The 110,705-nt window shown below is 63.2% G+C and carries 115 protein-coding genes, 2 tRNA genes and 3 pseudogenes (2 of these 120 cut by a window edge); 51 read left to right on the top strand and 69 right to left on the bottom strand.

The window, feature by feature from the left end:
* From gor to rpiA, 3 genes are all read right to left on the bottom strand, one after another.
* A protein-coding gene (gene gor, locus LB541_RS13735; RefSeq protein WP_224618648.1) for a glutathione-disulfide reductase crosses the window boundary here: on the bottom strand, positions 1-743 show its 5' portion. Its footprint begins 649 nt before the window's first position; the window shows 743 of its 1,392 coding nt (coding positions 1-743); the start codon lies at positions 741-743; its stop codon lies off the left edge, out of view.
* A 118-nt stretch (positions 744-861) separates the two neighbouring features.
* Positions 862-1,458, bottom strand: a complete 597-nt coding sequence (locus tag LB541_RS13730) for a DUF2059 domain-containing protein (protein ID WP_140515392.1) — start codon at positions 1,456-1,458, stop codon at positions 862-864.
* 22 nt (positions 1,459-1,480) lie between these two features.
* Entirely contained in the window at positions 1,481-2,176 is a 696-nt protein-coding gene (rpiA, locus tag LB541_RS13725; protein ID WP_140625135.1) for a ribose-5-phosphate isomerase RpiA, read from the bottom strand.
* 387 nt (positions 2,177-2,563) lie between these two features.
* Here rpiA and LB541_RS13720 point away from each other — a divergent pair, with 387 nt between their 5' ends.
* From LB541_RS13720 to LB541_RS13700, 5 genes are all read left to right on the top strand, one after another.
* A complete protein-coding gene (locus LB541_RS13720) occupies positions 2,564-3,247 on the top strand; it encodes a phosphoglycolate phosphatase (protein WP_140498617.1) in 684 nt (227 codons plus the stop codon).
* A 375-nt stretch (positions 3,248-3,622) separates the two neighbouring features.
* Positions 3,623-3,697, top strand: a tRNA-Val gene (locus LB541_RS13715).
* A gap of 196 nt (positions 3,698-3,893) precedes the next feature.
* On the top strand, positions 3,894-4,067 hold the full coding sequence (locus LB541_RS13710; RefSeq protein WP_181165341.1) for a hypothetical protein: 174 nt from the start codon (positions 3,894-3,896) through the stop codon (positions 4,065-4,067).
* A gap of 305 nt (positions 4,068-4,372) precedes the next feature.
* Entirely contained in the window at positions 4,373-4,630 is a 258-nt protein-coding gene (locus LB541_RS13705; RefSeq protein ID WP_140498618.1) for a PepSY domain-containing protein, read from the top strand.
* A gap of 168 nt (positions 4,631-4,798) precedes the next feature.
* Complete coding sequence (locus LB541_RS13700; RefSeq protein ID WP_140561215.1) at positions 4,799-5,275, top strand: hypothetical protein; 477 nt, start codon at positions 4,799-4,801, stop codon at positions 5,273-5,275.
* Between the two features lie 4 nt (positions 5,276-5,279).
* Here the strand turns inward: LB541_RS13700 and LB541_RS13695 are convergent, their stop codons facing one another.
* Together LB541_RS13695 and LB541_RS13690 are read right to left on the bottom strand one after the other, a co-directional pair.
* Positions 5,280-7,175, bottom strand: a complete 1,896-nt coding sequence (locus tag LB541_RS13695; RefSeq protein WP_224618646.1) for a murein L,D-transpeptidase — start codon at positions 7,173-7,175, stop codon at positions 5,280-5,282.
* A gap of 210 nt (positions 7,176-7,385) precedes the next feature.
* On the bottom strand, positions 7,386-8,132 hold the full coding sequence (locus LB541_RS13690) for an SDR family oxidoreductase (RefSeq protein ID WP_224618643.1): 747 nt from the start codon (positions 8,130-8,132) through the stop codon (positions 7,386-7,388).
* Between the two features lie 98 nt (positions 8,133-8,230).
* Between LB541_RS13690 and LB541_RS13685 the strand changes: the two genes are divergently transcribed.
* Both LB541_RS13685 and LB541_RS13680 read left to right on the top strand, forming a co-directional pair.
* Entirely contained in the window at positions 8,231-8,845 is a 615-nt protein-coding gene (locus tag LB541_RS13685; protein ID WP_140825208.1) for a TetR/AcrR family transcriptional regulator, read from the top strand.
* A 72-nt stretch (positions 8,846-8,917) separates the two neighbouring features.
* Entirely contained in the window at positions 8,918-9,319 is a 402-nt protein-coding gene (locus LB541_RS13680) for a rhodanese-like domain-containing protein (protein ID WP_140548470.1), read from the top strand.
* 7 nt (positions 9,320-9,326) lie between these two features.
* Here LB541_RS13680 and LB541_RS13675 read toward each other — a convergent pair whose 3' ends face one another.
* Positions 9,327-10,238, bottom strand: coding sequence for an alpha/beta hydrolase (locus tag LB541_RS13675; RefSeq protein ID WP_224618641.1), 912 nt, complete (start codon positions 10,236-10,238; stop codon positions 9,327-9,329).
* A 47-nt stretch (positions 10,239-10,285) separates the two neighbouring features.
* Between LB541_RS13675 and LB541_RS13670 the strand changes: the two genes are divergently transcribed.
* Entirely contained in the window at positions 10,286-10,738 is a 453-nt protein-coding gene (locus LB541_RS13670) for a MarR family winged helix-turn-helix transcriptional regulator (protein WP_140548466.1), read from the top strand.
* 21 nt (positions 10,739-10,759) lie between these two features.
* Here LB541_RS13670 and LB541_RS13665 read toward each other — a convergent pair whose 3' ends face one another.
* Positions 10,760-11,371 (bottom strand): pyridoxamine 5'-phosphate oxidase family protein, encoded by a 612-nt coding sequence (locus LB541_RS13665; protein WP_224618639.1) that lies wholly within the window; start codon positions 11,369-11,371, stop codon positions 10,760-10,762.
* A gap of 63 nt (positions 11,372-11,434) precedes the next feature.
* Entirely contained in the window at positions 11,435-11,788 is a 354-nt protein-coding gene (locus LB541_RS13660; protein ID WP_140818710.1) for a gamma-butyrobetaine hydroxylase-like domain-containing protein, read from the bottom strand.
* A gap of 197 nt (positions 11,789-11,985) precedes the next feature.
* Here LB541_RS13660 and moaA point away from each other — a divergent pair, with 197 nt between their 5' ends.
* The 13 genes and pseudogenes from moaA (at position 11,986) to LB541_RS13595 (ending at position 21,160) form a co-directional block, all read left to right on the top strand.
* Positions 11,986-12,981: a GTP 3',8-cyclase MoaA gene (gene moaA, locus LB541_RS13655; RefSeq protein WP_140498626.1), complete on the top strand. Its 996-nt coding sequence runs from the start codon at positions 11,986-11,988 to the stop codon at positions 12,979-12,981.
* A gap of 54 nt (positions 12,982-13,035) precedes the next feature.
* On the top strand, positions 13,036-13,509 hold the full coding sequence (locus LB541_RS13650) for a hypothetical protein (RefSeq protein WP_140525209.1): 474 nt from the start codon (positions 13,036-13,038) through the stop codon (positions 13,507-13,509).
* A gap of 118 nt (positions 13,510-13,627) precedes the next feature.
* A complete protein-coding gene (locus LB541_RS13645; RefSeq protein WP_140498628.1) occupies positions 13,628-13,987 on the top strand; it encodes a hypothetical protein in 360 nt (119 codons plus the stop codon).
* Positions 13,988-14,106: 119 nt separating this feature from the next.
* Entirely contained in the window at positions 14,107-15,027 is a 921-nt protein-coding gene (locus LB541_RS13640) for a DMT family transporter (protein WP_140557186.1), read from the top strand.
* A gap of 50 nt (positions 15,028-15,077) precedes the next feature.
* Positions 15,078-15,170, top strand: a pseudogene (locus LB541_RS28615) (molybdenum cofactor guanylyltransferase MobA); the annotation flags it as partial.
* Positions 15,171-15,246: 76 nt separating this feature from the next.
* A complete protein-coding gene (gene mobB / locus LB541_RS13630; protein ID WP_140498630.1) occupies positions 15,247-15,756 on the top strand; it encodes a molybdopterin-guanine dinucleotide biosynthesis protein B in 510 nt (169 codons plus the stop codon).
* Positions 15,757-15,915: 159 nt separating this feature from the next.
* Complete coding sequence (locus tag LB541_RS13625) at positions 15,916-16,701, top strand: ABC transporter substrate-binding protein (RefSeq protein WP_140498631.1); 786 nt, start codon at positions 15,916-15,918, stop codon at positions 16,699-16,701.
* A gap of 74 nt (positions 16,702-16,775) precedes the next feature.
* Positions 16,776-17,492 carry an ABC transporter permease gene (locus LB541_RS13620; protein ID WP_140525212.1) on the top strand — a complete coding sequence of 239 codons (717 nt, stop codon included), beginning with the start codon at positions 16,776-16,778 and terminating at the stop codon, positions 17,490-17,492.
* Positions 17,489-18,313, top strand: coding sequence for an ABC transporter permease (locus tag LB541_RS13615; RefSeq protein WP_140584428.1), 825 nt, complete (start codon positions 17,489-17,491; stop codon positions 18,311-18,313). The genes LB541_RS13620 and LB541_RS13615 overlap by 4 nt, the downstream gene beginning before the upstream one ends.
* Before the next feature lie 110 nt (positions 18,314-18,423).
* Positions 18,424-19,293, top strand: coding sequence for an NAD(P)-dependent oxidoreductase (locus LB541_RS13610; RefSeq protein WP_140729147.1), 870 nt, complete (start codon positions 18,424-18,426; stop codon positions 19,291-19,293).
* A 7-nt stretch (positions 19,294-19,300) separates the two neighbouring features.
* Positions 19,301-20,005, top strand: a complete 705-nt coding sequence (locus LB541_RS13605; protein WP_140729148.1) for a DNA alkylation repair protein — start codon at positions 19,301-19,303, stop codon at positions 20,003-20,005.
* A 58-nt stretch (positions 20,006-20,063) separates the two neighbouring features.
* Entirely contained in the window at positions 20,064-20,543 is a 480-nt protein-coding gene (locus tag LB541_RS13600; RefSeq protein ID WP_224618634.1) for a GNAT family N-acetyltransferase, read from the top strand.
* Between the two features lie 47 nt (positions 20,544-20,590).
* Positions 20,591-21,160, top strand: coding sequence for a DUF3299 domain-containing protein (locus tag LB541_RS13595; protein WP_140498637.1), 570 nt, complete (start codon positions 20,591-20,593; stop codon positions 21,158-21,160).
* Between the two features lie 46 nt (positions 21,161-21,206).
* On the opposite strand, the gene LB541_RS13590 is transcribed toward LB541_RS13595, so the two are convergent.
* From LB541_RS13590 to LB541_RS13575, 4 genes are all read right to left on the bottom strand, one after another.
* The gene (locus LB541_RS13590; protein ID WP_006205209.1) at positions 21,207-21,698 is read right to left on the bottom strand and encodes an Lrp/AsnC family transcriptional regulator; all 492 of its coding nucleotides are present in this window, start codon (positions 21,696-21,698) and stop codon (positions 21,207-21,209) included.
* Positions 21,699-21,806: 108 nt separating this feature from the next.
* The gene (locus LB541_RS13585; RefSeq protein WP_140561231.1) at positions 21,807-22,487 is read right to left on the bottom strand and encodes a uracil-DNA glycosylase family protein; all 681 of its coding nucleotides are present in this window, start codon (positions 22,485-22,487) and stop codon (positions 21,807-21,809) included.
* The gene (locus LB541_RS13580; RefSeq protein WP_224618632.1) at positions 22,427-23,038 is read right to left on the bottom strand and encodes a glutathione S-transferase; all 612 of its coding nucleotides are present in this window, start codon (positions 23,036-23,038) and stop codon (positions 22,427-22,429) included. The genes LB541_RS13585 and LB541_RS13580 overlap by 61 nt, the downstream gene beginning before the upstream one ends.
* A 49-nt stretch (positions 23,039-23,087) precedes the next feature.
* On the bottom strand, positions 23,088-23,711 hold the full coding sequence (locus tag LB541_RS13575; protein WP_140498640.1) for a thermonuclease family protein: 624 nt from the start codon (positions 23,709-23,711) through the stop codon (positions 23,088-23,090).
* A gap of 73 nt (positions 23,712-23,784) precedes the next feature.
* On the opposite strand from LB541_RS13575, the gene LB541_RS13570 reads away from it, so the two are divergent.
* Positions 23,785-25,305: a sensor histidine kinase gene (locus LB541_RS13570; RefSeq protein WP_140498641.1), complete on the top strand. Its 1,521-nt coding sequence runs from the start codon at positions 23,785-23,787 to the stop codon at positions 25,303-25,305.
* A gap of 37 nt (positions 25,306-25,342) precedes the next feature.
* Here the strand turns inward: LB541_RS13570 and LB541_RS13565 are convergent, their stop codons facing one another.
* Positions 25,343-26,341 carry a nicotinate-nucleotide--dimethylbenzimidazole phosphoribosyltransferase gene (locus LB541_RS13565; protein ID WP_140498984.1) on the bottom strand — a complete coding sequence of 333 codons (999 nt, stop codon included), beginning with the start codon at positions 26,339-26,341 and terminating at the stop codon, positions 25,343-25,345.
* A gap of 160 nt (positions 26,342-26,501) precedes the next feature.
* Between LB541_RS13565 and LB541_RS13560 the strand changes: the two genes are divergently transcribed.
* Both LB541_RS13560 and LB541_RS13555 read left to right on the top strand, forming a co-directional pair.
* Positions 26,502-26,735, top strand: a complete 234-nt coding sequence (locus LB541_RS13560) for a DUF1289 domain-containing protein (RefSeq protein ID WP_140498642.1) — start codon at positions 26,502-26,504, stop codon at positions 26,733-26,735.
* A 13-nt stretch (positions 26,736-26,748) separates the two neighbouring features.
* Entirely contained in the window at positions 26,749-27,453 is a 705-nt protein-coding gene (locus LB541_RS13555; RefSeq protein ID WP_140498643.1) for a TIGR02281 family clan AA aspartic protease, read from the top strand.
* Positions 27,454-27,470: 17 nt separating this feature from the next.
* Here LB541_RS13555 and dusA read toward each other — a convergent pair whose 3' ends face one another.
* Positions 27,471-28,469, bottom strand: a complete 999-nt coding sequence (dusA, locus tag LB541_RS13550) for a tRNA dihydrouridine(20/20a) synthase DusA (protein WP_140498644.1) — start codon at positions 28,467-28,469, stop codon at positions 27,471-27,473.
* Positions 28,470-28,925: 456 nt separating this feature from the next.
* A complete protein-coding gene (locus tag LB541_RS13545; RefSeq protein WP_140498645.1) occupies positions 28,926-29,228 on the bottom strand; it encodes a DUF982 domain-containing protein in 303 nt (100 codons plus the stop codon).
* 329 nt (positions 29,229-29,557) lie between these two features.
* On the opposite strand from LB541_RS13545, the gene LB541_RS13540 reads away from it, so the two are divergent.
* Positions 29,558-31,015, top strand: coding sequence for an NCS1 family nucleobase:cation symporter-1 (locus tag LB541_RS13540; RefSeq protein ID WP_140560958.1), 1,458 nt, complete (start codon positions 29,558-29,560; stop codon positions 31,013-31,015).
* 46 nt (positions 31,016-31,061) lie between these two features.
* On the opposite strand, the gene LB541_RS13535 is transcribed toward LB541_RS13540, so the two are convergent.
* From LB541_RS13535 to tpiA, 5 genes are all read right to left on the bottom strand, one after another.
* The gene (locus tag LB541_RS13535) at positions 31,062-31,613 is read right to left on the bottom strand and encodes a DUF1697 domain-containing protein (protein WP_140557176.1); all 552 of its coding nucleotides are present in this window, start codon (positions 31,611-31,613) and stop codon (positions 31,062-31,064) included.
* 26 nt (positions 31,614-31,639) lie between these two features.
* Positions 31,640-33,277 carry a CTP synthase gene (locus LB541_RS13530; protein ID WP_140525222.1) on the bottom strand — a complete coding sequence of 546 codons (1,638 nt, stop codon included), beginning with the start codon at positions 33,275-33,277 and terminating at the stop codon, positions 31,640-31,642.
* 212 nt (positions 33,278-33,489) lie between these two features.
* Complete coding sequence (locus LB541_RS13525) at positions 33,490-34,614, bottom strand: L,D-transpeptidase (RefSeq protein ID WP_140560957.1); 1,125 nt, start codon at positions 34,612-34,614, stop codon at positions 33,490-33,492.
* Between the two features lie 330 nt (positions 34,615-34,944).
* Positions 34,945-35,421, bottom strand: coding sequence for a preprotein translocase subunit SecG (gene secG / locus LB541_RS13520; RefSeq protein WP_140525224.1), 477 nt, complete (start codon positions 35,419-35,421; stop codon positions 34,945-34,947).
* A gap of 171 nt (positions 35,422-35,592) precedes the next feature.
* A complete protein-coding gene (gene tpiA, locus LB541_RS13515; protein ID WP_140560956.1) occupies positions 35,593-36,360 on the bottom strand; it encodes a triose-phosphate isomerase in 768 nt (255 codons plus the stop codon).
* 143 nt (positions 36,361-36,503) lie between these two features.
* On the opposite strand from tpiA, the gene LB541_RS13510 reads away from it, so the two are divergent.
* From LB541_RS13510 to glp, 5 genes are read left to right on the top strand one after another with little or no spacing between them, the layout of a single operon-like run.
* Complete coding sequence (locus tag LB541_RS13510; protein WP_140560955.1) at positions 36,504-38,396, top strand: SurA N-terminal domain-containing protein; 1,893 nt, start codon at positions 36,504-36,506, stop codon at positions 38,394-38,396.
* Positions 38,393-39,403, top strand: a complete 1,011-nt coding sequence (gene trpD, locus LB541_RS13505) for an anthranilate phosphoribosyltransferase (RefSeq protein ID WP_140498656.1) — start codon at positions 38,393-38,395, stop codon at positions 39,401-39,403. The genes LB541_RS13510 and trpD overlap by 4 nt, the downstream gene beginning before the upstream one ends.
* A gap of 4 nt (positions 39,404-39,407) precedes the next feature.
* Positions 39,408-40,220, top strand: coding sequence for an indole-3-glycerol phosphate synthase TrpC (gene trpC, locus LB541_RS13500; RefSeq protein ID WP_140515366.1), 813 nt, complete (start codon positions 39,408-39,410; stop codon positions 40,218-40,220).
* 2 nt (positions 40,221-40,222) lie between these two features.
* Entirely contained in the window at positions 40,223-40,723 is a 501-nt protein-coding gene (gene moaC, locus LB541_RS13495; protein ID WP_140557169.1) for a cyclic pyranopterin monophosphate synthase MoaC, read from the top strand.
* On the top strand, positions 40,723-41,928 hold the full coding sequence (gene glp, locus LB541_RS13490) for a gephyrin-like molybdotransferase Glp (RefSeq protein ID WP_140560954.1): 1,206 nt from the start codon (positions 40,723-40,725) through the stop codon (positions 41,926-41,928). The genes moaC and glp overlap by 1 nt, the downstream gene beginning before the upstream one ends.
* A 36-nt stretch (positions 41,929-41,964) precedes the next feature.
* Here the strand turns inward: glp and LB541_RS13485 are convergent, their stop codons facing one another.
* Positions 41,965-42,804 (bottom strand): alpha/beta hydrolase, encoded by an 840-nt coding sequence (locus LB541_RS13485; protein ID WP_140560953.1) that lies wholly within the window; start codon positions 42,802-42,804, stop codon positions 41,965-41,967.
* Positions 42,805-42,971: 167 nt separating this feature from the next.
* Between LB541_RS13485 and LB541_RS13480 the strand changes: the two genes are divergently transcribed.
* Entirely contained in the window at positions 42,972-44,597 is a 1,626-nt protein-coding gene (locus LB541_RS13480) for an AMP-binding protein (RefSeq protein ID WP_140515363.1), read from the top strand.
* Entirely contained in the window at positions 44,594-45,430 is an 837-nt protein-coding gene (gene kynA / locus LB541_RS13475) for a tryptophan 2,3-dioxygenase (protein ID WP_140498668.1), read from the top strand. The genes LB541_RS13480 and kynA overlap by 4 nt, the downstream gene beginning before the upstream one ends.
* A 63-nt stretch (positions 45,431-45,493) precedes the next feature.
* Here the strand turns inward: kynA and kynU are convergent, their stop codons facing one another.
* Both kynU and LB541_RS13465 read right to left on the bottom strand, forming a co-directional pair.
* Positions 45,494-46,741 (bottom strand): kynureninase, encoded by a 1,248-nt coding sequence (gene kynU / locus LB541_RS13470; protein ID WP_140525230.1) that lies wholly within the window; start codon positions 46,739-46,741, stop codon positions 45,494-45,496.
* Positions 46,738-47,415: a TetR/AcrR family transcriptional regulator gene (locus tag LB541_RS13465; protein WP_181181886.1), complete on the bottom strand. Its 678-nt coding sequence runs from the start codon at positions 47,413-47,415 to the stop codon at positions 46,738-46,740. Before LB541_RS13465 ends, kynU begins: the two co-directional genes overlap by 4 nt.
* A 467-nt stretch (positions 47,416-47,882) precedes the next feature.
* Here LB541_RS13465 and lexA point away from each other — a divergent pair, with 467 nt between their 5' ends.
* Positions 47,883-48,626 carry a transcriptional repressor LexA gene (gene lexA, locus LB541_RS13460; protein WP_140515360.1) on the top strand — a complete coding sequence of 248 codons (744 nt, stop codon included), beginning with the start codon at positions 47,883-47,885 and terminating at the stop codon, positions 48,624-48,626.
* On the opposite strand, the gene LB541_RS13455 is transcribed toward lexA, so the two are convergent.
* Positions 48,620-51,070, bottom strand: a complete 2,451-nt coding sequence (locus LB541_RS13455) for a ComEC/Rec2 family competence protein (RefSeq protein WP_224618628.1) — start codon at positions 51,068-51,070, stop codon at positions 48,620-48,622. The two genes, lexA and LB541_RS13455, sit on opposite strands and share 7 nt — an antisense overlap.
* Positions 51,071-51,173: 103 nt before the next feature.
* On the opposite strand from LB541_RS13455, the gene gltX reads away from it, so the two are divergent.
* A complete protein-coding gene (gene gltX / locus LB541_RS13450) occupies positions 51,174-52,598 on the top strand; it encodes a glutamate--tRNA ligase (RefSeq protein WP_140584440.1) in 1,425 nt (474 codons plus the stop codon).
* Positions 52,599-52,780: 182 nt separating this feature from the next.
* Positions 52,781-54,109 carry a citrate synthase gene (gltA, locus tag LB541_RS13445; RefSeq protein ID WP_140498678.1) on the top strand — a complete coding sequence of 443 codons (1,329 nt, stop codon included), beginning with the start codon at positions 52,781-52,783 and terminating at the stop codon, positions 54,107-54,109.
* A gap of 63 nt (positions 54,110-54,172) precedes the next feature.
* Here the strand turns inward: gltA and lpxB are convergent, their stop codons facing one another.
* From lpxB to LB541_RS13380, 13 genes are all read right to left on the bottom strand, one after another.
* On the bottom strand, positions 54,173-55,351 hold the full coding sequence (gene lpxB / locus LB541_RS13440; protein ID WP_140729160.1) for a lipid-A-disaccharide synthase: 1,179 nt from the start codon (positions 55,349-55,351) through the stop codon (positions 54,173-54,175).
* Positions 55,344-56,243: an LpxI family protein gene (locus tag LB541_RS13435; protein ID WP_411969784.1), complete on the bottom strand. Its 900-nt coding sequence runs from the start codon at positions 56,241-56,243 to the stop codon at positions 55,344-55,346. The genes lpxB and LB541_RS13435 overlap by 8 nt, the downstream gene beginning before the upstream one ends.
* Positions 56,230-57,063: an acyl-ACP--UDP-N-acetylglucosamine O-acyltransferase gene (gene lpxA, locus LB541_RS13430; RefSeq protein WP_140498684.1), complete on the bottom strand. Its 834-nt coding sequence runs from the start codon at positions 57,061-57,063 to the stop codon at positions 56,230-56,232. The genes LB541_RS13435 and lpxA overlap by 14 nt, the downstream gene beginning before the upstream one ends.
* A gap of 13 nt (positions 57,064-57,076) precedes the next feature.
* Complete coding sequence (fabZ, locus tag LB541_RS13425; protein ID WP_140498686.1) at positions 57,077-57,541, bottom strand: 3-hydroxyacyl-ACP dehydratase FabZ; 465 nt, start codon at positions 57,539-57,541, stop codon at positions 57,077-57,079.
* Positions 57,534-58,592 carry a UDP-3-O-(3-hydroxymyristoyl)glucosamine N-acyltransferase gene (gene lpxD / locus LB541_RS13420; RefSeq protein WP_140498688.1) on the bottom strand — a complete coding sequence of 353 codons (1,059 nt, stop codon included), beginning with the start codon at positions 58,590-58,592 and terminating at the stop codon, positions 57,534-57,536. The genes fabZ and lpxD overlap by 8 nt, the downstream gene beginning before the upstream one ends.
* Before the next feature lie 76 nt (positions 58,593-58,668).
* On the bottom strand, positions 58,669-61,041 hold the full coding sequence (gene bamA, locus LB541_RS13415; RefSeq protein ID WP_140560947.1) for an outer membrane protein assembly factor BamA: 2,373 nt from the start codon (positions 61,039-61,041) through the stop codon (positions 58,669-58,671).
* A gap of 217 nt (positions 61,042-61,258) precedes the next feature.
* The gene (gene rseP, locus LB541_RS13410) at positions 61,259-62,401 is read right to left on the bottom strand and encodes an RIP metalloprotease RseP (protein WP_140498692.1); all 1,143 of its coding nucleotides are present in this window, start codon (positions 62,399-62,401) and stop codon (positions 61,259-61,261) included.
* 100 nt (positions 62,402-62,501) lie between these two features.
* Positions 62,502-63,317 carry a phosphatidate cytidylyltransferase gene (locus tag LB541_RS13405; RefSeq protein WP_140498694.1) on the bottom strand — a complete coding sequence of 272 codons (816 nt, stop codon included), beginning with the start codon at positions 63,315-63,317 and terminating at the stop codon, positions 62,502-62,504.
* The gene (locus tag LB541_RS13400; RefSeq protein ID WP_140498696.1) at positions 63,314-64,048 is read right to left on the bottom strand and encodes an isoprenyl transferase; all 735 of its coding nucleotides are present in this window, start codon (positions 64,046-64,048) and stop codon (positions 63,314-63,316) included. The genes LB541_RS13405 and LB541_RS13400 overlap by 4 nt, the downstream gene beginning before the upstream one ends.
* A gap of 33 nt (positions 64,049-64,081) precedes the next feature.
* Positions 64,082-64,636: a ribosome recycling factor gene (gene frr, locus LB541_RS13395; RefSeq protein ID WP_140498698.1), complete on the bottom strand. Its 555-nt coding sequence runs from the start codon at positions 64,634-64,636 to the stop codon at positions 64,082-64,084.
* A 110-nt stretch (positions 64,637-64,746) separates the two neighbouring features.
* Positions 64,747-65,469 (bottom strand): UMP kinase, encoded by a 723-nt coding sequence (pyrH, locus tag LB541_RS13390; protein WP_140498986.1) that lies wholly within the window; start codon positions 65,467-65,469, stop codon positions 64,747-64,749.
* Between the two features lie 147 nt (positions 65,470-65,616).
* Positions 65,617-66,726: an aldo/keto reductase gene (locus LB541_RS13385; RefSeq protein WP_224618627.1), complete on the bottom strand. Its 1,110-nt coding sequence runs from the start codon at positions 66,724-66,726 to the stop codon at positions 65,617-65,619.
* A gap of 29 nt (positions 66,727-66,755) precedes the next feature.
* On the bottom strand, positions 66,756-67,283 hold the full coding sequence (locus tag LB541_RS13380) for a nuclear transport factor 2 family protein (protein WP_140515354.1): 528 nt from the start codon (positions 67,281-67,283) through the stop codon (positions 66,756-66,758).
* A gap of 111 nt (positions 67,284-67,394) precedes the next feature.
* Between LB541_RS13380 and LB541_RS13375 the strand changes: the two genes are divergently transcribed.
* Entirely contained in the window at positions 67,395-68,321 is a 927-nt protein-coding gene (locus LB541_RS13375) for a LysR family transcriptional regulator (RefSeq protein ID WP_140669943.1), read from the top strand.
* A gap of 27 nt (positions 68,322-68,348) precedes the next feature.
* On the opposite strand, the gene tsf is transcribed toward LB541_RS13375, so the two are convergent.
* From tsf to LB541_RS13355, 4 genes are all read right to left on the bottom strand, one after another.
* Entirely contained in the window at positions 68,349-69,269 is a 921-nt protein-coding gene (tsf, locus tag LB541_RS13370) for a translation elongation factor Ts (protein WP_140669945.1), read from the bottom strand.
* Positions 69,270-69,376: 107 nt separating this feature from the next.
* Positions 69,377-70,159, bottom strand: a complete 783-nt coding sequence (rpsB, locus tag LB541_RS13365) for a 30S ribosomal protein S2 (RefSeq protein ID WP_140498708.1) — start codon at positions 70,157-70,159, stop codon at positions 69,377-69,379.
* A gap of 202 nt (positions 70,160-70,361) precedes the next feature.
* Positions 70,362-70,640 (bottom strand): DUF4031 domain-containing protein, encoded by a 279-nt coding sequence (locus tag LB541_RS13360; RefSeq protein ID WP_140498710.1) that lies wholly within the window; start codon positions 70,638-70,640, stop codon positions 70,362-70,364.
* 166 nt (positions 70,641-70,806) lie between these two features.
* Positions 70,807-71,634, bottom strand: coding sequence for a cell envelope integrity EipB family protein (locus LB541_RS13355; RefSeq protein ID WP_140515353.1), 828 nt, complete (start codon positions 71,632-71,634; stop codon positions 70,807-70,809).
* A gap of 138 nt (positions 71,635-71,772) precedes the next feature.
* On the opposite strand from LB541_RS13355, the gene LB541_RS13350 reads away from it, so the two are divergent.
* From LB541_RS13350 to LB541_RS13335, 4 genes are all read left to right on the top strand, one after another.
* Complete coding sequence (locus LB541_RS13350; protein WP_140515352.1) at positions 71,773-72,237, top strand: RidA family protein; 465 nt, start codon at positions 71,773-71,775, stop codon at positions 72,235-72,237.
* Between the two features lie 11 nt (positions 72,238-72,248).
* A complete protein-coding gene (locus LB541_RS13345) occupies positions 72,249-72,977 on the top strand; it encodes a glycerophosphodiester phosphodiesterase (protein WP_140515351.1) in 729 nt (242 codons plus the stop codon).
* 55 nt (positions 72,978-73,032) lie between these two features.
* Positions 73,033-74,247, top strand: a complete 1,215-nt coding sequence (locus LB541_RS13340; protein ID WP_140515350.1) for a GNAT family N-acetyltransferase — start codon at positions 73,033-73,035, stop codon at positions 74,245-74,247.
* 158 nt (positions 74,248-74,405) lie between these two features.
* Entirely contained in the window at positions 74,406-74,840 is a 435-nt protein-coding gene (locus LB541_RS13335) for an HIT family protein (protein ID WP_140515349.1), read from the top strand.
* A gap of 185 nt (positions 74,841-75,025) precedes the next feature.
* Here LB541_RS13335 and LB541_RS13330 read toward each other — a convergent pair whose 3' ends face one another.
* Entirely contained in the window at positions 75,026-75,667 is a 642-nt protein-coding gene (locus tag LB541_RS13330; protein ID WP_140515348.1) for a chloramphenicol phosphotransferase CPT family protein, read from the bottom strand.
* A gap of 115 nt (positions 75,668-75,782) precedes the next feature.
* Between LB541_RS13330 and LB541_RS13325 the strand changes: the two are divergent.
* Positions 75,783-76,422 (top strand): annotated as a pseudogene (locus tag LB541_RS13325) (response regulator transcription factor); the annotation flags it as partial.
* 5 nt (positions 76,423-76,427) lie between these two features.
* Positions 76,428-76,856: pseudogene (locus LB541_RS13320) on the top strand (DUF3313 domain-containing protein); the annotation flags it as partial.
* A gap of 59 nt (positions 76,857-76,915) precedes the next feature.
* Here the strand turns inward: LB541_RS13320 and clpA are convergent.
* The 3 genes from clpA to LB541_RS13305 all read right to left on the bottom strand — a co-directional run bounded on the left by clpA (position 76,916) and on the right by LB541_RS13305 (position 80,320).
* Complete coding sequence (gene clpA / locus LB541_RS13315) at positions 76,916-79,384, bottom strand: ATP-dependent Clp protease ATP-binding subunit ClpA (RefSeq protein ID WP_224618626.1); 2,469 nt, start codon at positions 79,382-79,384, stop codon at positions 76,916-76,918.
* A 6-nt stretch (positions 79,385-79,390) separates the two neighbouring features.
* On the bottom strand, positions 79,391-79,720 hold the full coding sequence (clpS, locus tag LB541_RS13310) for an ATP-dependent Clp protease adapter ClpS (protein WP_027051901.1): 330 nt from the start codon (positions 79,718-79,720) through the stop codon (positions 79,391-79,393).
* Between the two features lie 270 nt (positions 79,721-79,990).
* Positions 79,991-80,320 carry a phasin family protein gene (locus tag LB541_RS13305; RefSeq protein ID WP_140498728.1) on the bottom strand — a complete coding sequence of 110 codons (330 nt, stop codon included), beginning with the start codon at positions 80,318-80,320 and terminating at the stop codon, positions 79,991-79,993.
* 283 nt (positions 80,321-80,603) lie between these two features.
* Here LB541_RS13305 and LB541_RS13300 point away from each other — a divergent pair, with 283 nt between their 5' ends.
* On the top strand, positions 80,604-82,037 hold the full coding sequence (locus LB541_RS13300; RefSeq protein ID WP_140525248.1) for a D-alanyl-D-alanine carboxypeptidase: 1,434 nt from the start codon (positions 80,604-80,606) through the stop codon (positions 82,035-82,037).
* Between the two features lie 47 nt (positions 82,038-82,084).
* Here LB541_RS13300 and LB541_RS13295 read toward each other — a convergent pair whose 3' ends face one another.
* From LB541_RS13295 to LB541_RS13285, 3 genes are all read right to left on the bottom strand, one after another.
* Entirely contained in the window at positions 82,085-82,783 is a 699-nt protein-coding gene (locus LB541_RS13295) for a DnaJ domain-containing protein (protein ID WP_140498732.1), read from the bottom strand.
* A gap of 375 nt (positions 82,784-83,158) precedes the next feature.
* Entirely contained in the window at positions 83,159-83,596 is a 438-nt protein-coding gene (locus LB541_RS13290; RefSeq protein ID WP_140498734.1) for a DUF1489 family protein, read from the bottom strand.
* Positions 83,597-83,665: 69 nt separating this feature from the next.
* The gene (locus LB541_RS13285; RefSeq protein ID WP_224618625.1) at positions 83,666-85,069 is read right to left on the bottom strand and encodes an L-serine ammonia-lyase; all 1,404 of its coding nucleotides are present in this window, start codon (positions 85,067-85,069) and stop codon (positions 83,666-83,668) included.
* A gap of 175 nt (positions 85,070-85,244) precedes the next feature.
* Between LB541_RS13285 and LB541_RS13280 the strand changes: the two genes are divergently transcribed.
* Positions 85,245-85,988 (top strand): DUF599 domain-containing protein, encoded by a 744-nt coding sequence (locus tag LB541_RS13280; RefSeq protein ID WP_140557715.1) that lies wholly within the window; start codon positions 85,245-85,247, stop codon positions 85,986-85,988.
* Here LB541_RS13280 and LB541_RS13275 read toward each other — a convergent pair.
* The 6 genes from LB541_RS13275 to LB541_RS13250 form a co-directional block, all read right to left on the bottom strand.
* Positions 85,937-86,734 (bottom strand): YdcF family protein, encoded by a 798-nt coding sequence (locus LB541_RS13275; protein WP_140557717.1) that lies wholly within the window; start codon positions 86,732-86,734, stop codon positions 85,937-85,939. The genes LB541_RS13280 and LB541_RS13275 overlap by 52 nt on opposite strands.
* Before the next feature lie 27 nt (positions 86,735-86,761).
* Positions 86,762-88,327: an amidase gene (locus LB541_RS13270; RefSeq protein ID WP_140525252.1), complete on the bottom strand. Its 1,566-nt coding sequence runs from the start codon at positions 88,325-88,327 to the stop codon at positions 86,762-86,764.
* Complete coding sequence (locus tag LB541_RS13265; protein WP_140633217.1) at positions 88,327-88,785, bottom strand: GNAT family N-acetyltransferase; 459 nt, start codon at positions 88,783-88,785, stop codon at positions 88,327-88,329. The genes LB541_RS13270 and LB541_RS13265 overlap by 1 nt, the downstream gene beginning before the upstream one ends.
* 7 nt (positions 88,786-88,792) lie before the next feature.
* Complete coding sequence (gene gatC, locus LB541_RS13260; protein ID WP_140498745.1) at positions 88,793-89,080, bottom strand: Asp-tRNA(Asn)/Glu-tRNA(Gln) amidotransferase subunit GatC; 288 nt, start codon at positions 89,078-89,080, stop codon at positions 88,793-88,795.
* An 88-nt stretch (positions 89,081-89,168) separates the two neighbouring features.
* Entirely contained in the window at positions 89,169-89,585 is a 417-nt protein-coding gene (locus tag LB541_RS13255; RefSeq protein ID WP_140557722.1) for a hypothetical protein, read from the bottom strand.
* A gap of 20 nt (positions 89,586-89,605) precedes the next feature.
* Entirely contained in the window at positions 89,606-90,301 is a 696-nt protein-coding gene (locus tag LB541_RS13250; RefSeq protein WP_140498750.1) for a metal-dependent hydrolase, read from the bottom strand.
* Positions 90,302-90,423: 122 nt separating this feature from the next.
* Here LB541_RS13250 and ruvX point away from each other — a divergent pair, with 122 nt between their 5' ends.
* Positions 90,424-90,930: a Holliday junction resolvase RuvX gene (ruvX, locus tag LB541_RS13245; RefSeq protein WP_140560937.1), complete on the top strand. Its 507-nt coding sequence runs from the start codon at positions 90,424-90,426 to the stop codon at positions 90,928-90,930.
* Here ruvX and LB541_RS13240 read toward each other — a convergent pair.
* The 3 genes from LB541_RS13240 to LB541_RS13230 form a co-directional block, all read right to left on the bottom strand.
* The gene (locus LB541_RS13240) at positions 90,848-91,189 is read right to left on the bottom strand and encodes a DUF6105 family protein (RefSeq protein WP_140656324.1); all 342 of its coding nucleotides are present in this window, start codon (positions 91,187-91,189) and stop codon (positions 90,848-90,850) included. The two genes, ruvX and LB541_RS13240, sit on opposite strands and share 83 nt — an antisense overlap.
* Complete coding sequence (locus LB541_RS13235) at positions 91,189-91,737, bottom strand: hypothetical protein (protein ID WP_140584621.1); 549 nt, start codon at positions 91,735-91,737, stop codon at positions 91,189-91,191. The genes LB541_RS13240 and LB541_RS13235 overlap by 1 nt, the downstream gene beginning before the upstream one ends.
* Positions 91,738-91,855: 118 nt before the next feature.
* On the bottom strand, positions 91,856-93,484 hold the full coding sequence (locus LB541_RS13230; protein ID WP_224618619.1) for a DNA alkylation response protein: 1,629 nt from the start codon (positions 93,482-93,484) through the stop codon (positions 91,856-91,858).
* 149 nt (positions 93,485-93,633) lie between these two features.
* Here LB541_RS13230 and LB541_RS13225 point away from each other — a divergent pair, with 149 nt between their 5' ends.
* From LB541_RS13225 to dprA, 4 genes are read left to right on the top strand one after another with little or no spacing between them, the layout of a single operon-like run.
* Complete coding sequence (locus LB541_RS13225) at positions 93,634-94,599, top strand: aspartate carbamoyltransferase catalytic subunit (RefSeq protein WP_140525335.1); 966 nt, start codon at positions 93,634-93,636, stop codon at positions 94,597-94,599.
* On the top strand, positions 94,596-95,882 hold the full coding sequence (locus LB541_RS13220; RefSeq protein ID WP_140557730.1) for a dihydroorotase: 1,287 nt from the start codon (positions 94,596-94,598) through the stop codon (positions 95,880-95,882). Before LB541_RS13225 ends, LB541_RS13220 begins: the two co-directional genes overlap by 4 nt.
* 58 nt (positions 95,883-95,940) lie before the next feature.
* Complete coding sequence (gene plsY, locus LB541_RS13215; RefSeq protein WP_140515331.1) at positions 95,941-96,528, top strand: glycerol-3-phosphate 1-O-acyltransferase PlsY; 588 nt, start codon at positions 95,941-95,943, stop codon at positions 96,526-96,528.
* Positions 96,525-97,661, top strand: coding sequence for a DNA-processing protein DprA (dprA, locus tag LB541_RS13210; protein WP_140625092.1), 1,137 nt, complete (start codon positions 96,525-96,527; stop codon positions 97,659-97,661). The genes plsY and dprA overlap by 4 nt, the downstream gene beginning before the upstream one ends.
* A 9-nt stretch (positions 97,662-97,670) precedes the next feature.
* Here the strand turns inward: dprA and LB541_RS13205 are convergent, their stop codons facing one another.
* From LB541_RS13205 to LB541_RS13185, 5 genes are all read right to left on the bottom strand, one after another.
* Complete coding sequence (locus LB541_RS13205; RefSeq protein WP_140656329.1) at positions 97,671-97,883, bottom strand: hypothetical protein; 213 nt, start codon at positions 97,881-97,883, stop codon at positions 97,671-97,673.
* 50 nt (positions 97,884-97,933) lie between these two features.
* Positions 97,934-98,734: a trehalose-phosphatase gene (gene otsB / locus LB541_RS13200; protein ID WP_140656331.1), complete on the bottom strand. Its 801-nt coding sequence runs from the start codon at positions 98,732-98,734 to the stop codon at positions 97,934-97,936.
* Positions 98,734-100,503, bottom strand: coding sequence for a trehalose-6-phosphate synthase (locus LB541_RS13195; RefSeq protein ID WP_224618617.1), 1,770 nt, complete (start codon positions 100,501-100,503; stop codon positions 98,734-98,736). Before LB541_RS13195 ends, otsB begins: the two co-directional genes overlap by 1 nt.
* An 82-nt stretch (positions 100,504-100,585) precedes the next feature.
* Positions 100,586-102,748, bottom strand: coding sequence for an amylo-alpha-1,6-glucosidase (locus tag LB541_RS13190; RefSeq protein WP_140525405.1), 2,163 nt, complete (start codon positions 102,746-102,748; stop codon positions 100,586-100,588).
* Between the two features lie 45 nt (positions 102,749-102,793).
* The gene (locus tag LB541_RS13185; protein WP_140564501.1) at positions 102,794-103,852 is read right to left on the bottom strand and encodes a glycosyltransferase family 4 protein; all 1,059 of its coding nucleotides are present in this window, start codon (positions 103,850-103,852) and stop codon (positions 102,794-102,796) included.
* A gap of 167 nt (positions 103,853-104,019) precedes the next feature.
* Here LB541_RS13185 and LB541_RS13180 point away from each other — a divergent pair, with 167 nt between their 5' ends.
* Positions 104,020-104,505, top strand: coding sequence for a hypothetical protein (locus LB541_RS13180; RefSeq protein ID WP_140525342.1), 486 nt, complete (start codon positions 104,020-104,022; stop codon positions 104,503-104,505).
* 1 nt (position 104,506) lies between these two features.
* On the opposite strand, the gene LB541_RS13175 is transcribed toward LB541_RS13180, so the two are convergent.
* Positions 104,507-104,582 (bottom strand) — tRNA-Lys (locus LB541_RS13175).
* Between the two features lie 300 nt (positions 104,583-104,882).
* Between LB541_RS13175 and LB541_RS13170 the strand changes: the two genes are divergently transcribed.
* A complete protein-coding gene (locus LB541_RS13170; protein WP_140669967.1) occupies positions 104,883-105,353 on the top strand; it encodes a BA14K family protein in 471 nt (156 codons plus the stop codon).
* Between the two features lie 99 nt (positions 105,354-105,452).
* On the opposite strand, the gene LB541_RS13165 is transcribed toward LB541_RS13170, so the two are convergent.
* From LB541_RS13165 to LB541_RS13140, 6 genes are all read right to left on the bottom strand, one after another.
* Positions 105,453-105,920: a DUF6882 domain-containing protein gene (locus tag LB541_RS13165; RefSeq protein WP_140525344.1), complete on the bottom strand. Its 468-nt coding sequence runs from the start codon at positions 105,918-105,920 to the stop codon at positions 105,453-105,455.
* A 27-nt stretch (positions 105,921-105,947) separates the two neighbouring features.
* The gene (gene glpK / locus LB541_RS13160) at positions 105,948-107,441 is read right to left on the bottom strand and encodes a glycerol kinase GlpK (protein WP_224618615.1); all 1,494 of its coding nucleotides are present in this window, start codon (positions 107,439-107,441) and stop codon (positions 105,948-105,950) included.
* Positions 107,442-107,534: 93 nt separating this feature from the next.
* Positions 107,535-109,259, bottom strand: coding sequence for an ABC transporter substrate-binding protein (locus tag LB541_RS13155; RefSeq protein ID WP_140498786.1), 1,725 nt, complete (start codon positions 109,257-109,259; stop codon positions 107,535-107,537).
* Positions 109,260-109,341: 82 nt separating this feature from the next.
* Positions 109,342-109,629 carry a DUF2160 domain-containing protein gene (locus tag LB541_RS13150; protein ID WP_140498788.1) on the bottom strand — a complete coding sequence of 96 codons (288 nt, stop codon included), beginning with the start codon at positions 109,627-109,629 and terminating at the stop codon, positions 109,342-109,344.
* 2 nt (positions 109,630-109,631) lie between these two features.
* Entirely contained in the window at positions 109,632-110,552 is a 921-nt protein-coding gene (locus LB541_RS13145; RefSeq protein WP_140498790.1) for a carbohydrate ABC transporter permease, read from the bottom strand.
* 1 nt (position 110,553) lies between these two features.
* Positions 110,554-110,705, bottom strand: partial view of a carbohydrate ABC transporter permease gene (locus tag LB541_RS13140; protein WP_140498792.1) — the 3' end only. 715 nt of this gene lie beyond the right edge of the window; the window shows 152 of its 867 coding nt (coding positions 716-867); its start codon lies beyond the right edge, outside the window; the stop codon is at positions 110,554-110,556.

Below are 110,705 nucleotides of genomic sequence, written 5' to 3'. Positions count from 1 at the left end.
AACGCGTCGAGCCGGCCGTCCGGCCGTTTGCGGATCCATTCCGAGACGGCATGGCAAAGGATCTTGATCCCCTTCTTCTCCATCGTTTCGTGCAGCATGCGCCGCAGGTCCATATCGAAGCGACTGAGGATCTCCTTGCCGCGATAGACCAGCGTGGTGTCGACGCCCAGGCCATGGAAGATGTTGGCGAATTCGACCGCGATATAGCCGCCGCCTTCGATCATGATCGACTTGGGCAACTGCTCGAGGTCGAAGGCCTCGTTGGAGAAGATGCAGTGTTCGTGGCCGGGCAGTGCCGGGTGCGGCGCCGGACGGCCGCCGGTGGCGATCAGGATCTGGTCGGCGGTGACGGTACGGTCCTCGTCCAGAAGATGCACCACATGCGGGTCGACGATCATGGCGCGCGTGTGAAAGGCCTCGCCGCCGGCGCCCTCGACGTTCCTCTTGTAGATCGCCTCCAGACGGCTGATCTCGCGGTCCTTGTTGGCGACCAGCGTGGGCCAGTCGAAACTGGCTTCCGGCACCGTCCAGCCATAGCCGGCGGCATCGGCGAAATGCTCGGGAAATTGCGAAGCATAGACATAGAGCTTCTTCGGTACGCAGCCTCTGATGACGCAGGTGCCGCCGAAGCGATATTCCTCGGCGATGCCGACGCGCTTGCCGAGCGCTGCGGCGACGCGCGCCGCCCTCACCCCGCCCGAACCGCCGCCGATAACGAAAAGATCGTAGTCGTAACCGGCCATTGCGCGGCTCCTTGAGCTTCGGAAAATGTGAGTGACAGGTAGGCCGCAAACCATCAAAAGAAAAGCCCGGACGAGCCGGGCTTCACAGATGGCCGCAGGGCCGTTTGGAATGGCAGGATCAGTTCTGCGTGTCGTCGGCAGGGGCCGATCCATCGGCAGGCGCGGCGCCATCGGCGGGCGCGGCCGCATTAGCAGGCGCTGCCGGCGCTTTCGCCTTGGCCGCCGCGGCCAGCGTTTCACCGACCTGCTGGGCGAGGTCACGAGCAAGCCCGTTCTGCCAGATATCGGCGGCCTTCACCAGGTCGCGCGTCACGGCCGGGCCGCTCTCGAGGAGCTTCTTGCCGGAGTCCGAATTGTAGAAGGTCGCGATGTCGTTGAGTTCCTGTTCGGAAAACACCTTCGCATAGGCAAGGGCCGCTTCCTTCTCCAGGTCGGCCCGGCGCGAGGCCAGCGCCAGCGCCTTCTCGCTGATCGTCTTGGCGATCAGCTCCTGCATGTCGGGGTTCTTCTGGATGAGCTGCGATTCGAGGGCGGCGGCGGCCTGCGGCAGGATGTTGTCGAACGGGTCGGTCGCATGGATCGCGGTGACCGCGGCGCGCGCCGCCTTCAGGTGCGCTTCCGTGACGTCCTGCGAGAACGCCGGCGAAGAGAAGGCGAAGACGGCCGATGCCGCCAGAAGGACGGACAAGCGGCGAACCCGGTTATGCAACATCATGGTCGATAGAACTCCCTGTTTTTCAGGCGGCATGGACGGTTTGGATGCCATCGCCCCCGGCGATGATGGCCGCTGACGCCAGCCCGATGAAAAGACCGTGCTCGACCACGCCGGGAATGGCGTGGAGAGCATTCGATAGCGCTCTTGTATCCGGAATGCGGCCAAAAGATGCATCGAGGATAAAGTGGCCGCCGTCTGTAACAAAAGCCTGGCCGCCCGTCATCCTCAATGTAACCGGACCGGAAAGGCCGAGCCTTGCAGCCGCCTTCCCGATCGCGATTTCGGTTGCGCGCAGGCCGAACGGGTTGACCTCGATGGGCAACGGAAAACGGCCGAGCGTCTCGACCATCTTGGAGCGATCGGCAATGACGATCATGCGAGCGGACGCCGCCGCGACGATCTTCTCGCGCAGCAATGCGCCGCCGCCGCCCTTGATGAGCGTTAGTGCGGGGTTGACTTCGTCGGCGCCGTCCACGGTGAGATCGAGTTCCGGCGTCTCCTCCAGTGTCGACAGCGGCACCCCAAGCTCGCGGCACAGCGAGGCGGTGCGCTCGGACGTCGGCACGCCGATGATGGTCAGGCCCGTGGCCACCTTGTCGGCAAGCAGCCGCACGAACTCGTCGGCGGTGGTGCCGGTGCCGATGCCGAGCCGCATGCCGTCGGTGACATGGGCAAGGGCCGCCCGCGCGGCTTCGACCTTCAACTGTCTTGCATCCATGCCGCTTTTACCGCCCCGGAACCTGGTGTTTGCGGCTCCTACCATTTTTGCCGGTCCGGTCAAAGCCCTTGCAGCGGTGTAGGTTGATGACGTTCGGCCTCCCGTCAATGGTGTGCCCGCGCGGCCAGCCAGCGATGAGCGGGTAACGTTAATAGGAATTTTTTCTTATATGCCATTGACTGGGTGAAGGCAGTTATGCTACATATTTGCCTATGGTGCAGATTTGCGCCGGGACCCGCCGCACTGGCGGGTTTTTTCATGGCTGGCGGTTCGTCGCGAATGCCCGGTCCGGGGAGCTTGCTTGCCTGAACGAGCCTGCCCGGCGCTTGCCTTGACGCGCCGCAGCCTTTATCGCCTGCCCATTGCATAAACTGCCCAGGATGGATCATGACCCGCCCGATCATCGTGTTTGATCTCGACGGTACGCTGATCGACACAGCGCCGGACCTGCTCGACAGCCTTAACCACAGCCTTGCCGCCAGCGCGCTCGCGGCCGTCGACGAAGCCGGCTTCAGGCGCTTCGTCGGCCATGGCGGCCGCGTGATGATCGAACGGGCACACGCCGCGCAGCAGCGGTCCCTCGATGTCGCGGAACACGACCGGCTGCTGAAACTGTTCCTCGATCATTACACCCTCAACATTCCCGGCAAGTCCCGCCCCTACCCCGGCGTCCTCGAGGCGATCGCCCGCTTCGAGAAGGCCGGCTACCTCCTGGCCGTCTGCACCAACAAATACGAGGCCAACTCGCTGGCGCTGATCGAGGCGCTCGGCCTGACCAAACACTTCGCGGCGATTGCCGGACAGGATACCTTCGCCTTCCGCAAACCCGATCCGCGCCACCTCACCGAAACCATCAAGCGCGCCGGCGGCGACCCGCACCGAGCTTTGATGGTCGGCGATTCGCAGACCGACATCGACACCGCGAAAGCCGCCGGCATCCCAGTGGTGGCCGTCGACTTCGGCTACACCGACCGCCACGTGCGCGAGTTCGAGCCCTCGGCGGTGATCTCGCATTTCGACGCGCTGACGCTGGACCTAGCTGAGCGGCTGATCGCCGCGGCGCAACATTGAACGGATAGCGGGCGGCCGGGACAGGTTCAATGACAGTTTCCTGTTTGCGGCGGATGCCTCTAATGATCGAAGTCGGCGCCGCCCCTCATCGCCCTGCCGGGCATTTCTCCCCGCACAGAGACGGGGAGAAGGGTCTGGCCGGAACGCTGGCGCCTCCATTGCAACGTTAAAAATTGGCGAAAACGGCGACACAGCCCCCTCTCCCCGTCTATACGGGGAGAGGATGCCGGCAGGCAGGTGAGGGGCGGCGCCGGCGCTTGAAAGAGTATGACGAAACCTGAAGCGATTGCCCCCTGTGAGAACGCCGGACACCGCCTTGACTTACCCGGCCGCCCTCCCTTATATCGCGGCTCGCTTGGCCTTCGGGCAACGAGCGGGCGATTAGCTCAGCGGGAGAGCACACCCTTCACACGGGTGGGGTCGCAGGTTCAATCCCTGCATCGCCCACCATCCAACTAAACTGATTTGTTGGATGACTAGGCCCCTCCACTTTGTCCAAAAAAGCTACTGGCGCGTAGGCCAAACAGCTTGGCGCCTCGCCCTTATTGATTTTGGGTTTCCGTCACCATCTGTCGGTTTGTTTGTATGCAAATCAGTTGGGCGACGCTATGGTAGCTTCCTCAACGTCAGATTCTCGGGGGAGAACATGGCAGAACACGCCGTTGAAATCGTCAGGGAAAAGTCGTGGTCGGTTCGCGTGACCGTCAATGGCGTCACCACCACCGTCCCATTCTCAGCCGAAAGCTATGCGCGCTCATACGCCGACGGTCAGGCGTTCCGGCTGGGTGTGCAGGTGGCAGAGCTTAAGCGGTCAGCCTGACGCGTGGGGGGTTGAGAAGCCCTCCGAAAAATTGCAGGTAGGCGACGAAAGCCGGATCATGTGGGGCGACGGCGAGCGGGCTCGGCCCGTGCGGCCGAGCAGGTATTCGAGAATCGCGATCGATTCGACCATGATCATTCGCCGTCTTGTAGCGCCGGGACAAAGCCGGCGGGGTTGATTGCAAGAAAATCGGGAATTGCTCGAGGGCAGTCACAAAGCCGATGCATAGCCTGGCCATCCATCCCGCCTGGGGAACAAACCTCCCCATCACTGAGTTTCCCCCTGTCGAAACTTGAGGGAAAACCATGACCAGATTTCTCGTGGCGACAAGCGTCGCCATTCTCCTCGGCGCCGGGCCGGCCTTCGCCGCGGACGACAAGCCTTTGCCGCCGCCCAATGCCAAGAAATTGTCCGACATCATCGCCAAGGTCGAGCAGCGCGATGGCTTCCGCTATGTCAAGGAGGTCGACTGGGATGATGGCGCCTATACCGTCACCTACTACACCGCCGACAAGGCGAAGGTCGAAATCACCTATGATCCGGTAACAGCCGAGCCCAGATAGCTTCGTCAGGAGAAAACCTGCGGGGGCGAGCAACCCGTATTGCGATCCCTCCCCGCAATGATCACCGGTCCCAATCTGAAAATGCCGAGCCTGCGGCGTGAGATGTGCCTGCCCTTGCGCCAATGCACCTTTGATGGCTGATTACAGCGGAGCTTCACGGGGGTATGCATGGCGACGGCCAGGCATGTGTTGAAACGTATCTTGATGGTGCTTGCCGGCTATCTCGTCGCCGTGCTGGTCGGTCTGATCGCCGTCGTCGCGATTTACGCCGTGCTGAGCTCCCTGCCCGATGCGCCCGGCTATTTCGACGTCATGGGCGTCTCGCCGATCGCGGTGCTGGTGGTGCCGCCGCTCGGCATGTTCATCTATTTCCTGACGATCGTGCTGACCGGGGTGCAGACATTGGTGTTCGCATTGATCGCCGAATGCTTCTCGTTGCGCGGCTTCTGGCTGCACATGCTCTTCGGCGGGGCGGCGGCGGTCGGCGGCTTTGCCCTGATCTGGCCGAGCGCGCTCGAGGACATGGCCTCGGAGCGCTGGGCCGACATCGGCATCATCGCCGCTGCAGGCCTGGTCGCCGGGCTTGTCTACTGGCTGATCGCAGGGCGCGACGCCGGTTTCCGGCGACCGCTCTCGGCCCGCTGAATTCTCAGCTCGACGGCGAGCGTGCTGCTTCGGTAGCGTCTAGGGCTTGCTTCAACCGCGTGTCCCGGTCGTAGACGTCGTTGAAGTATTCGACCTTGCCGGACATGTCGGGCCATGCGGTGAAATAGGCGACATAGACCGGAATCGTGCGCGTCACATTCTCGGTCGCGTGCCCGTGCTTCAGCTTCTCGGCGATGTAGTCGACCGACGTGCCCAGCACCGCAGCCGCCATGCCGCGCGGGTCCTGCAACCGCACGCAGCCGTGGCTGAGCGCACGCATATCGCGCTGGAAGAACGACTTCTGCGGCGTGTCGTGCATGTAGATGGCGTGCTTGTTGGGGAACAGGATCTTCAATTCGCCCAGCGCATTGGCCTCGCTCGGGAGTTGGCGCACGCTGTAGGGGATGTTCGCGCCATAGCCGCCCCAGTTGACCGCCGAGGACGGAATGCGCTTGCCGCGCGAATCGGTCACCTCATAGCCGGCGCGGTCGAGATAACCCGGATCGCCGCGCAATCTCGGCAGCATCTCGTTGACGATGATCGACTGCGGCACACCCCAATAGGGATGGAAGTCGACCTGCTTGATCTGGTCGTAGAAGAAGGCGGTCTGGTTGGTGGTCCTGCCGATGACCGCGCGGGTTTTCAGCTTTTCCTCGCCATTGTCGATGTAGCTCGCGGTGAAGGCCGGCTGGTTGATGAAGACACGCGGGCTGCCGAGGTCGGATGGCAGCCAGCGCAGTTCTTCCAGCGCCACCTGTACCTTGAGCAGCCGGTCGGCCTTGGACGTTCCGGCCAGCGACGCGACAGTGCGCGGTCCGATGACGCCGTCGCCCTTCATGCCTGCCTTTTGCTGCACCGCCTTGACGACCGGGACCAGCTCAGGGAGGTAGACGTCGCTGGTGGCGAGCCGCGACAGCACTTCGCCATAGGCGCCGCCCATCTCGTCGTCGAGATTGCGCGCGATCAGGCTCAGCAGCTTGGGAAGCTCGGGACTGGTTTCGCCCGGCTTCAGCAACAGGTTGGGATCGACGACGATCTCGTTTTCGGCGCTCGCTTGCAGCGACTCCAGCTCGACGCGCAGCGCCTGGTACTCCGGGTTCTGCGGATGCCGCGATTCGAGATAGGTGCGCACCTCCTGCGTGTGCGCCAGCGTCTTCAAAACGCCTTCCATGTCGAGCGGCTTGGCGGGAAAGTCATAGTAGCCGGTCATGCGGTTGGGTTCGACGCGGCCGCTTTGGGCATCATGGACATAGCGAAGCACGCGAGCCGACAGCGCCATTTCGAAGCGCACGAACTCCTTCAAACGTGCCGCGGCGTCACCAGTCGACGCAGCGGCGGTCGGCACGTCGACCGTGTAGTCGGACGGTGCCAGGCCGTAGCTCGCCGCCTCGCCAAGCACCCGCACCGCGTCCTGCGCGCGGCTGTTGGCGTTGGCTCCGGTCACCCAGATGAAATCCGGATTGGCCGAATAATAGGCGATCAGCGCCTTGGCGATATCCGGCTCCGCATAGAGCTCGTAGTCGCTCAGTCCGGCGATTGCCTCGCGAAAGGCGTTGCCGGTGGCTGAGGGCACGAAGGCGGCGTCCTGCGGCGTCGCCGGCTGCGGCGCTGCCGTAAGCGCCGAGAAGTCGACGCGCACGAGCTTGTCGGCTTTGTAGGTGTAGTAGGAAGGGCTGCTGATCTTCACGCTGCCGCCGCCACCACCGCCGGCGGATACGTTGGGGTTCGGCTTGCGCCTTGGTGGCGGAGGAGGAAACTCACCTCGCGGCTCGTGCCTTACGCCGCCGCCGAAAAGCATGTCGAAAAGCCCCTGCGCGCCTGCTTGCGGCGTTCCCAGGGCCAGCGTCGCCACGAGCGCTGCAAGCGGCAACGCGGTAGCTTTGTTTCCCGGCAATTTCATGGTCACCCGCTCCAGCCGCAACCGGCTCCGTTCCGCACGCTCGTGCGTCTTGCCCACCGCATGGCGGATGTAAGACGCGACTATACCGATTCATACCGATTTCGTTAAGCTTTCATAAATTTTGGGGCGGCTGTGGCAGAACGGTTTCACAACATCGTGACGGCCGGAGCGGACACAATCCGCTCCGGCCGTCGAAGCAGGCGGGCGACGTCAGGCGTTGGCGCCGCCATCGATGGTCAGCGCGGCGCCGGTCACGAAGCGCCCCTCGGGACCGGCGAGCCAGGCGACCATGCCGGCGACCTCATCGGCGTCGCCGAAACGCGGTGTGGCCATTTTTTCCCGCTGATGCTCGGCATGCGGACCGCTTGCCGGATTCATGTCGGTGTCCGTCGAGCCCGGATGGACGATATTGGCGGTAATGCCGCGCGCACCGAGGTCGCGTGCCAGGGCTTTGGTTAGTCCGACCAGCGCCGCCTTGCTCGCGGAATAGGCACTGAGGCTTGTGTCGGTCACACGCTCCGCCAGATTGCTGCCGATGGAGATAATCCTGCCGCCCTCGCCCATATGTGCCACCGCGGCCTTGGAGGCGACGAACGGCGCTCTCAGGTTGACCTCCATGGTTTCATCGAAGTCGGCGAGCGACAGGGTGTCGATGGGCGCGGCGCGCCAGATGCCCGCGCTGTTGACCAATATGTCGAGCCGTCCGAAGGCAGAAGCAACATCGTCGACCGCCCTCGCGACCGCCGCGGCGTCGCGGTTGTCGGCCTTGATGGCGATGGCGCGTCCGCCATTGGCCTCGATCTCGCCGACCACCGCACGGGCCTGCTCCTCGCCATTGACATAGGTCAGTGCCACGCTGGCGCCGTCTGCCGCCAGCTTGCGAGCGATCGCTGCGCCGATGCCGCGGCCGCCGCCGGTGACGAGCGCGGCCTTGCCGCTCAGACGGTTCGATGACATTGCATTCTCCTTTTTGTAACGATCGATACATAAATAGATGTCAGGCTTGTCCGGCCCCGTCAACTGAATTATGTATCGATCAGCACAGAAAGAGCATGATGCCGGAACGAGGCCGCCCCCGCACCTTCGACAGAACCGCCGCCCTGCGGCGCGCGATGGAGGTGTTCTGGGTCAAGGGCTATGAAGGCACGTCGATAAGCGACCTGACCGGGGCGATGGGCATCAATTCGCCAAGTCTCTACGCCGCCTTCGGCAGCAAGGAAGCGCTCTTCCTCGAGGCGACCGAGTTTTACACGCAGGCCGAAGGCACGGACATCTGGACCGCGCTGGACGAGGCGCCAACGGCACGTGAGGCGATCGAGGCTTTCCTGCGTCAGACCGCCAAGGCCTATTCGCAGACCGACCGCCCGCAAGGATGCCTGGTCACGCTCGGCGCGTTGCATCAGGACAGCTCGCGCGGCGCCATCTGCAACGACCTGCGCCGTCGGCGCGCCGAAAACCACGCAGCCTTGCAGAGGCGGTTGGAGCGTGGCGTGGCCGAGGGCGAATTGCCGAGGAGTTTCGACTGCGAAGCCGCCGCGACCTTTTTCGCGACGGTTCAACACGGCATGTCGATCCAGGCGCGCGACGGTGCTTCGCATGCGGCCCTGTTGGCAACCGTGGAGGGGGCAATGGCCGCCTGGAAGATGATAGCCGGTACCGACGCGGGATGACAAACGCCGGGCGTTGTGCTCGAAATCCGAACGGACGGAGCGCCAGTCTAAACGGGCCGGGAGGATCGGACGGTGAAAAAGGGTTATCGCGAACTGCTGGATGAGGCGAATGCCGAGATCGAAGTGCTTTCGCCCGAGGAAGCGGCAGCCCTGATCGAGGACGAAGGCACCATCTTTGTCGACCTGCGAGATCCTCGCGAGATTGAACGCGACGGCAGGATTCCCGGCGCCAAACATGTCACCCGTGGCATGCTGGAATTCTGGATCGATCCCGAGAGCCCTTACCACAAGCCGTTCTTCGCTTCGGGAAAGAGCTTCGTCTTCTTCTGCGCCGGCGGCTGGCGTTCGGCGCTCGCCACCAAGACCGCGCAGGACATGGGGCTGTCGCCGGTCAAGCATATCCTTGGCGGCTACACCGCCTGGAAGGCGGCCGGACTGCCGGTGGAACCCGGCGAGAAGAAGAAACAGCCCTGATTGCGGTTCAATGGAGCAGCGACGGCTCCCGGTGCGCGGCCACGAAGCTGACGGCGCGTTCCACCACGCCCTTGTCCGCCAGGATGCGGCGATGGCCGAGCCCTTCGGCCCAGTGGAGCAACACATGGTCACCGGCGCCGGCATAACGCCAGGCATGATCGGCCGAGACTTCGCGATCGTCGGGTGCGTGGATGACCAACGTCGGCACCGGCGCCTGGGCAAGCTGCCGATCGCCGGTGAATTCGTGCAGCGGCCGGCCGGAAAGATATTCGACACGGTCCGCCATGGCGGCCTGCGAGCGCGGACCGACATTGAGCATGCGGCTGAAGTCGGCGAAGATGGCCGGCAATGAACTGGGCGCGGCGATCAGCACCAGGCGCCCGGCCGCCAGCGGCGCAATGTTCCTGATCGATCCGGCGATTGCATTGGCGGCGACGGCGCCGCCGAAGGAATGACCGACCACCGCCGCGAACGGGCCGAACCATTCGCCCGCGATTCGCACCGCATCCACGGCATTGACCATGTTCAACCGCCGGCCATGCGATTGGCCGTGGCCGGGAAGGTCGAGCGAGACGACCCTGTAGCCGGCGGCGCGGTAGCCCTCGATCAGCATGCGCATATATTCGGTGCGCGAGCGCCACCCATGAACGACGAGAACCGTTCCGGCGGACGCCCTGCCCGGCTCCGGACGGAATTCATGCACCATGACGCAGCCGGATCCGGCTTTCAGCCGGTGATGCCGCGCTTCGGCCATGAAATCTGCCGCGCGGTCGACGGCACGGCGTTCGCCCTCGCTCAGCACCCTGGCGTTCGGCGTACGGCAGAACAGCTCGAATGCGGCGCGCCCGGTGAGGCGGGGGGCGACATGTTCGGCGGCCCCGAATACACCCCGGATGACCTTCAGTCCGAATGATGCCATAGTGGGAATCCATCCATACGTTCAAGCATGAACATAATAGTTCAAAGATGAACAATAAACAAGAGCTGCCCTGGGACAACCCGCGGTTTCGCAACTGGGTCGCGGTTGCGCGCGCCTGCCATGTGCTGGAGCGCACGCTTGCCGTGAAGCTCGCGCCGCTCGATCTGAAACCCGCGCAGCTCGATGTCTTGATGAATCTCTACCGCCATCCCGGCATGTCGCAGCACGATCTCGCCCGCAAGCTGCTCGTCGGCCGCTCCAACATCACCATGCTGTTGCCGCAGCTCGAGGCTCGCGGCCTGCTGCGCCGCGAAGGCGACGAGAAGGACAAGCGCATCCTGCGGCTGGCCCTCACCGAAGCTGGCGAGGCGCTGCTGATGCAGGCGCTGAAGGTGCACATGGCGCTGATCGAGAAAGCGATGAGCCAGTCGACGCCGGAGCAGTGCGACATGATCGGCGAGCAGATGCGCAAGATCTACGAGGTGTTGAAGGACGCCTGACCGCCATTGCGGTCCGGCGGATCACCACATCGTCTTTTTCGCCCGCTCCGGCCATTCCTTGTCATAGGCGACGCCGTCGATGTTCCTGCGGCTGGTGATCTCCAGGATTTTTCCTGGCGTCGGCAGGGACTTCGGATCGACATGCCTTGCCGGGTTCCATAGCTCCGACCGCACGATGGCGCGGGCGCATTGGAAATAGACCGTATCGACATCGATGACGCTCACCGAGCGTGCCGGCCTGCTGTCGACCGTGAACGACGCGCAAAGCGCGGCATCCGTGGTGATGCGCGCGCGGCCGTTGATGCGCAGCGTCGTTCCGGAGCCCGGCACCAGGAACAGCAGCCCGACGCGGGGATCGCGAATGATGTTTTTCAGCGAATCGGCGCGGTTGTTGCCGCGCCGGTCCGGCATCATCAGGGTTTTCGGATCGACGATGCGCACGAAGCCGGCGAGATCGCCGCGCGGCGAGCAATCCAGCCCTTCCGGCCCGCTGGTCGCCAGCGCGACGAAGGGCGAGGCCTCGATGAAGGCGGCGTATTCGGGAATGACGTGGTCGAGTTCCTTGACCACCGAGGCTTCGCCGGGCAGGCCATAGAACGCTTCAAGCTGTTCGACGGTGGTTATGATGGACATTGTCTTGTCTCCCGATCCGCCGCCCCTACTCCCGCTCCATGACATCTTGACGACGCCCGCCGGCTAACGGTCGCGGCTGAGACCCTTTTGTGCCAGCTCGGCAAGATAGGCATTCCAGCGCGCATCCTTCTCGTGGCCCAGCGTGTGCAGGTAATTCCAGGTGAAGATACCGGTGTTATGGAAATCATCGAAGGTGATGCGCACCGCGTAGTTGCCGACCGGTTCAATTTTGAGGATGGTGACATCGCGCTTGCCCGGAACGGTCACCCGCTGGTCCGGCGAATGGCCCTGCACCTCGGCCGACGGCGAGGCGACGCGCAGCAGCTCGGCCGGCAGCTCGAATGGCTGGTGGCCGGGAAAGGTCACGGAGAGCAGTTTGCGGTCTTTGGAGACCCGCAGTTCCTTCGGCGCCGTCATGGTGTTTTCCCGTTTCGAACCGCCCTTCCCTACGCCGCTTCGCCGGATTGGAAAAGCCCGTACCAGGCAGCCGACATCCGGTGTCGGTCGGGGAATGTTACCAAAGATCGAGAGCGGCTATCTTGAACGACAGGCCGGATCGTATCACATAGTGATATATAACGCCGTCGTTCACAGCCACGGGAAACGCTTCACGCATGGACATGATCGATCCTTTCGGCCGCACGATCAGCTACCTGCGGGTGTCGGTCACCGACCGCTGCGATTTCCGCTGCACCTATTGCATGGCCGAGGACATGGCTTTCCTGCCCAAGAAGGACCTGCTGTCGCTCGAGGAACTCGACCGGCTGTGCAGCGTCTTCATCGCAAAAGGCGTGCGCAAATTGCGTCTCACCGGCGGCGAGCCGCTGGTGCGCAAGAACATCATGCACCTGGTCCGTCAGCTGTCGCGTCATCTCGAAAGCGGCGCGCTGGAAGAACTGACGCTGACCACCAACGGCTCGCAGCTTTCGCGTTTTGCTGCCGAGCTCGCCGATTGCGGCGTCAAGCGCATCAATGTTTCGCTCGACACGCTTGATGCCGACAAGTTCCACGCAATCACCCGCTGGGGCCATCTCGGCAAGGTCATGGCCGGCATCGATGCGGCGCAGGCGGCGGGGCTGAAGATAAAGCTCAACGCCGTGGCGCTGAAGGATTTCAACGACGCCGAATTGCCTGAGATGATGCGCTGGGCGCATGGCCGCGGCATGGACCTGACCGTCATCGAAACCATGCCGATGGGCGAGATCGACGCCGACCGCACCGACCAGTACCTGCCGCTGTCGCTGCTGCGGGCCTCGCTGGAGCGCCAGTTCACGCTGACAGACGTCCCGTTCAAGACCGGCGGTCCGGCCCGCTATGTCCATGTCGCGGAAACCGGTGGCCGGCTCGGCTTCATCACGCCGATGACCCATAATTTTTGCGAGAGCTGCAACCGCGTCCGGCTGACCTGCACCGGCACGCTCTTTATGTGCCTCGGCCAGGAGGATGCCGCCGATCTCAGGGAACCGTTGCGCGCGTCCGAAGGCAACGAGCTGGTCAGCGCGGCGATCGACGAGGCGATCGGGCGCAAGCCGAAGGGGCATGATTTCATCATCGACCGCCGCACCAGCCGCCCCTCCGTGTCGCGGCATATGAGCGTCACCGGCGGCTGATTTTCCCACGGATCTGGTGCAGGATCGCTTCCGGCTGACTGCTGGAGGAATGGAATGAAGTGCGCGCGCTCGGTATTGGCATTCGTTGCGGCGATCGCGGCAATCCCGTCGGCTGCCGCTCCTTTCACCTACACCAACGAGCGATTCGGCACGGTCTGCACCTTTCCCGATGATGTTTTCACCGACCGCCAGCCCGAACCGGACAATGGCGACGGCCAGCAATGGCTCGCGCCCGACGGCGCCAGCCTGATCTGTTCCGGCATCCTGAATATCGACGACGACACGCCGAAGCGCTTCGTCGAGGCCGAGAAAGCCAGCATGGAGGCGGGTTACAAGGTTACCTACAGCAGGACGGGAAAGAACTGGGCCGTGCTTTCGGGACTGAAGGCCGGGAACATCTTTTATGAGCGCCGCCTGTTCGGCAAGAACGGCGTCATCCGCACCGTCTGGATCGAATATCCGCCGGCCGTGAAGTCGAAATACGACCCGCTGGTCGGCGCCATCGCCGCCAGTCTTGAGGAACCGTGACTATTGCGGCCATGCCGCAATAAATCCCCACCGGCGGATGCCGCCTGATTTACCCCAGCCGTTTTCGCGCCTAGCCTTCCATCCGGTAGCGGCTTTCGCTCCGTTGGGGGAAAACATTATGCGCAAATTCATCTTTTCTGTTGCCTTGCTCGGCCTCGCCGCCATGCCGGCGGCGGCGCAATCCATCGGCGGCACTTACGATGTCGCCGGCACCAATTTCGATGGTTCGGCCTATGGCGGCGAAGCAACCATCACGCTGACAAGCGGCACGACCTGCACGATCCATTGGGAAACCGGCGGCTCGTCCTCGGACGGCATCTGCATGCGCAACGACAACGCCTTCTCGGCCGGCTATGTCCTGGGCAAGGAGATCGGCCTTGTCGTCTACAAGATGGATGACGACGGCTCGCTGCACGGCCTGTGGACGATCGCCGGCAAAGACGGCAGCGGCACCGAGGTGCTGACGCCGAAGAAGTAAGGCCGGTCATCCGCGGTTGAAATTCTGGGCCGCGATCAAGGCCGTGGCCCAGCCCTTTGTCGTTGCTGTTTCGGTCCCGGCTGCTACAGGCTTTTTTCAAAGCAGAACCGGTAGAGATCTTGCCCCTTTCTCCCAATCTTCGCGGTGCGTTGTTCATGGTGGTGGCGATGGCCGGCTTCACCCTCAATGACGCGATCACCAAATATTCGTCGCAGTCGATGAACATGGCGCAGGTCATGCTGATCAGAGGCGCATTTGCCTCGCTCTTCGTCGGCCTGCTTGCCTGGCAGCGCGGCGCGCTGGTCCGGCCGCGCTCGATGCTGCAGCCGCTGGTGGCGCTGCGCGTCCTTGCCGAGGCCGGCGCGACGGTGACCTTCCTGGTCGCGCTTGCCCATTTGCCGATCGCCAGCGTCTCGGCCGTCCTGCAGGCACTGCCGCTGGCCGTGACAATGGGCGCGGCCCTTGTCTTCGGCGAGGCGGTCGGCTGGCGCCGCTGGCTGGCGATCGCCGTTGGATTTGCCGGCGTGCTGGTCGTGGTGCGCCCGGGCTTCGAGGGGTTCAGCATGTTTTCGCTCGTGGCGCTGGCCAGCGTCGCCTGCTGCGCAGTGCGCGACCTCGCCACCAAGCGGATTCCGCAGGCTATCCCCACGCTGCTGGTCTCCACCGCAACGGCATTGGCCATGACGGTGGTCGGCGCGCTGCTGCTGTCGCCGATGGGCGGCTGGACACCGATGACGGGAAAAGCCACTGCGCTGCTGGCGCTCGCAGCGGTGCTGGTGCTCATCGGCTACCAATTCATCATCATGGCGATGCGCTCGGGCGAGATTTCCTTCATAGCGCCGTTCCGCTATACGGCGCTGCTCTGGTCCATTGTGCTCGGCCTGCTGGTCTTCGGCGATGTCCCCGACATGACGATGATCATCGGCGCCAGCACAATCGTGGGCTCCGGCCTTTACGCGCTTTATCGTGAGCGGGTCGTCGGCCGGCGCAGGATCGTCGCGGAAAGCACTGGTCCTGCCATGGCCCCGGACGGCATATAAGAGGCTCGGGGAGAATCCCGTGATTTTCGCGACGGCGCACGGGCTCGATGATGGTGATGGATATTGCGGGATTGATGCTGGCCGGCGTTCAATCCAGACGCAGGGGCGGCGGCGACAAGACCTTGCTGCGGCTCGAAAGCGGCTGGCCACGGCGGCCGATCAACATCAACATGCCCGACGATCTTGCCAAGGCGGCGCGGTTGCTGCAGAGCATCTGAGATGAACAAGCGCCTCTTCGGCATCACCGGCTGGAAGAACTCCGGCAAGACGACCCTGACTGAGAAACTGGTCGCGGAACTCGTTGGGCGCGGCTGGACGGTTTCGACCGTAAAGCACGCCCATCATGATTTCGACATCGACAAGCCGGGCGCGGACAGCTTTCGCCACCGGCAGGCAGGAGCCATGGAAGTCGCCATCGTCTCCGCCAATCGCTGGGCGCTGATGCACGAATTGCGCGGCGAGGATGAGCCGGCGCTGGAAGCGATCCTGTCGCGGCTTGCGCCGTCCGACATCGTGCTGGTCGAAGGCTACAAGCGCGAAGCCCACCGCAAGATCGAAACCCGGCGCCTGGAGGCGAAGGACCGGACGCCGCTTTCGGCGGGTGACCCCGGGATCGTTGCCATTGCGGCCGACTTCGTCATCGAGGACAAAAGCCTGCCGGTGTTCGACCTCGACGACGTGAAATCGATAGCCGACTTCGTCGAGCGCGCGACCGGCCTCGTTGCTTGAGAAGTAACGTAACGGCAGAAGGACATTGCCGATTTTCGTGGTTTTGCAGTTGCTTTTTTCTTGGAAAGAGTGGGAGTATCGGGCCAGCGGGCGGTCAAAAGCACCGCCCCCACAGAGCCGTTTCGGAACGACGGCCGGGACCATAAAGAGAGGATCATTATGCGTATTGCACTGCGTATCGCGCTCGCCGCTTCGGCCGCGCTGCTGACGCTCGGCGTAGCCCAGGCCCAGGAAAAGACCCTGAGGATCGGCACCGAGGGCGCCTACCCGCCCTTCAACAACCTGACTTCCGATGGCAAGCTCGTCGGTTTCGACATCGACATCGCCCAGGCGCTCTGCGATGAGATGAAGGTCAAGTGCACCTTCGTTGCCCAGGATTGGGACGGCATCATCCCGGCGCTGCAGGCGGGCAAGTTCGACGCCATCGTGGCATCAATGTCGATCACGCCGGAGCGTGCCGAGAAGGTCGACTTCACTCACAAATACTACAACACGCCCTCGGCGCTCGCCGTGCCGAAGGATTCGACGCTGAAGGGCGTGACCAAGGAGGACCTCGCCGGCAAGAGTATCGGCGTGGCCACCACGACGACCCATTTCAACTATGCCTCGAAGACCTACACCGACAGCACGATCAAGGGTTATCCGAGCAGCCCCGAGGAACAGGCGGATCTGGCCAACGGCCGCCTCGACGCCATCGAGGATGATATCGTGGTGCTGCAGCAGTGGCTGGATTCGCCTGACGGTGCCTGCTGCAAGATCCTCGGCCAGCCCTCGCCGCAGCCGGTCGAGATTTTCGGACCTGGCGCGGGCATTGCGGTGCGCAAGGGCGAGACCGATCTGGTCAACAAGCTGAATTCCGCCATCGACGCCATCAGGGCCAACGGAAAATACAAGGAAATCAACGACAAGTACTTCAAGTTCGACGTCTACGGCGCCGAGTCCTGATAATCACCTCCAAGGGCGGCAGGGTCTCCCTGCCGCCTTACCCGATCTGGGAGCTCTGGAGATAACACCACTCGATGCCAGCCCAAAGCATATGGACACTTCTCAGTTGGGGACCCAATGGCTGGCTTGACGATATCGCCTATGGCGCGGTGGTCACCATCGCGCTGGCGCTCGCCACGCTTCCGATCGGCCTGACGATCGGCTTTTTCATTGCCTGGGCAAAGCAATCCGAAGAGCCTTCGCTGCGGCTGGCCGCGAACATTTACACCACCATGTTTCGCGGCCTTCCGGAGCTGGTGACGCTCTTCCTGTTCTTCTTCGGCATGCCCATCCTGCTGCAATACATCATCCGCTTCTTCAGGCCCGAGGCGACGATCGATGTCGACAGCTTCATCGCCGGCATGATCGTGCTCTCGCTGATCTTCTCTTCCTATGCCAGCGAGGTATTCCTTTCGGCCTTTCGCGCCATTCCGAAGGGCCAATATGAGGGCGGCTATGCGATCGGTCTGTCGAAGTGGCTGACCATGCGCAAGGTGATCCTGCCTCAATTGCTGCGCATCGCCTTCCCCGGTCTCGAGAATTGCTGGCTCAGCCTGCTCAAGGACACAGCCCTGGTCTCGGTCGTCAACCTCGCCGAGACCTTGCGCAATGCGGGCGTCGCGGCGCGCGTCACCAAACATTCGTTCCTGTTCTACAGCGTCGCGGCGCTGGTCTTTCTCATCCTGGCAATCCTGTCTTCGATCGCCACCGGCTTCATCTTGCGGTCGCTCGGACAGAGGGAAGCGCGATGAGCGTCACCGACACCATTGCCGTCGAACGGCCGCCGCCGCCGGCGCGCGGCTGGCCGCGTGCCCGTATCGTGGGATACGCACTCGTCGGCCTCTGGATCCTCTTCGGCTTCGGTATACTGGCCTATCTGGTCTCCGCGTGGAACGGCGAGTTCTTCGCACGATATGCGCCGGCCTATCTGCAGGGACTTGGAACCACCCTGTCGCTGGTGGCGGTGTCGATGGTGGCCGGCGCCATCCTGTCGCTGCCCGTCACCTATGGCCGCATGTCGAACAACCGGTTGCTGTCGTGGCCCGCCTATTGCTACGTCTATTTCTTCCGCGGCACGCCGCTGCTGGTTCAGGTCTATCTGGTCTATTACGGGGTCGGTTCTTTCCGCGTGCAGCTCGAATCGGTCGGGCTATGGTGGTTCTTCCGCGACGCCTTCAACTGCGGCGTGTTCGCCTTTGCGCTCAACACGGCCGCCTATCAGGCCGAAATCCTGCGCGGCGCCATAGAGAGCGTTCCAAGGGGCCAGTGGGAAGGCGCCGCTTCGCTCGGCCTGCACAAGCTGCAGACGCTGCGCAAGGTCATTCTGCCCCAGGCGATCATCGTGGCCTTGCGACCCTACGGCAATGAACTCGTTCTGATGATCAAGGCCTCCGCGATCGTTGCCATCATCACCGTCTACGACCTGATGGGCAATGCGAAACTCGCCTACGCCAAGTCCTTCGACTTCCAGGCCTATGTCTGGGTGGCGATCGTTTATCTGGTGATGGTCGAGATCCTGCGCCACGGCGTCGAATGGATCGAGCGCCGGATTACCATTCACCTGAAACGGTAAGCTTACCTGATCTGTGCCAGTCGATGGCTCGGCGCGCGCCTTGACGAATCCGCCGCATGGCCTAGACCTTCCGCAACTGCAATCTTTGCTCCCGTCGGAAGGAACAAGCCATGGCATCGGTGGCATTTCTCGGTCTTGGCGTCATGGGCTATCCCATGGCCGCGCATCTGAAGAACAAGGGCGGCCACGACGTCACCGTCTACAACCGCACCGGGGCAAAGGCCGAGCAATGGGTCGCCCAGCATGGCGGCGCTCTCGCCCTGACGCCGGCGCAGGCTGCCGAAGGCAAGGACTTTGTTTTCTCGTGCGTGGGCAATGATAACGATCTACGTTCGGTGACGACGGCAAAGGACGGTGCCTTTCAGGCCATGAAAAAGGGCGCCGTCTACATCGACAACACCACGGCATCGGCCGAGGTCGCGCGCGAATTGGCCGAGACCGCACAGGAGCGCGGCTTCTCGTTCCTCGACGCGCCGGTCTCCGGCGGCCAGGCCGGCGCCGAAAACGGCATTCTGACCGTCATGGTCGGCGGCGACCAGGCAGCCTTCGACAAAGCCAGGCCCGTCATCGACGCCTATGCCCGGATGGTCGGGCTTATGGGACCGGCAGGCGCCGGCCAGCTCACCAAGATGATCAACCAAATCTGCATCGCCGGGCTGGTGCAGGGACTGTCCGAAGGCATCCATTTCGGCAGGAAGGCCGGGCTCGACATCGAGAAGGTCATCGATGTGATCTCCAAGGGCGCAGCGGGCTCGTGGCAGATGGAGAACCGGCACAAGACGATGAATGCAGGCAAATACGACTTCGGCTTCGCGGTCGACTGGATGCGCAAGGATCTCGGCATCTGCCTTGATGAAGCCGACCGCAACGGGGCCAGACTGCCCGTGACGGCGCTCGTCGACCAGTTCTATAAGGACGTCCAGGCGATGGGCGGCAGGCGCTGGGACACATCCTCACTGCTGGCGAGGCTGGAAAAGTAGAACGCAGATGTCCCTGCCCGGCCCGAGCTGGAGCGCGGACGAGATCGTCGCTCACCTGCGCTCGATCGGCACGCAGGAAAACCGCGCCGGCATGGCTCGGTTCGGCATAAACACCGCGACGGCTCTTGGTGTAGCCAATTCGGATTTGCGGCCGCTGGCGCGCAAGCTGAAGCGCAATCACGAGCGGGCGCTTGCCCTGTGGGACAGCGGTGTTCGCGAGGCGCGGCTGATGGCGGCGTTCACCGGGGAGCCGAAAAAGATCACGGCCGAGCAGTGCCGCCGCTGGGCCGGCGATCTCGATTCCTGGGAGATCGTAGACAGCGTTTCGGATCTCTTTGCCGAAACGCCGTTCCGGCGTGAGTTGATCGAGGAGTTTGCTGCCGACGAACGCGAGTTCGTGCGCCGCGCCGGCTTTGCCATGGTGGCCTGGAGCGCGGTGCATCTGAAGCAGGAGCCGGACGCGACGTTTCTCGCCTATCTGCCGTTGATCGAGGCGCATGCCGGCGATCCGCGCAATTTCGTCAGGAAGGCGGTCAGCTGGGCGCTGCGGCAGATCGGCAAACGCTCGGCCGCGCTGCATGCCTCTGCCCTTGCGCTTGCGCAAAAGTTGGCCGGATCATCCGACAAGACGGCGCGCTGGATCGGCCGGGACGCCGTGAAGGAGTTAACGGATGCCACAACGCTGGAACGGCTCACCGCCAGAAAAAGCTGATCTTGCCGATATCCGGTTCACGGAGGTGACGCCGGCAACACGCGGCAACTTTGAGATATTGTTCGAGCAGCCGGGTGCGCCAAAATATTGCTGGTGCATGGCGTGGCGGCAGTCCGTCCGCGAGCACATCCCGAATGATGAGAAAAAGCGCCAGATGATGGCACTTATCGATGCCGGCAGGCCGGTCGGCATCCTCGCCCAGATCGACGGCAAGACCGTTGCCTGGTGTTCGGTCGCGCCGCGCGAAACCTACCGAAGGCTTTCAAAGCGGCAGGACGACAGGGAGACGGGGGTATGGTCAATCGTCTGCTTTTATGTGCCAAGGGCTTTGCGCGGCCGCGGTTTTGTTTCCGCATTGCTCGATGCGGCCATTGACCACGCGTTCGCCAAGGGGGCGCATATCATTGAGGCCTATCCGGTGGGCGAGGCATCGCCGAGCTACCGTTTCATGGGGTTTCGCGACATGTTTGCGGCGCGCGGCTTTCACGACGCCGGCATGACCGGTTCTCGCCGGCATGTAATGCGGCTCGAGCGTTGACGTCGCCGGTGGCGGTGTCTTTACTCGAACGCAAAGGAAAACGTCCGATGACCAAACGTCTGATAGCCATGGCAGCGTTCGCGGGCGCGATGTCGGCTTTTACAGCCGCCCTCGCTTCGGCCGAGACCACACACATATTCTGGAAGGATTTGCGCCCGGCGACCCAGGCGGTTGCCGAAGAAGCTGGCCTGCCGATGATCGCGGCAAAATTGCCCGATCGCGGCGAGACGTTATCCCTCGGCCTGCAGGACAAGACCATACAAATAGCCGGCTATGCGTTGCCGGTCGATCGCGAAGGCGATCTTGTCTATCAATTCCTACTGGTGCCGTGGACCGGCGCCTGCAGCCACATGCCGACACCACCACCCAACCAGATCGTCCTGGTCACCCCGGCTCAGCCCTACAAAATATCGCGGGCCTACCAGCCGGTTTCCGTAACCGGCGCGCTGAAACCAGGCATGGAGAAGAGCCAGCTTTTCATCCTGGACGGCGTCTCGGTCATCCAGTCGGGCTATACCGTGCGCAAGGCAGACGTGACCGGCGTCGACACCGTGCCGGACACAATAACCCTACCGGTCAACTCGCCTTGGACTTTCCTCAACAAAAAGAAGAACTAAGCAAGGCGAGCTTGCGTGACCTTGCATGCACCAAGGCCACGCGCGCTCAGGCCGCGTTCGCGCCCGATTCCTTGTCCAGCACCATGTAATCGAGCGGGATTTCGGTCGTGTACTTGATCTGCTCCATGGCGAAGGAGGACGAGACGTCGCGAATCTCGATCTTGGCGATCAGCCGCTTATAGAAGGCATCATAGGCTGCAATGTCGGGCACCACGACACGCAGGAGGTAGTCGACATCGCCGCTCATGCGGTAGAACTCGACCACCTCGGGGAATTCCTGGATGACTTCGGAAAAACGCCGCAGCCATTCATGGCTGTGCGAATTGGTGCGGATCGAGACGAAGACGGTGACCCGCACATTGACCTTTTCATGATCGAGAATGGCGACACGCCGCTTGATGACGCCCTCTTCCTCGAGCTTCTGGATGCGCCGCCAGCAAGGGGTCGTCGACAGTCCCACTTTCTTGGCGACATCTGCGACCGCGAGCGTCGCGTCCTCCTGCAGGAGGCGGAGAATTTTTCGGTCAAGGCGGTCCATTGAAAGCTCCTGAAGGAATGGATTGGCCATAATCGGCGTTATTGTAGCCTTTCACAAGAAAAAAATTCTGCTGATTGGCGGAAAAGCCGGTGGTTTCTTGCTGAATGTCTAACCGAGGCGATAGCGGATTTCCGACCTGAGGAAAGGCAGCAAATCCATTTCAAACCAGGGATTCCGCTTCAGCCAGCCGGTGTTGCGCCAGGACGGATGCGGCAGCGGCAGCACCTTCTGGCCAGCGGATTTCTCCCAGATGGAGCGCCAGTCCCTCACCGTTTCCGTCAGGGACGGGCGCCGCGCGGCACCCATGTGCCAGGACTGCGCGTAGATTCCGATCGTCAGCACCAGGTCGATCTGCGGCATGAGCCCCATCAACGGCGCGCGCCAGGCCGGCGCGCATTCCCGCCTTGGCGGCAAGTCGCTGCCCTTGGCGTCCTGGCCGGGGAAACAGAAGCCCATCGGCACGATGGCAAACTTCTCGGTGTCGTAGAACTCCTCACTGGTGACACCGAGCCAGTCTCTGAGCCGGTCGCCCGAAGCATCGGTGAACGGCATGCCCGACAGATGCACCTTGGTTCCCGGTGCCTGGCTGGCAATCAGGATGCGGGCATTCGACGAGGGTCGCAGCACCGGGCGCGGTTCGTGCGGCAGTGGCCGGCCGATCGGATTGTCGACGCAGATGCGGCAGGAGCGAACCGTCGCGGCGAAGCTTTCGAGTTCCGCAGTCATCCTCAGGCCGCGGCACTCGGCCGGCTCGAAACCATCCGATACCAGCGCAACACATTGCTGCACTCGTCCGGCACCTTGATGCGCGCCGGTTTCATGAAATCGATGGCGATCATCCCGGTGATATCGGCGATCGAATAGGCGTCGCCGGCGGCGAATTCGCGGGTTCCCAGCTCGCCGTCGAGAAGTCGCAGGAATTCGATTGCCTTCGGCTTGTTGGCCTCGCCCCACTCGGGAATCTGCGGGATCTCCCATTCCTTCATGGCCGGATGGGTGTGGCGGAAAGCTTGCGCGACGCAGGTCAGCAGGTTGAATTCCATCCGCCTTTGCCACATCTCGACCTGCGCCTTGCCGAGCGCCCCGCGACCGAACAGTGCGGGCTCGGGATTGAGTTCCTCGAAATAGCGGCAGATGGCGACGGACTCGGTGATGACGGTGCCGTCGTCAAGCTCCAGCACCGGCAGTCGCCGCAGTGGATTGCGCGAGCTGACCGCCTGTTGCCTGTGTTCCAGCGCGCCCATGTCGACGGACACCAGCGGAACCGCGATTCCCTTCTCGGTCAGAAAAACGCGAACCCGCCTTGGGTTGGGCGCCCGGCCGCCGTCGAAGAGCTTCATTCGATCCTCCAGTTCTTGCCGGTGACGGCAGGGTTCAGCTTCCGCCGGCTTACCAGAAGCGGAAAATCTCTCGCACGGCATCGGCGATGGAGGCGAGCGTGCCATGTTTTCTCTCGACGGACTCGCCATGGTGGCTGTCGCGCCAATCTTGCGGCTGGTCGAATGTACCTGCCCAGATGCCGGCCCTTGCCGCGCGCGCGATGGCTTCCTCGCTCTCGTAATCGCCGAAAGCGACCGCCCAGCCTGCCTCGACCTGTGCGCGGTTGAGATCGGTATCGCCCGCCTTGCAATCGCCGAGCAGCCGGCCGTAACGATCGCGCTGCCAGCCGCTGCAGATGACGGGCCTGCCGGCGATCAGGCGCACCAGAGATTGGCGCGCAAGCGTGCCACAGGAATAATCGGCGCCGTTCTTGCGGCAGGTCTGGGTGTATTCCGGCGCGTCGATGCCGCGCATGCGGATGCGTTCGGCCCCGAGCGTGATCGAGTCGCCATCATTGATGATGGCGACGCCCTGTGTCTTTCGCGTCTCCACGCGATCGAGGCGCGCCGCAAGCACGATCAGCAGCCCCAGAACGATGACCGTCAGCCCATAGTCCAGCAATTTGCGCCATGGGGTTCGCGGGCGCGGCGCAGCGTACCGCCGGCGCGGTCCTTGCGACCAGGAACGGCTCATATGGCAAACGGTTGGTTAATCATTCGAACGTAGCTTAACACCTTGAAATGCCGCCCGCATAATTGAAGTCTTCATGCCTTTGCAACGCTCGAACACAGCGGACAAATTCATTGTGGACCGCAGGAAACGCCATCGCAACAGCGATGTCGCGCGCGCGGTGCGCAAGACGCGCGACCGTCTTTCGCAACAGGCCGGCAATCCGGATTTCGATCGCGAACTGCTGAGACTCCATGCGCGCGCGATGACCAGCGGGGCCATTGCCATTCCGCTGCTCGTCCTGGCGATCGCCGCGCTTGGCCGGCTGGCCGGCATCGGCAATGAGATCATTCTCTGGGCGCTGTTCACCCTGACCTGCTACACGATGTTGGCTTTCATGGCGCGCCGCGTCGAACGCGTGGAAGCGTCCGATCTTAACCCGTTGCAAACCCAGAGAGAATTCCTGTTCGCACATTTCCTGTGCGGCCTCGGCTGGGGCTGGTTCGTCTGGCTCGGCTGCGGTGCCTGCGCGGTCGACCAGTTTCAGGTGGTCAAGGCCGTGGTGCTGCTGCTTGCCATGGCCGGAACCGCTATCATGGCCTCATCCCTGCGCGGGGCGTTGCTGGCGACTTTCGCTGTTCCGGTGACGCTTTACGCCTACGCCGAAATAAGGCTGTGGATGCCGGTCGGGGCGATCATGGCCGTACTGCTCGTTCTTTCGCTGCCTTTCTTTGCCTATATCGCGCGGAACCTCAACCGCTCCTCCCTGATGCTTTTGTCGTTCCGCTCCGAAAAGGACGCACTGATCGCCGAAGTCGAGACCGCGAAATCGATGTCGGACGAGGCGCGGCGGCGCGCGGAAGATGCCAATCTGGCCAAATCGCGCTTTCTTGCCTCGATGAGCCATGAATTGCGCACGCCGCTCAACGCAATTCTCGGTTTTTCCGAAGTGATGTCGAACGAAGTGCTGGGGCCGATGAGCAATCCCACTTATCGCGACTATGCCCATGACGTGCACGAATCCGGCCAGCATCTTCTCGACCTCATCAACGAGATCCTCGACCTGTCGCGCATCGAGGCCGGCCGGTACCAGCTCAATGAAGAGCCGGTGATGCTGCTCGGCATTGTCGAGGATTGCTGCCACATGATGGAGTTGAAGGCGCGCAACAAGGATATCCGCGTCATTCAGGATTTCGAACATGCCTTGCCGCGCCTGTTCGCCGACGAGCGCGCGGTGCGCCAGATCACCCTCAACCTCTTGTCCAACGCGATCAAGTTCACCGCTACCGGCGGCGAAATCCGCGTGCGCGTCGGCTGGACGGCCGGCGGCGGACAATACATCTCGGTCAGGGACAACGGCCCCGGCATACCGGAAGACGAGATCCCGGTAGTGCTTTCGGCCTTCGGCCAGGGTTCGATCGCCATCAAGAGCGCCGAACAGGGCACCGGACTTGGTCTGCCGATCGTGCAGGGCCTGCTCGCCATGCATGGCGGCGAATTCCAACTTCATTCCAAGCTGCGCGAAGGCACAGAGGCGATTGCCATCTTCCCGCTGAGCCGGGTAATGGAGGAACTCCCGGCCCTGCCGACCGCGGCGGTCGCGGCGCGTCGGCGTTGACGCGCCTCATGCGTGGAATGAGCGACGAATGCTCGGCCTAGCCGCGAACGGCCGCGGCCATGCCCGAACTGGTCAGTGCCGCTGCCTTGATTAGGCCGGCGGCAAGTGCCGCGCCTACTCCCTCGCCGTGGCCGACGCCGAGGTCAAGCAAGGGGCGAAGGCCAAGGCGCTCGGCGGCCTGCGCATGCGCGGGCTCCGGCGACAGGCCGGCGAGCAGGCAATGATCCAGTGTCGCAGGATTTGCGGCATGCAGCACCGCCGCCGCGGCCGTTGCCGCAACTCCGTCGAGCAGCACGGGGATTCTCTGCATCCGTGCCGCAAGGATGGCGCCGGCTATCGCCGCGAACTCACGGCCACCGAGCCGGCGCAGCACCTCCAACGGTTCATCGAGATGGCCGGCGTGGAAAGCCAGCGCCGCATCGACCACCTCCGCCTTGCGCGCCTGCATCGCCGCATCGGCGCCGGAGCCCGGGCCGACCCAATCGGTGCCCTTGCCGCCCAACACGGCCGCGAACAGGGCCGCGGCGACGGTGGAATTGCCGACGCCCAGATCGCCGAGGCAAAGCAGGTCGGCGCCGCCGGCGATCGCCTCCATGCCGAAGGCCATGGTCGCGGCGCAACCCCGCTCGTCGAGTGCGGCATCCTGCGTGATGTCGGCTGTCGGAATATGCAAGGCGAGATCGAAAACCTTCAGCCCGAGGTCGTTGGCGACGCAGACCTGGTTGATCGCTGCACCGCCGGCCGCACACAGTTCGACGGCGTTGGCGGTCGCCGCCACGACTCTCGGCGAGACGCCGTGCCTGACAACACCATGGTTGCCGGCAAAGACCGCGACCAGAGGCCGCGTCACTGCCGGCGGCGCACGGCCGCTCCATGCTGCCAGCCAGGCAGCGATATCCTCGATGCGACCAAGCGAGTTCCTTGGCTTGTCCGCCTTGGCGAACAGCGTTCGCACACGGGCCTCGGCTGTCGTGTCGGCCGCCGGCAGGTTGGCCAGCAGGTTACGGAAATCGTCGAAGGGCTGTGCTCTGGTCATGTCGTGGAAATCGTCCTTGCAGATGGCAGCGGCATAGCCGCCCTCGTGCGCCGGCACAACCTCCCGCGCCTGATGTAAAAGCGGCCGCGAGCGACGCATTCCCGAGGGCTTGCAAAGGCCATGCCGTTGCACCATGTGGAAGTCAGCCAAGGAAACATTCATGACGGCCATCGAATCCCCATGCATTCTGGTCTGTTCGATCGATATGAAGACCGGTTTCTGTTTCGGGTGCGGCCGCACCCGGGACGAGATCGGCGCCTGGATCGACATGACGGCGCAGGCGCGCCGTAACGTCATGGCCCAACTGCCTGCAAGGCTGGAGACGGTCGAGCGCCGGCCGCGCCGCGAAACCCGCCGCACCCGTATGGCACGGGAACGCGACGCGCTCTCGTGAACGGATTGCCGACATGAACCGCCTGTTCTGGATCCTGATGCTCGTCATCGGCGTCGGCGCGGTGCTGCTGATGTTCAACGATTCCGCCGGCAATACGCTCGGCGTCGAGAACGATGATTTCGGCCGGTTGATCTGGCTGGGCGCCTTCGGCGCGCTCATCGGCGCCGGCCTTCTAAGGTCGGGCCGCCCGCTCAGCGCCATGGCGCGCAATCTCGGCGCGTGGGCGGCGATCGCGCTCGCGCTGATCGCCGGCTATCAATATCGCTACGAATTGCAGGATTTCGCCAACCGGGTAACCGCTGGCCTTGTTCCCGGCAGCCCGCTGGCGCTGGGCATCGAGGACGGCCATGCCACCGTGACGCTCGACAAGGCCGACAATGGCCATTTCGAGGCGCGCATCCTGATCAACGGCGCGCCAGTGCGCACGGTGGTCGACACAGGAGCGACCAGCACCGTGTTGACGTCGCAGGACGCCCAGGCAGCCGGGATCAATCCCGCCGCTCTCGATTTCACCATACCGGTCTCGACCGCCAACGGCACGGCGCGCGCCGCGGCTGTGAAAACCAACGAACTGGCCATCGGCGGCATCGTGCGAAAGAATATGCCGGTGATGGTCGCGGCACCCGGTATGCTTGGCCAGAGCCTGCTCGGCATGAACTTCATCAGTTCGCTGTCCGGCTTCGACGTGCGCGGCGACCGGATGACCCTCCGGGATTGACGTTCGGCGAAAGCGGTTCAGGCGGCCTTGTCGACCGCCCCGCTGAGGTCGACCGCAGCGAACGCCGTCTTCAGCACCTGCGGCCCAGCGCCGGGGCGCGTTGCATCCGTGGAGAGGATCTGGCGGTAGCGGCGCGCACCGGGCAATCCATGGAATAGCCCGACCATGTGGCGGGTGACATGACCGAGCCGCCCGCCCTGTTCGACATGGCGTGCGGCGTAGCCGGCCATGACGTCGATCAGCGCGGCGAAATCGAAGGGAACGGTCCGCTCTCCATAAAACATGGAATCGACGCCGGTCAGAATGCCTGGAGTATGGTAGGCGGCGCGGCCGAGCATGGCGCCGTCGAGGTGCTGGAGATGCGTCTGCGCCTCTTCAAGCGATTGAATACCGCCATTGATGCCGATGAATTCGCTCGTTTTTCTCGTCTTCAGCCGATAGACGCGACCGTAGTCGAGCGGCGGGATGTCGCGGTTTTCCTTGGGGCTCAGCCCCTCCAGCCATGCCTTGCGCGCATGCACCCAAAGGGCGTCGGCGCCGGCCGCGAAAACGCCGTCTGCAAGCGCATCCAGCGCCGGCTCGGGATCCTGCTCGTCGACGCCGATGCGGCATTTGACGGTTACGGGAATGGTCACGGCCGCCTTCATCGCCGCGACACAGTCGGCGACGAGGTCAGGCACCTTCATCAGGCAGGCGCCGAACGTACCGGACTGGACGCGGTCCGACGGGCAGCCGACATTGAGGTTGATTTCCTCATAGCCGAAAGCCTGGCCGATGCGCGCCGCCTCGGCCAGCTTCCCCGGATCGGAGCCGCCGAGCTGCAGCGCGACCGGATGTTCCGCCTCATCAAAACCAAGCAGGCGCTCGCGCGCGCCCTGGATGACCGCGTCCGCCACCACCATCTCGGTGTAGAGCAACGCACGGCGAGTCAGCTGGCGATGGAAGAACCGGCAATGGCGGTCCGTCCAATCCATCATCGGGGCGATTGCCACCTTATGCTCTTGGTATCTCGACATTTTTTGCGTCAATTGGTTGGTTGATGCGGGCGGTATGGCCACCAATCCTCATATCGGCGACATATGCGAAGTAGGCAAGCCCCTCGCTCGAGCAGTAAGTCTGAAGGCGGTCCTTCTGCGCCTGCCAAATCCTATGGCCTGAAGTGCTGTCTTCTCGTTTTTTTCGAGTGCTGGGCGAAATCGCTCCAAGAAATCGGAAGCTTGCACCCCCTTGCTACACCGCAGGAGAGCGGCACGCCGTTTTGCGACCTGGTCGATAGTCTTTCAACTGCGGCGAACAAGACGGGGGACCGCCTTTCCAGGATTGGCTGCTTTCCGAAGTTGCCGACCACAAGCAGATGGTGGCCATCCTGGGCCGCGCCGCATTAGGCGTTCGCCGACGCCATGGCAAACGGACAAACAGTCGATCGGCGCCGGGGGTCGGCGCCGATTTTCGACTACAGCCGGTTCAGAACGTTACCGCCGCAGCGCGTACACGCGCCCAGCTGGCTCGCTGCCCACCGACAAGGCCATGTCGTCATCCAGAAGCCGCGTGATCCGGGCGAAGCCGGTGAACGCCTTCCTGGCTTCTTCAGCCGACATCTGCCCCGACAGGGCGGCCGCGCAGCAGTTCAGCGCGCATTGATAGACAGGGCCACGTCGCCCGGTCGGCCATTTACGCAAAAACATCATGGCCTCGGCAACACTGTCGATTTCCTCGATAGGGTGTCCCTGCCCGCGTGAAATCCGCACGGGCGAAAAAAAATGCAAATAGTCCATCATATCCTCCCGCTCGGTCGCGACGTGTTCGACCGAACCCCATCAAACGCGCCATCATCCACTTGGTTCCATAAAAAACGTACGCTTGGCAAAAAAAGGGCAGGTTTGCCCGCCGCGGCTCCGATGTCGTCGCGCCGGCGCTTGAAAGCGCCACGAACCCGACTCGCCGATCAGAGCGGCAAGTATCGTGCCGCGCGATAAGAGCGATCCCCATTGAATATCTTTAAGGCCAAAGCCGGCAAATCAGCCGATTGCCCCTTCCCTCGCGTCAGGCGTAACCTTGACGGTCAACGCGTGAGGGCGCGTGCTGCAAGAAGGGGACAATTGCAATGACGATACAAGGCGCATCGCCGGATCTATATAACGAAGATCTCGCACCGGCCAAGATACGAAACTGGGGACCATTCTCGATCTTCAACGTCTGGACGTCGGACGTGCACAGCCTCTGGGGTTATTATCTCGCCGCCAGCCTTTTCCTGTTCTGCGGCGGTTTCGTCAACTTCATCATCGCCATCGGCATCGGCTCGCTCGTCATCTACGCGCTGATGAACATGGTCGGCTATGCCGGCGTGAAGACCGGCGTGCCTTACCCAGTGCTCGCCCGCGCCTCGTTCGGCATATGGGGCGCCAACATACCGGCGCTGGTGCGCGCCATCGTCGCCTGCTTCTGGTACGGCGCACAGACGGCGGCCGCTTCCGGCGCCATTGTCGCGCTGCTGATCCGCTCGCAATGGTTCGCCGATTTCAACGCCAACACCCATTTCCTCGGCCACTCCGGGCTGGAAGTGATCTGCTTCGTGGTCATCTGGGCGCTGCAGCTGCTGATTATCCAGAACGGCATGGAGACGGTGCGCCGCTTCCAGGATTGGGCCGGGCCAGCCGTGTGGGTGATGATGCTGATCCTGGCCGTCTATCTCTGTGTCAAAGCCGGGACCTTCGCCTTCACCAGTGACATTCCGATGGAGGTGCTGCTCGAAAAGACCAAGGATGCGGGCGTGCCAGGTGCGCCGGGATCGTGGACGTCGCTGTTCGCCGTCGCCGCGATCTGGGTGACCTATTTTTCGGCCCTCTATCTCAACTTCTGCGATTTCGCCCGCTATGCACCGGACAAGGCATCGCTGCGCAAGGGCAATATCTGGGGCCTGCCGATCAATCTCATCCTGTTCTCGCTGGTCGCTGGCGTCACCACCATTGCCGCTTACGACGTCTATCACGAGGTGCTGCTGCACCCCGACCAGATATCGGCGAAATTCGGCAGCTGGTTCCTGGCCGCGCTCGCCGCCTTGACCTTCGCGGTGGCGACGCTCGGCATCAATGTCGTGGCCAACTTCGTCTCGCCGGCCTTCGACTTCTCTAACGTCTTCCCGCGCCAGATCGACTTCAAGAAGGGCGGCTACATCGCGGCACTGATCGCGCTCGTGCTCTATCCCTTCGCGCCTTGGGAAGGCAGCGCTGCGTCCTTCGTCAACATCATCGGTGCGACGATGGGGCCGATCTTCGGCGTCATGATGGTCGACTACTACCTGATCCGGAAGGGCGAGGTCGACGTCGAAGCGCTTTATCGCGAGGACGGCGAGTTCCGCTTCCAGGGCGGCTGGCATGTCAATGCCTTCATCGCTGCCGGCATTGGCGCCGTCTTCTCCTCGATCCTGCCGAACTTCACCAACTGGCTGCCATCCTGGTGGGGCGTCTATGGCTGGTTCTTCGGCGTCGGGATTGCCGGCATCATCTACTACGTGCTGCGCACCGCGGCCGTGGGTGCCGGCGCCAAGACGGCGAAGGCCTGAAATGGGGCAGTAGGCAGGAAAGGTAGGGAAAGCAGACGGCTTCCCCCTACTGCCTACTGCCTACTCCTACCATCTCGGCCAATCGGCGCACCGTGTTCCAGTTGCGCGACGTACCGACGCCCAGGCGTTTGTGATTGGCGGCCGCGAGCAGCCGTGAACTCGGTCGTGCCCGCGAAAAGACGACCCAGATGTCGCCGCCGCGTGACATCACCTTCTCATCGGCGGCGGCATAGGTCTCGAGCGCCGCCGCCGCATCATCGGGCACGGGCTTGCGCATTATCCGGACCGCCACCTGGTCACCGGTCTCGGCGGATTCAGCCGGAAACGGATTGCCAGCCGCGAGCCTCAGCCAATCTTCGGCAGCGCGCACGATGATATCGACATGGCGGCCGAAAGCTTTTTTGAAGGCGGCTTCCAGACGCTGCTCGAGACCGGCGACGTCCGTCGCCGGCGCCTCGAAGACAAGATTGCCCGTCGCCACGAGCGTACGGACATTCTTCAGCCCGAGGCCTTCCGCCATCGCCCTCAGGTCGGACATCACGACCCGGCGCCCTTCTCCCAGGACGATGCTGTAGAGAAGGGCGACATAGGTCTGCATCGGTTGCCGAACCCCGCCTGGCGCGCCTATACCAGGCGCGATTGTTCGACCGCCGCCTCGATGAAGCTGGCGAACAGCGGATGCGGGTCGAGCGGCCGGCTCTTCAGCTCGGGGTGGTATTGCACGCCGATGAACCAGGGATGGTCGGGGTATTCGACCGTTTCGGGCAGCACGCCGTCGGGCGACATGCCGGCAAACACCAGGCCGCAATCCTCCAGCCGCTGCTTATAGTCGATATTGACCTCGTAGCGGTGGCGGTGACGCTCGGAGATCTGCGTGTCACCATAGATGTCGGCGATCTTGGAACCCTTGGCGAGCTCGGCCTGATAGGCGCCGAGCCGCATCGTGCCGCCGAGATCGCCGGTTGCCCGGCGCTTCTCCAGCATGTTGCCCTTCAGCCACTCCGTCATCAGGCCGACGACCGGCTCCTGGGTCGGGCCGAACTCGGTCGAGGAGGCCTCATCGACTCCGGCCAGGGACCGCGCCGCCTCGATACAGGCCATCTGCATGCCGAAGCAGATGCCGAAATACGGCACCTTGCGCTCACGCGCGAACTTCGCCGCCAGGATCTTGCCTTCCGAGCCGCGCTCGCCGAAACCGCCGGGCACAAGGATGCCATGCACCTTTTCCAGCCAGGGCGTCGGATCCTCCTTCTCAAAGATTTCCGATTCGATCCAGTCGAGCTTGACCTTGACGTGGTTGGCCAGACCGCCATGCGACAGCGCCTCGATCAGCGATTTGTAGGCGTCCTTGAGGCCGGTATATTTGCCGACGATGGCGATGGTCACCTCGCCTTCCGGATTGTGGATGCGGTTGGACACGGCCTGCCACGGCTCCATGCGCGGCTTCGGCGCGGGGTCGATGCCGAACGCGGCCAGCACTTCCGAATCGAGCCCTTCCTTGTGGTAAGCCATCGGCACGTCGTAGATGTGCGGCACGTCGAGCGCCTGGATGACCGCGCTCTCCCTGACATTGCAGAACAGCGACAGTTTTCTACGCTCTTCCTTGGGAATGGCCCGGTCGGCGCGGACGAGCAGGATGTCGGGCGCGATGCCGATACCGCGCAGCTCCTTGACCGAATGCTGGGTCGGCTTGGTCTTCAATTCGCCCGCGGTCGGGATATAGGGCATCAGCGTCAGATGCACATAGACGGCGTTGTTGCGCGGCAGGTCGTTGCCGAGCTGGCGGATCGCCTCCAGGAAAGGCATCGCCTCGATGTCGCCCACGGTGCCGCCGATTTCGCACAGCACGAAATCATAGTCGTCATTGCCGTCGAGGACGAAATTCTTGATCTCGTCGGTGACGTGCGGGATGACCTGCACGGTGGCGCCGAGGTAGTCGCCGCGCCGCTCGCGCTCGATGATGTTCTTGTAGATGCGGCCGGTGGTGATGTTGTCCTGCTGGTTGGCGGAACGGCCAGTGAACCGCTCGTAATGGCCAAGATCGAGATCGGTCTCGGCGCCGTCATCGGTGACGAACACCTCGCCATGCTGATACGGCGACATCGTGCCCGGATCGACATTGAGGTAGGGATCGAGTTTTTTGATGCGTGCGCGATAGCCCCGCGCCTGCAAGAGAGCCCCTAGGGCCGCTGCGGCAATGCCTTTTCCAAGTGAGGAAACCACGCCGCCTGTGATGAATACATATCGCGCCATGGGAGTCATCGCTTAACGCGGCCGGATTGATTCCGCCAGAGAAAAAACCGCCGCTAAGGCTTTTTCCCAAGAAGGCGCTCGAACCGTGATCCGAAAATGGGATCCGGTTTTCGGATAGGCCCATGTCGAACGGGCTGGCCCGTTCCACTGGAACGCGACCAAGAGCGAGGCAAAACAAAAGGGCCGGCTGAACCGGCCCTTTTGGCAAGCTGCTGCAAACGTCAGATGATGACGACCTTGGTGCCGACCTTGACGCGGCTGTAGAGGTCCATGACGTGCTCGTTCATCATGCGGAAACAGCCATTGGAAGCGCTGGTTCCGATCGACTGCGGCGCGATGGTGCCGTGGATGCGCAAATGCGTGTCCTTCTTGCCGTCATAGAGGTAGATGGCGCGGGCGCCGAGCGGATTCTGGCCGCCGCCGGGCATGCCGTCCTTGTACTGGGCATAATGCTTGGGCTCGCGCTTCTGCATGTCCAGCGTCGGGATCCAGCGTGGCCACTCCTGCTTGTCGCCGACCGCCACGGTGCCCTTGAACTGCAATCCTTCGCGGCCGACCGCGATGGCGTAGCGGCGGGCGGTGGACGATGATTCCACCAGATAGAGCCGGCGGGCACTGGTATCGATGACGATCGTGCCGGCCTCGTAACCGGTGAATTCCACGTCCTGTGGCACGAACTCCGGCTTTACCTTGAACGGCTTCTTGGCGTTTTTCCTGGCGAGCGCCGAATCCAGCGCACGGGTCTCAGGCAGATAGTTGATCGAGGACGATGCCATCTGGCCGCCAAACAGTCCGGCGAACAGGCCGCCGCCGGTGCGCTGCTTCTGGCCAGGCAGCTCGCTGCGCAATTCGCCATTATTGCCGGTCAGCGCAACGTTCATCACCTCGGCCGATTCCGGTTCGGCCGAAGGAATCGGCTCGATCGGCGTCAACGGCTCGATGATCTTCGTGACATTCTTGGCCGGCTTGGCCGCGGCCACTTCGGTCGCCGGGGCAGTCTTGCCTCTCTTGGCCAGGAACGCCTGCCGTTCCGCCTCGGCCTTCGCTTTCGCCGCTTCGCGCATCGCCATCTTCCTGGCTTCCAGCGCCTTGGCCTTGGCGGCTTCCTTGTCGGCAACGATCTTGGCCTCGATCTTTTTGATCTGGGCGAGATCGTCCGGTGTCGGATTTTTCTTCTTCTTGAGAAGCCTCAACTGCGCCGCATCGCTCTTGGCTGCGACGTTGATGGCGTCGGTCTTGCCGACCGACTGATTGGCGGCCAAATTGGCTGGCACGCCGGCGAAAGCCGGGGAGCTCATGCCGAGTGCGGCGCAAAGTCCCAGGAAGATGAAGCTGCGAAGCTGCATGGCGAAGATCCGATCGTTCAATATTTGTTGCCCACGGCGTCGCCCGGCGTCCCCCAAGGACACCGAAAATGCCGCGCGCAATCTATAGTCGAATAAGCGCGGGCGCCTCAAGCGCGAGGCCGCTGCACTTCCCGTCGAATCTTCGTGATGCCGCCGCATTTGCCGCGACTGTGGTCAAACGACAACAGATCGGCTGAGTGTAAGAGATCAGAGCGGGCCGAGGGCCCGGCAGCGAGAGCCGGAACCGAGCGCAGTTCGGTTGTAACGACGCAGAATGCCGGCGTTCGCACGCCGGCGCTCCCTGTCAGATAGCCCTTGAACGAACCCGGATTACTGGTTCGGCACCTGCGGGGCCGCGGGCGCGGTGCTGGCGCCGTTGGTCGCCGGCGACGTCGAGCCGGCGGCGGGCGGCGCGGCCGGAGCGTTGGCCGGGGGCGTTGTCGCGGCTCCGTTGCCGGAAGGCGGCGTCGGCGCCGCGTTGCCTGAAGGCGGCGTCGGGGTGGTCGTGCCAGGCAATTGGTTGAGTACGCCCTTGCCGGCGCCGTCCGATGTTGCGGGAACGCGGTCGAGAATGTCGATCGGCTTCTCGCCGTAGCGGGCAATGATCGACAAGGTCAGCGACGTCACGAAGAAAGCGGCCGCCAGAATCGCCGTCGCCCGAGTCAGCGCATTGGCGGCGCCGCGCGCCGTCATGAAGCCGGATCCGCCACCAATGCCAAGGCCGCCGCCTTCGGAGCGCTGCAGCAGCACAACGCCGACAAGGGCCAGAACGACCATGAGATGGATGACGATCAGTACGGTTTGCATAGTTTATCCTGGCAATGCCCTGCCCGGCCGCGAACACGACCGGGGAATTGGAGGCGGCTCAATACAATGCTTTCACGGCATTTCCAAGCCCGTGGCCGGAATATGGGAAGCAAGGCGTCCTTTACAACGATTTCCCGTGCGCCGCGCCCGCTTCGGCGCCGCGCGAAGTCATCAGGAGATGCTGCGATAGGCTTCCGCGATGCCCAGGAAGTCGGCCGCTTTCAGGCTGGCCCCGCCAACCAGCGCGCCGTCGACATTCCTGACCCCAAGCAGTTCCACTGCATTGGACGGCTTGACCGAACCGCCATAGAGAATGCGCATCTTGCCCGCGGCGGTGCCGAGTTTCTCCGACAGTTTTTCGCGAATATGCGCATGCGCCTCGGCTACATCGGCGACGGTCGGCGTCAGGCCGGTGCCGATCGCCCACACCGGCTCATAGGCAACGATCGTGTTGGACGCGGTAGCGCTTGCCGGCACCGAACCGGCAACCTGGCGTGACAGCACGTCCAGCGTCGCGCCCGCTTCGCGCTCCTGCCGCGTCTCGCCGATGCAGACAATGGCCACAAGCCCGGCGCGCCAGGCTGCGGAGGCCTTGGCCTGAACTGTGGCATCATCCTCGCCGCGCTGTTCGCGGCATTCGGAATGGCCGACGATGACGTGGGTCGCGCCCGCATCCTTCAGCATCTCCGCGGAGATGCACCCGGTATAGGCGCCGCTCTCCTTGGCGTGGCAATCCTCACCGCCGGCATGAACCGGCGTACGCGACAGAATCTCGGCGGCATGGGCGAGCAAGGTCGCGGGAACGCAGACCAGCGCCTCGGTGTCTGCGTCGAGCCCGCTCATGAAACCGTTGCCGATCATCCTGAGTTCATTGAGCGAGGCGCTGGTACCGTTCATTTTCCAGTTGCCTGCGACGAGCGGGCGAATTCCTGGCGTCATCGTTTGCTTCTCCGGGTGACATTCGGCTGGCGTTCTCACTACCAAAATCAAGCCACAAAGCAATCGACAGTGGACCGGAAGGGCGCTATTGCGCTTGTTTCAGACTCGGCGCATCGGAAAATGCGCATAAATCGGAAGTAACGATGCTTGGTATATTGAGAAGCGCGGCGGGCACCTGGGTCGCGAAGTTACTGCTTTCGCTGCTGGTGGTCAGTTTTGCGGTCTGGGGCGTATCGGGACGGCTGATGGGTGGCCTTGCCGGCCACGACTCCGTCATCACGGCCGGCGGCACCAAGGTGTCGATCAACGAATACCGCCTCGCCTATGACCGCCAGCTCGCCGTCATGTCGCAGCAGTTCGGTCAGCGCCTCACCCACGAACAGGCAAAGGCGCTCGGCGTCGATAACCAGGTGTTGGCGCAGCTTGTTTCGGGCGCGGTCCTCGACGAACAGGCTCGCAAGCTCGGCCTTGGCCTGTCCAAGGACCGGCTGGCGGAACTCACCCGCGAGGATCCGGCGTTCACGGGCCCCGGCGGACAGTTCGACCGGAGAGCCTTCGAATACAGGCTGCGTGAGGTCGGCATGCGCCCGGAGGATTATTTGAAGAATCGTGCCCAGGTCGCGGTGCGCCAGCAGATCGTCGAGGCGGTTTCGGACGGCCTCAAGGCGCCTGACACCTTCTTCAAGGCGGTGGCCCTGTACCGTGGCGAGGATCGTACGGTCGACTATCTGACCTTGCCGAAGGCGCTGGTCGAACCCATCGAGGCGCCGAGCGACAGCGCGCTGCAGGCCTATTTCGAGGCCAACAAGAAGACCTATGCCGCGCCCGAATACCGCAAGTTTTCCTATGTCAGGCTCGAGCCGCAGGACATCATGGACACGAGCTCGGTGACCGACGCCCAGGTCAGCGACGACTACAACAAGAACAAGGCGCGCTACACCACTCCCGAGATGCGCACCATAGAGCAGCTTGTGTTCAAGACGCCGGACGAGGCCAAGGCCGCGCTCGATTCGTTGAAGTCCGGCGCAACCTTCGACAAGCTCGTCACTGCGGAAGGCAAGACCCCGGCCGACACGCTGCTCGGAACGCTCGCCAAGGACAAGATCGCCGACAAGGCGGTCGCCGACGCTGCTTTTGCGCTCAACGTCAATGAGGTCAGCCCTGTCGTGCAGGGTGCCTTTGGTCCCGTGCTGCTGCGCGTCACCGAGATCAAGCCCGAAGTCGTGAAGCCGCTGGCCGAAGTGTCGGACCAGATCCGCAAGGACCTGGCGCTGGGCGAGGCAAACCGCATCCTTCTGGACGTGCATGATAATTACGAGGACAGTCGCGCCGCCGGCAGTTCGCTGGCCGACGCCGCCGCCAAGCTGAAGCTGAAGGTCGTCACTGTCGACGCGATCGATCGCAGTGGCCTGCGGCCCGATGGCTCCATCGTCAAGGATCTGCCGGAATCGCCGGCCCTGATCAAGGCTGCCTTCGATGCCGAACCGAATACTGAAAACGAGGCGCTGACCACGGCCGATAACGGCTTCATTTTCTATGAAGTGGCTTCGATCACGCCGGCCCGCGACCGCACGCTGGACGAAGTTCGCCAGAAGGTCGTTGCCGACTGGACCGCGGCCGAGACGGCCAAGCGGCTGACCGCCAAGGCGCAGGAGCTGGAAAAGCGGCTCAAGGCCGGCGCAACGCTCGACGTCATTGCCGGCGAGCTCAAGCTGGAAAAGCAGACCAAGCGTGGCCTGAAGCGCGAAGCCGACGACGCCGATTTCGGCAAGGAAGGTGCAGCGGTGATGTTCGGCGTCGGCGAAGGCGGCACCGGCTTGATCCCCTCTCCCACCAGCGACGCGCAAATCCTGTTCAAGGTCGCCGAGGTGTTCGAACCCGCCGGGGCCGATGCCAGTTCGGTGCCCGAGGACGCGCGCAAGTCCTTCACCTCCGGCATGTCGGACGATCTGCTCGACCAGTTGGTGGCGCAGTTGCAGACGCAGTACGGCGTCCGCGTCGACCAGGCTGCCGTTGCCCAAGCCTCGACAAGATGAGCGCGCTGAAAACCCATATCGCCAAGGTCGCGACCGGCACCGCCCTGTCCTTCGACGAGGCGCGCGAGGCCTTCGACATCATCATGTCGGGCGATGCTACGCCCGGCCAGATCGGCGGCTTCCTGATGGCGTTGCGTGTGCGCGGCGAGACGGTGGACGAGATTTCCGGCGCCGTCGCCACCATGCGCGCCAAGATGCTTCGCGTCGACGCACCTGTCGGCGCCATCGACATCGTTGGCACCGGCGGCGACAATTCGCACTCCGTCAACATCTCGACGGCATCCGCTTTCGTCATCGCCGCCAGCGGGGTTCCGGTCGCCAAGCATGGCAATCGCGGGTTGTCTTCGCTGACCGGTGCGGCCGACGTCCTGACCGCGCTCGGCGTCAAGATCGATCTCACGCCGCAGGCCATCGGCCGCTGCATCCACGAGGCTGGCGTCGGATTCATGTTCGCGCCGGCACATCACCCGGCGATGAAGCATGTCGGCCCGACCCGCGTGGAGCTCGGCACCAGAACCATCTTCAACTTGCTCGGTCCGCTCTCCAACCCGGCCGACGTGCGCCGGCAGATGGTCGGCGTGTTCATGCCGGAATGGATCATACCGGTGGCCGAGACGCTGAAGGCGCTGGGCACCGAGCATGCCTGGGTCGTTCATGGTGATGGCTACGACGAGATCACCACCACGGGCGAAACGCATGTCGCCGAACTGATCGGCGGCGAGATCCGCACCTTCACCTTGACGCCCGAAGCGGTTGGCCTGGCCCGTCACACCAAGGAAGAACTGCGCGGCGGCGACGCTGCCTACAACGCCGAGGCTTTGCGCGCTATGCTGGGTGGCGCCGGGGGCGCTTTTCGCGACACCGTGCTGATGAACGCCGGTGGCGGCTTGGTGGTGGCAGGCAAGGCGACGACGCTCGCCGACGGCATGGCGACGGCGGTGCAAGCCATCGACAGCGGCCGGGCGCTGCAGGTGCTCGACCGGCTGGTCGAGATTTCGAACGGTTAGACAGATGTCGGACATCCTGCGCAAGATCGAGGCCTACAAGCGCGACGAGATCGCGACGGCCAAGGCGCGCGTGCCGCTGGCCGAGATCAAGGCGCGGGCGAAAGACACTGACGCGCCGCGCGGCTTTCTCACGGCGCTTGAGGCGAAGCGCAGATCCGGCGGCTTCGCTCTGATTGCCGAGATCAAGAAGGCAAGCCCGTCCAAGGGCTTGATCCGCGCCGACTTCGATCCGCCAGCGCTCGCGCGGGCCTATGCAAAGGGCGGCGCCGCCTGTCTTTCGGTGCTGACCGACGCACCGTCTTTCCAGGGCGCGCCGGAATTTCTCACCAAGGCAAGAGCCGCCGTCACCCTGCCCGCGCTGCGCAAGGATTTTCTGTTCGATCCTTATCAGGTCCATGAAGCTCGCGCCTGGGGGGCGGACGCCATCCTGATCATCATGGCCAGCGTAGATGATGATTTGGCGAGCGAGCTTGAAGCGACGGCATTCGAACTCGGCATGGATGCGCTGATCGAGGTCCACGACGAGGCCGAGACGGAGCGCGCACTGAAGCTGTCGTCGCAATTAATCGGCATCAACAACCGTAATCTGCGGACATTCGAGACCCGTCTCGAAACCTCGGAACGACTGCGGGCGATGATTCCGGGCGGTTACTTGCTGGTCAGCGAAAGCGGCATCTTCTCTCATGACGACTGCCTCAGATTGCAGAAGAGCGACATCGGCACCTTCCTGGTCGGCGAAAGTTTGATGCGCCAGCAGGATGTGACCGCGGCAACGCGCGCGCTGCTCACCGGCAAGGCAGCGGCCGAGGCCGTCTGACGATGACGGCCGCCCTCACCCATCTCGGCCCGCAGGGCCAGGCCAACATGGTCGATGTTGGCGGCAAGGACGAAACGACGCGCACCGCTGTCGCCGAGGGTTTCGTCTCGATGCGGCCCGAGACGCTGAAGATGATCCTGGCCGGCAATGCCAAGAAAGGCGATGTGCTGGGCACCGCGCGCATAGCCGGCATCATGGCAGCGAAGAAGACGCATGAGCTGATCCCGCTCTGCCATCCGCTGCTCTTGACCAAGGTCTCCGTCGACATTGAGCCCGATCCTGCCCTGCCCGGACTGAAGATCATTGCGCTGGCGCGCGTCACCGGCAAGACCGGCGTCGAGATGGAAGCGCTCACCGCGGCTTCGGTTGCCTGCCTGACCATTTACGACATGGCCAAGGCGGTCGACCGTGCCATGGTCATCACCGGCATCCGGTTGGTCGAAAAGACCGGCGGCAAGTCGGGCGACTACAAAGCCGCTGGCGAAGATGGGGCGGTCGCCTGATGGCGCTGCTTCCGGTCGCAGCAGCGCTCGAACGCCTGCTGGAGGGTGCTGCGCCGCTTGCGAGCGAAAGCGTTTCGCTCCTCGAGGCCGTGGATCGCGTTCTCGCGGAACCGGTGGTGGCGTTGCGCACCCAACCGCCCTTCAACGCCTCTGCCATGGACGGATACGCGGTCCGCGCTGTCGATGTCGCGTCCGTGCCGTCCCGGCTTTCGGTGATGGGCGTGGCGGCGGCCGGGCGCGGCTTTGACGGCGCCGTCGGCAAGGCGCAGGCCGTGCGCATCTTCACCGGTGCTCCGCTGCCGCAAGGCGCAGACACCATCGTCATCCAGGAAAACGTTCGTGACCTCGGCGGCGGCAGCATCGAGGTGGTCGAACCGACGGCCGAGGGGCGCAACATCCGCCGCTTCGGGCTCGATTTCTCCGAGGGCGACATCCTGCTGGAAAAAGGCCGCGTGCTCGATCCGGCAGCACTGTCGCTTGTCGCCTCGGCCAACCATCCCCGGGTGGGCGTCGTAAAGCGGCCGCTGGTTGCCATCATCGCCACCGGCGACGAGCTGCTGCCGCCCGGCAGCGAACTCGGCCCCGACCAGATCATTTCGTCAAACGCCTATGGCGTCGCCGCCGCCGCGCAATCGGTCGGCGCGCATGCGCTTGATCTCGGGATTGCCGCTGATCGCCAGGAAGCCATCGCGGCGCTGGTCAGGAAAGCGGTCGCAGCCGGCGCTGATGTCATCGTCACGCTCGGCGGCGCCTCGGTCGGCGACCACGATCTGATCCATGACGTGCTGACCGGCGAAGGCATGACGCTCGGTTTCTGGAAGATCGCCATGCGTCCCGGCAAGCCGCTGATGTTCGGCCGCCTCGGCGACATCAGGTGCATCGGCCTGCCCGGCAATCCGGTGGCGAGCCTCGTCTGCTCGCAACTGTTCCTGAAGCCGCTCCTGGCACGCCTCGGCAACCGCAATTTCCGGCAAGATATCCGTCAGGCACGGCTGGGCGCCGCCATGCAAGCCAATGATCTGCGCCAGGACTATGTGCGGGCGGTGGTCAGGCAAGAGGCCGGCATGCTGGTTGCAACCCCTTTCAGCATCCAGGATTCCTCGATGCTGAGGATGCTGGCCGACGCCAACGGACTGATCGTACGCGAACCATTTGTATCCGCCGCGGCTGCAGGAGACGCTTGCAGCGTTCTCATGCTGAGGTGAATATTCCCCGTATAACCAGCTGATTCTAGCGCCAAATCAGATCGTTGACTCCGCTAGCAAAACTCGTGTCAGCGGATGCGCCGGATCGGCCAGGCCTTCGACAATGTCGTAATGATGTCGATCCGGCTCGACCACCGCGCTCGTGATGGCACCAAGCCCTGTCCAGATATTGGCCAGCAAGGCGTTCTGGCGCAAGAACTCGGACCGCTCGCCGCCTCCGGCCCAGCACGTGATGCGCGCACCATCCATAGGCCGCAGCAGCGCCGGGCTTTCCGTCAGCGCCTCGGCTTCATCGATTTTCAGCGCCGCGTTCATGCCGGTGCGCATGAGCGGACGCAGGTCATGCAGGCCTGAAATCGAAACGACGTGACGTACGCGCCTTGCCACGCCGGCTGCCAGGGGCGTTGATGTCGTCGCCATGCGGCTGGCGAGATGGCCGCCGGCCGAATGCCCGGTCAGCATAAGCGGTCCCCCGACCATCGCCGCCGCCTTGCCGATCGCCGCGCCAATCTCATGGGAGATGCCGGCGATGCGTATGTCGGGGCAGAGCGTATAGGACGGCATCGCCACGGCAAAGCCGCCGTCAACCGAGCCCTTGGCGAGATGCGACCAGGTATCCTTGTCGGACTCCAGCCAGTAGCCGCCATGGATGAACACGACGAGCCCTTTGGGCTTGGCGGCGGGAAGGAAGAGATCGAGCCGGTTGCGCGGCCTGTCGCCATAGGCGATGTCGAGCTGAGCCCTGCCCTTTGCCGCAAGCGCATCGCGAAATGCCTGCGCCGGTTCGACCCATGCGGCCGGCCAGCGATCGCTGCCGGCGATGTTGGCGCCGTTGGCGTAGGCATTGTCCCAATCGGCAATGCGATGTTCGAGCATCGGCACCCTCCCCCGGACGGCATCGTTTCAGCCGATAGCAATGGCGATCGACAGCGGCAACGTCAATGCTCCGGGGGCAAAACATTTTAGGCTTGAAACAAATTTCGACTGGTGCGATCCTGTGCCTTGTTCAGCGATGGGCGTGAGGCAGACAGGGGCAGCCGAAAATGCTTGGGCCATCAGCGCATATCGACACGTTCACGCGCGATAACCTGCCGCCGCCGGATCAATGGCCGGACTTCCTGCTCGACGGCTTCGACTATCCCGAACGGCTCAATGCCGGCGTCGAACTGACCGACAGGCTGGTCGAGAAAGGGTTGGGCGACCACACCGCGCTGATCGGCAACGGCCGCCGCCGCACCTACAAGGAATTGTCCGACTGGACGAACAGGCTGGCGCATGCGCTGGTCGAGAATTACGGCGTCAAGCCAGGCAACCGGGTGCTGATCCGCTCGGCCAACAACCCCGCAATGGTGGCCTGCTGGCTGGCCGCCACCAAGGTCGGCGCCGTCGTGGTCAACACGATGCCGATGCTGCGCGCCGGCGAACTCGCCAAGATCGTCGACAAGGCCGAAATCACCACAGCGCTGTGCGACACCAGGCTGATGGACGAGATGACCGCCTGCGCCAAGGACAGCGCGTTCCTCAAGCAGGTCATCGGCTTCGACGGCACCGCCAACCACGACGCCGAACTCGATCGCGCCGCCCTCGACAAGCCCGTGACGTTTACCGCGGTGCAGACCGGGCGTGACGACGTCGCCCTGCTCGGCTTCACCTCAGGCACGACAGGCGTGCCGAAGGCGACGATGCATTTTCACCGCGACCTCCTGATCATCGCCGACGCCTACGCCCGCGAGATCCTGCAGGTGACGCCTGACGACATCTTCGTCGGCTCGCCGCCCCTGGCCTTCACCTTTGGCCTTGGCGGGCTCGCCATCTTCCCGCTGCGTTTCGGCGCCGCGGCGACGCTGCTGGAACAGGCAACGCCGCCCAACATGGTCCACATCATCGAAACCTACAAAGCGACGATCTCCTTCACCGCGCCCACCGCCTATCGCGCAATGCTCAAGGCCATGGACGAAGGGGCCGATTTATCGTCGCTGCGCGTCGCCGTTTCGGCCGGCGAAACCTTGCCGGCGCCGGTGTTCGAGGAATGGACTGAGAAAACCGGAAAGCCGATCCTTGACGGCATCGGCGCCACGGAAATGCTGCATATTTTCATCTCCAACCGCTTCGATGACATGAAGCCTGCCTCCACCGGCAAGGCCGTTGGCGGCTATCAGGCGCGCGTCGTCGACGACGAAATGCGCGAAGTGCCGCGCGGCACCGCGGGCAGGCTCGCGGTGCGGGGACCGACCGGCTGCCGCTACATGGCCGATGCCAGGCAGAGCGACTATGTCCGCGACGGGTGGAACCTCACCGGCGACACGTTCTGGCAGGACGAGGACGGTTTTTTCCACTTCGCAGCGCGCTCCGACGACATGATCGTCAGTGCCGGCTACAACATCGCCGGCCCAGAGGTCGAAGCGGCGCTGCTGGCGCATGCCGATGTCGCCGAATGCGCGGTGGTCGGCGCCGAGGATGCCGAGCGCGGCCAGATCGTCGAGGCTCATGTGGTGCTCGTGCAAGGCGTGGCGCCAGACGCAATGACCGTCAAGCGTCTGCAGGATCACGTCAAGGCCACGATCGCGCCCTACAAATATCCGCGCTCGGTAAAATTCATCGCCGCTTTGCCCAAGACGCAGACCGGCAAGATCCAGCGCTTCCGGCTGCGCGCGGAGAAGATCAATTGAGCAAGCCCTACGACCCGTCCGCCGAGGGCGCGGAAATGTCGTTCAAGGAGCGCATGTCCTACAGCGACTATCTGCATCTGGAAAAGGTGCTCGAGGCGCAGGAGCCGCTTTCGTCAGCCCATGACGAGATGCTGTTCATCATCCAGCACCAGACATCGGAACTCTGGATGAAGCTCGCGCTGCACGAAATCGGCGCCGCAATCCGCTCCATCCGCGCCGACCGTCTCGAACCGAGCTTCAAGATGCTTTCGCGCGTCGCCCGCATCTTCGAGCAGCTCAACAATGCCTGGGACGTGCTGCGCACGATGACGCCCAGCGAATACACCGAGTTCCGCGACGCGCTTGGCCAGTCCTCGGGCTTCCAGTCGTGGCAGTACCGTGCCATCGAGTTCATGGCCGGCAACCGCAATCTCGCAATGCTCGGACCGCACAAGCACCGGCCGGACCTCAGCGAGAAACTGGAGGCGATCCTGGCGCAACCGTCGCTCTACGACGAGGCGCTGCTGCTGCTCGCCCGTAACGGCTTCGACATCGGTGCCGACGCAAGGCGTACGGACTGGCGCGAAACGCGGACCGAGAACGAAGAGGTCCTTGTCGCCTGGCAGATCATCTACCGCGACCCGCAGCGCTACTGGATGTTCTACGAACTCGCCGAGAAGCTGGTCGATTTCGAGGATTATTTCCGCCGTTGGCGCTTCAACCACGTCACCACGGTCGAGCGCATCATCGGTATGAAGCGCGGCACCGGCGGCACATCGGGCGCGTCCTACCTGAAGAAGATGCTGGAGGTGGAGTTGTTCCCGGAGCTGTGGAAGGTCCGCACCCGGCTCTGACGTAGCTTTGCCGACTGCATATCGTTATCCCGAACCCGCTGCGCTTTTCTGAGCGACAGGCTCTTAAGTCACCGCCGCCTTGACGGCGAAACGCGCCTCCTGCCACGCGTCCGTGCGCAAAATGTCTTCCAGCACCTCGACAGCCTGCCAGACATCGACATAACCGACATAAAGCGGCGTAAAGCCGAAGCGAATCGTGGATGGCGCGCGAAAATCGCCGATCACGCCGCGCTCGATCAAGGCCCGCATCACCTGATAGCCATGCGGGTGGAGGAACGACACCTGGCTGCCGCGCTCATTGCCGTCGCGCGGGCCTTCGAGTTCGAGGCCGTAGGCGCCGCATTTTGCCTCGACGAGCTGGATGAACAGATCGGTCAATGCGATGCTCTTCCTGCGCACCTCTGCCATGTCGACGTCGTTCCAGACATCGAGGGCCCCTTTGAGCGCGCGCATCGACAGCACAGGCTGCGTGCCGCAGAGAAACCGGCGGATGCCTGTGCCGGCAGCAAAACCCTGTTCGAAGGCGAAAGGCCGCGCATGGCCCCACCAGCCGCTGAGCGGCTGGCGGACATCGCCATGGTGGCGCTCGGCCGCGTAGATGAAGGCCGGGGCACCTGGGCCTCCATTGAGATATTTGTAGGTGCAGCCGACGGCGAAATCGGCGTTCGAACGGTCGAGCTCGACCGGCAAGGCGCCGGCGGTATGGCAGAGATCCCAGACGATCAGCGCGCCGGCATCATGTGCCGTCCGCGTCAGCGCGGCCATGTCGCGCAACTGCCCGGATTTGTAGTTGACGTGGTTGACCAGGATGACCGCGACCCGCTCGTCGATCAGTTCTTCTATGGTCGGCGCATCGACACCCTCGAGCCGCAGCACCGTGCCCGGCCGCGTCGAGGCAACGCCTTCGGCCATATAGAGATCGGTCGGAAAGCTGTCCCCCTCGGCGACGATGACTGACCTGTCCGGCCGCATCCCGAGTGCCGCATGCAGCACCTTGTAGATGTTGATCGAGGTGGTATCGCAGACCACCGTCTGGCCGGCGGCGGCCCCGATCAGGCGCCCGAGTTGGTCGCCGAGTTCGACCGGCATGTCGAACCAGCCGGCGGTGTTCCAGGCGCGGATGAGATCCTGCGCCCACTCCTGCGTGGCGGCCTTCTGCAGCTCGCCGAACACGGCGGGCGAAGCGGCGCCCAGCGAATTGCCGTCGAGATAGATCACCCCCTGGGGCAAGGTGAAGCGGTCACGCATGGCACGCAGCGGATCCGCGGTGTCCATTGCCTCGATCGCTGCGAGATCGGGAATTTTGCTCATGGTCGCGATGTTCCTCGGTGAGAAGAGCGCCCTGGAAACGGGCCGGCTGTTTTGCCGCCCGGGCAAGGGCTGGCCGCATAGAGGCGCAAGAACAGGGTGAACGCCCGGTTCGATCTTTGCTCGATTTCCGCCCGAGGCAGTTCCTCGAGCACCCCAACGATCCGGCGAACCTGGAGATCGCCGATCAAAAGACTGATGTAGATGTCGGCGGCTTCGGCAGGATCGTCACAGGCGATCAGGCCGGCCCGACTTGCGGTTCGAAGCAGGTCGCCAACAAGCGGCATTATGGTATTGCGGCCGAATTGCGCGATCGATTGGCCAAGCGTGCCTGTATCGTTGACGTCGCCGGCCGCGGCGCGATTGAGCGCCACCGCCTTGTCGCCCGTCACGAGGGTCAGCAGGACTGGCCCGAGCAAGTTCAGGGTTTTGAGCGGATCGCGCGCCTGGTGAAGGGCGTCCTCCAGCAGCTTCCTTGCCTCTCCCGCATTGGCTTCGATCAAGGATCGAAACAGGGTCTGCTTGTTGCCGTACCAGTTGTAGAGGGTTTCGTTCGAGGCCGATGCCCGCTTGGCGATAGCAAGCAGGGAGGCGCTCTTGTAGCCGGTTTCCCGGAGCACCGCATAGGCGGCCTCCTCTATCCGTTCGCGTCGCGCGGCCTGCTTCGGCGTGGTCATTGGTGTTCCTCTTCGAAAACCGTACATTATTATACGGTTTCGTCAAGCGAACGGGAAGCAAGGAGCGAGCGAACGCAGCCCATCGCGACCAGTGGTGGTGCCTCGTCGTTTTCCGGCAGGAAGTTGGCATTTTGGTTTCGTTTCGTTCACGAGCCGCAGGGGTTTCTAATCCGCCCAAACGCACCCCGCACCTGCCGGTCACCCAGCTTGCAGGCTTGTGCCAAGAGTGGAGACCGGTCGGGCCACAGGCCATTAACCAAAATAGTTTCAAAGGGCCCGGGAGCGCATTGACGACGGACCGCGCTGGCAGGATGCTGGCTGCGGGAGGGCATTTCGTTTCCGTCGCCTTAACAAATTCATTAAACTTTAAATGGTTGCGGAACACAACTGGAACAGATAGTGTTTGTTCTGGGTTTGTTTTCTGATTCTGGTTCCAGACCCTTCGTGCAATGCCTTTGGGGGCCGCCATGCTCACGCGCAAGCAACATGAACTCTTGATGTTCATCCATGAACGGCTGAAGGAAAGCGGCATTCCGCCGTCCTTCGACGAGATGAAGGAAGCGCTGGACCTCGCCTCCAAGTCGGGAATTCATCGGCTGATCACGGCGTTGGAGGAGCGCGGCTTCATTCGCCGCCTGCCCAACCGGGCGCGCGCGCTGGAGGTGCTGCGCCTGCCGGACTCGATCGCGCCGGGTCTTAACGCGGCAAAGAAGTTCTCCCCGAGCGTCATCCAGGGCAGCCTCGGACAGGGCAGCAGCCCTAGCCGGCAGATCAAGCCGGCGACGTCTTCGCGTCTGCCCGCTGTCGGCAATGACGACGATGCGGTTTCAGCGGTGTCGATCCCGGTCATGGGTCGCATCGCAGCGGGTGTGCCGATCGACGCCATCCAGCATCAGACGCATTCCATTTCAGTGCCGCCTGACATGATCATGGGCGGCGAACACTATGCGCTGGAGGTCAAGGGCGATTCGATGATCGAGGCCGGCATTTTCGACGGCGACACGGTCATCATCCGCAATGCCGACACCGCAAGTCCCGGCGAGATCATCGTGGCCCTGGTGGACGAGGAGGAAGCAACGCTGAAGCGCTTCCGCCGAAAGGGTGCTTCGATTGCGCTCGAGGCTGCCAATCCGGCCTATGAAACACGTATTTTCGGACCGGACAGGGTCAAGGTGCAAGGCAAGCTGGTCGGCCTGATCAGGCGCTACTGAGCGGGGTCGGCGGTGGGCTTTTCGGGTTTACGGTAAGGCGGCAGTCCCCTTGCCTCGCGTGAGAATTTTCGCTGTTCGTGCCAAGGCCGATATGGCCTGTCGACGGCAAAGCTGACCCGTGCCGGTGCCGTCGCCGATTGCCGGTCGAAGAAGACGGCGGCACTTCCCTTACGAGCGAGCTGCCGCTTGGTGATAACGAGAACCAGCGGATTGTGGCAGGGGTCGTAGCCCGCGGGGTCGTTGATGACGATCAGATCCGCATAGGAGCAGGCCCTCCAGGCGTCCTTGCGATCCTCCACCTGCGCGATGATCGCCCCCGAGGTATGCCGGGCCATGCACAGGCCCGTGAAGCAATAGAAAGGCGCTCCCGCCGGAAGTTGCGCGGGATCGAAGATGTCGAACTGTCGGTCTCCGCTGTCGAACAGTTCCGGCGCAACGATGGTTTCGGACTTCAGCGCGCGTTTCCAATTATCGACGGTGAATTCGTTCGGGCGCGCCCGGTTGATCGCGAGCTCGCCGCCGCCGATCGGCAACGCCACCAGGCGGGCATCCTCCGAAATCAGCACGTCCGGCGTGCGCGTGTCCGAGACGGTCAACAGGCCGGCGAGCGCGAAGGGAAGTGCCGCCAGCCGCAGCCATGTCGTGGCCATCGTCGCGATGACCAGGGCGATCGCCACCAGAAGGACGGATTGCTGCGAAATCAACCCGACCGCGTCGACCGGCGAGCGTTGCGAGATCCATCCTGATATGGCGATCATCGCGGCCAGTCCCTTGCCCATCAGATAAAGGGATGGTCCATCGAACCCGAACGGCATCAGCAGCGCGCTGGCAACCGCAAGGAACATCACGACAGAAACGATCGGCATGACGGCAAGATTGGCGAACAGGCTGAGCGGCGACACGCGCTGGAAATGCCAGATGGCGAAAAGCGCCGTGGCGCTTCCCGCGATAATCGAGGTCATCGCCAGCCCACCTGTCGCCAGCAGCAATTTTCGCGTCAGCAGGCCAGGCAAGGTCCGTTGCGGCGGCGGGGTCCGCGCTTTGTCGGCTTTGCGATCCGACCAGCCGGCATAGGCGCCGACCAGGGCCGCGGTGGCGGCGAACGACATCTGGAAGCTCGGCCCTACCACCTCGTGCGGCGACACCACGATGACGGCGATCGCCGAAATAGCCAGATTGCGCATGGTGAGTGCCGCCCGATCGAACAGAACGGCGATCAGCATCACCGCCAGCATGATGAAGCTGCGTTCGGCGGCGACAACGACGCCCGAAATGACGAGGTAGGCGGCGATCGAGAAAAGTGCCGCCGCGGCCGCGTATTTCTTGACCGGCCGGCGGGAGGAAAAATTCGGGAACAGCGCGAAGCCGCCACGCAGCAGACCCATGACCGTGCCGGCGACCAGCGCCATGTGCAGCCCGGAAATTGAGATGATGTGGTAGATGCCGGTGCGTCGCATCGCTTCATTGATCTCGTCGGGAATCCCGGCGCGCACACCCACGATCAGCGCCGCGGCGATCTCGCCCTCGGCACCGCCGATGCTGCCCCTGATATGGTCGGCAATGCTTTCGCGAGCACTCTCGATGGCGGCTGAAAGGGCGGCCCACAGCGGCCTGTCATCGGCTGAGACGATTTTGGGGTTGCCGAGAAAGAAGCCGCTGGCGCCTATGCCGGCGAAGTAGCTGTCGAAGGAAAAGTCGTAGCTGTCCGGCCGCACCGGTCCGGTCGGCGGCAACAGCCTGGCATAGCCGGTCACGAGCGAACCGGCCGTCACTTCAGCCGGCACCTTGCGTGCCGAAAGGCGAACGCGCTCCGGCGCGTAGAGTAGTTTCGGCCGCGCGGTCGATGTCACATCGATGGTCAGCCGGATGCGCCCGGTCTCCATCTGGTCGACCGAAACGACGCGGCCGGTGATTTGCGTGGAGATTTCCGAGCCCAGCATCCGCGTTCCCGCTCGCCACGTCTCGACTTTGCCGGCGAGCATGCCGAGCGCGCACAACAGCGCCGCCATGAAGCACAGATGCGTTTTCGGCCATGAGCGTGAAACGAGCGCGCACAGCGACATCAGGATCGCGACCGCGACAGGCTTGGCAAAGCCCGGCTCCGCCGCCAACGAAAAATACGCAATCGATCCGCATGCCAGGAACACCGGCACGAGCAGGAAGGCTACGCCCCGATCGAGTTCGAGCTCGGACGCTCTGGCCACGCCGTTGCGCAGACGAGGCCACGAGGCACGGCCGAACTCACGGCGCAGGCGCTCGGCCGCGCCGGCTGCGGGGACGCCGGGCGGCGTGGAAACATCCGCCGGCGGCGACTTGCCCGGCTGCTGTAGGGGCGACAACGCCAGCGGCAATGAGGCGGGCGCGGGCGTGGCAAAAAAAGAGCGTTCGCTGACGCCGGCAACGACGTCCTCGCCTTCCTCCGCGCCCCTGCCCGCTCCAGCCATCGGGTCTGCCCCTTGCGCCCTCGACACCCTATGCTACATGAACGCGCGACGCGCGAAAGTGCGTGTGATCCGCACCCCGCTCCAGACGTTTCCCGAGAGTTGTATGTCCGACAAGGTTGTCACCCGTTTTGCCCCCTCGCCCACCGGCTACCTGCACATCGGCGGCGCGCGTACGGCGCTCTTCAACTGGCTCTACGCCAAGCACACCGGCGGTACGATGCTGCTGCGCATCGAGGACACCGACCGCGAGCGCTCCACCGATGCGGCGACAGCAGCCATTCTCGAAGGACTGACTTGGCTCGGCCTCACCTGGGACGGCGACGCCGTCTCGCAGTTCGAGCGCGCGCCGCGCCATCGCGAGGTGGCCGAGGAGCTGGTGCGCATGGGCAAGGCTTACTACAGCTACGAGACCCCTGCCGAGCTTGAGGCAATGCGCGACGCGGCGCGGGCCAAGGGCCTGCCGCCGCGCTATGACGGAAGCTGGCGTGACCGCGACCCTTCGCAGGCGCCTCCTGGCGTCAAGGGCGCGATCCGCATCAAGGCGCCGACCAAAGGCGAGACGGTGGTGCATGACCGTGTCCAGGGCGACGTGCGCTTTCCCAACAAGGATCTGGACGACTTCATCATCCTGCGCTCGGACGGCAATCCGACCTACATGCATGCCGTCGTCGTTGACGACCACGACATGGGCGTCACCCACATCATCCGTGGCGACGACCACCTGACCAATGCCGCCCGCCAGACCGTGATCTACAACGCCATGGGCTGGGATGTGCCTTCAATGTCGCACATACCGCTGATCCACGGCGCCGACGGCGCCAAGCTGTCGAAGCGGCACGGCGCGCTGGGCGTGGAGGCCTACCGCGCCATGGGCTACCTGCCCGAAGCGCTGCTGAACTATCTGGCTCGGCTCGGCTGGAGCCACGGCGACGATGAGATCATGTCGATCCAGGACATGATCGCATGGTTCGACATCGGCGATGTGAACAAGGGCGCCGCCCGCTTCGATTTCGCCAAGCTGGAGGCGCTGAACGGCGTCCATATGCGCCGCATGGGCGATGCCGAGCTGTTCGATATCTTCATTGCCACCTTGCCCTATCTCGAGGGCGGCCCGGCGATGGCCGCACGCCTCGACGACAAGAACAGGGCGCAGTTGCTGGCAGCGCTGCCGGGCCTGAAGGAGCGCGCCAAGACGCTGGTCGAACTTGTCGACGGCGCCGCCTTCCTGTTAGCCGCGCGGCCACTGCCGATCGACGAAAAGGCAGCCCTGCTGCTCAATGACGAGGCGCGCAAGATTTTGCGTGGCGCTCGCGACGCCCTCGAGGCGGTTTCAGGCGACTGGACGGCGGCCTCGACTGAAGCCGCGATCCGGGACTATGCGACGGCCGGCGGCCACAAGCTCGGCGCCGTCGCCCAGCCCTTGCGCGCCGCCTTGACCGGCAAGAGCACCTCGCCCGGCGTGTTCGACGTTCTCGCCGTGCTTGGTCGCGAGGAGAGCCTGGCGCGCATCGCGGATCAAATCGATTAGGAGCAATCTGGCCCAAGAAGATTGGCATTGAAAGGCGCGTTTCGCAGTGCAACATTGAGCCTTGGCCCAATCTGGCACGCACTTCCTAAAATGCGGTCGCGAATACGCGCATTCGGTGACTTCGACGTGTCGCTTTGCAGAATTTGCCTTTGCCGGCATGAGGAAACAAGAAGGAGTTTGCAATGACCGAAGCTGCGACAAGACGGGAACTGGGCGGCAAGACCCAGGAAGCCACGGCAAAGCTGGAATTCGCCGGCAAGACGCACGAATTCAAGGTGCGAAGTGGTTCGGTCGGGCCTGACGTCATCGACATCGCCACGCTGTACAGCACCACCGGCGCCTTTACCTACGATCCCGGCTTCACTTCGACGGCAAGCTGCGAGTCCGAGATCACGTTCATCGATGGCGACGCCGGCATTCTCCTGCATCGCGGATATCCGATCGACCAGTTGGCCGAACATGGCGACTTCCTCGAAGTCTGCTATCTCCTGCTCTACGGCGAACTGCCGACCAAGGCGCAGAAGGACGATTTCGACTACCGCGTGACGCGCCACACCATGGTGCATGAGCAGATGTCGCGCTTCTTCACCGGCTTCCGCCGCGACGCGCATCCGATGGCGGTGATGTGCGGCGTGGTCGGCGCGCTGTCGGCCTTCTATCACGACTCCACCGACATCTCGGATCCTTACCAGCGCATGGTGGCGTCGATGCGGTTGATCGCCAAGATGCCGACGATCGCGGCCATGGCCTACAAATACCATATCGGCCAGCCCTTCATTTACCCGAAGAACGAACTGAATTTCGCCGCCAACTTCCTACACATGTGCTTTGCCGTGCCGTGCGAGGAATACAAAATCAATCCGGTCCTGGCGCGCGCCATGGAGCGCATCTTCATCCTGCACGCCGACCACGAGCAGAACGCTTCGACCTCTACCGTGCGGCTCGCCGGCTCGTCTGGCGCCAATCCGTTCGCCTGCATCGCCGCCGGCATCGCCTGCCTGTGGGGCCCGGCGCATGGCGGCGCCAACGAAGCGGCGCTGAACATGCTGGGCGAGATCGGCCATGTCGATCACATTCCGGAATTCATCGCCCGCGCCAAGGACAAGGACGATCCGTTCCGGCTGATGGGCTTTGGCCACCGCGTCTACAAGAACTACGATCCGCGCGCCAAGATCATGCAGAAGACCGCGCATGAGGTGCTGGGCGAACTCGGCATCAAGGACGATCCGCTGCTCGACATCGCCATGGAACTGGAGAAGATCGCGCTCACCGATCCCTATTTCATCGAGAAGAAGCTCTACCCCAATGTCGACTTCTACTCCGGCATCACGCTGAAGGCGCTGGGCTTCCCCACCACCATGTTCACCGTGCTGTTCGCCGTCGCCCGCACCGTCGGCTGGATCGCGCAGTGGAAGGAGATGATCGAGGATCCGCGCCAGAAGATCGGCCGCCCCCGCCAGCTCTACACCGGCGCGCCGGAGCGAGACTATGTGCCGATCGCGAAGCGGTAAAAAGGAAGAAGTGAATAAGTGAGTAGTCAGTAGTCAGTAGGGAAAGAGCGGTAATCCTACTCACTACTCACTACTCACTCTCTTGATATACCCCATCACCACTTGCGCGGCGATGTCGCCTGACGGCTTGGCGGTTGTCATGCGCCGCGCGATCTCGGCGAACCCGTCCTTCTGCCATCTGCGCATGCCTGTGTCGGCGAACAGCGCTTCGAGTTGGCGGGCCAGATTGTTCGGCTTGACATACTCGTTGTAGAATTCCGGGATCAGCGCCCGATCCGATATCAGATTGGGTAGCAGCGCCGACCAGACCGAAACGAGATATGGCGCCACGATGCGCGCAACAGGGTCAAGCCGGTAGCAGGAGATCATCGGCACATCGGACAGCGCCAGTTCAAGCGAAACCGTGCCGGACGCGATCAGCGCCGCGTCAGCCTTGCCGAAGGCCTGCCACTTTCGCTCAGGGTCGAGGATGATCTCGGGCTTCTCGTCCCAGCGAGCGACCGCCGAGCGCACGACATCGGCGACATGCGGCACGGTCGGCAACATCAGCCGCAGGCGATGCCCGCGTGCCCGCAGCATCGACACGGTCTCCCCAAACGGCTCGAGCAGCCGCCGCACTTCGCTGCGTCGCGAGCCGGGCAGGACGAGCAGCGTCTTCAGGCGATCCGGCGAAAGATCCCGCGGTTGGGCCTGCGTCCTGGCTGCCGAGAGCACGCCCGCGTCATGGGTGAGGCGATGTCCGACATAGGTCCCTGGCGGTCCGCCGAGCCTGCCTAGCTCCTTCACCTCGAACGGCAGGATGCAGAGGATGTGGTCGACATAGGGCTTCATCGCCACCGCCCTGCCCGGCCGCCATGCCCAGACGCTGGGACAGACATAGTGGATAATCGGGATGGACGGGTTGGCCGCGCGCACTTTCCTGGCCACGCGCAGCGAAAAGTCGGGGCTGTCGATGGTGATGAGGCAGTCGGGCTTCGCATCCGCGACCGTGCTGGCCAGCTGGCCGATCCGCCGCATCAGCCGCGGCAGGTCACGCAAGATGGCGCTGAAGCCCATGAGGGCGATCTCTCCGGCGTCGAACGGCGAAACCAGCCCGAGCGCCTGCAGATGGCGGCCGCCGAGACCGACGATCTGCACCTCGCGCCCCGTCGACTGCTTGATCGAGCGCACGATGTCGGCGCCAAGCAGGTCGCCGGATTCCTCGCCGGCCACGATTGCGATCTTCAGCGCCTTGTCAGCCATGCGCCGGCTCCGCCGCTGGCAGGCCGACGATGAACAGACCGAGCGCGTTCGCCCGCGACAGCGTTGCCGGCCCTTCCAGGATCAGCGAGCGCCCCGCTTCGACGGCAATGCCGGCAAGCCCCGCCGCATACGCTGCTTCCACCGTTTGCGGCCCTATCGACGGCAGGTCGGCCCGCAGCTCCTGGCCGGGTTTGGCGCATTTGACCAGCACTCCGCGGGTCTTTCCGGCAAGCCTGCCATGGCCGCGCAGCGCGCGCGCTCTTTCGAGCAGGCCGCTCGTGCCTTCGATGCCTTCCAGCGCGATGGCCCGGCCTCCGATCGCAATCGCCGCCTGCCCGATATCAAGCGCGCCGATGGCCTTGGCGGCCAGCCTGGCCGCCTCGATGTCGCGCCAGTCCGATTGCTTTGGTTTCGCAGCGGTCAGCGTGCCTTCGCCGGCGGCCAGTTCGGGAACGACTTCATGCGCGCCGACCACTTTGATGCCCCGCTTCTCCAGGCCGCGTGTCACCACCTTCAAAAGTCCGTCATCGCCGCGCGCCAGCGCCATGATCACCGACGGCACGATCGCCAGCAAGCCGAGGCTAGGACGGATGTCGGTCAGCCGGGGCCTGCGTCTGATTTCGCCGGCAAGGACCACATGAGTGATGCCGTGGCGCTTCAGCGTCGCCACCAGTGAACCGATCTGCTCAAGGGCGAGGCTGTCGTGTTCGTATCGGAGCAACTCCTGCCGGCGGTCGGCCTCACCTTCCATCAAGAGGATGAAGGGCGGGTAGCCATGCGCGGCCAGGCCTTGCGCGACTTCCACCGGCAGGCTGCCACCGCCGGCGACGATGCCGACCCTGGCCCCCGGCGAGAGAACGAAATCCGCTGCCGCCGCCTCAGTCTTCGTCATCGCCGTCATCGCCATCGCTCCCCTTGAGCGATGGCACAGCATAGTGCCGCTTGCCGCGACTGGAGATGAAATCGATGATCTTCATGGCGGTCGGTGACGTGGCGAATTCCGCCTTGGCGAATTCGATGTTCTCGCCAACGGTGCGCGAGCGGTCGAATATTGTCTTATAGACCCTGCGCAGCAGATAGATCTCGGATCTTGGCAGACCGGAGCGCTTGAGCCCGATGATGTTGAGGCCGCGCAGGCTGGCCCGATTTCCCGCCGCCATGGCATAGGGAATGACATCACCCACAAAAGCCGAGCACCCGCCAAGAAAAGCGTTGTCGCCTACCCGCACGAATTGATGAACGGCGCTGAGACCGCCGATATAGACGTTGTCGCCGATTTCGCAGTGTCCGCCCAGCGTCGCGCCGTTGGCGAAGGTGGCGTTCTTGCCGACGACGCAGTCATGGGCGATGTGGGCGTAGGCGAGAAAATTCCCATTGTCGCCGACCGTCGTTTCGCCGCGGCTGGTATCGGTGCCGACATGCATGGTGACGCCTTCGCGGATCGTGCAGTTCTCGCCGATGACGAGCGTGGTGCGGCCGCCCTTGTGCTTGGTGTTCTGCGGCGGCCCGCCCAGTATCGCCATCGGATAGACCTTGGTCGACGCGCCGATCGTCGTCGCGCCTATCACCGAGACATGGCTGACCAGTTCAACGCCGTCGCCAATCACGGCATCTGCGCCGACATAACAGAGCGGTCCTATGCGGACGCCTTGGCCGATTTGAGCGCCTTCCTCCACGACGGAGGAAGGATGGATGGATGTCTTGATTTTCATAAGCATTCGATTGTCAGTCGCCGGTGACCATCATGGCTGAGATCTCAGCCTCGGCGGCCTTGTTGCCGTCGACCAGGGCTTCACAGGCGAATTTGAGCAGGTTGCCGCGTTTCTTGATTTTCTTGACATGGATCTTCAACTGATCGCCGGGAACGACCGGTTTGCGGAACTTGGCGTTGTCGATGGTCAGGAAATAGACCAGCGACGGCTTTTCAGTGCGAAGACTGCGGATGCAGATGGCCCCGGCAGTCTGTGCCATCGCCTCGACGATGAGCACGCCCGGCATGACCGGCTGCTCGGGGAAGTGACCCTGAAAATGCGGCTCGTTTATGGTCACGTTCTTGATGCCGGTGGCGGATTCGTCGCCATCAATGTCGACGATGCGGTCGATCATCAGGAACGGATAGCGATGCGGCAGGAGCTTCATCAGCCCCAATATGTCGACTGCTTCCAGCGTCGTCCCGGTGATGTCAGCCATTGCTCCCCTCGCCCTGTTTGCGGGTCCTGGCGAGCTTGCGCAGCATGGCTATCTCGCGCATGGCTTCCGCCATCGGCTGTGCCGGATAGCCGCCCCAGATCTCGCCCGCGGGCACATTGCTCATGAATCCGCTTCTCGCGGCAAGCTTCGCGCCCGACCCTATGGTCAGGTGATCCGCAAGCCCGACGCCGCCGCCCATGGTGACATTGTCGCCCACGACGACGGAACCGGAGATACCCGAAAGTCCGGCCACGATGCAGTTGCGGCCGATGCGGACGTTATGCGCGATCTGCACGAGATTGTCGATCTTGGTGCCCTGGCCGATGATCGTATCGGACATGGCGCCGCGGTCGACCGTGGAATTGGAACCGATCTCGACGTCGTCCTGGATGATGACGCGGCCGATCTGCGGAACACGTTCCGGCCCCTTGGCGCCGGCAACGAAGCCAAAGCCGTCCTGGCCGATCCGGGCGCCGCCATGGATGATGACGCGGTTGCCGATCAAGGCATATTGGACGCTGGCGCCCGGGCCGATATAGCCGTCACGCCCGATCTGGCAGGAACGGCCGACGACGGCGTGAGGCGCGATGACGGTGCCGGCGCCTATGGACACCGCAGGACCGATCACCGCGCCGGCTTCGACGACGGCACCTTCCTCGACATGTGCGCTCGGATCGATATGGGCATGCGGCGAGATACCGGTTTCACCGGTCATTGGCCCCGGGGTCGCCGCCGTCGGAAACAGCAGTCGTCCGACCAGCGCGAATGCCTGTTGCGGACGGGGATGTACAAGGACGGCGATGGCGGCAGGCGCCTTGCCGGCGAACTCCGCCGGGCACAGCACAGCGGCAGCCCGCAGCGACGGCATCAGCACGGAATTGCGTTTGCCATCGACGAAAACGAGCGCATTCTCGCCGCCTTCGTTGGCAGGCGCCAGCGCGTCGATGAAAACGCCGGACTGGCCGGAATCGACAAGCACCGAGCCGGTCAGATTCGCGACTTCGCCCGCCGTATACCGGCGTGATGGCGCGAAGAACACCGGATCGGTCATTCCAGAAGCTATATCCAGCTAGATCGGAACATTTTCTCCCGGATCTCAACGACCCGGGAGCATCGTCATCCGCCGGTCAGAAGCGGGTCGATATGCCGAAGTTGAATTCCTGCACGTCGTCCCTCGCTTCCTTCTTGACCGGGATCGCATAGTCGATACGGATCGGACCGAACGGCGAAGCCCACATCAGGCCGACACCGACCGAGGCGCGCCATTTCATGCCCACGGATGATTGGTCAACCAAATCATTGGCAACCTTGCTGCCATAGAGTGTTGCCGCGTCTGCAAAGACCGCGCCGCGCAGACCGAAGCTTTCTGGAACGACCGGCAGCGGGAATTGAGCCTCTGCCGACGCGTTGAAATAAGTGGTGCCGCCAAGGTGGTCACCCGCACCGTCGCTGTCGACTGGGCCGATGCCGCCATAAGCGAAACCGCGGATCATGCGATCGGTGCTCTGGAAGTGATCGAAGATGCGCAGATCGCCGTCGCCGCCGTAGCCTTCGACATGGCCGGCGCCGCCCGAAATGAGGCCGACAAGATCGAACTGCTCGGACAGCGTCTGATAGACGCTGCCGCGTCCGGTGACCTTCACGAACTTGGCGTCGCCACCGAGGCCGGCCACTTCAACCGTGGAGGTGGCATAGATACCCTCATGCGGGTTCTTCATGTCGTCGATGGTGTTATAAACCAGTCCCAGACTGACCGACGACTTGATCCAAGGGCTTTGCTCGATGCCATCCAACACGGCTCTGGAAATGTCGCAGGTGCCGCTGGGATCTACATCGGTGGCATCGCAACCGTCGTCTACCTCATACTTCTCCCGGGAGATATTGTAGGCCAGCTGGGTCGAGATGCTGTCTGTGATCGGCAGGCCGAAGCGCACCGTCGCGCCCACAGTATCGCTGTCGTAGTCGTCGTATTCCCTGGTCCGCTTGTAGATGTCGAAGCCGGCGGCGATACGGCGCCCGAGGAAATAGGGCTCGGTGAACGAAAGGCTGTAATCGCGCGAGTTCTTGCCGCCACCCGCCGACACCTTGATGAACTGGCCGCGGCCGAGGAAGTTGCGCTCTGTGATCGATCCTTCGACGGACGGACCGGCGGTGTCGCCACCGGTCGAATAGCCGGCGCCGACAGAGAATTCACCGGTCGACTTTTCGACCACGTCGACCACCAGCACGACCTGGTCCGGCGCCGAACCGGGCACCGTCGAAACCTCGACTTTGTCAAAGTAATTGAGATCTTCCAGCCGCTTCTTCGCGCGCTGGATCAGCACTTGGTTGAACGCATCGCCTTCGCTGACGTCGAACTCGCGGCGGATGACATAGTCGCGCGTGCGGTCATTGCCGCGGATCTCGATGCGCTCGACATAGGCCTTGGTGCCCTGGTCGATGGTGTAGACCACCGAAATCGTATGATTCTCGAAATTGCGGTCGCCACGCGGCGTGACCTGCGCGAAGGCGTAGCCGGAGCCGGCCACCTTCTCAGTCAGGGCAATGATGGTGTCCTCGACGTTCTTGGCGTTGTAGACGTCGCCCTTGTGGGTCTCGACCACCGATTCCAGCGCCTTCGAGTCGACTTCCGGAATCGTGCTTTCGACGCTGATGTCGCCGAACGTATAACGCTCGCCTTCCTGGACGGTTATGGTGACCGTGTACTTGTTGGTCGCGTTGTCGAGTTCGCCGACAGCGGACACGACCTGGAAGTCGGCATAGCCGTGATTGTAGTAGAAGCGCCGCAGCAGCTCCTGGTCGGCGCGCAGCTTGTCGTCGTCATAGACGTCGTCGCGCAGGATGAACGAAACCCAGGACGAGCGCTTGGTCGTGATCACATCTGACAGGCGGCGGCTCGAATAAGCGCTGTTGCCGACGAAATTGATCGCCGCGATCTGCGTGCGATCACCTTCATTGACATGGAAGACCACGTTCACGCGGTTGTCGCCGAGCTGCATGACCTCGGTGGTCACGGCGGCATCGTCACGGCCGATACGCCTGTAGGCGGCCTTGACCGACTCTACATCGGCGTCGAGCGCCGCCTGCGAGAACGTGCCGCGCGGCTTCAACTGCACGGCAGCCGCAAGCGCGTTGTCCTTGAGCTTCTTGTTGCCCTGGAACAGCACCTGGTTGACGACCTGGTACTCGGAAACCTTGACCACCAACGTCGAACCGACCTGATTGATCTGCACATCCGAGAACAACCCGGTTCCGAAGAGCGCCTTGACCGCGCTGTCGATGTCGGAGCTGGAGAAGGATTTGCCCGGCTTGATGGTGATGTAATTGCGGATGGTATCGGCGTCGACACGTTGGTTGCCGCTCACCTCCACCCTGCTGACGACAGCGGCTTCGGCCGCCGATGTGGCAACGAACTGCACTGCGAGCGCACCTGGCACGACCAAAGCCGCGGACAGGGCTGCCGCGGAAGCGGCGCTCAAAAACTTGGATGCTGCCTTCATCGGGCTTAATAACCTTTTCTCGTAGTCCCCACGGCGAGAAAACCGGACGTGCGGTAATTTCTCGTACCGTATTAACCGGATTTTCCCTACACGCAAGGCTTCTGGTTAATTTGTATTTACTTAACCCTGGTGCGTGGCTTTCGCGTCACTCATATCCCCGTGCATGGTAAACGGCGTCTCAACATCGACCATCCCGAAGCCAAATTTCTTCATGATTTCAGCATCCAAACAGATCGTTCCAGAATACGAAACCCATGAAGCCCAAAACCAGAAGCAGACCGGCCCGATAGGCCATTTCCATCATCCGTTCCGACACCGGCCGGCGGATGACGGCCTCCACGCCGTAGAACAGGAGATGGCCGCCGTCGAGGGGGGGAATCGGCAAAAGATTGAGGATGCCGATGCCCACGGACAGCAGCGCAACGAGCTGCACGAGCCATTCGAAGCCGAGCTTCGCCGCCTTGCCGGCCATGTCCGCGATCTTCACCGGGCCGCCGAGCTGGCACTTGTCCTCGCGCCCGACGACGAAACGCTGCAGGAACTGGCCGGTGCGCTGGATGACGTGCCCGGTTTCCTCCACCGCCGCGGCCAACGCGCCGGCGGGGCTGTAGGTGATCAGCCTGGGCTGGCCGAGTTCCTGGTTGTTGACGACGCCGATCACGGCCACCTTGACCTTGTTGCCGAGCGCGTCCTGCTGCTCCATCAGCTGCGGCGTGGCGGTCACGGTCACTTCCTTGCCGTCGCGCAGCATGACGAAGGTGATGCTGTCGCCGGCCCGGCCCGAAACCAGGCGTTGGACGTCACCGAAGGTTTCGATCTTGCTGCCGTCGACGCTGACGAATCGGTCGCCGGGCAGGATGCCGGCTTTCGCCGCCGGGCTGCCGGCGGTCACCTCGGCCACCATGGGTTCCGCGACATAGCGGCCATAGGCTGAAAACAGCACCGAAAAGACGACGATCGTCAGCAGGAAATTGAACAGCGGCCCGGCCACCACCGTCGCCGCCCGCTTCCAGATCGGCTGGGTGTGAAAGGCGACCTTGCGTTCCTCGTCGGTCAGCGTTTCGATCTCTTCCGTCGACGGCTGGCTGGAGGTGGCGTTCATGTCGCCGACGAATTTGACATAGCCGCCAAGCGGTATGGCGCAGAGCTTCCAGCGCGTGCCGTGCCTGTCGTTGAAGCCGAAGAGTTCCGGGCCGAAACCGATCGAAAAGGCCCTGACGCCGATGCCGCACCAGCGGCCAACGAGATAGTGGCCCATCTCGTGGACGAACACGACCACGGTCAGCACGAACAGGAAGGGCACGAGCGTGCCGAGAAGGAAGCCTTCCATGCCGAAGATCGCGTGAAGAATCTCGTTCAACTCAAATCCTCAGTTCTTCCGCGACACCGTTGCGCCGCGACTGTGACATCAATCCAGGCGAATCCAAGGCGCGCCCGCATCGATCGTGGAACGATGCCGTTCAAATGGGAAACAGCCCCTGTGCCGGCTGATCGGCGCCCGCCGAAATCCAGCCGATGACGTATAGGGCGAAAGCCGCCGCGACAAGCCCGTCGACACGGTCCATGACGCCGCCATGGCCCGGAATGAGCGCGCCCGAATCCTTGCGGCCGTGGCGGCGCTTGACCCAGGATTCCAGGAGGTCGCCAGCCTGGGAGACGATTGAAAGCGCGAGCGCGACGAGACCGAGCATTGGCAGGTTGCCCGCACCGGCGGCGACGGCCAGGATGAGCCCCGCAACGACCCCGCCCACGGCGCCGCCGAGCGCGCCACTTCGCGTCTTGCCGGGAGAGATGGACGGCGCCAGCCTCGGGCCACCGACGGCCCGGCCGACGAAATAGGCAAAGATGTCGGTCGCCCAGACCACCGCGAACAGGAACAGGATGGCGACGAGGCCGGAATGGTCGCCGTCACGCAGAAGCGCAAGGGAAAGACCCGAGACGGCTGCATAGGCAAGGCCGGAGGCATCCCACTGCCCGGCCCCGCGCAGTTGGGCGGCGATGGCCGTGACGGCGACCAGTGCAGCCACTAGAAGCAGCAGCCACAAGGCAGGCAGGCCGGTGATCAGGGCGCCGAGAAACACCAGCAGCAGCGCTTCCGGCAAAAAACCGAGCCCGGTCGTCCCGGAAGGGCGAGACATGCGCGTCCATTCGTAGAAGATCACCGCCGAAATCGCGGCTGAAAGCAGCCGGAACGGCAGGCCGCCGAACCAGGTCAGGCCAAGCGTCGCGATGGCAAGCACGACCGCCGAAAGAACGCGAAGCTGGAGATTGCTCATCCCGCGGCCGGCCGCGAAGCGACATCTTGCGGATCCAGCCCGCCAAAACGGCGTTCGCGCCCGGCGAACTCGCGCAAGGCCTCGGCTAGATGCTCTCGGCTGAAATCGGGCCAATAGCAGGGCAGGAACACAAGCTCGCTATAGGCAGCCTGCCACAGAAGAAAATTGGAAAGGCGAAGCTCACCGCTGGTGCGTATGACCAGTTCGGGATCGGGAACGCCTTGCGTGTCGAGGCAGCCGGCAAAGGATTCGGCGGTGATCGCCTCGCTGTCGAGCTCGCCGCGCGCGACGGCCGAGGCAAGCTTGCGCGCCGTGCGCACGATCTCGTCGCGTCCGCCGTAGTTGAAGGCGATGATCAGCGTCAGCGCCTCGTTGGCCGACGTCAGCGCTTCGGCTTCTTCGAGCAGGAGCCTGATATCGGGCTGCAGCCCTGCCCTGTCGCCGATGATCCTGACGCGCACGCCGCTGCGGTGCAGTTCGGCGAGATCGCGGCGAATGAACAGCTTCAACAGGCCCATCAGGTCGCTGACTTCGGATTTCGGCCGCGACCAGTTTTCCGAAGAGAAGGCATAGACAGTCAGGTAGGAAATGCCGAGATCGGGCGCGGCGCGCACCGTCTTGCGCAGTGCTTCTACGCCCGCGCGATGGCCGGCGAGCCGCGGCATGCCGCGCGCCTTGGCCCAGCGTCCGTTTCCATCCATGATGATCGCGACATGCGCGGGCGTTGCCATGATCTCGCTTTCGGGCCAGCCGCCGGCCAGACCCTAAACCTGCATGATTTCAGCTTCCTTGTCGGAAAGCAGGTGGTCGATGGTGCTGATCGTTTCGTCGGTAAGCTTCTGGACCTGGTCGGAGCGCTTGCGCTGATCGTCCTCGCTGATGACGCCGTCCTTCTCCGCCTTCTTCAGGAAGTCCATGCCGTCGCGGCGCACATGGCGCGCTGCGACACGGGCGTTCTCGGCGTAGCCATGCGAGATCTTGACGAGTTCCTTACGGCGCTGCTCGTTGAGTTCCGGAAGCGGAATCCTGAGATTGGTGCCGTCCACGATAGGGTTGAAGCCCAGATTGGATTCGCGGATGGCGCGATCGACCGCGCCCACCATCGACTTGTCCCAGACCGACACCGAAATCATGCGCGGCTCAGGCACCGTGACATTGGCCACCTGGTTGATCGGCATGCTGGTGCCATAGGCCTGCACCTGGATAGCGTCGAGCAGGTTGCTGGAAGCGCGACCGGTCCGCAGCGAAGCCAGGTCATGCTTGAACGCGGCGATTGCCCCATCCATGCGCCGCTTGAGATCGTCGTACTCACCACTCATCTTAGTCTCCTCGACCCGTCTGACGCGGGTTCACTGCTTTCGGGGCAAGGCCCCGTGTTCGAGCCTGATTTCGAAACCGGTTTTCGCCTTTTCCGCGATCAGGCCCCGGATCAATCGTCCGCGACGACCGTGCAGCGGCCGCCGCCCCTTAGAATATCGCCGAAACCACCTTTTTCGTGGATCGAATAGACGATTATCGGAATGTTGTTTTCGCGCGCAAGTGCAATCGCTGCCGTATCCATGATGGAAAGGCCGCGATTTATCACTTCGGCATGGCTGATGCGCTCGAAACGCGTCGCGTTCGGGTCCTTCTTCGGGTCGGCAGAATAGACGCCGTCGACCTGTGTGCCCTTGAACAGCGCGTCGGCGCCGATTTCAGCGGCGCGAAGTGCTGCGGCCGAATCAGTGGTGAAGAACGGATTGCCGGTGCCGCCGGCAAAGATCACCACCTTGCCCTGGTTCATGTAGGCGGTTGCCTGGCGCTGCGAAAAGCTCTCGCAAAGCTCAGGCATGGCGATCGCGGAAAGAACCACCGCATCGACGCCGATCTTGTTCAGCGAGGTGCGCAGCGCCAGCGAATTGATGACGGTGGCGAGCATACCCATATGGTCGCCGGTGACGCGGTCGCCACCCTTGGAGGCAACCGCCACACCGCGAAAGATATTGCCGCCGCCGATGACGACGCCAACCTCGATGCCGAGCGCGCGGGCTTCGGCGATATCGCCGGCGATGCGGTCGACGACCGAAACATCGATGCCGAAATGCTGTTCGCCCATCAACGCTTCACCAGACGCTTTCAGCAAGACACGTCGGTAGAGGGGCTTCACCGTCATCTGGTCCTCGAAAATCTCGGCGCGGCAAATCAGGAGGCGAAACTGCCCCGCTTCGCCTGGCGGCGCTGGCATGATGGTTCGACCCGATACACGAAGGGCGCGGCGATGTCACGCCGCGCCCTTGCGCAAAATCCCAGGCTTTTTCGATCAGTTGCTGCTGATGCTGACCGCCTCGCCTTCCACCAGAACCTGCGGCGAATAGCCGGAGGGCTTGTCGCCGGTCACGACACCGCCGGCCACCCTGACCTGGATCTCGGGCCCGAAATAGGAATGCGGGAACGGCGCCGGCATGCTGCTCACCGAATCCAGCCGCTTGCGGAGTTCGGGGGCAATCGAAAAATCCAGCGCCGCGAGGTTGTCCTGCAGTTGCGCGAGCTTGGTCGCGCCCAGGATGACGGTTGCGACGCCGGGCTGCGTCGCCACCCAGTTGAGCGCCACCTGGGCCATGCTGCGGCCGAGCTCGGCGGCCACCTTTTCGAGCTCGGCCACGATCGCCCAATTGCGGTCGCTGAATTTCCGGAAGCTCGGATGCGTGGTGTTGCGGAAACCGTCGAGCCGGCCGGCATTGCCGGCTTGCGTCGGGCGATATTTGCCGCTGAGCAAGCCGCTGGCCAGCGGGCTCCAAACCATGACGCCGGCGCCATGATGCGTGGCGAAAGGCACGAACTCATGCTCGATCGAGCGTTCGGCCAGCGAATATTCGAGCTGCAGGGCCGAGATCGGCTCATAGCCGCGCAATTCTGCGATCGCCTGCGCCCGCCCCGCATACCAGGCCGGCACATCGGAAAGGCCGACGTGGCGTACCTTGCCCGCGCGCACCAGGTCGTCCAGCGTGCGCAGCATCTCCTCGGCCGGCGTCAGCCTGTCCCACACATGCATGAGATAGAGGTCGATATAGTCGGTTCCGAGCCGCTTCAGAGAGGCGTCCACGGCGCGCATGATGTTCTTGCGGCCATTGCCGCCGGCGTTCGGATTGCCGGGTTCTGAATTGAAGGTGAATTTAGTGGCGATCACCGCCTTGTCGCGCAATCCGCGCTCGGCGACGAATTCGCCGAGCCAGGTCTCGGCGGTGCCGCCGGTATAGAGATCGGCCGTGTCGAAGAAATTGCCGCCCGCCTCGACATATTCGTCGAAGATTGCGCGGGCTGTATCCCTGTCAGTGCCCCAGCCCAATTCGGTGCCGAAGGTCATGGTGCCCAGCGCCAACCGGCTGACGCGCAAGCCGCTGTTGCCAAGCGTGTAGTAGTTCATGGTCATGATATTCTCCGATCGAGTTTGATGTTGGGTTATTGGCCGGGTGTCGTCTTGACCCAGGGATTGCCGCGCTCATGGGTCACGCGGAAGGTGAAGCCGTCGACCTTCCAACCCGCGCCGGAGCGGGTCAGGTGGTGCTCATATGTGCCCCAGACCTCCCAAAGCGGCTCGCCATTGCCTTCCATCCGGTTCCAGGCATAGCCGTTCGACAGGACGGTCGCCGTGTCCGCTTCGAGAACGACTTGGTGATTGGTGCGCAGATGCAGGCTGGTCTTGCCGCCCTTGAGGTTGCCGGCCCAGGCGCCGATCAGGTCGTCGGAGGCAATATTGGCCGCCGGCTGTCCGGACAGGCTGCTGAAATCAGCGGTAACCCGATCCGCGAAATAGCTGCGGACAAGCTTCCAGTCCTGCGCGTCGACGGCGCGGTCGATGGCATCGGCGATGCGGATGACCGCGCGCTCGTCGGCAAGCGCCTGCCACTCCGCCGGTTCGGCTCCCCCGGCATCGATCGGCGCCAGCGCCAGTCCCGCGGCGAAGGTCACATGTTTCAAAGCGTTCATGTCTCGTCTCCTGGAAATCAGCCCGCCCGCTGTATCGGGGACAATGTGGATCAATGCGCCGCCGTCGATAAGATTGCATTGTTCGCAAAGACTATGCGATATCATTCATGAATGGACCGGGACCTGCTTACCCACCTGCCCGTCATCGTTGCCGTGGCGCGACGCGGCGGCTTCGCGCTTGCCGCGGCCGAGCTCGGCATGAGCCCGTCGGCGGTCAGCCATGCTGTGCGGCTGGTGGAAGAGCGCATCGGCCAGCCGCTGTTTGCGCGCACGACACGTAGCGTCTCGCTGACCGAAGCCGGCAAGGCACTGGTGGAGACAACGGGCCCTGCCCTCCAGGACATCGCGGAGCGGATGGACCGCATCCGCGGCGTCAAGGGGCGGCCCTCTGGCCTGCTCAGGATCAATGCCTCCAACATCGCGATCCCTTTGGCGGTGACGCCTGTGATCGCAGCCATGGCCGATCGCTATCCGGATGTGACGGTCGAGGTTTTCGCCGATCAAGCCCTGGTCGATATCGTCGGGGAAGGTTTTGACGCCGGCATCAGGCTGGGCGAGATGATCGCGCAGGACATGACCGCCATACGGCTGACGCAGCCTTTCAAGGCCGTGCTGGTCGCCTCGCCGGACTATATCGGAAAGCGCGGCCGTCCACGCGACGTGGCCGACCTCGCGAACCATAATTGCATAGGCTACAGGCTTGTCCGCTCCGGCGCGCTCTATCGTTGGGATCTGAACGACAACGGCAAGGAGGTCGTGGTCGAGACGCGTGGCACGGCCGTCGTGACCGATTCGCTGGCGGCGATCGATCTTGCGCTTGCAGGGGTCGGGCTCGCCTATGTGTTCGAGCCGCTGGTGCGCGTCGATCTTGCCGCAGGACGCCTCGTCCAGATCCTGCCAAAGACGGCAATCGAGGAGCCCGGCCTTTTCCTTTACTTTCCGCGCCGGGCTTCGATGGCGCCGAAGCTGAGGGCCTTCATCGACGCCGCACAAGAAATCGGCCGGGCATCCATGCGGACACCCGGCCGAGTTGCCTGAGCCGTTTAGCCTTACTTGTTCTTCGGGCTATTTCTTGACCGCCGCCGCGACTTCCGCCGCGAAATCGATCGCTTCCTTCTCGATGCCTTCGCCGAGCGCGAAACGCAGATAGGCCGAGATCTTGGCCGGAGCGCCGATCTCCTTCTCGGCATCCTTCAGCGCCTTCTCGACGGTGATGTCGGGATTGAGCACGAAGGCCTGCTTCAGAAGCACGACTTCCTCGTAGAACTTGCGCAGGCGGCCCTCGACCATCTTCTCGATGATCGCCTCCGGCTTGCCGGACTGGCGTGCCTGGTCGGCGAAGATCGCCTTCTCGCGCTCGACTGCCGCGGGATCGAGTTCCTCGGTGGTCAGTGCCATCGGGTTGGTGGCGGCGACATGCATGGCGACCTGGCGGGCGAATGCATTGGCCGCGTGCTCGTTGCCCGTGGTCTCGATAGCGACCAGGACGCCCAGCTTGCCAAGGCCGTCGGCAACCGCGTTGTGAACATAGGTCGCGACGGCGCCGTGCGGAACGGTGAGCTTGGCCGAACGGCGGAAGCCCATGTTCTCGCCGATGGTACCGACGGCGTCCTTGATGGTGTCGGTGACCGACTTGTCCGAACCCGGGTACTTCGCGGCAGCCACGGCCTCGCTCGTGCCATAGGCCAGTGCCACCTTGGCGACGTTGGCGACGATCTCCTGGAAGGCGGCGTTGCGGGCGACGAAGTCGGTCTCGGAATTGACCTCGACGACCGCGGCCTCGCGCACGCCGGAATCGACGCCGATCAGGCCCTCGGCCGCGGTGCGGCCTGCCTTCTTGTCGGCCTTGGAGATACCCTTCTTGCGCAGCCAGTCCACGGCTTCTTCCATGTTGCCGTTGGTCTCGTTCAACGCCGCCTTGCAGTCCATCATGCCCGCGCCGGTCAAGTCGCGGAGTTCTTTGACCTGTGCAGCCGAAATGCTCATTGTCGCCTCTTTGTTCAAATGCGCCGACGCACCATCGAATCTCGACGGTGCGTCCGTTTAACGCGTCAAAATATTAGAAAGATGAAGGCCGTGACCGGCCTTCGCTATCACGCTTCCGGAGTTTCCGCCGCCGGAGTTTCGCCGAGCACCGGTTCGACCGGAGCTTCCACCGAAGCGCCGATGTCGACACCCAGCGCGCCCTGCTGGCGAGCGATGCCGTCGATGGCAGCCTTCGCGATGAGGTCGCAATAGAGCTGGATGGCGCGCGCGGCGTCGTCATTGCCGGGGATCGGGAAGTCGATCTTGTCCGGATCGCAGTTCGAATCGATGATGGCGACGACCGGAATGCCAAGGCGCTTGGCCTCGAGGATGGCGATCGCTTCCTTGTTGGTGTCGATCACGAACATCAGGTCGGGCGTCGAGCCCATGTCCTTGATGCCGCCGAGAGCCTTGTCGAGCTTCTCGCGCTCGCGGTCGAGGTTGAGACGCTCCTTCTTGGTCAACCCTTGCGCCTCGCCGGCCAGCATCTCGTCGAGCTTGCGCAGGCGCTGGATCGAGTTCGAGATCGTCTTCCAGTTGGTCAGCATGCCGCCCAGCCAACGCGAATTGACATAGTATTGGGCCGAACGCTGCGCGGCATCGGCGACGATGTCGGACGCCTGGCGCTTGGTGCCGACGAACAACACGCGGCCGCCCTTGGCGACGGTGTCGGAAACCTGCTTCAGCGCCTGGTGCAGCAACGGCACCGTTTGGCTGAGGTCGATGATGTGGATGTTGTTGCGGGCGCCGTAGATGTAGGGCGCCATCTTCGGGTTCCAGCGGTGGGTCTGGTGGCCGAAGTGAATGCCAGCTTCCAAAAGCTGGCGCATGCTGAAATCAGGCAGAGCCATTCTCATTTTCCTTTCCGGTTAGCCTCCACGGACACAGGCATTTTCGGACGAAGTCCTCGATGCCACCGGAGGTTTCAGCCGGATTTCTCCCGGGCAGACACCAAAGTCCGTGTGTGGAATGAGCGCGCATATAGAGGGGAAGTGCTCCAAACGCAAGCGCAACGACGCATTGCGGCGCGCCTGCGGCGATCCGCGCGTGCCCTCAACGCTTTATCTTACCCTTTGGCACCCTCACCCGCCGGAAGATCGCGACGATCTCCTCGCGGCTGCACTCGACGGCGCCGAGCCGCACCGCGCGGTCGCGCTCGAAACCGGTTATGTCATAATGCGGCGCCGATGTCTTCGGCGGCCCCTGGTAGGATGAGCGCTTGATGCCGAGTTGCGCGGCGAAACGATGCAGTTCATCGGTGTCGTCGGCCATCAGATGGCACCAGCGGTGACCAACCCATTTCCAGATCGCCGCGTCGACATAGACCGCCATGAGGCTCGCCGCATTCCTTCTTCCGCCGACCGGTACCGGCGACGAGCGATGATAGAAGGGATTCGCACAGAAGATGAAGCGGCCGGCGGCCTCGAGAAGATGAGAAGCCGCCGCGACGCTTTCAAGCCGTGGACCGCGACGGCGCTGCGTCGACGCAAATCGAAGTTTATTTCGTCGGGCAGGCCTTCGTCTGGTCGAAAAGCGACAGATTGACCAGCTTGCCGGTCATGGAGAAATCGCCATAGTCCATGGTTAGATCGCGGGTGATGCCGTTCTCGTGCAGCTTGAAGCTGATCCGGTATTCCGGCGTTTCTTCTCCGTTCCTGGCACTGTCGTCGAAATAGGCGATGTCGACCGGCCAGTATTTGTCGGTGGCAAGCTTGGCCAGCGCCGGTGCTTCCGGATCGGCCTTGTCGGCATCGGTCCTCTTGCCGACGACGACGGTGGTGGACATCACCTTGTTGGCGTCCTCGGAGCCGTCGAACAGATTGGTTTGATAGAAGTTTTCACCTTTCTCGGCCTTGTCTATCAATTCGACCAGATGCTGGGTCGGAAACTGGGTGGTGGCAAGTTCCAGGCTGCTCTTCTCGGGCTTGTCGATGTCGACCTTTAGCCCTTGCGTTTCCTTCGTGGCGACACCCTTGACCTCCTTGTCGAGGTTCTGGTCGACGAAGGATTTGGTCACGAACGAGAAGGTCTTGCCTTCGGCGTCTTCGAACGTCGTCGTCTGCTGGTCGGTCAGCTTGGTGTTGTCGCTGGTGGCAATCTGGGTGACAAAGCGGAATTTCACCGTATAGCCTTCGCAGGCCGAGCCGTTGAATTCATAGACCATGCGGCCGGTAATGCCGGTGATCCCGGAGCGGTCGTCCGCCTTCTTGAGCGTAAGGTCGTAAACGGCGCGATGCGCCTGCAGCGCCGGCACGGCGAAAGCGGGACCTATCGAAAAGACCGCCGACAACAGGACGGCATGGAATACAAGGCGCGTTGCGCGCATGAGAGGCTCCGATCATCGCGGCTGATGGCAGGCCGCAGGGAAAGATGGTCCAGCTTAAAAAAAGTCGTGGCGGAAGCGAGGCAAAAATAGCAATTTCGGCCCGGCCGGCGCGGCACCTTCCAGCAATAGGGAAAAGCAATGAGTGAAACAATCGAAAAGCGGCTAAGCGACCTCGGGGTCACCATTCCCGCGGCCGCGGCGCCTGCCGCCAACTACGTGCCCTATTGCAGGACCGGAAACCTGCTTTTCACCGCCGGACAATTGCCGCTCAAGGACGGTAAGCTGCAGGCGAGCGGACTGCTTGGCCTGGACGTCGACACAGCAACCGGCAAGGAAGCGGCAAAATACTGCGCGATCAACATTCTGGCGCAGGCCAAGGCGGCACTTGGCGATCTCGAGAAGATACGCCGGCTGGTCAAGATCACCGTCTTCGTCGCCTCGGCGCCGGATTTCCTCGAGCAGCATCTGGTCGCAAACGGCGCCTCCGATTTCCTGGTGGCGGCGCTCGGCGAGCGCGGCAAGCATGCCCGTTCCGCCGTCGGCACGGCTTCGCTGCCGCTTAATGCCGCGGTGGAAATCGAAGCGATCTTCGAAGTCGAGTGAGCGAGCCTGACATGACCGACCTTTCCTGGCTGATTGCCCGGCCTGTCGCCCATCGCGGCTTTCACGACATGAACAAGACGCGCTGGGAAAACACCCTCTCCGCCTTTGCCGCCGCGGCCGAACGCGGCTATGCCATCGAATGCGACGTGCACCTGTCGTCGGACGGAGTTCCCGTCATTATCCATGATGGCGACTTGCAGCGGCTGACTGGGCACGACGGTTTCGTCTGGCAGCGCACGGCGGCCGAACTGGCAGCGCTCAAGGTCGGCGGCACGTCTGATCATGTGCCGACGCTGCGCGAGGCGCTCGATCTGATCGACGGGCGGGTGCCGCTGGTGGTCGAACTAAAAGGCGTGGCTGGATACGACAATGGCCTTGTGGCGAGCGTCGGTAGGCTGCTCAAGCGCTACAAAGGCAAGGTGGCGATCATGTCGTTCGACCACTGGCTGATCCGCGATTTCGCCAGGGATGCGCCGGGCATCCCGGCTGGATTGACCGCCTATGGCAAGGACGACAGGCTGATCGAAGCGCATTTCGCCATGCTGGCGCATCAGATCGCCTTCACCTCCTACGCAGCGGGCGACCTGCCGAATCCATTCGTCAGCTTTGTCCGTGAACGGCTCAAAATGCCGGTCATCACCTGGACGGTGCATGACCAGCCGGCGGTCGATCTTACATTCAAATATGCGGACCAGATGACGTTCGAAGGGTTCGAGCCCGATCTGGTCAAGGTCGCTTGATATGGGTGCCTAGAACGTGACTTGTAGCGGTCCGGATGGAGCTTAAATAAGCCTCATGGATCAGGGCGACGACGGCGACGGGCAAACGGTTGATGCGGAGTATGCGATCCGCATTGCGGCGGGCATCGGCGCCTTCACCTGCGAAGAGTGGGACGGTTTCGCCGGGACCACGCGCAGTGATGCCGAAAACGGTTATAACCCCCTCGTTTCATATGCTTTCCTGAGCGCACTCGAGGATTCCGGCTGCGCCGTGCGGCGCACTGGCTGGCAAGGTCATCATCTCAGGCTGGAGAATGGTCAAGGCACGCTGCTCGGCGCGGTCCCTTGCTATCTCAAGTCACACAGCCAGGGCGAATATGTGTTCGATCACGGCTGGTCGGATGCCTTCGAGCGCGCCGGCGGCCGTTATTATCCCAAGCTGCAATGCTCGGTACCGTTCACGCCGGTCACCGGCCCTCGCCTGCTGGTGAGCAGGGGCCAGCATTCCGGCACCGTCAAGGCCGGGCTCGCCGCGGGATTGAAGGCAGTGGCGGAAAAGCTCGGCGTCTCTTCCGCGCATGTCACCTTCGCGCAGGAGAGCGACGTGGACGTGCTGGAGGCGGCGGGCTTCCTGCATCGCACCGACCAGCAGTTCCACTTCGTCAACGAGGGCTTCTCGACCTATGACGATTTCCTCGCCACGCTGGCCTCCCGCAAGCGCAAGGCCATGAAGAAGGAGCGCCGCGAGGCGCTTGCCGACGGCATCTCCATCGACTGGCTTACCGGCAAGGACCTTACAGAACGGGCCTGGGACGATTTCTTCGCCTTCTACATGGACACCGGCAGCCGCAAATGGGGCCGGCCCTATCTGAACCGGGAATTCTTCTCGCTGATCGGCGAGCGCATGGCCGAGGACATCCTGCTGGTGATGGCCAGGCGCAACGGCCGCTACATTGCCGGCGCTATCAACTTCATCGGCTCCGATGCGCTCTACGGCCGCAACTGGGGCTGCATCGAGGATCATCCGTTCCTGCATTTCGAGGTCTGCTATCACCAGGCCATCGACTTCGCCATCGAACGCAAGCTGAAGGTGGTCGAGGCGGGCGCACAGGGCGAACACAAGCTGGCGCGAGGCTACCGGCCGGTGATCATGCATTCCGCGCATTACATCGCCCATCCCGGCCTGCGCAACGCCGTCGCCGACTATCTCAGGCGCGAACGGCGCGAGGTGGAACGCATGAGCGAATATCTCGAAGAACACACGCCATTCCGCAAGGATCTGGAGGAGTAGGCCATCCCGCGGGGCAGGAGCATATGTCAGGTTCGGCATACCTTGGGTTGGCAGTGCACGCCTGTCGAGATCGGCTTCATCGATCTCGCCTGATCGTCTTGCCGCTCACGAAAGGCTTCGCTACACCAATCAGCGAGGCACAATCCGGAGCGTTCGCCATGGCCGAAACCGCTTATGACACCGACAACATCTTTGCCAAGATCCTGCGCGGTGAAATTCCCTCGCATCGCGTCTACGAGGATGAAGCGGTCGTTGCCTTCATGGATGTGATGCCGCAGGGGCCGGGCCATACGCTGGTGGTGCCGAAGGCGCCGTCGCGTAATCTGCTCGACGCCGATCCGGCAACGTTCGGCCCGCTTTTCACGGTCGTGCAGAAGGTGGCGGTCGCCGTCCGCAAGGCATTCAAGGCCGATGGCGTCACCGTGATGCAGTTCAACGAGCCGGCCTCCGGGCAGACCGTCTATCACCTTCACGTCCACGTCATTCCGCGCTTCGAAGGCATCGCGCTGAAGCCGCATACGGGCCAGATGGAGAAACCCGAGGTGCTGGCCGAGAATGCCGGCCGGATAAAGGCGGCCATGCCACTATCCTGACGCCTGGCTTTCAGTTGCCCCATTGCGGCCGTCTGGGGAAGTTGCGCATCGAAAACGATGAACCCGAGCCGCCAGCATATCAGCGTGATCGCCATTCCGCTGAACATCTACCAAATTGTGCCCGCCGTGGACGACGATCGCGCCGCGCGGCCGAGATTCCCCCATCGCCGGCTGAGAGCACGCGATCAGGATAGCTTGTCCCTGGAGAATGCCGACAGCCTCTCAAACGCCGTCGGAGGCTCCACATTTTGCCTGAGCCGCCCGCGGATCGCATCCGCACATTGTGCTGGCGTCAGCAGCGATGTGTCGACTTCCAGATCATACACGCCAGGCCGGTGTACCTCCTCCTGCCACAGGCGCACCGCCAACGGCATGGGGTCGTCGGGCGATCCCGTCACATATCCCCTCCCCGCCGGACTGTCGGCGCGCCTCTGCATGATGATTTCGATCGGGCAGCGGACACCGACAAACAGAACCGGCAGGCCTGCGAGGCGCCGGGCGCAATCGACAAGGCAATCAAGGGGTCGCGAATAGCTGTCGTGATGACCGAGATCGGCCACGACATTCAACCCCACTCGGCTGTGGGCGGCGATCGATTCGTAGAGCGCGGCGTAGAACCTCGGCACGAGACCCTCGATATCCGGGCGCTCGCCGCCGGGCCGCAAACCTATGCCCGGGCGACAGCGCAGCGGCGTGACCTGCTCATAGGTGTCGACCCCCAGGTTCATCCATGGGCCCTCGAAGCTCTCCTGAACTGCCTGGACGATGCTCGATTTCCCCGATCGCGGTGCGCCGTTGAGGATGATGATCTGGCCTGGTCCGGACATAAAATTCCCCATCCCATGGAAATGAACGCACGCAGCCATCTGGCGAACGGCTGTTGTTCGCAATGCTGCTGTAATCCTGACGGATGACAAGGCACCGGCGAGACGTGGACGTGCAATGCGGGTTCTGTTGATCGAGGACGAAAGAGAAATGGCTGACGCGCTCACCAGGGCGCTTGGCAAACAAGGCGTCGTCGTCGATCACACCATGCTGCTTGGCGATGCTATCGAACTGTCGTGCCAGCACGTCTATGAGGGCAATCCTGCTCGACCGAACATTGCCGGATGGAGAGGGACTGAGCTTCATTCCCAGGCTGCGGGCGGCAGGTGTCGATGCGCCGGTGATCGTCCTGACGGCCCGCAACGAGCCGAAAGAGCGCATTGAGGGGCTCGATGCCGGCGCCGACGACTATCTGGGCAAACCCTTCCTGATCGATGAACTGATGGCGCGGCTGCGGGCGGTGTTGCGCAGGAGCCGCGGATTACCGTTGGCATGGTCACCATCGACCCGCTGAATTTCAGCGTGACGGTCGGGCCCAGCCCCGTCGATACCGAGACGCGAACTGTCCGTCCTGCCCGCCCTGGCAAAGCGGCGCGGAAAGACTGTCATCCGCTCCACGCTGGAAGAAGCCGTCTACAAATACGAGGACGAGATCCAGTCCAACGCCATCGACGCCCATATTTCGCGTCTGCGCAAAAGGCTGACGGATGCCGGTGCCTGGATGGCCATCCACAACGTCAGGGGCGTCGCCGTGCTGCCGGTTCCATTCCGCGCCTTCCCCTGGGTTTTGGAGGGCTCGCGGTCGAGGCGGAGGCACTTGACCGGAACGGCATCCAACGCGCTGCCATGGTCTGGTCCCGTGGAGCGAACTCCTTCACCAACGAGGCCATGGTCTCAGAAATCGGAGATGCGTACAGTCTGGGCGCTACTTTCGGAAACGACTTTTCGCGCATGCTCGTCACCGGCAAGGCGCCGTCGGGATTGCATATCTCGATACCGTCAGGCCAACGCATAAAATCGTTCCTCGGCGGCAAGCCGAAATACGCGGCCTGCGAGGTCTTTGGCCGCGCGCCCGGCCTGTTCGGCATGGTCGGCGCCAACGTGGGAGCACCACCGTCCTGGACGGACAAATCAGCCAAAACCCGCCCAACGCCGCTTGCTGTCCAGGGGCCGACAGCAGCGCTTCAGTGATCGTCGCTTTGTGCCAATGAAAAAGCCCCGTCTCCGGGGCTTTTTCGAGGGAGTGACTATCAGCTCTTGCGCGGCAGTTGCGGCACCAGGCTGCGCTTGCCGCCGTCCTTGCCCTTGGGCTCGGGCTTCTGCGCGACGGCCTTCCTGACCGCCGGCTTCTTGGCCACTGCCTTGCGCTGCTTGGGGGTGTCTTCCGGTTCTTCCTTCTTGGGCTTCACCGGTGCCTCGTCGGCGAGCGATTCGAGCTTCAGGCCGGTCTCGCCGGTTTCCTTCTTCTCGACGCTGACGCGCACCGTGCCGCCCTTCTTGAGCTTGCCGAACAGCACTTCGTCTGCCAGCGGCTTCTTGATGTGCTCCTGGATGACGCGGCCGAGCGGACGCGCACCCATGCGCTCGTCATAGCCCTTGTCGGCGAGCCAGGCGATCGCATCCGGCGACAGGTCGAAGGTGACGCCACGCTCGGAGAGCTGGGCCTCCAGCTGCATGACGAACTTCTGCACCACCTGATGGATAACCGGCACCGGCAGCGAGCCGAACGGGATGATCGCATCGAGACGGTTGCGGAACTCCGGCGTGAACAGCCGGTTGATCGCCTCGACATCGTCGCCTTCGCGCTTGGTCGACCCGAAACCGATCGCCGCGCGCTGCGCATCCGACGCGCCCGCATTGGTGGTCATGATCAGGATCACATTGCGGAAGTCGATCTGCTTGCCGTTGTGGTCGGTCAGCTTGCCATGGTCCATCACCTGCAACAGGATGTTGAACAGGTCCGGATGCGCCTTCTCGACTTCGTCCAGCAGCAGCACGCAATGCGGATGCTGGTCGACGCCGTCGGTCAAAAGGCCGCCCTGATCGAAACCGACATAGCCGGGAGGCGCGCCGATCAACCGAGAGACCGTGTGGCGTTCCATATATTCCGACATGTCGAAACGGATCAGCTCGACGCCGAGCGAAGCGGCCAATTGCTTGGCGACTTCGGTCTTGCCGACGCCGGTCGGACCCGAGAACAGATAGGAGCCGATCGGCTTCTCCGGTTCGCGCAGGCCGGCACGCGCCAGCTTGATCGCCGAGGTCAGCGCGGTGATCGCAGTGTCCTGGCCGTAGACGACGCGCTTCAGCTCGATGTCGAGACCCTGCAGCACCTTCTCGTCATCGGCCGAAACAGTCTTCGGCGGGATGCGCGCCATGGTGGCGATCGTCGCTTCGATCTCCTTGATGCCGATGGTCTTCTTGCGCTTGGCCTCCGGCACCAGCATCTGCGAGGCGCCGGTCTCGTCGATCACGTCGATCGCCTTATCCGGCAGCTTGCGGTCGTTGATGTAGCGCGCCGACAGCTCAACCGAAGCCTTGATGGCTTCCGTCGTGTAGCGGACCTTGTGGAACTCCTCGAAATAGGGCTTCAGGCCCTTCATGATCTCGATGGCGTCCTCGATGGTCGGCTCGTTGACGTCGATCTTCTGGAAGCGACGTACGAGCGCGCGGTCCTTCTCAAAGAACTGGCGGAACTCCTTATAGGTTGTCGAACCGATGCAGCGGATCGCACCCGAAGACAATGCCGGCTTCAACAGGTTCGACGCATCCATGGCGCCGCCCGACGTCGCGCCGGCGCCAATGACGGTGTGGATCTCGTCGATGAACAGCACAGCGCCCGGATAATCCTCGAGCTCCTTGACGACCTGCTTCAGTCGCTCCTCGAAATCGCCGCGATAGCGCGTGCCGGCCAAAAGCGTGCCCATGTCGAGCGCGAAGATGGTGGCGTTGTGCAAGACTTCCGGAACATCACCCTCGACGATGCGCTTGGCGAGGCCCTCGGCGATCGCCGTCTTGCCGACGCCGGGATCGCCGACATAAAGCGGATTGTTCTTGGAACGGCGGCACAGCACCTGGATGGTGCGGTTGATCTCGGACTCGCGCCCGATCAGCGGATCGATCTTGCCGGCCTTGGCCTTGTTGTTGAGATTGACGCAATAAGCGGTCAGCGCGTCCTGCTGCTGCTTCTTCTTGCCGCCTTCCTCTTGCGGCTCGGCGCCGTTCGCGCCACCCTGCTCGTCATCGGCGCCGCGCGGCGAACGCGTCTCCGACGCGCCCGGACGTTTGGCGATGCCGTGCGAGATGTAGTTGACCGCGTCGTAACGGGTCATCTGCTGTTCCTGCAGGAAATAGGCGGCATGGCTCTCGCGCTCGGCGAAGATGGCGACGAGCACGTTGGCGCCGGAGACCTCTTCGCGGCCGGACGACTGCACATGGATCACCGCACGCTGAATGACGCGCTGGAAGCCGGCGGTCGGCTTGGAATCCTCGTCATAGCCGGTAACCAGATTGTCGAGCTCGGTGTCGATATAGGTGAGAACAGTGTGCTTCAACTCGTCGAGATCGACATTGCAGGCGCGCATGACGGCGGCCGCCTCGGTGTCGTCGATCAGGGCGAGCAGCAGATGTTCAAGGGTTGCATATTCATGGTGCCGCTCGTTGGCGAGCGTCAGCGCTTGGTGAAGCGCCTTTTCCAGGCCTTGGGAGAAAGCCGGCATGTTACCTCACTTCTTCTCCATCACGCATTGCAGCGGATGCTGATTTTGTCGGGCGAAATCCATGACCTGGGACACTTTGGTCTCGGCCACCTCGAATGTATAGACCCCGCACTCGCCCACTCCATGATTGTGAACATGAAGCATGATGCGTGTGGCGGCTTCGCGGTCCTTCTGGAAAAAACGTTCCAGCACGTGAACCACGAACTCCATCGGTGTGTAGTCGTCGTTCAGGATGAGGACCCGATAGAGGCTGGGTTTCTTGGTCTTGGTCTTTGTGCGCGTGATGACCGCCGTGCCGCGGCCGGCCTCATTGCCGTCGCCGCTGCCGTTCTGCATCCGTGCCCTGGTGGCAGTCAAACCGATCGTCACGTAATCCTGCCTCTTTCGAATCCTCATGCGAGTTCGACATGTAGGTGTTCGATGGACGATTTTAAGCCCTTCTGGTTAGCTGACAATATGGCTAGGTGCCCAACTTGGCGGATTTTCGCAATCGTGAAGGCGAGCCAGGCCCCTGATCGGAAATTGACATGAAAAAACCCGGCCACGCTGGCGCGGCCGGGCTCTGTCTTGGCCCAATGGGCCCAGATCTCGTACTGCCGAACGAAATTACTTCGCCTTGGCAACGATCGATTCGAACGGCTTGTAGGCTTCCTTGGCGAGTTCGGCATAGAGGTCGCCGATCTTGGTGGCCTCGGCGACGAACGCCTCATAGGACTGCTTGGCATAGTCGGACTGGACCTCGATCGCCTTGTCGAGCGACTTGGCCGAAACAATCTTCTCGAAAGCGGCGCTGCCGGCTTCGAAGCTCTTCTTGGTGTATTCGCCGGCCTCGGCCGCAATTGCCTGCGCGCCCTTGGACAAAGAGGCGAAGCTCTTCAAGCCGGTGTCGGCGAACTCTTTGCCGTATTTGCTGAAGTCCTCATAGGTCTGCGTCATTTCAATTCTCCCTGGACGGTTGATGCGCCCTGCCCCGAGCGCCTTGTGCAATGCACTCGAATATATTGTGCGACGCACAAAAGTCAAGAAATCGCCAGCTTCCGTCCTAGCCGGTGTGGGCAATGGCTAAAATTCGAATAAACAGAGGCTCAAACCACCAGAAAATGGTGAACGCGGCGGTTACCATAAACGGATTGGTAACGCTGCCCCGATAGCTTGCCCGGAAGTGAGGCAGGATCCCTTTGCCGCCTCCAGCGCAACAAGAAATTCAAAGGAACTATCAGTGCGTCAGGCGTTGTCGGGCATCGTTTCCAAATCCGCGTCCCCTTTCAAAACGGTCATGATCATCGCCGTGGCGATGACCATCGTCGTTGCAAGTGCGGCCCCGTCGCTCGCCGCGAAGTCCGCGGCCATCGTGGTCGACGCCAAGACCGGCAAGGTGCTCTACTCCTCGGATGCCAACGCCCGGCGTTATCCCGCCTCGCTCACCAAGATGATGACGCTTTATTTGACTTTCGAGGCTCTGGCCAAGGGCAAGATCAGCCGGAACTCGCCGGTCGTCTTCTCGGCTCATGCCGCGGCAGAGCCGCCGACGAAGCTCGGCGTGAAGCCGGGCGGATCGGTGGCGGTCGAGACCGCCATCCTGTCGATGGTGACCAAATCGGCCAATGATTCGGCCACCGCGCTCGGCGAAATGCTCGGCGGCAACGAGACCAACTTCGCCCGCATGATGACTGCCAAGGCGCGGCAGCTCGGTATGAACGGCACCGTGTTCCGCAACGCCAACGGCTTGCCCGATCCCGGCCAGTTCACCACTGCGCGCGACATGGCAACGCTCGGCATCGCGCTGCGCGAACATTTCCCGCAATATTACGGCTATTTCTCGCAGCGCTCCTTCCTCTATGGCCGCCAGCGCATCAACGGCCACAACCGCCTGCTTGGACGCATCAAGGGCGTCGACGGCATCAAGACCGGCTACACCCGCGCTTCGGGCTTCAACCTGGTTTCGTCGGTTTCCGACGGCAACCGTCGCATTGTCGGCGTGGTCATGGGCGGCACCTCGGGCAGCAGCCGCGACAATCAGATGGCGGCCCTGATCAACACCTATCTGCCGCGGGCATCGACCCGAGGCGGCGGCGATCTGGTCGCCAAGGCCGATAGCGGCAACCCGGTGACGGCATTGGCCAAGGTGCTGTTGCCCAAGCACGACGCACCGACTCCGGATGAGAAGCCGATGGCGGTGGCCAGCGCCGATGACGCGGACGAGGCCGTTGCCGACGACGCGACGGTAGCCCAGGGCGACAGCGAGGACGCCGACGATAACGCAGCCGAAGAAACCAAAGTGGTTGTTCCGGCAAAGAAGGTGAAGACGGTTATCGTCTCCGCCCCCAAGGTCGCCACGGCACAGGTGGTGTCCGCTTATGCCGAGCCCGCGCCGGCCGTCGACCCGGTCAATACCGCGTCGGTGCCGTCGGGTTGGGCCATTCAGGTCGCCTCGTCGCCGAAACAGTCCGAAGCCCAGGCCTTCCTCGACAAGACCACCAAGCAGGCGCCCAAGGCGCTGGCAGATGCCTCCGGCTTCACCGTCGCCTTCGACAAGGACGGCGTCACCTACTACCGCGCCCGCTTCGGCGGCTTCGGTTCCAAGACCGCGGCCTGGAAGGCCTGCACCGCCCTCAAGAAGAAGAAAATCGAGTGCTACGCCGTCCAGCAGTAGGGACGGCGTAGAAGATATCTCCCGGAAAATTTCTGCGTCGAAGGAGACTAGTTGTGATTGGAGAGCAAGACGTCCTTGGCTTCGTTGATCCGCGCCGCCAGGAAAGACGTGCCGCCGATATCGGGGTGCAGGCGTTGCATCAGGCGGCGGTGCGCCTTGCGGACATCCGCCGCGGCGGCCCCCGCTTCAAGACCAAGGACCTTGTAGGCCTCCTCCTTAGTCATGGCGCCCGGACCTGGCGCAATACCCAGCCCTTCGCCACTGTGCGCCTCAGCGTTTTTGCGCCAGACGGGAAATCTGCCGTCAAGATACGTCTCTAGCAGTTGCCGGCTCTCCGGGTCACCGGAGAGTTCGCGAAACAGCTGCAGCAATTCGGCTTTGCCCATCGCACCAAGCATCTTGCCTTCATGGCGGCCTGCCAGGACAAGGCCTTCAAGGCCTCCTGTATCGTGATCGAGGTCCATTTCCAGCGCCGCTGTGCGTACGGTCGAGCGTCTCCGCGCCGGCATCACGGCTCGCCGGTTCAGCCGCATCGAGCCGTACCAGGCGATCGCTGCGAGCAGGATGATGCCGCCGAGACCGCCGCGCCCGACCAGCAGCACGGCGCCCCCGACCAACGCCAGCAAAACCGGCCCAACCTTCCTCATGTCGCCTGCAAGCCTGCTCGGGTCGGCCCGCACGAAAGCCGTTGCCAGGCCCATCAGCACCAGCAGCAATGCGACGACAGCGATGATCGCGCCTACCATATTCCACTGCCCCGTGAATGCCTGGCGATCGGCCGGTTTTCCAGACTATTCCTGAACACGAGCATGCCGCCACCGGGTGTTATTTCTGCGCCGCAATCATGACCTTGCGCGACACATGGTCCGCATCCCACCACGCCGCGGCGCGATGTGGTCGGCGCGAGTGCGTCAGATATCGAAACCGGATGGTTCCTATCGCTCATGATTTTCAAGATGTGGCGTTGTCGCGACGCTTGCAAGTCCAACGGACAGCAACATTGAGGGCCAGCAACCGCAGTCCGCCTATACGGGCCGGCCATGCCGCCAGATTGCCCCGGAGCAAGCCAACTGGCTGCTCGGAGCAAGCCAATGGGCTGCTCGGAGCAAGCCGATAGTGATTTAGAGCAGGCCGAGATCGGCGAGCTCGCGCCGGAGTTTCGGCGGCATTTCGACCTGCCCCGGCTTGCCCTTGCCGAGATCGGCGGGTGCATCCGATGGCTTTAGATAGCGCCAGCCCTGAAAGGCGCGGCGCGGCTGCCAGTCGGTGCGCACCACTTGCGGATCCAGCATCAGATGGCAGCGGCCGATGCCCTCGTCATCGGTGAATGGCCGGATCTCGGTGATCAACTGCCGGCATTGCACACTTCCCTTGATCACCCAGTAGAGCGAGCCACCGTCGGTAACCTCATCGGCGCGCGTCGGCACCATGCGGGTGGTGTGCCAATGCTCGGCCGGTTCGCCGGCACGGCGCCGCTCGTCGAGGCGGAACGCGATCCATTCTTCGAGATCCTCGACGCTGTCGCAGCCGACGCAGAGCTTTAGGAGGTTGAGAGCCATTGCCCAAGATTTAATCCGTCGCACGGATGCGTCAACGGCCTGAGCAAGTTCTCCACAGTGCCAGCGGGCTCAACACTCCACCACATTGACCGCCAGCCCGCCGAGGCTGGTCTCCTTGTACTTCTCGTTCATGTCAAGGCCGGTCTGGCGCATGGTTTCGATCGCGGCGTCCAGCGGCACGAAATGGGTGCCGTCGCCCTTGATGGCAAGCGAGGCGGCCGTCACCGCCTTGACCGCGCCCAGCGCATTGCGCTCGATGCAGGGCACCTGCACCAGCCCGCCGACCGGATCGCAGGTCATGCCCAGATGGTGCTCCAGCGCGATCTCGGCGGCGTTCTCGACCTGTTCGGGCGTGCCGCCCATGACGGCGCACAGGCCGGCCGCCGCCATGGCCGAAGCCGAGCCGACTTCGCCCTGGCAGCCGACCTCGGCGCCGGAGATGGACGCATTGGACTTGATGATGCCGCCGACGGCGGCTGCCGTGAGCAGGAAATCGCGAATGCTGGGCTGGTCGGCCTCGGGATGGAAATGCAGCCAGTAGCGCAGTACTGCCGGCAGCGTGCCGGCCGCGCCGTTGGTCGGCGCGGTGACGACGCGCCCGCCGGCCGCATTCTCCTCGTTGACGGCCATGGCATAGATCGACAGCCAGTCATTGGCGAGCAGCGGATTGGGCCGGTTCTGCTGCCACTGCTCCTGCAGCTTGTCGTGCAATTGCCTGGCCCGGCGGCGCACCTTCAGCCCGCCCGGCATGATGCCGTCCTGCGACAGGCCGCGCTCGATGCAACTCTTCATGGCACCCCAGATGGCGTCGAGGCCGTCGTCGAGCTCATCGCGCGACATTTGTGTTTCCTCGTTGACCCGCTTCATCTCGGCAATGGAAAGGCCGCTCTTGCCAGCCATCTTCAGCATCTCGAGGGCGTTCTTGAAGGGATAAGGGACTTTTTTGCCTTCGGTCGTCACCGAACCCTTGGCTTTCATGCGCTGCAGCTCTTCTTCCGAAACCACGAAGCCGCCGCCGATCGAATAATAGATGCGCTTGAGCAGCAGGCGGTCGCCGGCATCATAGGCATAAAACGCCATGCCGTTGGCGTGGCCGGTGAGCGGCGTCTTGCGGTCGAGCACCAGGTCGCCGGCCGGATCGAAACGGTAGGAGGGGTGGCCGGGCGGTGAAATCAGCTTGTCGGCGGTGATGCGAGCGACAATGCCGTCCGCCTGGTCAGGGTCGACCGTCTGCGGCGTCTGGCCGGCAAGGCCGAGAATGACGGCACGGTCGCTGCCATGGCCGATGCCCGTATAGGCGAGCGAGCCGTGCAGGCTGGCGCCGATGCGAGCGACCTTGGCGCCGACCGGACGCGGCCAGTCGTCTCCGGCGATCTCGTCGAGGAAACGGCGGGCGGCCGTCATCGGTCCCATCGTGTGCGAACTCGATGGTCCGATGCCGATCTTGAACAGGTCGAAAACCGAAAGGAACACGCGCCACAATCTCCCGAAGCCGCTCTGGGACTACATATAGGAACTCCCGCGATGTTTCCGCTGTTTTGAACGGCGCGGCGCAGCGCCCGCCGACCTTGTTTGCTCCGGCAGCGACATGACCGTCGCTGCCGGCGGACGATCGAAGCAATCGCACTGGATGTGATAGGTTCCGCCAATGGGCGATTCCCTCGATCTTTCGACAGCCGATCTCGCGGCGTTGGCGTTCTTCCTCATTGCGTGGGTTCTGCATACGCTCGCCTCGGACGGCGTGCTAGTCAGCCGCATGTCGCTGACAACGGCGATGAATGCGCAGCGTCAGGCCTGGATGCACCGGATGGCCGAGCGTGAGATCCGCATCGTCGACACAGCCATCATGGGTGGCCTGCAGCAAGGCACCGCCTTCTTCGCCTCCAGTTCCCTGATCGCGCTTGGCGGCTGCTTTGCCTTGCTCGGTGCCTCCGACCGCGTCCTCGAGGTGTTGAGCACCCTGCCTCTGGGCGGCGCCTCGTCGCGCCCGGCTTTTCAGATCAAGGTGCTGGGACTGGTGCTGATCCTGGCGTTTTCGTTCTTCAAGTTCGGCTGGGCCTACCGTCTGTTCAACTATTGCTCGATCCTGATCGGTGCTGTGCCGATCCCGCATGGCGAAGCCTCGCGCAACCCGGTCACCGAAACGGCGGTGTGGAGGGCGGCGCAGATGAACATGCTGGCAGGCAAGCATTTTAATTCCGGCCTGCGCGGCGTGTTCTTTTCGATCGGCTATCTCGGCTGGTTCGTCGATCCGGTGGTGTTCGTGCTGTCGACGCTTCTGCTCCTGGCCGTTCTGGTGCGGCGCCAGTTCTTCTCGGCGGCGCGCCGCGCCGTGATCGGTCAGCCGCCAGGTGCGGGAAAAGGCCGATCGATGCGGCCGGACAGCCAATAGGCGAACAGCCCTATCCATTCGCGGATCGCCATGGTGGCCGCCTGCAGCGCATCGGCCGGATTGTCGCGGAACAGGCCGATGCCTTCGCGTCCCGACGTTCGATAGTCGACCGGCCACGGGACGGTCACGAAGCCGGCCTTGTCGAACAGCGCCTTGGCGCGCGGCATATGGTAGGCCGAGGTGACCAGCAGCCAGGTTTCGCCCGGCTTCGGCGCTATCAAGGCCTTGGTGAAGACGGCATTCTCATAGGTGTTGCGCGATTTGCCCTCGAGGATCAGGCGCTCCGGCGCCACGCCAAGCGCGCCAAGCAGGCGCGGCGCGGTGGCGGCATCGCCCTCGCCGTCGAGGAACAATTCGCCATTGCCGCCGGAGACAACCACCTTGGCGTCGGGAAAGCGCCGCGCCAGCACGGCCGTCTCGACCATCCGGTCGCCGCCGCTGTTCAGCTCATAACCGCCGCGCACCAGATTGATGCCGCCCTCGAAGCCGCCGCCGAGCACGATGATGCCATCGACTTTTTGCGGCAGCGGCGGGCGCGGAAAGCGTTCCTCCAGCGGGTTGAGCAGCAATGCGCCGAGCGAGGTCCAGGCCGAAAGCGCCAGAACCAAAAACGCCAGCACGCCGCCGGTGGCTGCCAGCCGCCGGCGGCCGAAAAATGCCGCGACCAGCCCCGCCAGCAGCAGGAAGATCGTCAGGTTAAGCGGCTGGATAAAGAACCAGAAGATTTTCGAAAGATAGAAGAACATCCCTCACCCCTTAGATGAGAAACGATCCTACCACCACTTCTCCGGCTGGAACGTTCCGGCCGCCTGCTCGATGACGGCAGCGGTCTGGAACAGCGTCTCTTCCTCGAACGGCCTGCCGATCAGTTGCAGGCCAAGCGGCAAGCCCTTGGGGTCTAGGCCGGCGGGCACCGCAATGCCCGGCAGGCCCGCCATGTTCACGGTGACGGTGAAGATGTCATTCAGGTACATCTTCACCGGATCGGAAGCCATGTCCTCGTCTGCAATGCCGAAGGCGGCAGATGGCGTCGCCGGCGTCAGGATGACATCAACGCCGGCGGCAAAGACGTTCTCGAAGTCCCGCTTGATCAGATTGCGCACCTTCTGCGCCTGCAGATAGTAGGCGTCGTAATAGCCCGCCGACAGCACATAGGTGCCGATCATGATCCGGCGCTTGACCTCGCGGCCAAAGCCGGCGGCGCGGGTCTTCTCATACATCTCGACGATGTCCTTGCCCGGCACGCGAAGGCCGTAGCGGACGCCGTCATAGCGCGCAAGGTTGGACGAGGCTTCGGCGGGCGCCACGATGTAATAGGCCGGTAGCGCGTATTTGGTGTGCGGCAAGGAGATGTCGACGATCTCGGCGCCAGCATCCCTGAGCCAGGCAATGCCCTTCTGCCAAAGGGCCTCGATCTCCTCCGGCATGCCGTCGACGCGGTATTCCCGGGGAATCCCAACCTTCATGCCCTTGATCGGCTTGCCGATCGCCGCCTCGTAGTCCGGCACCGGCCGGTCCACCGAGGTCGTATCCTTCGGATCGACGGAGGCCATCGATCTGAGCAGGATCGCGGCATCGCGCACGTCGCGCGCGATCGGCCCGGCCTGGTCGAGCGACGAGGCGAAGGCGACGATACCCCAGCGCGAGCAGCGGCCATAGGTCGGCTTGATGCCGACCGTGCCGGTGAACGCGGCCGGCTGGCGGATCGAGCCGCCAGTGTCGGTGGCCGTGGCGCCCGCGCACAGGAAAGCCGAGACGGCGGAGGCCGAGCCGCCCGACGAGCCACCCGGCACCAGCTGCGCATTGTCCAGGGTGCGCGCGGTCCTGGTGCCGCCGGCCGAAACGAAGCCGCCATCGCCCTGATGCGTGGTCGGCATCACCATCGTATCGACGCGCGAACGCCGCCACGGGTTGACCACCGGCCCGTAATAGGACGTCTCGTTGGACGAGCCCATGGCGAACTCGTCCATGTTGAGCTTGCCCAGCATGACCGCCCCGTCAGCCCACAGATTGGAGGTGACGGTCGATTCGTAATGCGGCTTGAAACCGTCGAGCACATGGCTGCAGGCCTGGGTGTGCACGCCCTCGGTGCCGAACAGGTCCTTAATGCCGAGCGGAATGCCTTCCAGCGCACCGCCCTCGCCTTTGACCAGCCTGGCGTCGGAGGCCTTGGCCATGTCGCGCGCCTTGTCGCCGGTCACCACGACGTAGGCGTTGAGCGCCGGATTGGCGCGCTCGATCGCAGCAAGATAGGCGTCGGCGATCTCGGTCGCGGTGATTTCCTTGGCGCGCAGCTTGGCGCGGGCCTGCGAAATCGTCAGTCGGGTCAGGTCGCTCATCAGGCAAGGCTCTTTTCGTAAAACACCGACCACTCGGAATCGGGATAATCCAGCACCGGACCGCAACGCGAGAAGCCGGAACGTTCATAGACAGCCCAGGCGGCAGGATGGCGATCGCCCGTCTCCAGCACCAGACGCTTCAATCCTTCCTCGCGCGCCAGCGCTTCGACACGCTCCACGATCCTGGCGCCGATTTTCTGGCCGCGATGCGTGGGCCGCGTGTACATGCGCTTGACCTCGCCGACGGCGCCGTCATGGCGCTTCAGCGCCCCGCAACCGATTGCAAAACCGTCGTCGCGGGCGACGAAGACCGTGGTGTCCGGGCCGGCCATCTGCTCGACGGTCAGGTGATAGCAGTGTTCCGGCGGCGTCAGTTCGAGCAGCGTCTCGTTGAGCTCCGCGACCAAGCCGCGCACATCGTCCTGCAGCGGCGTCTCGATGGCGATTTCGATGGCCATCGGCCTGTTACTCCACGACCTTCGGCACGAGGAAGAAGTTCTCTTCCGTGGCAGGCGCGTTGGCGACGATGTCGGCAGCCTTGTTGCCGTCGGTGACGACGTCCTGGCGCTTCTTCATCCCCATCGGAGTTACCGAAGTCATCGGCTCGACCCCGGAAACATCGACCTCGTTCAGCTGTTCGACGAAGCCCAGTATGGCATTCAGCTCGCCGGTCATGCGTTCGGCATCTTCCTCGCTCACCGCAATGCGGGCGAGACGCGCGACGCGCTTCACTGTCTTGACGTCAACGGACATGTTTGTGCCTCGGGAAAACCAGCCCCGGCCTATAGCGGCGCCGCGCGCGGCGCGCAACATGTGCATGCCCACAATCGGGCAAATGGCCTCACGGCGGGGCCATGCCCTCGCACAGATAGTAGCTGCTGCTGTTGCCGCTCGCCTCGCTCTCGTCTTCGATGGGCCGGACGGAGACGAGATCGATCTGAGTCGGGCTCATCTGCGTCACCGAGAGCACGTCGGGAAAAACGTAGCCCGGCTCCTGGCAAATGGCCGTCACCGCCCAGCTCGGCGAGCGTGTCGCCTTGCTGATCTGCAAGAACTCGCAATTGTATTCGACCCCTTGCAGGCCATGGGCCGACAGCACGATGTTGCCGGCATCGATCAGCGTCTGCAGGGTATCTTTCCTGGCCTGTGCGCAGAGCTCCTCGGACTTGAGGTATACTCCTTCAATGAAATCGTCCGCGGCAAGCGCCGGCGACGCCGCAAACAGCATCGAAACGCAAAGAGAGTTCCTCAAGCCCATGGTTTAATTCCGTTTTCAATTTATAGCGTGACCGCCTCGCCGATCCCAGGCACGACGACATTCACGCCCGAACCCTCCATTCCGGCGACGAATTTGTCGGGCGTCTGGTCGAGCAGGCCGAAAGTCGCATAGTGGCATGGCACGGCGACATCGAACTTGAAATAGCGGCGGCAGGCGAGAGCCGCGACAGCACCTCCCATGGTAAAGCGGTCGCCGACCGGCACCAGGCCGATCTTCGGCTCATGCAGCTCGTTGACCAGCGCCATGTCCGAGAAGATGTCGGTATCGCCCATGTGATAGAGCGTCTTGTCGTCCTGGAAATGCAGGACCAGCCCGCAGGGATTGCCCATATAGATGCCGTCCCCATAGGACGAGGAATGCAATGCCTGGACAAAAGTCGTCGTGAACGGGCCGCAGTCCACCGTGCCACCGGTGTTGCCCTGGTTGATATTGTTCTGGTCGACGCCCTGGCCGCCGAGATAGCCGCAGACCTCGGGATTGGCGACCAGCATCGCTCCGGTCTTCTTGAGGATCTCCAGCGCATCGCCGACATGGTCTCCGTGACCATGCGTCAAAAGCACGTGGGTGACACCTTCGGCCGGGCCTTCCCAACTTTTCTTCCAAAGCGGATTGCCGCTCAGGAACGGGTCCATCAGGATGCTTGCGCCCGCCACCTCGATCTTGAAGGCGGATTGTCCGTACCAAGTGAGTTTCATCAGCGAGTTCCTCGATTTTTGTTCCGTCGGAGGATAGAACGGCGTCAGCTCAAGAGCAAAGTGTTACGGCGTCCTCGCGTGTCAAAACGCCGCGACGGCGCTGTCGGGTCAAAGGAAAACCGTTGGCTATCATTACCATCGAGGAATTGCCGGCACGGCTGGCCGGCGGCAGGACGCTTGCCGGGCTCGATCTCGGCGACAAGACCATCGGCGTCGCCGTTTCGGACCGTGGCTTTTCCTTCGCGCATCCGCGCCCGGTCATCATCCGACGGAAATTCTCGCTCGACGCGGCCGTGCTGCTGGATCTGCTGCAAAAGGAGAATGCCGGCGCGGTGGTGATTGGACTGCCGGTCAACATGGACGGCTCGGAAGGTCCGCGCGCGCAGAAATCGCGCGCCTTCGTACGCAACATGGCCGCCTTGAGCGACCTTCCCTTCCTGCCATGGGACGAGAGGCTGTCGACGGTAGCCGCCGAACGGACGCTGATCGAGATGGATTTTTCGCGCGCCAAGCGCGCCGGCAAGATCGATTCGGCCGCAGCCGCCTTTATTCTGCAGGGAGTTTTGGACCGGCTTCGCTCGCTCGGTGCAGCCGCTCGAACTGCACCGGAACCGCCGCCCGCCCCCTGATCCAGCCGATGATTTCACGCCGGCGGCGAAACGCCCAGATCGCCAGCAGCAGCAGGCCGTCGAATATGCAGGCTCTTCCCACCATGCCGGGAATGATTGTCGGGTCGATGCCGAGCATCTGGCCGTAGAGTTGGAAGACGAAATCATGCAACTGCCGGCTCAGCATCACGTAGCCGAAATTCATGTCGTTGAGCGACAGGTAGAACCAGCCCCAGAAAAGCGCCATCGGAGCCGCCCACAATGCGAAGATGTAACGCATCAGCGGCCTCCCTTCCGGGTCGGCTGGGGTCGGCCCGATATCAGCGAAAGCAGCGAATTGTGGGCTGCGGCCCTGGCCATGCTGTGCGCCGTGGCGTGGATTTCAACCTCATCCGATGTGGCCAGGGTGCGGCGCTCGGCAAGCATGGCGACATAGGAGGCCAGAAGTGCGGCCAATTGCACGGCGACGACCAGGAACAGCCCGTTGATGCCTTGCGCCGCGCCTCCGACCAGGATCAGCGACAGCACGCCGGAAGCGCTGATGAAGGCGATGCGGGCAACGCTGTCGGCGCCCGGATTGCTGGCATTGTTGATCAGCGCCTCGACAAAAGCCCAGAAGAACAGCACCGCCACGACAAGCAGGGCCGTTGCCAGAGGCGCAACCACGACGACATTTTCGAGATCGACGAAGCGGGCGCTCTCGATCGTCACGCCCAGCACACCAAGCGCCCCGGCCACGCCGCGGTTTCCATCGATGCAGATGATCGCCAGCAGGGCGAAAACGATCGTCCAGTGCAAGGCGAGAAAAGAGGTCAATACCTGTCGCATCGTGATTCCTGCTTCGACAGGAATGACAGTGGGCTTTGCCGCCAGCCCTCGCAACGGAAACCATTTGTTAAGGTTAACGGCGCGGGGGAATGACCAAGGCGTGGTCCATGGCTGCTGCTCAGGTGGTTGGCGGATAGAGCGTGTCGATGATCATGCGCGCATCATGGCGCGAATCGAGCATGCCGTAGGTGTTGCGCCACTGGCCCGCCAGCCGCGTCTCGACGAAGGCATCGGCGATCCGCCCTGCCCCCAACCGGCGCAATTCCGCCGCCGCCGCCGACAGCGCCAGTTGCTCCGTCAGCAGGCGGGCCGAGCCTTCGTCGGTCGCGGCGACTTGCATCGCCGCCTTCAGCACACCGATGGTGCCGCGTCCGCCCGCGCCCAGGTCGCGATCGATGCCGGCAAGCACCTCCTCGAACAGGCCCGGCGCGCGGCCAAGCACGCGCAGCACATCCAGCGCCATGACATTGCCCGATCCTTCCCAGATAGCGTTGACCGGAGCTTCGCGATAGTAGCGGGCGAGCGGCGCCTCCTCGACATAGCCGTTGCCGCCGAGGCATTCCATCGCCTCGTAGAGCAGCGGCGGCGCAATTTTGCAGACCCAATATTTGACGACCGGCGTCATGGCACGGGCAAAGGCCGCCTCGCCGCGATCGCTCGCCGCCTCGTCGAAGGAACGCGCCAGACGGAACGACAGCGCCGTGGCAGCGGCGACGTCGAGCGCCATGTCCGCCAGCACGCGCTGCATCAGCGGCTGCTCGATCAGGTTGGTGCCGAACACCTGGCGATGGCGGGCGTGATGAACGGCTTCGGCCAGACCCGCCCGCATGATCGCCGAAGACGCCACGGCGCAGTCGAGCCGGGTCAAGGTCACCATGTCCATGATCGTCTTCACGCCGGCGCCCGGCTCGCCGACCATCTCACCGATCGCGTTGACGAACTCCACCTCGGAAGACGCATTCGACCGGTTGCCGAGCTTGTCCTTCAGGCGCTGGAAACGGAAGCCGTTGCCCGAGCCGTCGCCAAGGACGCGCGGCACGAGGAAGCACGACAATCCCTCCGGCGCCTGCGCCAGTACCAGGAATGCATCCGACATCGGCGCCGACATGAACCATTTATGGCCGGTCAGGCGATAGAAGCCGCTGCCGACGCGCTCGGCCTTCGTTACATTGGCGCGCACATCCGTGCCGCCCTGTTTCTCGGTCATGCCCATGCCAAGCGTAAGCCCGGTCTTCTCGACCGGCGGCTTTTGGCTCTGATCGTATTTGCGCGTCGTCACGCGCGGCGCCCACTCGCGGAACAGTTTCGGGCTCGCCATCAGCGCTGCCAGCGAAGCGCTGGTCATGGTGATGGGACACAGATGTCCGGTCTCGAGTTCGGCCGTCACGTAGAACCGGGCCGCGCGCACCTGATGGCGGCGGCCGATCTCGGCATCGCCGTTCTCCCAGACCGAGGAGTGCAGCCCGTTGGCTACGGAACGGCGCATCAAAGCGTGATAGGCGGGGTGAAACTCGACCAGATCGATGCGCCGGCCCTGGCGATCATGCGTCCTGAGCCTCGGCGTTTCGACATTGGCGAGGCGGGCCAGTTCCTGGGCCTCCTGCGTCAGCACGAAGCGGCCGAGCCCGTCGAGATCCTTGCGCACCGGATCGGAAAAGCGCTCGGCAAGCTGGATCAGCAACGGATCGCCCCGCCAGGCGTTGCCGCCTGTCAGCGGCGGCGGCTGGTTCGTCACGTCGTCGGTCACGCTTCATCCTTACTGCCAGGCGGCTACGAATCCGGAGCCATCGGCTAGATATAGCCCATGGCGCGCGACGAAAATACCGGGGAGAACAGCCGCAATCCAAAGCTGGCGCTTGCAGCCATGGAACGTCCACCCTATAGCAGCCCCTTGAGATGACCGACGCTTCGTCCCTGCCACTCTATCCCCACCGCCATCTTCTGGGCATCCGCGATCTTTCCCCCGCCGACATCGAGCTTCTGCTCGACAGGGCGGACCGGGCTGTCGCGATCTCGCGGCAATCCGAGAAGAAAACCTCGACACTGCGCGGCCGCACCCAGATCAACCTTTTCTACGAAGCCTCAACGCGGACGCAGTCGTCGTTCGAACTGGCCGGAAAGCGTCTCGGCGCCGACGTCATGAACATGTCGGTGGCGAGTTCCTCGGTGAAGAAGGGCGAGACGCTCATCGACACGGCCATGACGCTGAACGCCATGCGGCCCGACATATTGATCATCCGCCACCAGTCGGCCGGTGCGGCCGCCCTCCTGGCGCAGAAGGTCGGCTGCTCCGTGGTCAATGCGGGGGACGGCGCGCACGAGCACCCCACACAGGCGCTGCTTGACGCGCTGACCATCCGTCGCGCCAAGGGTCCGCTGTCGAAACTGATCGTGGCGATCTGCGGCGACATCCTGCATTCGCGCGTCGCCCGCTCCAACATCATGCTGCTCAATGCGCTCGGCGCGCAGGTGCGCGTCGTCGCACCCTCGACGCTGCTGCCTGCGGGCATCGACAGGATGGGTGTGATCGTCACCGGCTCAATGGCCGAGGGCCTGAAAGATGCCGACGTGGTGATGATGCTGCGCCTGCAGCGCGAGCGAATGGAAGGCGCCTTCGTGCCTTCGGTGCGCGAATATTTCCGCTATTTCGGCCTCGACGCCGAGAAGCTGAAGGCCGCGAAAGACGATGCGCTGGTGATGCATCCGGGCCCGATGAACCGTGGCGTCGAGATCGCTTCGGAAATCGCCGACGGCCCGCAGAGCGTCATCCAGGAACAGGTCGAGATGGGCGTCGCCGTGCGCATGGCGGTGATGGAAGCGCTGCTCGATCCGCGCCGCAACCATGAGGGCCGCGGCGCATGACCATTACGGTGTTCGAGCGCGCCCGCATCATCGACCCCTCGCGCGGCGTAGACGAGACCGGGACGGTCATCGTCGATGGGAAGAAGATAGCCGCCGCCGGCAAGGCTGCGCTGAACCAGGGGGCGCCCGAGGGCGCCACCATCGTCGACTGCGCCGGCAAGGCGGTGATTCCAGGCCTGATCGACGGCCGCGTCTTCATCGGCGAACCGGGCGGCGAACATCGCGAAACGATCGCGTCGGCAAGTGTCGCCGCGGCTGCCGGCGGCGTCACCTCGATCGTCATGATGCCCGATACCGATCCGGTCATCGACAATGTGGCCCTGGTCGAATTCGTGCTGCGCACCGCCAAGGACACGGCAATCGTGAATATTTTCCCGGCCGCCGCCATCACCAAGGGCCTCGATGGCCGCGAGATGACCGAATTCGGCCTGCTGCGAGAGGCCGGCGCCGCCGCCTTCACCGACGGCCGCCACACCATATCAAGCGCGCTGGTGATGCGCCGGGCGCTGACCTATGCCCGCGATTTCGGCGCAACCATCGTGCACGAGACCCAGGATGCCGACCTCGCGTCGTCGGGCGTGATGAACGAGGGACTCTACGCCAGCTGGCTAGGACTTTCCGGCATTCCGCGTGAGGCCGAAACCATCCCGCTGGAGCGCGACCTTGCCCTGGCGCGCCTGACGCGCGGTTCCTACCACGCGGCAAAGATATCGACGGCGATGGCGGCGGCATCGGTGGCGCGCGCGAAGGCCGACGGCGCGACCGTCACATCGGGCGTATCGATCCACAATCTGTCACTCAACGAAAACGATGTCGGGGAATACCGGACCTTCTTCCGCCTGACGCCGCCGCTGCGCGCCGAGGAAGACCGTCTGGCGATGATCGAAGCGATCAGGGATGGCACGGTCGACATCATCGTCTCCTCGCACGATCCGCAGGACGTCGACACCAAGCGCCTGCCCTTCGCCGACGCGGCAGCCGGCGCCATCGGGCTGGAAACGTTGCTGGGCGCGGCCTTGCGGCTCTACCACAATGGCGACGTGCCGTTGTTGCGGCTGATCGAGACCTTGTCCACGGCGCCGGCACGGCTGTTCGGCCTGCCCGGCGGCACGCTTAAGCCCGGCGCTCTCGCGGACCTTGCGCTTGTCGATCTGGATGAACCCTGGATCGTCAGCGAAAGCGGCATCCGCTCGCGCTCGAAGAACACCTGTTTCGAAGGCGCGCGCCTGCAAGGCAAGGTCTTGCAAACGCTGGTGGCGGGCCGCACAGTGTTCTCGGTCTGAGCGGGCGGCGGCGCATCGCGCCGGATTCAGCCCGTCAGGGGGAAATGCGGGGGGAACAATGACTTACAACCTGATCCCGGCGCTGGTGCTCGGCTATTTCTTGGGCTCGATTCCGTTCGGGCTTCTGCTGACCCGTGCGGCAGGGCTTGGCGACGTGCGCCAGATCGGCTCCGGCAACATCGGCGCGACAAATGTGCTACGCACCGGCAACAAGGGCCTTGCCGCGGCCACGCTGCTGCTCGACGCGCTGAAGGGCACGGCCGCGGTGCTGATCGCGGGCCATTTCGCGCCCGAACTCGGCGCTTGGGCCGGCCTTGGCGCCTTCCTCGGCCATCTCTTCCCGATCTGGCTCGGATTCAAGGGAGGCAAGGGCGTGGCCACCTATCTCGGCGTGCTGATCGGCCTTGCCTGGCAGGTGGCGCTGATCTTCGCCATCGTCTGGCTGGCCATGGCATTCCTGTTCCGCTACTCCTCGCTTGCAGCGCTGACGGCCGCGGTCGCCGTGCCGATCGCCCTCTATTTCCTGAGCACACCGCAGATTGCCGCATTGTTCGTCGTGATGAGCCTGATCGTCTTCATCAAGCACCGGGCCAACATTTCACGCCTGCTTGCCGGCACCGAGGGCAAAATCGGGGCGAAGGAGTGAGCAAGCCGCTCGCCGGACCGCGCCTCAGCGACCGGCAGCGGTTGAGTTGGCTGCGGCTGATCCGCACCCAGAATGTAGGTCCTGCCTCCTTTCGCGACCTGATCAACCGCTTCGGTTCGGCCGAAGTCGCGCTGGAAATGCTGCCGGAACTGATGATTTCGGGCGGCGCCATCAGGGTCGCCCGCATTCCCTCGATCGCCGAGGCCGAAGCGGAACTGGAGGCCGCAAGGCGGGCAGGCGCCCGCTTTGTCGGTATCGGCGAGCCGGACTATCCCGCCCTGTTGAAAAACATGGACCATCCGCCGCCGCTGCTGGCGGTGAAAGGCGAAGGCGCGGTGTTCCGGCTGCCCGCGGTGGCTATCGTCGGCGCCCGCAACGCCTCGCTCGCCGGCATCAAGATGGCGCGCATGCTGGCGACCGACCTTGGCCGCGACGGTTACGCCATCATCTCCGGCCTCGCGCGCGGCATCGACACTTCAGCACATCAGGGCAGCCTCTCGACCGGCACGATCGGCGTGCTGGCCGGAGGCCTCGATCTGCCCTACCCGCCTGAGAATGCCGGCCTGTGCGACGAGATCGTCGAGCGCGGCGGCGCCATCATTTCGGAGATGCCGTTCGGCTGGCAGCCGCGTGCGCAGGATTTTCCGCGCCGCAACCGCCTCGTCGCGGGCGCGGCAGTCGGTCTGGTGGTGGTCGAGGCGGCGCAGCGTTCCGGATCCCTGATCAGCGCCAGGCTCGCAGGCGAAATGGGCCGGCTGGTCTTCGCCGTACCCGGCTCGCCGCTTGATCCACGCGCCGCCGGCACCAATGGCCTGCTCAAGGACGGTGCCACCTTGGTCACCGAAGCCGCCGACATTCACAGGGCAATCGCGCCGCTGACCGGTTTGCGGGCCCCCGAACTGCCGCCCTTTGAAGATCCCCCCGATTTCTCGGCCACGCCGCCACCCGGCGAAAACGACCGCGCCAGGGTGACCGAAGCGCTCGGCCCGACGCCGGTGGCGATCGACGAGATCATCCGCCACACCGGCCTGCATCCGGCCCAGGTGTTCATGGTGCTCCTGGAGCTCGACCTCGCCGGCCGGCTCGAACGGCATGCCGGCGGCAATGTCTCGCTGGTCTTCGCGGAAGGCTGACAGCCTCCGTCAGTGGTGATCGCGCTTCTTCTGTTCGGTCTCGGTATAGTCGGGCGTGTTTGCGCCGAACAGGTCCCTCTCGACGGCCTTTCGCCAGACGGCGTCGGCATCTTCGGGACGTGATGGATCGAAAGTTGTCTCGGTGTCCTGCATACGCCGGCGCGAACGCCGCCAGAGCCATGCGGGCATGATCTCGTGAATGAGGCTGGTGAACTGGACCATTGATCAACTCCTGAAACCCGTTCTTAAAAGACGCAAAATGCGTTGCGGCCTCAACTCCGGACAGGGGACTGGACCGCCTCCTCAAACCGGCCCGTGCCGGATCGGTCGTGGCATAGGGATTCGAGCCAGGCCAGGGTCTCGGCGACATCGGCCAGCGCGTGGCGCGCCACGGTTTTCCCTTGCGGTTTGATGCGGACCGAAATGCCATCCATTTCATTGACGGCTTCGAAGCCGTTCTCATCCGACGTGTCGTCTCCGAGGAATACGGGAATCCGCCCCCGGAAAGCCGGCAACTCGCAGAAACGCCTGATTGCCGCTCCCTTGGCCGCCTCGAGCGGCATCAGTTCCACCCCGGCATTGCCGGCAAGAACCCGATATCCTCGCGGAAGCCGCTCCAGGGCCTGTTCGACCAGTTGCGTCGCCCGTTGCAGCAACTGCGGCGCCGCACGCGTATGAATGGCCAGGATCGGGCCCTTGCGCTCGATATAGACATCCACATTGTCCAGTTCCGCCTCGATTTCCTCGGCAAGCGCGGCAATGTCGGCGGGCTCGTCGGCCGCCTCGACGGGCCCGTCACGGACAAGCCGGTGCTCCAGGCCGTATAGACCCGCAGCCGGCAGGCGCAACGGCTGGAAGAGCCGGTCGACGGCGGAAACGGATCTTCCTGTAATGAAAGCCAGAGCGCCAGCCAGACGCCCGTCCAGCCTTGTCAGCATGCTTCGCAACGCATCACCGACGACCACCGCGTCGGGATGCGCGGCATGTTCCAGAAGCGTACCGTCAATGTCCAGGAAGAGTGCCCATCGGCCTTGCGGGACGGTCGGCACGGACAGATTTGCCGATCCCGACATCACAGCGCCGCGACCCGTTTGCGATCAAGCAGCGATATCACATTGGCCGCGGCAACGGAGCCCGGCCCGGCGGGGTCGATCGCGATTCGCTTGCGCAAGCGGGCGGCGTCGAGAAGCATGCTGCCCGCCCAGCGATAGACATTGTTGTCGCGGACGATCTCGCGCATGCGCTGCATGCGCTGGCGCTGCTCGGCGGGCACCATGGTCAATGCCTGCAGCAACGCCTCGGCCATCATCGTCGCGTCGTAAGGATTGACGATCAGTGCCTCGAGAAGCTCCTTGGAAGCGCCGGCAAACATGCTGAGCATCAGCACGCCCTGCTCGTCGTCACGTGCGGCGACAAATTCCTTGGCGACCAGGTTCATTCCGTCGTGCAGGCTGGTCACCATGCAGACATCGGCGGCTCGGTAGATTTCGTAGACCTGCTCCTGGGAATGGTGTTCAGCCACCATCAAGACAGGCGTGTAGCCGTCCCGGCCATAACGCTCGTTGAGCTCCGCCGCGCAACGCAGGCATTCCTCGTGCAGTTGCTGGTAGGCCGGCAAGGTTCCACGGCTTGGCGCCGCGATCTGCAGGAAGGCCACCTGGCCGATCCACTCCGGGTGTTGCTTGAACAGTTCGTCCAATGCATGAAACCGGTCGAGAATGCCTTTCGTATAATCGAGGCGCTCGACGCCGACACAGAGGCTGACATTGTCCGCCAGCCCGAATTTTTCGCGAATTCGCGCGCGGCACTGCGCGATGGCGGGCAATTTCCCGAGTTGAGCCGGCGGCCACTCTATCGAGATCGGATAGGCGTGGACCAGGCTGGTCTGGCCGCCATAGGAGATCGCCGAATCCTCGCGCTCGATCCTGCTTTCCAGGAAGCGGTCGACGCTCTCGATGAAGTTGTTGCAGTGGAACTGCGTATGAAAGCCGATGATAGAGCTCCCCAGCAGGCCGTCCAGGATCTTTTCCCGCCAGGGGCAGATGCTGAAGACTTCCGAATTTGGCCACGGAATGTGCCAGAAGGTGATGATGATCGCATCGGGCAGGCGTTCCCGGATCATTCGCGGCAGCAGCGCGAAATGATAGTCCTGGACGAGGACGATCGGGCGTTCGTTCCGCGCTTCGGCAACGACGGTATCGGCGAATTTGCGATTGACGGCTTCGTACGTTTCCCAGTCGGACGTGCGGAAGACGGGCCGCGTAAAGGCTATGTGGCACAGGGGCCAGAGACCCTCATTGGCAAAGCCCAGATAATAGCCTTGCTGTTCCTCGTCGGTCAGCCAGACACGGCGCAACGTGTAGGATGGGTTCTCAGGTGGGACCTCGATGCGGTCGTTCTGGTCGACGACGAGATGATCCGCCGAGCCGCCGCCATAGGCTATCCAGGTCCCCGCGCAGGCACGGGTGATCGGCTCCAGCGCCGAGACAAGTCCACTGGCCGGCACAACCAGGTCGACATTGTCGTCCCTGAGATTGTGAATGTAGGGCTCGCGGTTGGAGACGACGATCACTTGCGCGTCCGGCAGTTCCTTTGCCAGTATTTCGCGCAGTGTCGAGGGTGACCAGTTGACGAGCGCCGCGTCGGCGGAATGGCCATTCTTTTCGAACTCCCGCAATACGACGCGAGCCGGTGGAGGCTCGACATTCGCCGGCTCCGACGGGGTCCGGCGGGATCGCAGCGCGGAAATCACCAAGGCAACAAGGGAAACGCAGAGGCTGGCAAGAATGACGAACCATAGAGCGGAGGCAGAGTGGAGGAAGTCAAAATTGTTGTCTGGCATCGATGTGAATTGCTCCGGCCTAGGTCGCGCCTCTCCGCGGGGGAGATGGTGCAACGCACGTCGCCGGTGATGGTTCCGGTTTTTAGCTGCGCACGATCAAAGGCGCCAACCCTTCATGGCGGTCGGCCAGGAACGCGCCCACACGATCTCCTACACGCTGGAACGTCAGGTCGACTGCCGTGCCCGCCACCGCGAGATGGCGGATGACCAGGCTGTCGATGCCGATTGGCAGGCGCGGCCTTGTGACATGGATTTCGCCGGCCCAGCCGTCGATATGGAGGCCCAGACAGGCCTGCATCAGCATGAAGGCGGAACCTGCCGACCAGGCCTGCGGCAGGCAAGCGACCGGATACGCGATCGGCGCCTCGCCCGGTGCGCGGGTGAAGCCGCAGAAAAGTTCGGGCAGGCGCATGTTGAAATGGACGGCGGATTCGAACGTCCCGCTCATCAGCCGCACCACATTGTCGCGAATGCCGTACCGCGCAAGGCCTGCCGCGCATATCGCCGTGTCGTGCGGCCAGATGGAGCCATTGTGATACGACATGGGATTGAAGAATATCGCGTCGTCGGCGAGCGTCCTCAATCCCCAGCCGGAGTGAAAAGAAGCCGACAGCAACTGATCGGCGACGATCCGCGCCCGATCCGGATCCGGAAGCCCCACATAGAGCAGATGTCCAGCATTGGACGTGCGCACCTCGCATGGTCGGCCGTCGCCATCGAGCGCCAGCGCGTAGTAACCCAGCTCTTCGATCCAGAAATGACTTTCAACCCGCCGGCGGATCTCTTCGGCCCGCCTTTCCCAGCCTTCCGCCTTTTCTGTCTCGCCTCGCCGGCGAGCCAGTCTCGCCAGCCCCTGGAACGCCGCGAAGACGTAGCCCTGCACCTCGACCAGCGCGATCGGCCCCTTCGGGATACGACCGTCCGCATGAAAGACCGAATCAAAGCTGTCCTTCCATCCCTGGTTGGCAAGGCCTGACTCCGCCGCACGCCGGTAGGTGACGAATCCGGTCGAAGCGCTTGCCGCCTCGATCCATTCGGCGGCTGCACATAGCGACTGCCACAGGCCGTCGATAAAGACCATGTCGCCGGTGCGGTCCGCGTAAGCGCAGGCGAGATGAACGTAGAGCGGGGTGGTGTCGACGCCGCCATAGTAGCGGCCGAACGGCAACTCGCTCAGCGCCGTCATTTCACCTTTGCGCGTTTCATGCATGATCTTGCCGGGCTGAGAGTCGCTGAAGGGCGAGGTTTCGGTCGCCTGATGTTGAGCGAGAAAGGCAAGCACGCCGCGCGCCAGGCCGGGATTGAGCCAGAGCATCTGCAACGCCGAGATCACGCCGTCTCTGCCGAAGGCCGTCGAGAACCACGGAATGCCGGCATAGGGATAAGGGCCGGTCGCAAGTTCGGTGGTGAGCAGCGCCACATCGGCACGGGCGCGCTCCATCCAGTCGTTGAACACCCTGCCCGAACTGTGCAGCGTCGCGCCATGGCGGCGCTTGGCGCGCATGCCGAAACGCGCGCGCGCCGCTGCGGCGCGAAACCGGTCGCGGTCGGGCACATCGGCCATCTCGCTGCCGACCTCGACATACAGTGTCTTGCGGCTGCGTTTGGTGACTGCAATGAAGAAATCCGCCCGGTCGGAGGTCAATTCGTCGGGTTTCTGCGAAAACGATATCGTCGACGTACGCACCACCTTGTCCAGGCCTTCATAGCGAAGCAGAACCGAGTTCTGGTCCATCTCGGCGGTATGGGCGGTGCCTCGTTTGGCGCGTGTCGAGCCACGAACTTCGAACATGTCGCGGAAATCGGCGGCGAAGCGCAGCGAAAGCAGGACGGTCGAATGTTCCTGGCTGTAGTTGGAAAGGGTCAGGCGCTCATACAGCCGGTCCTCCCACAGCAGCCTGACACGCTCGATGTGGATCGCTCCTTGCGGGATGGGACGGCCGCCGGCACTCTCTATAGGCAGATTGGTCAGGTTGGAGGTGAACAGGACATTGTCCTGGCTCAGCGATGCGCCCAGCAACGACGTCGAACGACCGCCCACCGCGAGGCGGAATTCGGAAAGCACGCGCGTGTCGTCGCGGAAGAAGCCGTCGCCCACACCGCGTATGTCGCCATAGGAATCGGCGACGGCGAAGCAGTCGCCATGCTTGAGTGCGAAGAGCCGGTGCGGTTCCCTCGGCGCGGTTTCGTCCAGGGAGGCCAGGGCTATTGCGGGATCAAGCTTGCGCTCGTCAAGTTGGGTGATGGTCAAGAAGACTGTCCCGTGCTTGTTTCTGAACGGGGCACTGTACTAGGAAGCCCTGATTTGTTGAGTGTCGATCGCCTGTGAATAGGTGGCGACATAGTCGCGCGCCATGCGGTCGGCCGAGAACCGTCCTTCGAAAACGGCCCTTATCCGGCGCCTGTCGAGCTGAAGCAGGGCCGGCATGGTGGCGACGGCATCCTCGAGGGTTTCGACGACGAAGCCGGTCACACCGTGATCGATGATCTCGGGCATGGCGCCGCAGCTCCAAGCCATGACAGGGGTTCCGCAGGCCATCGCCTCGATTACCGCCAGACCAAAAGGCTCGGGCCAGTCGATGGGGAACAGCAAGGCAGCGGCATTGCCGAGAAACCTGCTCTTCTGGTCCTCGCTGATCTCGCCGACATATTCGACCCGATCGCCATCGATCAGCGGCTGGACGACCTCCTCGAAATAGGCCCGGTCGCCGTCGCCCACCTTGGCCGCGAGCTTGAGCCTCAGGCCCGTGCGCCTGGCAATCTCGATCGCCCGGTCCGGCCGCTTGTCGCGCGACATCCTGCCGAGGAACGCCAGATATGTGCCGTCGGAGCCGGCTTCAAAATCCGGCCTATAGAGATCGAGCGGCAGCCCATGATGGATGGTCGCCAACCAGTTGGCGGACGCGAGCCTCGTCCTCTGGCTGCGTGAAATGGAAATCATCGGAAAACGCGGGAACCGCTCATAGGCCTGTGCCAGATCCACATAGTCCAGCCTGCCATGCGGCGTCGTCACCGTGCGCTCCGGCATATGGCGGAAAAACGGGAAATGCAGGAAGTGGCTGAGATGGAAGTGAAGAATGTCGAAATCGTCGGCCTGTCTCCTGACTTCCTCGAGCATCGAAAGATGCGCCGCGATCTCCGACTTCAACGGCCGGGGATCGAGGCGCAGCGCCCGTTCCCGGCACGCGACCAGCCGGGCGGAGGTCCTGGTATCGCCGCTGGCAAACAACGTTACATCGTGGCCGAGCCCGACCAGAGCTTCGGTGAGATAGGAGATGATGCGTTCGGTGCCTCCATAGAGCCTTGGCGGCACGGATTCATACAGCGGCGCGATATGGGCGATCTTCATTGGCCTGCGTTCCCTCAATAAGCTGGTCAAAGGCAAAAATGCATCAGCGGCGCGATCGTTCCTCCGCCATCGGCAGATGCGTCATTTCTCATGTTTGATGTTCTTCCGGGCGGCCCTATCTCTTTAGGTGCTGCTCCTGCGCGCCATGACGACCCGAGGAGGTTCCGATGCAGCAATCAAAGGACATTGCAGCCCGCCGGCTTGACATGATCATCGAACAATATGTCGAAGCTAGAAAACAGCGCTTCGGCTATGTTTCGACGGACCAGGCCGCCAGGGTGATTCACAGAATCCTGAAACCCACGCCTTCCGACCGCAGCTTTTCGGACCACGAACTCGACGACATGGTCGCGGCCCTCGCCGTCAAGAACGGGTTGGCCGTCGTCTTTGACCGCGGCATCAGAGGATCGGTCGGCGGCACCGAGGCGGAGCTGGACAGAAAGGATCCGACCATGAGAGCACCAGCGGAAGGCCCCGACGTTGCCGGCGCGGTGGACGCGATCCTGATTCAGCAAAAAACCGCCCCGCTTTCGATGAGCGCGATGATCTCCCTGCTGCGCCAACGCACCGGCACCACCCGATCGGACGCGGATCTGGAAGGACTGATCGCCAAAAAAGCCGCTGTCCTGAACGTGCATTTGTCACGGGACTGAGTGGTGAGCGCGTCGGGGTTCGAACCCGAGACCTACTGATTAAAAGTCAGTTGCTCTACCGGCTGAGCTACGCGCTCCCGTGGGCTGGAAACGGCGCCCTCGAAATTGCGCGGAACATAGGGAGAGTGCCTCGACCGGTCAACCGGAAAAAACGGGGCCACCAAGCCATGCGTTCCCGCCGTGCCGGCTCTCCCGGCCGACCGTTTCGGCAAGGACATGCCGAACCTTTGCCAGCCAGGCGAAGACCCTGTGGCCTCCATCGATCCCAAACCGGAGAAACATTACAAATCAGCAACTTGCCTTTTTTTCCAGGAACAATTCGCGAGCGTGTCCGTTTCCTCCGCCACAAGGGACGTCAACCTCTCAAGGAGAAGATCATGAACAAAGTCCTGTCGGGTTTGCTGGCGACCACACTGTCAGCTTCGTTCGCAGTGGCGGCGGCCATGCCGGTCGAAGCCGCACCGGCCTATGTGCCGCAGCCTGCATCGGTCTCGTCCGATGTCCAGACCGTGCAGTACAGGCCCTGGGAGCGGCGCCGTAACTTCCGCGGCGAGTTTCGCGGCAACCGCAACTTCTACCGCGACAACCGCGGAGCCTACTGGAACGGCCATCGCGGCTACCGTGAATATCGCCCGGGCTATCGCCGTCACGGCGATTTCTGGTTCCCGCTGGCTGCTTTCGCCACTGGCGCGCTGATAACCGGCGCGATCGCCAACAACCGGAACCGCGTCTATGAAGGCAATTCGCATGTGCAGTGGTGCTATGACCGTTACCGTTCCTACCGCGCATCCGACAACACGTTCCAGCCGTATAACGGCCCGCGCCAGCAGTGCATTTCACCCTACTGATGGGCGACAGTGTTCGTCAGAGGGATAGAAAGTCAAAGCCCGTGCCGGAAATGGCGCGGGCTTTCTGTCGTGCGAGGACGGTCCCCGGGCAGGCTGTGATCAGCTGGCCCAATTAATGGTCTTGAAGATATAATAAAGTGCGCCACCTTCACCACGGGGTGATCGGTACGCTCCGACGGCATCGCAAATTCGAACCGTGACGGCCGCCAATTCCCAACCCAGCACTTCCAGCTGATCCCCATCTATCACGTAAGCCTGAGCCAGTTCGTCAATGCCGTTCTTCTCGCCGAAGAACCGAACCAGCTTTGCATCTCTAAGAAGACTATCGGGCAGATTTGAATTTGCCCACGCCCAGAGCCAGTTCTGTGCCTTGACATTCGTGGAACCGGCGATCTGGATTTCGGTGATCACCTTGATCGCTCCGTCCTTGGAGAACAAGAGCTTTCCGTTGCTCAAGTCATAGCGCGACCAGTGGCCGATGCGGAATTCTTCCTCCAAGCGCTTATTCTTGGCCTCAAGTTGTTTGATAGCCTCGGCGCGCCAAGCAGAGTACCAGTTTGGCTTCATTTCCCCCTCGCCCGATCTGACTGTTGGTTATGGCACGCTCAGCGTCCTGCGAACAGCATCGCGCCACCCCGCCAGCTTGGCCGAGCGTACCGCTGGTTCCATGTCCGGTCTGAAGCGCCGGTCGAGCGCCCATGTCTTGGCGAATTCCCGCGCCTTCGGCCACACGCCCGCCTTCGAGCCGGCGAGCCAGGCGGCACCGAGCGCGGTTGTCTCCAGAATGGTCGGACGGTCGACCGGAGCGTCGAGAATGTCGGCCAGTCGTTGCATGGTCCAGTCGGATGCCACCATGCCACCATCGACCCGAAGCACCGTCTTGGCCGCCGTACCCTTCCAATCCTTGCGCATGGCATCGAGCAGGTCGCGCGTCTGGTAGGCCACGGATTCGAGCGCGGCGCGGGCAAACTCCGGCGGCCCCGAATTGCGGGTCAGGCCGAAGATCGCGCCCCGCGCCTCGGCATCCCAGTGGGGCGCGCCGAGCCCGACAAAGGCCGGCACCAGATACACGTCCTGGGTCGGATCGGCCTCGGCCGCCAGCTTGCCGCTCTGTTCGGCCTTGCCGATCACCTTGATGCCGTCGCGCAACCACTGCACGGCGGCGCCGGCGATGAAGATCGATCCTTCCAGCGCATAGGTGGTCTTGCCGTTCAGCCGATAGGCAATCGTGGTCAACAGCCGGTTCTTCGAGCGCACCAGGTCGGTGCCGGTGTTGAGCAGCGCGAAACAGCCGGTGCCGTAGGTCGATTTCATCATGCCGGGCTCGAAACAGGCCTGGCCGATGGTCGCGGCATGCTGATCGCCGGCAACGCCGAGGATCCTTATCTCGGCGCCAAAGAGATTTTTCTCCGTGATTCCAAAATCATCGGCGCAGTCCTTCACCTCGGGGAGCATCCTTGCCGGGATGTTCAGGATGGCCAGCAACTCGTCGTCCCACGCATTCTTCTCGATGTTGTAGACCAGCGTGCGGGAGGCGTTTGTGGCGTCGGTGGCATGCACCTTGCCGCTGGTCAGGCGCCAGATCAGGAAACTGTCGATGGTGCCGGCCAGCAATTCACCTTTCTCGGCGCGTTTCCTGGCGCCTTTCACCTTGTCCAGGATCCAGGCGATCTTGGTGCCGGAGAAATACGGATCGAGCAGCAGGCCGGTCTTCCTGGTGAAGGTCTTTTCCAATCCCTGCTTCTTCAGCTTCCGGCATAGCGGCGCGGTGCGCCGGTCCTGCCAGACGATGGCGTTGTGGATCGGCTTGCCGGTCGCCCTGTCCCAGATGACGACCGTCTCGCGCTGGTTGGTGATGCCGAGCGCGGCGACGTCCGATGCCTCCCGCCCGGCATTCTTCAATGCGCCCTTCACGGTCGCCACGACGCTGGCCCAGATATCTTCCGGATCATGCTCGACCCAGCCGGAAGCAGGATAGTGCTGGGTGAATTCTTGCTGGCTGCTGCCGACGACTTTCATGTCGCCGTCGAACAGAATCGACCGGCTCGATGTCGTGCCTTGGTCGATTGCCAGGACAAAGCCATTCATTCGCACTTCCTCCGTCACGACACAAAGAAGGGAGACGGCAACGTGCCGCCTCCCTGAATTTTACACGGGCGCGAACGCCCGCATAGGTCAGTCCTACTTCTGCCAGCTCTTGACCAGCTCGTCATAGTTGATGGTCTGGGGCTTCTCCTTCTCGTTCTCGATCTTGAGCTGAGGAGCGAGATTGCCGGCCTTGACCGCGTCGGCATTCCAGTAGGCGAGATCATGTTCCTCGGCGAGCTTCGGCCCGATATCGCCCTGGACGCCGGACCTCTCGATGCGGCCCATGACCTTCTCCTGCTCGGCGCAAAGCGAATCCATCGCTTCCTGCGCACTCTTTGCGCCCGACGAGGCATCGCCGATCGCCTGCCACCACAGCTGTGCCAGCTTCGGATAGTCCGGCACGTTGGTGCCGGTCGGCGACCATTGCACGCGGGCCGGCGAGCGATAGAACTCGATCAGGCCGCCGAGCTTCGGCGCGCGCTCCGTGAAGCTCTTGTCGTGAATGGTGGAGTCGCGGATGAAGGTGAGGCCGACATGGCTCTTCTTCACGTCCACCGTCTTCGAGGTGACGAACTGGGCGTAGAGCCAGGCGGCCTTGGCACGGTCGGTCGGGGTCGACTTCATCAGCGTCCACGAACCGACATCCTGGTAGCCGAGCTTCATGCCGTCCTTCCAGTAGACACCGTGCGGCGACGGAGCCATGCGCCATTTCGGCGTGCCGTCGTCGTTCATGACGGGCAGGCCGGGCTTGACCATGTCGGCGGTGAAGGCCGTGTACCAGAAGATCTGCTGGGCAACATTGCCCTGCGCGGGAACCGGACCGGATTCCGAGAAGGTCATGCCCTGCGCTTCCTGTGGTGCGTAGGCCTTCAGCCAATCGAGATATTTCTGGATCGAGTAGACGGCGGCCGGGCCGTTGGTGTCGCCGCCCCGCGCCGTGCAGGAGCCGACCGGCTGCGATTTCTCGTTGACCTTGATGCCCCATTCGTCGACCGGCAGGCCGTTCGGGATACCCTTGTCGCCATTGCCAGCCATCGACAGCCAGGCATCGGTGAAGCGCCAGCCGAGCGACGGGTCCTTCTTGCCATAGTCCATGTGCCCATAGACTTTTTTGCCGTCGACGTCGCGGCCGGTGAAGAACTCGGCAATGTCCTCATAGGCCGACCAGTTGACGGGAACGCCGAGATCGTAGCCGTACTTGGCCTTGAAGTCGGCCTTGTTCTTCTCGTCGTTGAACCAGTCGTAGCGGAACCAGTAGAGGTTGGCGAACTGCTGGTCGGGAAGCTGATAGAGCTTCTTGTCCGGAGCGGTGGTGAAGGAGGTGCCGATGAAATCCTTCACATCGAGGTTCGGATTGGTGACATCCTTGCCTTCGCCCGCCATCCAGTCGGTCAGGTTGCGCACCTGCTGGTAACGCCAGTGGGTGCCGATCAGGTCGGAATCGTTGACCCAGCCGTCATAGAGGTTCTGGCCAGTCTGCATCTGGGTCTGGATCTTTTCAACGACGTCGCCTTCCTGGATGACGTCGTGCGTGACCTTGATGCCGGTGATGGCGGTGAAGGCCGGAGCCAGAACCTGCGACTCGTATTGATGCGTCGTCAGCGTTTCCGACACGACCTTGATATCCATGCCGGCGAACGGCTTGGCGGCGTCGACGAACCACTGCATTTCCTTTTCCTGATCGGCGCGCGAAAGCGTCGACAGATCGCCTATCTCCTTGTCAAGAAAGGCTTTTGCCTCGTCCATGCCGGCATAGGCGTTGCCCACGCCGAGCAAGAGGACAAGGGCGGTCGTAGATGTCAATAATTGCCGTCGCATTGTGTTTCCTCCACGTTTGAAAAGACTTCAAGTGCGATCTGGAGAGGCCGCCAACAAGCGGCCGCTCCAACAGTTTCCCCCTCTATACGTAGCGGAAGACGCCGATGGCGTAGACCACGGAGAGAGCGAGAGCCCACCACAGGCTGGGTCCGACAAGACCCAGCCAAGCGAGATGGATGAAGGCGCTGCCAAGCAGCGAAACGAAGAGACGATCGCCGCGCGTCGTCTTGAAACGCAGCACGCCGATGCGCGGATCGCCGCCGGGCGAGGCATATTCCCAGACACCCATGCCGACCAGCAGCAGCGCTATGACGGCGAAGAAGGCGGCCGTCGGCCAGGTCCACGCCATCCAGGAGAAGTCGAGGTTCATGGTCACACCCTCCCCAGGGCGAAGCCCTTGGCGATGTAGTTGCGAACGAACCAGATGACGAGCGCCCCGGGGATCAGCGTCAGCACCCCGGCGGCTGCCAGCAGCCCCCAGTCCATTCCCGACGCCGACACGGTGCGGGTCATGGTAGCGGCGATCGGCTTGGCATCGGTGGTGGTCAGCGTGCGGGCGATGAGCAGTTCCACCCATGAGAACATGAAGCAGAAGAAGCAGGCGACGCCGATGCCGCTGGCGATCAGCGGCATGAATATCTTCACGAAGAAACGCGGAAACGAATAGCCGTCTATGTAGGCCGTTTCGTCGATCTCCTTCGGCACTCCGGACATGAAGCCCTCAAGGATCCACACCGCCAGCGGCACGTTGAACAGGCAGTGCGCCAGCGCCACCGCGATATGCGTATCGATGAGGCCGAATGCCGAATAAAGCTGGAAGAACGGCAGCGCGAACACCGCCGGCGGTGCCATGCGGTTGGTCAAAAGCCAGAAGAACAGATGCTTGTCGCCGAGGAACCGGTAGCGCGAAAAGGCGTAAGCCGCCGGAAGCGCCACGGCGACCGAGATCACCATGTTCATCACCACATAGGTGATCGAATTGATGTAGCCCGAATACCAGGACGCATCGGTGAAGATGATGGTGTAGTTGCGCAGCGTCGGCGCATGCGGATAGAGCGTCAGCGAATTGACGATCTCCGCATTGGTCTTGAAGCTCATATTGATGAGCCAGTAGATCGGCAGCAGCAGGACGATGATGTAGAGCGTCGGCACGATCCACCACCAGCGCGATTCCTCGCCACGGCGGCGCATGCGCCTGTCCAGCTCGCTCTGCGACAGCGAACTGGCGAGTCTTTCCGAAGCGGCGGTCCCGTTCACCAGGTTGCGCTCGGTACGTTCGTTGGCGCCGGCCATATCAGCGTTCCGCGTCGTAGTTGGTCATCACGGTGTAGAACACCCACGACAACAACAGGATGATCAGGAAGTAGACCAGCGACATCGCCGCCGCCGGACCGAGGTCGAACTGTCCGAGCGCGGTCTTGACGAGGTCGATCGACAGGAAGGTCG

Source organism: Mesorhizobium sp. BR1-1-15 (genome assembly GCF_020165475.1).
Lineage (GTDB): Bacteria > Pseudomonadota > Alphaproteobacteria > Rhizobiales > Rhizobiaceae > Mesorhizobium.
Note: the sequence above shows the minus strand (reverse complement) of the source record. Positions and strands in the feature narration are given on the sequence as shown.

Excerpts from the sequence above, each read along its gene's own strand:
- LB541_RS13730 (WP_140515392.1), bottom strand. The coding sequence starts at position 1,458 with ATGATGTTGCATAACCGGGTTCGCCGCTTGTCCGTCCTTCTGGCGGCA.
- rpiA (WP_140625135.1), bottom strand. The coding sequence starts at position 2,176 with ATGGATGCAAGACAGTTGAAGGTCGAAGCCGCGCGGGCGGCCCTTGCC.
- LB541_RS13720 (WP_140498617.1), top strand. The coding sequence starts at position 2,564 with ATGACCCGCCCGATCATCGTGTTTGATCTCGACGGTACGCTGATCGAC.
- LB541_RS13710 (WP_181165341.1), top strand. The coding sequence starts at position 3,894 with ATGGCAGAACACGCCGTTGAAATCGTCAGGGAAAAGTCGTGGTCGGTT.
- LB541_RS13705 (WP_140498618.1), top strand. The coding sequence starts at position 4,373 with ATGACCAGATTTCTCGTGGCGACAAGCGTCGCCATTCTCCTCGGCGCC.
- LB541_RS13700 (WP_140561215.1), top strand. The coding sequence starts at position 4,799 with ATGGCGACGGCCAGGCATGTGTTGAAACGTATCTTGATGGTGCTTGCC.
- LB541_RS13695 (WP_224618646.1), bottom strand. The coding sequence starts at position 7,175 with ATGAAATTGCCGGGAAACAAAGCTACCGCGTTGCCGCTTGCAGCGCTC.
- LB541_RS13690 (WP_224618643.1), bottom strand. The coding sequence starts at position 8,132 with ATGTCATCGAACCGTCTGAGCGGCAAGGCCGCGCTCGTCACCGGCGGC.
- LB541_RS13685 (WP_140825208.1), top strand. The coding sequence starts at position 8,231 with ATGCCGGAACGAGGCCGCCCCCGCACCTTCGACAGAACCGCCGCCCTG.
- LB541_RS13675 (WP_224618641.1), bottom strand. The coding sequence starts at position 10,238 with ATGGCATCATTCGGACTGAAGGTCATCCGGGGTGTATTCGGGGCCGCC.
- LB541_RS13670 (WP_140548466.1), top strand. The coding sequence starts at position 10,286 with ATGAACAATAAACAAGAGCTGCCCTGGGACAACCCGCGGTTTCGCAAC.
- LB541_RS13665 (WP_224618639.1), bottom strand. The coding sequence starts at position 11,371 with ATGTCCATCATAACCACCGTCGAACAGCTTGAAGCGTTCTATGGCCTG.
- LB541_RS13660 (WP_140818710.1), bottom strand. The coding sequence starts at position 11,788 with ATGACGGCGCCGAAGGAACTGCGGGTCTCCAAAGACCGCAAACTGCTC.
- moaA (WP_140498626.1), top strand. The coding sequence starts at position 11,986 with ATGGACATGATCGATCCTTTCGGCCGCACGATCAGCTACCTGCGGGTG.
- LB541_RS13650 (WP_140525209.1), top strand. The coding sequence starts at position 13,036 with ATGAAGTGCGCGCGCTCGGTATTGGCATTCGTTGCGGCGATCGCGGCA.
- LB541_RS13645 (WP_140498628.1), top strand. The coding sequence starts at position 13,628 with ATGCGCAAATTCATCTTTTCTGTTGCCTTGCTCGGCCTCGCCGCCATG.
- mobB (WP_140498630.1), top strand. The coding sequence starts at position 15,247 with ATGAACAAGCGCCTCTTCGGCATCACCGGCTGGAAGAACTCCGGCAAG.
- LB541_RS13625 (WP_140498631.1), top strand. The coding sequence starts at position 15,916 with ATGCGTATTGCACTGCGTATCGCGCTCGCCGCTTCGGCCGCGCTGCTG.
- LB541_RS13620 (WP_140525212.1), top strand. The coding sequence starts at position 16,776 with ATGCCAGCCCAAAGCATATGGACACTTCTCAGTTGGGGACCCAATGGC.
- LB541_RS13615 (WP_140584428.1), top strand. The coding sequence starts at position 17,489 with ATGAGCGTCACCGACACCATTGCCGTCGAACGGCCGCCGCCGCCGGCG.
- LB541_RS13610 (WP_140729147.1), top strand. The coding sequence starts at position 18,424 with ATGGCATCGGTGGCATTTCTCGGTCTTGGCGTCATGGGCTATCCCATG.
- LB541_RS13605 (WP_140729148.1), top strand. The coding sequence starts at position 19,301 with ATGTCCCTGCCCGGCCCGAGCTGGAGCGCGGACGAGATCGTCGCTCAC.
- LB541_RS13595 (WP_140498637.1), top strand. The coding sequence starts at position 20,591 with ATGACCAAACGTCTGATAGCCATGGCAGCGTTCGCGGGCGCGATGTCG.
- LB541_RS13590 (WP_006205209.1), bottom strand. The coding sequence starts at position 21,698 with ATGGACCGCCTTGACCGAAAAATTCTCCGCCTCCTGCAGGAGGACGCG.
- LB541_RS13580 (WP_224618632.1), bottom strand. The coding sequence starts at position 23,038 with ATGAAGCTCTTCGACGGCGGCCGGGCGCCCAACCCAAGGCGGGTTCGC.
- LB541_RS13575 (WP_140498640.1), bottom strand. The coding sequence starts at position 23,711 with ATGAGCCGTTCCTGGTCGCAAGGACCGCGCCGGCGGTACGCTGCGCCG.
- LB541_RS13570 (WP_140498641.1), top strand. The coding sequence starts at position 23,785 with ATGCCTTTGCAACGCTCGAACACAGCGGACAAATTCATTGTGGACCGC.
- LB541_RS13565 (WP_140498984.1), bottom strand. The coding sequence starts at position 26,341 with ATGACCAGAGCACAGCCCTTCGACGATTTCCGTAACCTGCTGGCCAAC.
- LB541_RS13560 (WP_140498642.1), top strand. The coding sequence starts at position 26,502 with ATGACGGCCATCGAATCCCCATGCATTCTGGTCTGTTCGATCGATATG.
- LB541_RS13555 (WP_140498643.1), top strand. The coding sequence starts at position 26,749 with ATGAACCGCCTGTTCTGGATCCTGATGCTCGTCATCGGCGTCGGCGCG.
- dusA (WP_140498644.1), bottom strand. The coding sequence starts at position 28,469 with ATGTCGAGATACCAAGAGCATAAGGTGGCAATCGCCCCGATGATGGAT.
- LB541_RS13545 (WP_140498645.1), bottom strand. The coding sequence starts at position 29,228 with ATGGACTATTTGCATTTTTTTTCGCCCGTGCGGATTTCACGCGGGCAG.
- LB541_RS13540 (WP_140560958.1), top strand. The coding sequence starts at position 29,558 with ATGACGATACAAGGCGCATCGCCGGATCTATATAACGAAGATCTCGCA.
- LB541_RS13535 (WP_140557176.1), bottom strand. The coding sequence starts at position 31,613 with ATGCAGACCTATGTCGCCCTTCTCTACAGCATCGTCCTGGGAGAAGGG.
- LB541_RS13530 (WP_140525222.1), bottom strand. The coding sequence starts at position 33,277 with ATGACTCCCATGGCGCGATATGTATTCATCACAGGCGGCGTGGTTTCC.
- LB541_RS13525 (WP_140560957.1), bottom strand. The coding sequence starts at position 34,614 with ATGCAGCTTCGCAGCTTCATCTTCCTGGGACTTTGCGCCGCACTCGGC.
- secG (WP_140525224.1), bottom strand. The coding sequence starts at position 35,421 with ATGCAAACCGTACTGATCGTCATCCATCTCATGGTCGTTCTGGCCCTT.
- tpiA (WP_140560956.1), bottom strand. The coding sequence starts at position 36,360 with ATGACGCCAGGAATTCGCCCGCTCGTCGCAGGCAACTGGAAAATGAAC.
- LB541_RS13510 (WP_140560955.1), top strand. The coding sequence starts at position 36,504 with ATGCTTGGTATATTGAGAAGCGCGGCGGGCACCTGGGTCGCGAAGTTA.
- trpD (WP_140498656.1), top strand. The coding sequence starts at position 38,393 with ATGAGCGCGCTGAAAACCCATATCGCCAAGGTCGCGACCGGCACCGCC.
- trpC (WP_140515366.1), top strand. The coding sequence starts at position 39,408 with ATGTCGGACATCCTGCGCAAGATCGAGGCCTACAAGCGCGACGAGATC.
- moaC (WP_140557169.1), top strand. The coding sequence starts at position 40,223 with ATGACGGCCGCCCTCACCCATCTCGGCCCGCAGGGCCAGGCCAACATG.
- glp (WP_140560954.1), top strand. The coding sequence starts at position 40,723 with ATGGCGCTGCTTCCGGTCGCAGCAGCGCTCGAACGCCTGCTGGAGGGT.
- LB541_RS13485 (WP_140560953.1), bottom strand. The coding sequence starts at position 42,804 with ATGCTCGAACATCGCATTGCCGATTGGGACAATGCCTACGCCAACGGC.
- LB541_RS13480 (WP_140515363.1), top strand. The coding sequence starts at position 42,972 with ATGCTTGGGCCATCAGCGCATATCGACACGTTCACGCGCGATAACCTG.
- kynU (WP_140525230.1), bottom strand. The coding sequence starts at position 46,741 with ATGAGCAAAATTCCCGATCTCGCAGCGATCGAGGCAATGGACACCGCG.
- LB541_RS13465 (WP_181181886.1), bottom strand. The coding sequence starts at position 47,415 with ATGACCACGCCGAAGCAGGCCGCGCGACGCGAACGGATAGAGGAGGCC.
- lexA (WP_140515360.1), top strand. The coding sequence starts at position 47,883 with ATGCTCACGCGCAAGCAACATGAACTCTTGATGTTCATCCATGAACGG.
- LB541_RS13455 (WP_224618628.1), bottom strand. The coding sequence starts at position 51,070 with ATGGCTGGAGCGGGCAGGGGCGCGGAGGAAGGCGAGGACGTCGTTGCC.
- gltX (WP_140584440.1), top strand. The coding sequence starts at position 51,174 with ATGTCCGACAAGGTTGTCACCCGTTTTGCCCCCTCGCCCACCGGCTAC.
- gltA (WP_140498678.1), top strand. The coding sequence starts at position 52,781 with ATGACCGAAGCTGCGACAAGACGGGAACTGGGCGGCAAGACCCAGGAA.
- lpxB (WP_140729160.1), bottom strand. The coding sequence starts at position 55,351 with ATGGCTGACAAGGCGCTGAAGATCGCAATCGTGGCCGGCGAGGAATCC.
- LB541_RS13435 (WP_411969784.1), bottom strand. The coding sequence starts at position 56,243 with ATGACGAAGACTGAGGCGGCGGCAGCGGATTTCGTTCTCTCGCCGGGG.
- lpxA (WP_140498684.1), bottom strand. The coding sequence starts at position 57,063 with ATGAAAATCAAGACATCCATCCATCCTTCCTCCGTCGTGGAGGAAGGC.
- fabZ (WP_140498686.1), bottom strand. The coding sequence starts at position 57,541 with ATGGCTGACATCACCGGGACGACGCTGGAAGCAGTCGACATATTGGGG.
- lpxD (WP_140498688.1), bottom strand. The coding sequence starts at position 58,592 with ATGACCGATCCGGTGTTCTTCGCGCCATCACGCCGGTATACGGCGGGC.
- bamA (WP_140560947.1), bottom strand. The coding sequence starts at position 61,041 with ATGAAGGCAGCATCCAAGTTTTTGAGCGCCGCTTCCGCGGCAGCCCTG.
- LB541_RS13405 (WP_140498694.1), bottom strand. The coding sequence starts at position 63,317 with ATGAGCAATCTCCAGCTTCGCGTTCTTTCGGCGGTCGTGCTTGCCATC.
- LB541_RS13400 (WP_140498696.1), bottom strand. The coding sequence starts at position 64,048 with ATGGCAACGCCCGCGCATGTCGCGATCATCATGGATGGAAACGGACGC.
- frr (WP_140498698.1), bottom strand. The coding sequence starts at position 64,636 with ATGAGTGGTGAGTACGACGATCTCAAGCGGCGCATGGATGGGGCAATC.
- pyrH (WP_140498986.1), bottom strand. The coding sequence starts at position 65,469 with ATGACGGTGAAGCCCCTCTACCGACGTGTCTTGCTGAAAGCGTCTGGT.
- LB541_RS13385 (WP_224618627.1), bottom strand. The coding sequence starts at position 66,726 with ATGACCATGAACTACTACACGCTTGGCAACAGCGGCTTGCGCGTCAGC.
- LB541_RS13380 (WP_140515354.1), bottom strand. The coding sequence starts at position 67,283 with ATGAACGCTTTGAAACATGTGACCTTCGCCGCGGGACTGGCGCTGGCG.
- LB541_RS13375 (WP_140669943.1), top strand. The coding sequence starts at position 67,395 with ATGGACCGGGACCTGCTTACCCACCTGCCCGTCATCGTTGCCGTGGCG.
- tsf (WP_140669945.1), bottom strand. The coding sequence starts at position 69,269 with ATGAGCATTTCGGCTGCACAGGTCAAAGAACTCCGCGACTTGACCGGC.
- rpsB (WP_140498708.1), bottom strand. The coding sequence starts at position 70,159 with ATGGCTCTGCCTGATTTCAGCATGCGCCAGCTTTTGGAAGCTGGCATT.
- LB541_RS13360 (WP_140498710.1), bottom strand. The coding sequence starts at position 70,640 with ATGGCGGTCTATGTCGACGCGGCGATCTGGAAATGGGTTGGTCACCGC.
- LB541_RS13355 (WP_140515353.1), bottom strand. The coding sequence starts at position 71,634 with ATGCGCGCAACGCGCCTTGTATTCCATGCCGTCCTGTTGTCGGCGGTC.
- LB541_RS13350 (WP_140515352.1), top strand. The coding sequence starts at position 71,773 with ATGAGTGAAACAATCGAAAAGCGGCTAAGCGACCTCGGGGTCACCATT.
- LB541_RS13345 (WP_140515351.1), top strand. The coding sequence starts at position 72,249 with ATGACCGACCTTTCCTGGCTGATTGCCCGGCCTGTCGCCCATCGCGGC.
- LB541_RS13340 (WP_140515350.1), top strand. The coding sequence starts at position 73,033 with ATGGATCAGGGCGACGACGGCGACGGGCAAACGGTTGATGCGGAGTAT.
- LB541_RS13335 (WP_140515349.1), top strand. The coding sequence starts at position 74,406 with ATGGCCGAAACCGCTTATGACACCGACAACATCTTTGCCAAGATCCTG.
- LB541_RS13330 (WP_140515348.1), bottom strand. The coding sequence starts at position 75,667 with ATGTCCGGACCAGGCCAGATCATCATCCTCAACGGCGCACCGCGATCG.
- clpA (WP_224618626.1), bottom strand. The coding sequence starts at position 79,384 with ATGCCGGCTTTCTCCCAAGGCCTGGAAAAGGCGCTTCACCAAGCGCTG.
- clpS (WP_027051901.1), bottom strand. The coding sequence starts at position 79,720 with ATGCAGAACGGCAGCGGCGACGGCAATGAGGCCGGCCGCGGCACGGCG.
- LB541_RS13305 (WP_140498728.1), bottom strand. The coding sequence starts at position 80,320 with ATGACGCAGACCTATGAGGACTTCAGCAAATACGGCAAAGAGTTCGCC.
- LB541_RS13295 (WP_140498732.1), bottom strand. The coding sequence starts at position 82,783 with ATGGTAGGCGCGATCATCGCTGTCGTCGCATTGCTGCTGGTGCTGATG.
- LB541_RS13290 (WP_140498734.1), bottom strand. The coding sequence starts at position 83,596 with ATGGCTCTCAACCTCCTAAAGCTCTGCGTCGGCTGCGACAGCGTCGAG.
- LB541_RS13280 (WP_140557715.1), top strand. The coding sequence starts at position 85,245 with ATGGGCGATTCCCTCGATCTTTCGACAGCCGATCTCGCGGCGTTGGCG.
- LB541_RS13275 (WP_140557717.1), bottom strand. The coding sequence starts at position 86,734 with ATGTTCTTCTATCTTTCGAAAATCTTCTGGTTCTTTATCCAGCCGCTT.
- LB541_RS13270 (WP_140525252.1), bottom strand. The coding sequence starts at position 88,327 with ATGAGCGACCTGACCCGACTGACGATTTCGCAGGCCCGCGCCAAGCTG.
- LB541_RS13265 (WP_140633217.1), bottom strand. The coding sequence starts at position 88,785 with ATGGCCATCGAAATCGCCATCGAGACGCCGCTGCAGGACGATGTGCGC.
- gatC (WP_140498745.1), bottom strand. The coding sequence starts at position 89,080 with ATGTCCGTTGACGTCAAGACAGTGAAGCGCGTCGCGCGTCTCGCCCGC.
- LB541_RS13255 (WP_140557722.1), bottom strand. The coding sequence starts at position 89,585 with ATGGGCTTGAGGAACTCTCTTTGCGTTTCGATGCTGTTTGCGGCGTCG.
- LB541_RS13250 (WP_140498750.1), bottom strand. The coding sequence starts at position 90,301 with ATGAAACTCACTTGGTACGGACAATCCGCCTTCAAGATCGAGGTGGCG.
- LB541_RS13240 (WP_140656324.1), bottom strand. The coding sequence starts at position 91,189 with ATGCGTTACATCTTCGCATTGTGGGCGGCTCCGATGGCGCTTTTCTGG.
- LB541_RS13235 (WP_140584621.1), bottom strand. The coding sequence starts at position 91,737 with ATGCGACAGGTATTGACCTCTTTTCTCGCCTTGCACTGGACGATCGTT.
- LB541_RS13225 (WP_140525335.1), top strand. The coding sequence starts at position 93,634 with ATGACCGACGCTTCGTCCCTGCCACTCTATCCCCACCGCCATCTTCTG.
- LB541_RS13220 (WP_140557730.1), top strand. The coding sequence starts at position 94,596 with ATGACCATTACGGTGTTCGAGCGCGCCCGCATCATCGACCCCTCGCGC.
- plsY (WP_140515331.1), top strand. The coding sequence starts at position 95,941 with ATGACTTACAACCTGATCCCGGCGCTGGTGCTCGGCTATTTCTTGGGC.
- LB541_RS13205 (WP_140656329.1), bottom strand. The coding sequence starts at position 97,883 with ATGGTCCAGTTCACCAGCCTCATTCACGAGATCATGCCCGCATGGCTC.
- otsB (WP_140656331.1), bottom strand. The coding sequence starts at position 98,734 with ATGTCGGGATCGGCAAATCTGTCCGTGCCGACCGTCCCGCAAGGCCGA.
- LB541_RS13195 (WP_224618617.1), bottom strand. The coding sequence starts at position 100,503 with ATGCCAGACAACAATTTTGACTTCCTCCACTCTGCCTCCGCTCTATGG.
- LB541_RS13185 (WP_140564501.1), bottom strand. The coding sequence starts at position 103,852 with ATGAAGATCGCCCATATCGCGCCGCTGTATGAATCCGTGCCGCCAAGG.
- LB541_RS13180 (WP_140525342.1), top strand. The coding sequence starts at position 104,020 with ATGCAGCAATCAAAGGACATTGCAGCCCGCCGGCTTGACATGATCATC.
- LB541_RS13170 (WP_140669967.1), top strand. The coding sequence starts at position 104,883 with ATGAACAAAGTCCTGTCGGGTTTGCTGGCGACCACACTGTCAGCTTCG.
- LB541_RS13165 (WP_140525344.1), bottom strand. The coding sequence starts at position 105,920 with ATGAAGCCAAACTGGTACTCTGCTTGGCGCGCCGAGGCTATCAAACAA.
- glpK (WP_224618615.1), bottom strand. The coding sequence starts at position 107,441 with ATGAATGGCTTTGTCCTGGCAATCGACCAAGGCACGACATCGAGCCGG.
- LB541_RS13155 (WP_140498786.1), bottom strand. The coding sequence starts at position 109,259 with ATGCGACGGCAATTATTGACATCTACGACCGCCCTTGTCCTCTTGCTC.
- LB541_RS13150 (WP_140498788.1), bottom strand. The coding sequence starts at position 109,629 with ATGAACCTCGACTTCTCCTGGATGGCGTGGACCTGGCCGACGGCCGCC.
- LB541_RS13145 (WP_140498790.1), bottom strand. The coding sequence starts at position 110,552 with ATGGCCGGCGCCAACGAACGTACCGAGCGCAACCTGGTGAACGGGACC.